The organism is Pseudoalteromonas phenolica, assembly GCF_001444405.1.
Classification (GTDB): Bacteria; Pseudomonadota; Gammaproteobacteria; order Enterobacterales; family Alteromonadaceae; genus Pseudoalteromonas; species Pseudoalteromonas phenolica.
In genome coordinates this window covers 461373-576715 of sequence record NZ_CP013187.1, presented here as the reverse complement: position 1 = coordinate 576715, position 115343 = coordinate 461373, and the positions used below count along the sequence as shown (strand labels likewise).

Genomic DNA, 115343 nt, shown 5'->3' with positions numbered 1-115343 from the left:
AGTTTGCCTTCGGCAATCGCATTTCTTAGGCCTTCCATTACACGTTGGTAGAAACGTAAATTATGGATAGTATTTAAACGTGCACCTAAGATTTCATTACACTTATCTAAGTGGTGTAAGTAAGCACGCGAGTAGTTTTTACATGTATGACAATCACACTCAGGATCTAATGGGCCTGTATCTGTTTTGTGAACTGCGTTACGGATTTTAATAACACCCGTACTGATAAACAAGTGACCATTACGCGCATTACGCGTTGGCATTACACAGTCAAACATATCGATACCACGACGCACCGCTTCAACTAAGTCTTCGGGTTTACCTACGCCCATTAGATAGCGCGGCTTGTCTTCTGGCATTTTGTAAGCACAGTGGTCAAGGATGTTGATCATGTCTTCTTTTGGCTCACCCACTGATAAACCACCGAGTGCATAACCATCAAAGCCAATTTCTTCTAAGCCTTTTTGTGATTCTGCACGAAGCTCAGGGTACATACCACCTTGAATAATACCGAATAACGCAGAAGGGTTATCACCGTGGCCTTCTTTCGAACGTTTTGCCCAACGTAGTGAAAGCTCCATTGAATCACGGGCTTCTTTTTCTGTTGCAGGGTAAGGCGTACATTCGTCAAAGATCATCACGATATCTGAACCTAAGTCTCGCTGTACTTGCATCGCTTTTTCTGGCGATAACATGATTTTTTCACCATTTACTGGTGACTTAAACATTACGCCTTCTTCAGAAATTTTACGCATTGCGCCTAAGCTGAATACTTGGAAACCGCCTGAATCAGTCAAGATTGGCTTATCCCAGTTCATAAAGTCATGCAAGTCACCATGTTGCTTGATAATTTCAGTACCAGGACGAAGCATTAGGTGAAAGGTATTACCTAAGCAGATATGTGCGCCTGTGTCTTTTAACTCGTCTGGCGTCATGCCCTTTACAGTACCGTATGTACCTACAGGCATAAATGCAGGAGTTTCGACCACACCGCGGTCAAAAATCAAACGGCCGCGACGGGCTTTGCCATCAGTACGATCTAATTCAAATTTCATAGCTACCTCAAAAGTCGGAAAAACAGTCCAACACTCGTTCTATAAACGCCATCACGTTTATTTTTAGAGCTGATTTTAACCGTCCGATTCTACCTTGTTTACACTGCGAATTCTAATGATTGGGGCGAAAACTAAGAAATTAAAGATGGATAAAGAAAGGAGTTAATAAGAAAAGCTTAAAACAACAAGGCCCTGTGTTTCAGGGCCTTAATGGAATATCACTCGCTATTTAATTTTAGCCGTTATTTATCTTGTTTGGTGATAAACATAGCATCGCCATAGCTGAAGAAACGATATTCTTCTGTTACAGCTGTTTTATAAGCATTGATAATATGATCTTGACCCGCAAACGCACTCACTAACATGATCAAAGTTGATTCTGGTAAGTGGAAGTTAGTGATCATGGCATCAACTACCTGAAATTCATAACCTGGGTAGATGAAAATGTCTGTATCGCCATAAAATGGCTGTAATTCACCTTCGCTCGCTTTCGCCGCAGACTCCAGTGAACGAACGGATGTCGTACCTACCGCAATCACTCGACCGCCATTGGCTTTAGCTTTCTTAATAGCATCAACCACTTCTTGAGACACTTCAATGTACTCAGAATGCATCACGTGCTCATCTACTGAATCAACACGCACAGGTTGGAAAGTGCCCGCACCGACATGCAAAGTAATAAACTGTGTTTCTATGCCTTTTTCTTTGATCTTTTCAAGCAAGGCTTCATCAAAATGCAAACCAGCTGTCGGCGCCGCCACTGCACCCGGCTTTTCGTTGTATACGGTTTGATAACGCGCTTTATCTTCTTCCGTATCTGGACGGTCAATGTAAGGTGGTAGAGGCATGTGGCCAATGTCATCTAAGATGTTTAACACTGTTTGCTCACCTTTAAACTCAAGCTCAAACAACTCACCATGACGTGCGACCATAGTCGCTTCTGCTTTGCCTTCTAAAATTAGTGTTGCACCTTCTTTTGGTGACTTGCTTGAACGAACATGGGCAAGCACTCGATGCTCGTCTACAACACGTTCAACCAACACTTCAACTTTACCACCCGTGCTTTTTTGGCCATACATACGAGCTGGGATCACTTTGGTATTGTTGAAGATCATTAAATCGTTCGGATTTAAGAACTCAATGAGATCTTTGAAGATTTTATGACCTAACTCGCCTGTATTACCATCAAGAGTAAGTAGTCGGCTCGAAGTACGATCTGCCATAGGATGACGAGCGATTAACTCATCAGGAAGTTCAAAACTAAAGTCAGCAACGCGCATGACAACACCTCAAGTTATAAAACAGCGGCCAAGTTTAGTGTTCCTATAACACTTAATCAAGTGCTTGTAAGTGCACAAAAATAGCATTAACCTAAGTCTTTGAAGTAATGTTTTTAGAAACAGCTAATTACCAGCCTTTTATTAAAACAAAAACATACTCGGTAAGGTAAAGGTATCTTGAAAATGACAACAGTTCTATTGAGGTTAACATAAGTATGGCGAGGCAACTTTCATTGCTCATAGTCAATGCCAGCGAGTCAGAACGCGTAACCATTACACTGACCCTCAATAAATTAGAAGTGTTTGAAATCATCGAATGTGAAGATAGCCAAGCTGCTTTACATCTTTTAAAACACCGTGCCGTTGATCTCATTATCACAGGACTCGATGTTGGAAAAATTGACGGCTGGCGTTTTGCGCGCATGGTTCGCTCTGGGTTACTTGAAACGCCCAAACACACGCCCATCGTGCTCACACCGCCTATTTATTGCGAACGCATTGCTGAAACTACCGCCAGAAGTTATAGCATTGATGCCGTTTTACCTTTTGAGAAACACGAGCAACTTCCAGAGTTATTAGCCAATGTGTTATCTACACAATTGGAAAAGAGCAGCCGCCTTGATTTGTTATTATTCGAGCCTGATCATACTCAAGCAGAGGAAATCTGCGAGCAACTAGAGTTCAGTTTTGCGTGCACAGTTGTTAACACACTACAAGATGCACAAGCGCTATTTTTGCAAAACCAATACGCAATTGTGTTGATTAACACATCTGGTACAACCTACTCTGAAAGTAAGCAATTGATCGGGGCAATTTTAGAGCATAAGCCTAATCAATCTGTTGTTACTATTATCGACAGTAAAGACGTCAATGATGCTGAACAATTGCTACTAATGGGCGTCACTGACTTTGTCAGAGCACCATATAATCTACCTATTTTGAATAAAGTCTGTGATCATGCTGCGCGTCGAGAAGACTTTATGGTGAGTTATGCTGAGTTTGCAGACAAAGTCTCTCAACTCAGTCAGAGTGAACGTCGCTACAAAGACTTATTCTCTGCGCACCAACGTATTCTGTTACATTTAAACACTGTGGTCATGGAGCTAGATACTGAAGCTAAAATTCGCTTTATAAACCCTGCTTGGGAAGCGCTATCAGGGTTTGGCATTAAAGCCAGTTTAGGTGTCTCGTTAAAAGCGTTCATCCATAAAGATGATCAGCATACCCTGAATAAACAACTCGCCAAAGTCAAAACTGGGGCGCAACGTTACGCTCAGCTTGAATTGCAGCTCACTCAAAAAAATGGCACGTCTATTTGGGTTGAATGCCGCTTTCAACTAATTAAGAACACCACCTCTGATGTCACAATTACGGCAACCATAGATAACATTCATGAGCGTAAACAGGCTGAATTACAATTACGTCATTTAGCCCTGCATGACACATTAACTGGGCTGCATAACCGCTACTATTTCGACCAACAACTGCAAAACCTCTGTAAAACCATGAGTGAAGACTCACTCTCTGAGCATGCTCTTCTATATATAGACCTCGATCACTTCAAAATTATTAATGACTCTAAAGGGCACCAACAAGGTGACATCATACTTAAAGAGGTTGCTCAGCTATTTGGCCACAACATTGGCGATGAACACCTGATCTTCCGTATTGGTGGTGATGAGTTCGCCGTGATTTTAAAGGAAGTCAGTTTACTTGATGCACATATTATTGCCGAAAGTATCTGCATGGCCATCGACAAACATGAGTTTCACTCTGAAGAGAATAGTTATTCTATTAGCTGCTCAATCGGGTTGGCTCAGATCACAGCCTCTAACCATGATGCCAATGAATCTTTAAAACAGGCAGATATTGCACTCTATATTGCTAAAAGCTTAGGTCGTAATTTAGTACATTGTTATAACAAAGATGATGCCGAAAATAACACTCTGCAGGGCGGTTTGGAATGGGGTCATGCTGTACGCCAAGCCCTACAAAACGAACAAATAGAGCTTCACTATCAACCGATATGGTCTTTCAAACACGCCCATATTGCGTACTTTGAAACCTTATTGCGCTTGAAGGTAAACGATGAACTTATTTATCCAAATCAGTTTATTCCTGCTTTAGAGTTACTTAATGATACCTTCCTAATGGATCAATGTGTCGTTAAGCATGCAATTAAAGCACTCTCTGAACATGTTGAATTAAGTCAAATCGCAATCAACTTATCTGCCCATTCATTTTTAGATGAAAGATTGTTACCGCACATTCAAGATTGTTTAGTGCAATATCAAGTAAACCCAAGCCGCGTGATATTTGAGATCACAGAATCGGCGAGCATTAATAATCTATCTGCCACTCAGGCTATGATCAAAAAGCTGAATCAATTAGGCTGCCATTTCTCGATTGATGACTTTGGCACCGGCTTTAGTACTTTTAGCTATTTAAAGCAGCTCCCTGCCCAACATGTGAAAATTGATGGGTCGTTTGTTCGCGACATGCTCAATGATCCCATTGATCTTGCTTTGGTGAAGGCGGTGAATGATATCAGTCACTCATTAGACAAGCACTCTGTCGCTGAATATGTTGAAAGCAAAGACATTTTTGATGCTTTAAAAGAGATCGGCATTGATTATGGGCAAGGCTATTTTATTGCCAAGCCGATGCCAATAAATCAACTCAAAAAAGAAATTGCAACTATTTTCCCTGAGAAAACAGTTGCGTAACAATTTAATACAGAACTGAACTTTTACTTAACGATTTCTCATCTATAATAAATCTATGTGAGAAAACGATGTCTGCTAATAATTAAGATTTCAACCCTTTAGCACGACATCACAAGGATTGATAAATATCACAATAGGAAAGTTAAGGAGGTCGTTATGCTGCTCTTAGTATCTTTTTTGCTGATCTTACACTGTGCCATTGCATATCAGTGTTACTTAAGTACACATAAGAAAGGGTATCCTACTTTTGTGTTCACTCTACTTAGTTTGATCCCTTATTTTAATCTGGTTGTTTGGGTGTATTTACTGTTTTTGCCAAACCTCAACGAGCAAACACAGATGCACCAATCAAGTAATTAACGATAGTGCATACTAAAAGAGGGCTAACCGCCCTCTTTTAGTATAACTGTTTGGCGCCACTAGAATTGATATTGTGTTGCACTTTTCGCCAATTTATCTGCGTTAATATCCCCTCTCACGCATGACTCTATATCAGACTTTTTAAATACCAAAATATGCTTTTCCTGTTGGTATGAAGGGGTAAACTTGAAACTCACATGCTCACTGTCTTTAACACTGCGTAAGCCATTACCATAATCACATAAGCTATTTGCCAAACTCACAGTCACTGTCGTTTTAAGCAACGCTTGTTGCGCCTGCTGCTGAGCTTGGCGCTGTGCTCTATCCTGCTTCAGTTTTTCTTTAAGCTGTACTTTGCTCTCAGTCAATTTAACTTTTTCGGCTTCTAATTTTGCGATTTCTTTAGCGATTTCTTTATGATGCTCAAGTAGCTCTTGGTTTTTCTCTTCTTGACGTCTTAACATGTAATCTAGTTCATGTTTTTCTCGCTCTAATTCATGTAACTCGCGCCGTGTTTCGCGCTCTTGCTCTGCCACTTCACGTATTTGCTCCGCGCCTTGACGCACCGCTTCTAAGGCTACTTGATACGCCTCTTTAGAAACATCTGCAATGTTGTCACCGAGCACTGACATTTGCATTTCTAACGCTGAAAAATCTGGTGACTGGATCTCTGTAAGGCCATGTATATCTTGCATATCCCCAATATGCTTACGCCAATCAAACAGACTTTTATTTCGTAAACTCACATCAAAAATAAGCCCTTGATCTGCCAAGTAGTAGCCTTCTACATTCCGCACTTGCCCCTTAGTATCATGCTTTAATGCTGTGCTTACAACTCGCTGAAAAATTGTCACTTCTCGTTGTAATTTAGCGAGATCTTGCTCTGTCTTCGCTGCTGTTGAAAATGTTGCACTGAGCACTGCAACTGATAATAAAGAGAGTAAAGTTTTCATTATTGACCTCCATTATGCGCAAGCGTTTGTAATGGCGCATGTTCCACTTGCTCTGCAAGTTCATTGAGTTGTAAACGTAGAATCGCTTGATCTTGGGCTCTTTGTGTTTGTAAAAATGCCAGTAAATCATCAAGTGCCACTTGGCGTTCTGCACGATTTGTGAGTAACACTTGATTGGTTAAATCGGCTTGCAAATTCTGGCTTTTTTGCATCTGGGCTAAAATTTGCTGCATGGTATCTTGCTGTGTTGCTATTTGTGTTTGTTGCGCCACAAGACCTTGCTCTAATGTTTGATTTTGTTGCCACAATTGCACAGACAGAAGGCTTAAAAAGCCAACACAAGCCGCCATGCCCCACTGCATCCAATGCCCTTGAAAACGACTTGCTTGCTTAAGCTCCGGCATTGCTATGGATGAATAAGACGGCGCCGCTTGCTCTTCATAGCTGCTGGCCATGCTTTGCCAAGATTGAGCGCTTTCAAACAGCGGCTTAGTTTCTGGATCGGCTAAAACTTGAGCTTGCTGTGCATCTGTAAGCTGCTCACCATCAAGCCACTTTTCAAGTAGTTCATGGGGTGTCATTTCATGATTCGACACGGATCACCTCCAATGGCGCTTTCATTTTTCCAAGCGCACTATATAAACGGGATTTAACGGTATTTGGCGAAATAGCCAGCTGCTCAGCGATTTCTTCAAAGGTGAAATGCTGGAAAAACTTCAGTTCAACAATTTGTCGCTGCTCGAACGGCAAAGCCTGTAGCGCAGCGTGAATATGTTGATTATCACTTTGTAATTGAATTGGGCAACTGGGTGTATGGGCAGCTTCAGAGACTTCTTCAAGCGGGCTAGACTGCCTTTGCTTACGAAAGAAGTCCATACAACGCGCTTGGGTCACCGAAAATAACCAAGTCTTAAATTGGCTCTGACCATGAAAGTTATGCAAAGAGCGATAGACACTCATAAAAGCTTCTTGCATTAAATCAAGTGCATCATGGCTATTGCCAGTTAGGCGGAGGCAATGGTTATACACCTGCTGTTCATGCTGCTTGATAAGCTTCAGCCAAGCCGCTTGGTCGCCTTTTTGGGCTTTTTTTATGAGTTTGTCTTGGCTTTGAAAAAACACCTTTAAACCCTAATTAATCATCTCTATTTAGTTAGTCGAGAGGTGTTTTAAAAAAGTTTGCGAAAAATAAAATTTATTTTTCGCAATCACATTGTTCAGTGATGAATGGCAATAATCCCTCACTAAATAAGCGAAAATCGCGAATACGACCCGTGGTTTTACGCCAGATCAAACCAATCTCACGATACGCATCAGTACCTGACTTTCTCACAGCTAAATCTTTACCGGACAATATGCCTGCGTTGAGTGCCATTTGCGGTAAGAATGTCACTCCATGCTGATATTCCACCATGTTCAATAAGGTGTGCAAATTACTCGCTTCGAACGGGTTGATACACTCATGTTTGTTAAGATGGCAAGCACTCAGCGCATGGCCTGTCAGACAGTGCTCTCTTTCTAGTAAAAACACACTCTGATCTGGCAGCAAGTTGTAATCATCGATGTCTTTTAGCGGATAGCTTTTGTGATAAACCAAAGAGAAGGCATCTTTAGTGAGTACTTTAGTGTGGAACTTCTCCGTTTGATAAGGCAAAGCCAGCATCGCCATATCTATCTGTCCTTGCTCAAGGCGCGCCAATAACTTATCACTGGTGTCTTCAATTAAGATCAGCTCTAAGTTCGGGAAAGCTTCACGACAATGTTGATAAAGTGGCGCTGCAATAAAGCTAGCAATCGTAGGAATTAGCCCCAAGACTAATTTGCCTGACAGCGGGTTTTTAAAGCTCTCAGTGAACTCTTTAATGCTCATGGTATCGGCAACAATTTTCTTGGCACGTGCAACCACTTCTTCACCTAACTCGGTAAACATTAAGCTACGGTTCTCACGCTCAATGAGTTGACTGCCTAACGTTTCTTCAAGAGTTTGAATTGCGGTACTCAAAGTCGATTGACCAATAAAACACGCCTGAGCGGCACGACCAAAATGTTGATGCTGATGCACTGCAATAAGATATTGAAGTTGTTTAATACTAGGTAGGTTTGTCACGGTTTTCTCTAAGCAAACTCAAATTTCATTCAGTATAACGATGAAGTACTCAGAGTAAAACGGATAAGATCAATTGCTTATACCAATTCTCTTAATTAAGTGTCCTTTTTGAGGCAAGGAAAGCTTGTCGATAACGAGGCGAAAATTTTGCTATTTAGTTGTTCTAAATGAGAAATTTTTAACGTGGTTAGCGGCAGCTCTAGTCCCTCAAAATGATTAAGTATTATTGAGGGTTGGTATCAGATTATTAAGGAATTATTGATATAAAAAGACCCCAGCACCGTGATGCTGAGGTCTTTTCAAGCTAAAAGTCTGTAAGTCTAATTACACGCCGAAAGCGGTTCTTAGAATGTAGAATATAACAATAGCAAGTGCAGCACCGACTGGCAATGTAATTACCCAAGAAACCACAATATTTCTAATTACACCCATGTTCAGTGCAGCGATACCACGCGCCATACCTACACCTAATACAGCACCTACTAGCGTTTGTGTTGTAGAGATAGGTAGACCAGTACCTGATGCAATAACTACCGTTGATGCTGCTGCAAGTTCAGCAGCAAAACCACGGCTTGGTGTTAAGTGCGTGATACCTTCACCAATTGTTTTAATTACTTTCTTACCAAGGACCGCAAGACCCACTACGATACCGATACCACCTAGCGGTAAGATCCACCAAGCAAGTGCCGCTTTCTTAGCGATTTCACCGTTGTGCTCAACAATGTTCACAACTGCCGCAAGTGGACCAATCGCATTTGCTACGTCATTTGAACCGTGTGCGAATGCCATACAACATGCCGTTAGTACCATTAGGATAGCGAATACTTTCTCAACGTTGTTGAACTGCATTTGCTTGTCTGCTTTAGGGTCCATTTTCAAACGGTTAATTGCCATTTTACCAATGATACCTACAACCACAGCAATACCAATTGCAAGTGCATAACCTTCAACTGCACCTAGGTTAATACCAATGTGCTTAAGGCCTTTCTTAATGGTTACAAGTGACATAACAAAGCCAGCTAGACCCATATAAATAGGCACATAACGCTTGGCATTTTGTAATGGTGAATCTGTGTCGAAAATCAGCTTTTGCGCACTCATAAAGATTAAGTATGCAATAAAGCCTGAAATGGCAGGGGTAACAATCCAACTACCTACGATACCGGCAACTTTGCCCCATTGAATTGCTTCACTACCCACTGCAACCAAGGCGAAACCAATAATCGCACCGATGATAGAGTGAGTCGTTGAAACAGGCCAACCCAGTAAAGACGCAAGAAGTAGCCATGAACCTGCTGCAAATAGTGCAGAGATCATACCTAATACCATCAACTCAGGAATGTCAGCGAAAGGCGCTGCGTCGATGATACCTTTACGGATTGTTGATGTTACTTCACCACCTGCAAGGTATGCACCGGCGAATTCGAAGATCATCGCGATGATGATCGCTTGTTTGATGGTAAGTGCTTTCGAGCCTACTGAAGTACCCATGGCGTTTGCAACGTCATTTGCACCAATACCATATGCCATGAAGAAACCTACTGCCGCAGCAATTAGGATCAGCATGGAACCATAGTTAGCAATGATATCCATTGTTAAACCTTAAATTTTAAATACGAATAAAACGATTAACGAGCTAACATTAGCTCAAGTCGAGAACCAACACGCTCTGCAATATCAGCAAGCTCACCTACCCACTCAATGATCTTGTATAAGAACATTACATCAACAGGATTAAGTTCACCTTCGATAGCACGAAGCTCTTGGCGGATCTTGATTTGCATTTCATCCGTGTCTTGCTCAATTGAGTCTAACTTTTCAAGCATGCTTTCGACCAGAGTTACTTCACGACCACGGAATCCAGTTTCCAATAGCTCGTCAAACTCATTGATGGCTTTAGAGGCTTGTTTAGTTGCATCGACACAACGTTCAAGATAAGCAATGAAGTCATTTTGAATAGACTGAGGGATCACCATTTCACGACCAACAACGCGGCCTGCGATGTCTTTCGCTTTATTCGCAATTTTATCTTGCTGAGTGATCAACTCTAATAAATCGGTGCGCTCTACAGGCATAAATAAACCACGAGGTAAGTGTAATCTTACTTCACGCTTTAAAACGTCTGCTTCACGTTCAAGGTTACGGATGTCAACACGAAGTGCTTCGGCTTCTTTCCATTCAGATTTGAATACATGATTAAAAAACGGTACTAAAGAACTGCTAGCTTTATGTACGATTTTAATGTGTTCTTCTATTGGCTTAATAGGAGACTTAGCAAATACTCCTAAAAACGCATTAGTAGGCATAACTGACCCTTAAATCATATTAATATGCTTTGCGGGGTGAATTTTACAGCATTAGCCGACGTTGTGAACGGATTTTTGTCCGAAATGCTAATTAAGCTGCGCTGAATCATAAAAATTCAGCGCAGAGAGGCATATATTTTTTACAGCGTTTTCGCGATATCTTCTTGAGATGTATGGCGAATATCTTTACCGTTCACAAAATAAATGACGTATTCAGCGATGTTCTGACAACGGTCACCAATGCGCTCTAATGAACGTACAGACCAGATTAGATCCATAATTTTAGGAATAGAACGCGGGTCTTCCATCATGTATGTCATAATTTGACGGGTCAGCGCTTCATACTCACGGTCAACTTTTGCGTCTTCTTTATGCACTTCAAAGGCACTTTGCGCATCCATACGGGCAAAAGCATCTAGTACATCATGCAACATCTTCGACACTTGGCGACCCATATTCTCTAAGTTCACCAATAAATCTTGCTGATCTTTGGTAAATGAATCTAGTGCAACACGTGCGATGCGCTCCGCTTCATCACCAATACGCTCAAGGTCAGCAATGGTTTTAGCAATCGCAACTACTAGACGTAAGTCACTTGCTGCTGGCTGACGTTTCGCAATGATACGGGTACATTCTTCATCAATGTTCACTTCCATGGCGTTAACTTTGTAGTCGTTCTCGCTGACTTTACGTGCTTTTTCAGCATCGTTGTCGTTGATCGCATCAAGTGCAAGGTTTAATTGCTCTTCTACCAAACCACCCATGCTTAATACGTGGTTACGAACATTTTCTAGCTCTTCGTTAAAGCGGCCAGAGATATGCTTGTTTAAATTGTTTTCCATGATTTATTCCTCTCGCTCGCTATTAACCGTAACGACCCGTGATATAGTCTTCCGTCTTCTTCTTAGAAGGCGTTGTGAATAGCGTGTTTGTGTCAGCGTATTCGATCAGTTCACCCATATACATGAATGCAGTTTGATCAGAAACACGTGCCGCCTGTTGCATGTTGTGTGTTACAATCACAACCGTATACTTTTCTTTCAGGTCGTTGATCAGCTCTTCGATTACCAAAGTTGAAATCGGGTCAAGTGCCGATGTTGGTTCGTCTAGCAGTAATACTTCAGGTTCGATTGCAATTGAGCGGGCAATCACTAGACGCTGCTGCTGACCACCTGACAAACCAAACGCACTGTCATGAAGACGGTCTTTAACTTCGTCCCATAACGCTGCACCGCGTAATGAGCGTTCTACCACTTCATCTAGCTTACGCTTGTCTTTAATACCTTGTAGGCGTAGGCCGTATACCACATTCTCATATATTGATTTAGGGAATGGATTTGGTCTTTGGAACACCATACCTACGTTACGGCGAAGTGCCGCAACGTCTACGCTCTTATCATAGATATTCTGACCATGAAGGTTGATCTCACCTTCTATACGACAAATATCGACTAAGTCATTCATACGGTTAATACAACGTAATAATGTTGATTTACCACAACCCGATGGACCGATAAACGCTGTTACCTGACCCTTAGGGATTTTCATATTGATTTTGCTAAGCGCTTGCTTGTCACCATAGTAAAGATCTAGGTCTTTGATCTCTAGTGCGGTTTGCTCTTCGCTCAAATTAGCTAAATCTAATTTAACTTGATTTGTGTTATTCACTTCAGGAGCTACTGTAATCATTTCTAAAATACCTAGTTATACTATTAATGTTCAAGAGAACGGAACTTTTCACGTAAATGGTTACGAATACCAATCGCGGTAATATTCAGTGCGATGATAACGCTGACCAGTAAGAATGCCGTTGCGTAAACCAATGGACGCGCAGCTTCAACATTCGGGCTTTGGAAACCAACATCATAGATGTGGAAACCTAAGTGCATGAACTTACGATCTAAGTGAACAAACGGGAAGTTACCATCAATCGGTAACGTCGGTGCCATTTTCACAACACCTACTAGCATTAGTGGCGCAACCTCACCGGCAGCACGTGCTACCGCTAAGATTAAACCTGTCATAATTGCCGGGCTTGCCATTGGTACAATGATGCGCCATAGCGTTTCAGCTTTTGTCGCACCCAATGCCAATGAACCATGACGTACTGAACTTGGAATACGTGATAAACCCTCTTCAGTCGAAACAATAACCACTGGCAGCGTTAAGATTGCTAAAGTTAATGCCGACCAAATTACACCTGGCGTACCAAATACAGGGCTTGGCGCAGCTTCTGGATAGAACAATTGGTCAATTGAGCCACCTAACATGTAAACGAAGAAACCAAGACCAAATACACCATAAACAATTGAAGGTACACCTGCTAAGTTGATTACCGCGATACGGATCATCTTAGTCACAGCGTTCTTAGCCGCATACTCGTGTAAGTAGATTGCAGCAACTACACCAAATGGCGTCACAATCACAGCCATTAGCATAACCATGAAAACAGTACCGAAGATTGCAGGGAATACACCACCCTCAGTATTCGCTTCACGGGGATCATCTGAAACGAACTTACCTGACTGAACAAAGAAGTGGCCTAGCTTTGCAAAGAAGCCCATGTCATTAGGGAACCACAAGTCTAATACCTGATAAATAGGTAAAGTTACTAGCTCACCACGCATGTCACGTACAACCACTTGGTCACGCTTCGCTTTCTTACGAAGCTCAAATAAGCGCGCTTCTAATACTTTGTATTCAGCCCGAAGTTCTGCACGTTGTGACTCTAAATCAGCCAGTACTTCATCAGTTAAGGCATTATCAAGTGCGTATTTCTTTTCTTTTAAACGAAGACGCTCAAGCTCATAGTTAATGTGACCAATATCACCGTTTTGTAGATCAAGTGCTTCTTCATTTAAATCTACAGCACGCTCAACCAGTTCAACTAAACGTTCTTTAGGCGCATTGATAACTTCTTTACCGTCTTCAATTACACGCTCTACATAGCCATAGAAGTTACCGTTTTTACTACGCTCAAACACCGCCATCGCTTCAGGCTTAGTTTGAGACTGGATGTCAGTTGTGAGTATCCAACGGAAATCTAGGTCTACATATTCACGGTTACCCGTTTTTACCAAAATACGTTCAATATATTCATCTTGGTATGCCGATAAATCATAGCCCGCTGCTTCTAAGCGAGATTTAGGTACCATTTCACGGTCATAAATCTCACCAATCACTGTTTGCTTAGGCACTGAGCCTTCAAGCTTTAACTCAACCACTTCTGATGGCCAGAAGAAGCTTAAACCTTTCCATGCGATCATCGCTAATAAACCGATAACCGAGATTAAACTGATGCTAACTGCACCACCTGTCATCCAGATCCAAGGAGATCCTGACTTAAACCATTGCTTTACCATGTCATGAAACTCCGATAATTACATTGAGCTGTATTTTTCACGTAGACGCTGACGAACAAATTCAGCGAGCGTGTTAAATACAAAGGTAAAAATAAACAACACAAATGCAGCAAGGAATAGAATACGGTAGTGCGAACTACCCACTTCTGATTCAGGCATTTCAACCGCGATGTTCGCCGCTAAAGTACGCATACCTTGGAAGATACTCCAGTCCATAATTGGCGTATTACCCGTTGCCATCAGCACAATCATAGTCTCACCAACTGCACGGCCTAAACCCATCATGACCGCAGAGAAGATACCCGGACTAGCCGTAAGAAGCACAACATAAACAAGGGTTTGCCACTGCGTCGCACCGAGCGCTAATGAACCATTTGATAAGTGCTTAGGCACACTGAATACCGCATCTTCTGCGATTGAGAAAATAGTCGGGATAACCGCAAAGCCCATCGCAATACCTACAACCAGTGAGTTACGCTGGTCAAACGTTAGACCTAGCTCATTCGTTAAATATTGACGCACATTGCCATCAAATACCCACAGTTCGATTTGACCGCTGATTGCGAATGACAACCAACCGATAAATAACACCACAGGAATAAGTAAAATTGAATGCCAGCCATCAGGAATTAGATGACGAATACTCGCTGGTAGCTTAGTCCAGCCAAATGCGGTCGCGATCACCGCCACTGGCAGTAAAGTCACCAGTGCAATCACAGCAGGAAGATGCGTTTCGATTAAAGGCGCTAACCAAAGACCCGCTAAGAAACCAAGGATAACTGTTGGTAATGCTTCCATAATTTCAACGGTTGGCTTAACTACGCGACGCAATTCACTCGACATGAAGTAAGCTGTATAAATTGCAGCTGAAATTGCAATCGGTACAGCAAATAGCATGGCATACATCGCCGCTTTAATCGTACCGAATGAAATTGGCACTAAAGAGAACTTAGATTCAAAGTCATCAGACGCTGACGTTGACTGCCAAGTGTATGCTGGCTCAGGGTAGCCTTCGTACCACACTTCATTCCAAAGTGCCGACCAAGTTACCTCAGGGTGCTCGTTGTGCACTTCAAATATAGAAAGCGTATTATTCGATAGAGACAAAACTGCGTTTGCTCGAGGTGATACTGCAAAGTTATCAATGGCTTGCTCACTGATTTTGCCACGCCATAATTCGGCTTCACTGGTGGTGTAGTAAACGCCTAAGTCACCTGATGATGTCGTTGTGAAGAAAGTGCGGCGGTAGTATTCAGTATAAATGTCTAGTTTATTCGTTTTTTCAGTTTCAAATGCACGGATTTTGGCAAACTGACGGCCATTATCTTCCGTGTTTACCTCAAACCACTGAGACACTTCACCGTTATCGTTTGCCAGCATAAGAGAGTTTGCACCAGCGAGTAATGTCGCGCTCACTAGGTTTGCATTTTCTTCATTGGCTGCTAGCACTTGGAACTGCTCAACTTCAGCTGGGTCACGCGTATCAAAGATATAAATTTTATTCGCACTACGAACAAATACACGAGACGTATCTGGTGAAATCAGTAACTCATTTACGCGACCATCAATGTCTAGCTCAGTGCGCTCAATTAGCCACTCAACTTCACCAGTAAACATGTTTTCTTCAGGTGTGAATGCCGCAAATACCACACGCTTGTCTTCAGTTAATGCAACGGCTGCTGCTTTATCTTCATAATAACTAAAGGCAAACTTAGCTATTGCTTGCTCTTGCTCATCCACTAATAGTTGTTCCCCATCTAATGGATAACCAATACGTGGTGTGATCAAGCGCTCATTACCAGGGAAAGTTACTAAGAAGCTCGGCTTAACCAGCTTAATTGCACCATTATCTAAACCGTATGCATATAAGCCTAAAAACGGCGCGCTTTTCGCAAATGTCGTGATATTTCCATCAAGTTCAACATCTAGGCTTTTCATTAATTGTCCTGAGCTGTCTCCTTTTATATGGTAAAAATCGACACTCCCAGAATCTTCTAATAGATAAGCAATCTCTGTTTGCTCTTCTACGCCGATACCGACATAGTTTTTCTCTGAAGATAAACTCACATCAGTGCGCTTTTCTACTTTAGCTGACTCGAGAATTGGTTCAACAACATATAGTAGATAGAAGAAGATCAACAGCAATGCCACAAGTACCATTACCCCACCTGCGGTAATACTGTATTGTGCAAAGCGATCTTTAAATAAACGGCGCTTGTCCGTTTTAAAAGATTTTTGCTGTGCTGAGGTAGACATTAAAACACCTTATTATCTTTGAATTGTGCGTATTATATTTCATCAAGATGACAGTATTGTTACATAAAAAGGACTTTACACTGCTTAAAAGTGAACTTTTCTTAACAAGAAAAAGTCAGAAAAATGTCGCTAAAAGTTTGAGTTATCTCAAGCAAAGGCTCTATTTTCTGGACAAGCAACAAAACTTAACTAATCTTAAGTTGCAATATATTTAAAGACGTACGGAAACGTTATATAAATTATTGCTTGTTTCCACTTCTACCACACGGTAGTTAAAAAATAATAAGAGACATTGATATGAAGCAGTTAGTTTTAACAATAATAGGTAAGGACCGGCCGGGTCTCGTTGACGAAATCTCAGCAACCATCCTTGAACATCACGGTAACTGGATGACCAGTAACCTCAGTCATTTAGCAGGTCAATTTGCAGGTATAATTCAGATTGGCGTAGCAGAGGAGCATCTGCAGGAAATACAATCAGCATTAAATACGCTGTCAGGTTTAGAGGTGCATATTGAGTCTGGCGACACAGACGCTGCAGTTCAGACACCTGAAACACTCAATTTAGTGATAACAGGTAATGACAGACCGGGGATCGTAAAAGAACTTTCTAGTGTCATACGCCATAAAGGCGCGAACATTACCCACTTAAACTCTCGCCAGCGCAGTGCGCCAAACTGGGGAGTGCCGATCTTTAGTGCATTCGCCACCGTCACTTTACCTGCGGGTATGCACAAAGACAATGTAATTGAAGCACTAGAGTCAATTACCAGCGACCTAGTCGTTGATATTGAAAGTGAATAATCATTAAATGTTATGGCAGGCTGAGGAATAAGCCTGTCATATAAGTGTCACACAAACCCCATATATTTTGCTGTTGTACCTTTGATTACCCATGGATAGATCATGCATTCTGTACCACACACCTCAACTAATATTAGTTACTTTGCCAAAGAATTAAGCTGGCTTTCGTTCAACGAACGCGTTCTTCAAGAAGCCAAAGACCAAAATAATCCACTTATTGAAAGACTGCGATTTTTGGGTATTTTCTCAAATAATTTAGATGAGTTTTTTAGGGTCAGAGTTGCTGATTTAAAAAGAAAAATTCTATTAAATAGCTTGTCAGATGCCCACTTTGACGCTGATGAAGAACTACTTAATCAAGTTAATAAGAAAGTATTATCACTCGGTAAAAAATTCAATCAGATCCACCACCAGTTGTTAGCTGATCTCGACAAACAAAACATTCATATCCGCCAGCCAACTGACTTATCTAACTTTCACAAAGACTGGCTAGAAGACTTTTTTAAAGACCAAGTCCTACAGCATATGTCACCCATGTTACTCACCGAATCAAAAGATTACTCGAGTAACATTAATGATGCGATGACTTACCTTTTTATTCATATGCAAGGTGAGAAGTCTCAGTATGCCTTATTAGAAATACCCACTGATAGGCTAGATCGATTCGTCATTTTACCGTCAGAAAAAAGCCGCCGTCATAAAACCATTGTCATGCTTGATGATGTGGTCGAGTTTTATTTGGCTGAAGTTTTTAAGAGTTTTGTTAAGTTTGACAGCATTGAAGGCTATTCAATCAAACTAACACGTGATGCTGAATACAATTTAGATAATGAGATTGAAGAAGGCTTACTCGATAAAATGTCGAAAGGCTTAAAGCAGCGCCTTTATGCTGAGCCGGTACGTATGGTCTATGACCAAGCGATGCCTGACGAGATGCTAAAGGTACTAAAAAAACGACTTGGCGCAAGCCAACAAGATGCACTCATCCCAGGTGGTCGCTATCGTAATTTTAGAGACTTTATTTCTTTTCCTAATGTTGGCCGTAAGCATTTAGAAAATAAGCCTTTAAAACCGCTTACTAGTAACGCTTTTGCCAAGCACGACAGTGTTTTTAAGGCCATCTCAGAGCAAGATATTTTACTTTATTATCCGTATCATACGTTCAACCATATGCTTGAATATGTTCGTCAGGCAGCCTATGACCCCAAGGTCACTCAAATTAAAATTAATATTTATCGTGTAGCCTCCCGTTCAAGACTAGTTTCTTCGTTAATTAATGCCGCCAAAAACGGTAAGAAAGTCACCGTCATGGTTGAACTAAAAGCGCGCTTTGATGAACAAAACAACATTGAATGGGCTAAATTACTCAGCGAAGCGGGTATCAAGGTACTGGTTGGTTTGCCAGCACTAAAAGTTCACAGCAAGCTCTGCGTAATACACCGAAAAGAAAAAGGTAAGATTGTAAAATATGCCCACATCGGTACGGGCAATTTCCACGAAAAGACAGCCCGAATTTACACTGACTTCAGCCTATTCACTAAACACAACGAAATCTGTGATGAATGTGATGAGGTCTTCAGATTCATCGAAACCAGTTATCGCCCATTTACTTTTAAGCACCTACAAATTTCACCATTAAATGCCCGAGAGCGCATTTGTCAGGGCATAGAGAATGAAATTTTAGCTGCTAAGAATGGTAAATTTGCACAAATCACCATAAAAGTGAATAATCTAGTCGACAAACAGCTCATTGATTTGCTCTACAGTGCTGCTCGACAGGGTGTAAAAATTCGTATTATTGTTCGTGGCATGTGTGCACTGGTCCCCGGATTACCGAAATTTAGCGATAACATCTCAGTTATCAGTATCGTTGATCGCTTTTTAGAACACCCTCGGGTAATGGTGTTCGAAAACCAAGGCGACCAGCAGATTTATATTTCTTCAGCTGACTGGATGACGCGAAATTTAGATCACCGTGTTGAAGCCGGTGTGCCTATTTACGATCAGCACTTAAAGCAGTTAATCATCAATATTTTAGAGCTACAATTTAAAGATTGCTGTAAAGCAAGAATCATAGATGTCGAACAACAAAATAAATACGTTGCCCGAGGTAACCGTAAAAAAGTACGTTCGCAAATTGCCATCTATGATCTCTTGAGTAAATGGGAACACAATTATGCACAACACACCTGAGCCTGCGAGTTTTGCAGCGCTCGATTTAGGCTCTAATAGCTTTCATTTAGTCATCGCCCGAAAAGTTGAGGGCAGACTACAAATTCTTCATAAAGAAAAGCATCGCGTGCATTTAGCTGCAGGTCTCAATGAAGAATTTGAACTCTCAGAAGAGGCCATTGAACGTGCCATGTTGGCTTTTAAGCAACTGGCACAAACTCTACAGGGGTTTGATCCTGCCAATGTCGAAGTTGTCGCGACCTACACGCTTAGAAACATTAAAAATCTAAAGCACTTCTTGCAACAAGCTCAAGTGCACTTTCCTTTTAATATCAATGTTATTTCTGGACAAGAGGAAGCACGTTTAATTTACCAAGGCGTTGCAAATTATGTGCATGGTAAAGATAACCGCTTAGTCATTGATATTGGTGGCGGCAGTACTGAGCTCGTTATAGGTCAACACTTTGAAGCCTTACAACTTACAAGTCGTGATATCGGCTGTGCCAATATAACCAAAGCCTGTTTTAGCTCCGGTAAGCTCAGTAAAGGCACATTTAAAAAAGCCGAAATAGCCGCACGACAAGCACTTGAGCCAATCTCTCCCCGCTATCGAAAAACCGGTTGGAAACACAGTTACGGTACATCAGGTACAATCAAAGCCCTAATCGGTATTGCGCAAGCTCAGTTCGACTGTGAATACTTAACTCTGCCTATTTTAGAAGACATCAAAGCGCTATTCATTGCGCAAGGCAGTATTGAGCAACTTGATATTAAAGGGTTAAATCCTGAGCGCCATACCAATATCGCTGGCGGTTTAAGCATTGTCATTGCCGCCTTTAAAGAACTTAAATTAGATCGCTTAGAATACTGTGATTATGCACTACGTGAAGGCGTTTTACACGAGATGCTAAACTATGATGAGTTTGATTTAAGGGTGCGTACCATCATCGCGCTTGGCCAACATTACAACATCGATACAGCCCATGCAGATAACGTGTTTGATACTGTTAAACACTTATTTTCACAATGTAAGAAAGCCTGGGGATTGAAGCAAAAAGACCTTCTACAACTCCAGTGGGCCGCACAATTACATGAAGTAGGTTTGTCGATTAACTCATCGGGTATTCAAAAGCACAGTGCGTATATCGTGATGAATACCGCTCTACCAGGCTTCACACAGCAACAACAAAGTGTATTAAGTGCTTTGATCCGTTTTCATCGTAAAAAGATAAAACTTCCAGAACTAGATATCTTTAATATTCTGTGTTCAGAGACATTTGCGAAACTCTTAACGCTATTCAGGCTGGCCGTATTAGTTAACAGAACTCGGCAGTTAACCGATTTGTCTCGTCCGACATTGTCTGTAGAAGACAATAAATGCACAGTGCTTTTTGATGCACAATTACCTGAAGAACAAGCATTACTTTGCGCGGACCTAGAGCAAGAAAAGCTGTATCTTGACTCAATTGGGATCGAGCTTGTTTTTGTCATCGGTGAGTGTTCGTAAGAACAAAGCTATAGCTTAACCACTAAAAAGGCTGCGAATGCAGCCTTTTTAATAAGAGTTTGTTTGGAAAACATGCTTATTGTACTGAAACTACTGCAAAAATATCATCTGCATATTCACGGCTTTGAGCAACTAAATCATAAATATTACTAATCGGCGTTGCTGGTCTTACTGCTGCCAATACAGCTTCAGCTTCTTGCCAATTGTTTTGCTCGACAGCAATCGCTACCCTTAATGCTCCACCTAGCAACCCTTTATAATTCAGTAGCGCACCACTTAGGTTACTATCAAGTGAGAACTCTGAAACAATGGTACTTAACTCCATATCCAGAACTGCACCTAGAATAGACATAAGCCCAATTAAATATCCCTGCTCTGCCATTTCTTCACCACCGGGGGCTAGGAACAAAGCCATAAAACGTGCTCGCATTAAACCATACTTGGTCAATTCAGCTGGCTTATCAACCCCCAATTCGCTGAGTGCCAAAACTCGAACAAATTGCCTCAATGCATCTTCACCTAGATATACAACCGCTTGAGAAATTGTCTTCATTTCTAACTTCTCAAGACCAGAACGTGCATTGACTAACTTTAAAACTCTAGCCGTTAGACTCAAGTCTTTAGAGATTTTTTTCTCAATATCTTTAAAGCATAGATTAGGCTGTGCCGTTGATTTTAATAAATCAAACACCACCAGCTTAGAAGGCTCAACATTACCATGCGTCAACATTTCTGGTTTCGCAAAAAAGTAGCCCTGAAAATAGTCAACACCTGCACTTTTCAGATACTCAAACTCTTCATAGGTTTCAATTCGCTCAACCACAATCTTCATTTTTGGATATAGACGCTTGAGCTTCTTAACCATCATTGTCGTTTTAAGCACTGGCTGCTCAAGTTCCAATTTAATGTACGACATATGTGGTAAAAGCGGCTCCCATCGAGGATCGGCATCGTAATCGTCCAACGCAAATCGATAGTGCTGCTTACGCAGCATCTTCACGGTTTCAAGCAACTGCTGTACATTCTGAGAGCGTTCAACAATTTCAAGCACTAAGTTATCGGGTTTTAATAATCGTGGGATCTCTTGTAGTAATGTCGTATCAGACAGATTGATAAACGCGCAGTGATTCGCCACTAGCTTCTCTTTACCAACCAAAATAAGTGAGTTGAAAAACATCCGCCCCGTCGCCTGCTCATCACTTACCCCAACAGGGAAAGCGTTGTTCTGCGAATCTCGATAAAGCAACTCGTATGCAAAGATTTGCTTAGTCGCATCGAGAATTGCTTGTCTAGCAATATACTGAGTCGCGGGTTTTGTCATAGATACTCTAAACCTGATAATTAAACTCTAACTCTTAATCGATGAGAGTTAACTAGAAATTACATAATATTTTTTAGATTACGTCAGCACAGATAGATGAGCAAACAAAAATACTTTCATCTGAATTATAATAATTTATTCCCTGCCCTTTTACCTAACGAATTTTAAACGTTTACAAAGACAGCGCTCCCTAAAAATTGAAAAAAAGCCTAGCTGTGCCAAACTTTAAAAAACAATCTTAACGAAATCATACGTTAACTCGATCAACCTACTTTCTATTTAGGCAAAAGGATAGCTTTATGGAGCTCAATACGCTCGAGTCTTTCTTCCATACTATGTACATGCCCCATGGCCATTGCTACTTGTGGCAACCTCACTTGTTATGGAGTAATGTTATTGCTGATGCGCTTATCACCGCCGCTTATTTTTCTATTCCTATCGCCATTATGATCGTAGCCAAGAAGCGCCCAGAGTTTGGACAACATTGGCTGGCTTGGCTATTTTCTGCTTTTATTTTGCTTTGTGGCTTAACTCACCTCATTGGTATTTTTGCTGTTTGGCATGGCATTTATGGTATTCAAGCAATCAGTAAAATTGCCACTGCGATCGTTTCAATGATCACAGCTATATACCTTTTTCGCCTTCTCCCTGAGGCGCTCAGCCTTGCAACTCCCCAAGAAGTAAAAGGATTTAAAACAAAACTGACTGCATACACCAGAGAAACTGCGTTTTTAAAGACCAAATTAAGCCAGCATGAATTAACTAGCTTTACCCTAGAAGCACTCCCAACTAGTGCATTATTACTCGATGAAAAATTAAACATTTTGTCGGGCAACCCGCATTTTTTAAATGAACTGAAATACTCTGAAAACGATGACGTGAGCAATCAACCACTGAGTACGTTTTTTACTTCTCATGACCCATTTTATACCTACGAAGTAATACAAAGTGACATTGCTAACTCACCTAATTTTAGTCGATCGCTAATCTGTACCATGCGCGCCAGTGATGGCCAATTAATTCCTATGGAGATCAATTTAAAACGTAGCCAATTTAAAGATGAAACTTTGATCCTAGCTGCATTTAATAACTTATCTGAATTACGCCTGACAGAATTAGAATTACAAGAGTCTCATCAGCAGATGCAGCGTGCAGTCAATGCCACTGAAGACGGAATTTGGGAATGGAATGTACAAAATAACGCCGTTGATTATTCTCCTAAATTACTCGAAATGATTGGTCATGCTAATGAACAAGAAGCGAAATTTGAAATGTGGTTTGAACATATTCATCCCAAATATGTAGAGCACGTTAATAAGGCACTTGAAGCACATTTCAAAACGAGAGAGCAGTACAAAGTTGAATATTTAGGAAAAGATAAAAATAACAATTACAGCTGGTTTTTAGCAATTGGTAATAGTGTATTCGATGAGCAAGGGAACCCCACTGTGATGTCTGGTGCATTACGAAACATTGAAACCGAGAAGCAATTAAGAATAGAAATAGCCGAAAAAGAAGACATACTTAGCGCCATTTATAATGGTACTGAGCAAGCTATCTGGCTCGTAAAAGCGACGCTTGATGATTTTATTTTCTTAGAATTTAACCAAACAGCATGCCAGCGCGCTGGCGTCTCATATCAACAGATCATAGGTAAACGACTTACCCAGTTGAAAGGCGGCATATTTACGCCAGAAAATATCGCGCTTATTAAGCAAAAGTACACGCAGTGCAAACATGTAAAAGCCCCCATGGAGTATACTGAAAGCTTTAATTTTTCAGGAAAAACATATTGGTACCAAACCACACTTTACCCACTGATTGACGAGCAAGAAGGAACACTAAAAATAGTTGGCACAGCCATCGATGTGACACACAGAAAGCTGATTGAATCAGAACTGCAAAAGAGCCAATACTTTTTAGAGAAGATGATTGACTCGACTGTCTGTGGTTTATACCTCTACGACCTTAAAACGCAGCAAAATACTCGAATTAATCAGCGCTATACTGATTTGCTTGGCTACACATTAGAGGAGCTGCAACAACAAGACTTAAGCAAGCTTTTTCATCCCGATGAAGTAGGAGAAGTGTTTGAGCACATTCAAACTGTAACTAAAAAACCTGAAGGTCACTTAACTCCCATGACTTACCGGTTTAAACATAAAGCTGGCCACTGGATATGGTGCTACTCATTTGACACAGTATTGATGCTCGACGAACAAGGTAATCCAGATTTAATGTTAGGGACCTTTATTGATATCACCGAACAAACTACATTACTTAACGAACTTAAAACATCTAACGAAAGCTTAGAGAGGTTCGCTTTTATCGCCTCCCATGATTTACAAGAGCCTCTCAGGAAAATAACCTCATTCTCATCAAGCTTAGCCACTCGATTAAGTTCGGCATTAAAAGCAGATCCAGATGCCGAGTTTGAATTTTCTCGTTTACTCAGCTCAACAACGAGAATGCGGAATATGATCCAAGACTTGTTAAAGCTGTCGCGATTAACCACTCGTAAAGTCAATAAAGCGCCCAATCGCCTCGCCCTCTTAATATCAGAGATCTGCGAGCAGTTATCTTTACCGATTGAGGAAGCAAATGCTGAAATAGTCATCGAGCACGACAATCATCAACTCACTGTTGATTACTCTTTGATGCTGCAAGTATTACAAAACCTCATTACCAATAGTCTTAAGTTTAAGCACCCTGAGCGTGCGCCAAAAATATCTATTGGCTGCTATACTGAAAAAAGTAACATTGTCATTACTTATACTGATAACGGTATTGGCATACAACCCGAATACAGAACACAAATATTTGAACCTTTTCAGAGAGTGTTTGCCAATCAATATGAAGGCAGTGGTATTGGTTTATCTTTAGTCAAAAAAATTATTGAGTTACACGACGGACAGATAGAGTGTGTTGATAACCCTGACGAAGGCGCTAGGTTCTTGATACACATACCGATGGAGGGGCAGTGATGAACGAAATAGTACTAGTAGAAGATGACCCGGATGATATTTATCTGTTCCGTCAAGCATGTGCTCGATCTCCTAATGCTCCCAATGTAAAGGTTTTACAAAGCGCAAAAGAGCTGATTGTTGAAGCAAAAATATCAGTGAACCCCAATAGGATCTATCTACTAGATCTCAATATGCCCGAAATGTCTGGTCTAGAAGCACTTGACCATTTACAAAAAAACGCGCAACTTAATAACATGATTGTGGTTTGCTATAGCACTTCGGATAGCCCATCGGATATTAGGCAGGCCTATGAGTTAGGGGCTAAATCGTTTTTGAGAAAGCCCAGCTCAATCAGTGAATTAACCGAAATGATTAACACCATTACCCATTACTGGTTTAAATACAATAAAATAGGGAGTGTTGAAGTATGAGCACGTGGTTAATCTATTTACTCGAAGACAATGAAGATGATGTTTATTTAGTAAAAAAGTTACTGAGCGAAGTTCAAACTCGGCAAAAATACAAAATATGTGCATTTTCAAACCTTAGTTCATTAGCCAGAGCGTTGACTCAAGCCCTGCCTGACACAATGTTAATAGATTTAAATGTGCCGGATAGTATGGGGCTAGATACCCTGGTGAATGTAAAACGCATTGCCAAAGGCATTCCCATAATTGTACTAACAGGCGTATCTGAAGAGTTTTATGGTGAGCAAGCTATACAGCTCGGCGCACAAGATTACATACCAAAACACGAACTATCAGGTACTCTGCTTAACCGAACTATCATGTTTTCTAAAGAACGACATGACATGCAAAAGAATTTAGAAAACTTAGTGTCTCTTGATAGGCTGACCATGCTGCATAATAGAGGGGCATTTGATCAACACTTACAAGAAACATTCAGTGAAGCACAACGCCATAACCATACTTTTGGTATCTTATTTATTGATTTAGATAACTTTAAGCCTGTTAACGACGAACTTGGCCACCAAGCCGGTGACAAACTACTGAAATTGATTGCTTCCAAGCTCAAACTATTTAAACGCTCTGCCGACTTTGTTGCACGTTATGGTGGTGACGAGTTTGTCATTGTTGCGCACCACATAGATAACCAAGAAAACCTCCATAAGCTTGCTAACTACAAATATCAGCTATTAGCCGATGCCTACTGCTTGGAAGATAAAGATGGCGCATTAAAAGAAGTTAACCTTGAGGTAAGCATTGGTGCAGTTATGTTTCCTGCGCATGCTGATAGTATACAAGACCTATTAAGTGCTGCCGATAAAGCCATGTATTATGCTAAAGAAAACAAGCTTCCCCTTCACATTCCAGCTCTATAGCCTATTCAAAATTGATACAAAGCACAGATCATTGCGCGATGTTTAGTCGCGCAGCAGCTCATTTTTTTATCACTCAAAAAATCACTTTGCTTAATTCATAATTTTTGTCGATAAGACAAAAATAATTCGGCTTTTTTGCGCAAACTTTTAATTGTCGAATGTATAACTTGTGATTATTATCTGCTCCATCTTGATGATAGCCAATCCGAGTACATCACAGCTGTTTTTGTGGCAAGGCGATGAGTAACTATCCAAGTGTTATTAACTTTTAACACTACACGCATTATACATTTGAGCGTGCCTTTTTTAGGGGATTTATTATGGCGCAAGCCCACACTGTTTTAGATTTTCATTCTTACTCTAGCGGCTTGCTGTCTAGTGATGAAACACGGTTAATTACAAGCTCAGTAACACAATATGGTGCACCATTATTGTTATTAGACTGCGATGTTGTTCGCCGCCAATACCATGCACTAAACGACGCACTGCCCAGTGTGACCTTACACTATGCTTTAAAGCCATTACCTCATGAAGCAGTAGTGAGAACCTTACTGGCTGAGGGTGCATGCTTTGATTTAGCCACCAGCGGTGAAGTCGATCTAGTAAAGCAAATTGGCGTACCAGCTGAGCGCACCATTCACACCCATCCGATCAAACGCGATAGCGATATTCGTGACGCGCTTGAATATGGCTGTACGGTGTTTGTTGTCGACAACCTGAATGAGCTAGAAAAATTTAAGCCCTATAAAGATCGGGTTGAGCTATTAGTGCGCTTAAGCTTTCGAAACAAAGAAGCCTTTGCTGATTTATCGAAAAAATTCGGCTGCTCAGCAGAAGACGCATTAGAGATCATCGAAACGGCTAACCGTTGGCAAATTCGCATTAAAGGCTTGTCGTTCCATGTTGGTTCGCAAACCCTTAGCCCACAAAAATATGTGGATGCTATTGAAGCCTGTAAAGCCTTAATGAACAAAGTCGTCGACTGTGGTTTACCAGCACTTAGCATGCTAGACATTGGCGGCGGTTTTCCAGTGAGCTACAACCGTCAAGTGATGCCTATTAAGCTATTCTGCGTACCGATAAATGCAGCTTTGGCTGGATTACCTGAGACAGTACAAGTCATCGCTGAGCCTGGCCGTTTTATTGTTGCTGAAGCCATGGTGAGCGTTGCTTCTATCATGGGTCAAGCAAAACGTGAAGGGCAAATTTGGTATTACCTAGATGATGGTATTTACGGCTCATTCAGCGGCTTAATGTTTGATGACGCTCAGTACCCGTTAACGGCGATACGCTTGAGTGACCATTGGCGCACCAGCGCATTGCAAAGCAGCGTGTTAACAGGCCCGACGTGCGACAGTATTGATGTGGTAGCCGATAACATTATGCTACCCGCGTTAAGCAATGGCGATTTAATCGTCGGCAAAATGATGGGCGCTTATACCAGTGCCACAGCAACCGATTTTAACTTTTTTAAACGCGCACATACCGTGGTGTTAAACGATGTGGCATTAGATAGTCCAAGATTAATTGTGTAGAGTGTGAACGCAAAGGGCCCTCATTTGAGGGCCCTTTTTTGTTATAAGATTAGGCATCAGCCATTTTAAACTTAAACCGTATATTCAACGCGAGGCCCGGTGACATACGCTCTACACTCACTTCACCTTGCTGGGCATTGATCAGTTCTTTAACCAAAGCCAAACCAATTCCCGTGCCTTGGGTCGCTCGGGTTAATTCATTGCCGCCACGATAAAACAACTCAAACAGCTTTTCTTGCTGCTCTTCACTAATACCAAAACCATAATCACGTATTTGCAACTGAATAAACTCTGGCTGTTGCTTAGAATAATGAAAATTGAAATCGATTTTTTGCCTATCAACATCATTGATCTTAGCTTGATCAAAAAACTTCACGGCATTGTCAGTAATATTGATCACCACTTGCGCAAAGGCATCCATATCAACCCACAGTAAAGCACTGTCTGGTTGTTCAAAAGGCTGATTAATAGTGAGTTTGAAATCATTTTTAACTAATAAAGATGAGACTTTAGATTGGATCACATCATTTAAAATGCTCAATTTTACCCAGTTTGGCTCAACATTATGGGCAGGTTGGCTAAGCTTTGAGAGCTGAAGAATATTATCTATGAGGCGAGATAAACGCTCACTCTCACTAAAAATAAACTCATAGTAATCGCTGCGATGTTGCTCAGATAAAATTTGTCCTGACTTTAGCATTTCTGAATACATACGAATGGATGTCAGTGGGGTTTTTAATTCATGACTCACGGACGAGACAAAGTTCAAACGTTGCTCGGCTAACTTTAATTGGCGTTTTCCCAAGGCATAAAAACCATAGCAACCAAGTGCAATGGTCAGTAATAATACCCCCATTAACCCTAAGCCATACAAAGCAAGGCTACTAGTCCCAAACGCTTTAGTCGAAAATGAAATACAATAAGACGGAAACGGCCAATGTAGAGCACTTTCTTTCAAGTGAACTTGCATCAACTTTGCCGGTAACGACGCTTGTAACTGTACATCCATATCTCCATTTTTCAGCATCTTGGAAACAATAAACGCATCCTCGGCATGACCTTTCTTATCACTGATAGTCAATCCGAGAAATGCATTGGGACGCTTATTGGTCATGACTTCCATAATAAGTCCGAGTAAATAGCGCTGTTTATTTAGCACATAGCCCTGCATTTTTACTTCATCACTGACTGTCACCACACGATAAAAAATGAAGTAATCTGGTACGTCTTCTATCACTTCGTATTTTTCAGGCTGTACGATAAAGCCATTATTAATCAAAGTTTTTATTTGCGCTGAACGCATCACTATATCGTATAAGCCGCGCGCCATTTTGAGGCTGTCTTTTTTCGCTTCTTTTTCCGAGAAAACATCATCAGCTTCAATCACATCTGGCCACATAGGGCTATTAAAACGCCCTTGCGCATCAATCTGAAAGAAACCTACCAGACCTTCATAACGTTGAAAACTTTCTGGATCTGCAAGTGGAGATACTTGTCGCGTGACCTTGTTGGTATCTGGGTTGTAAGCATACTGGTAATAATCAAACTCTGTGGGAGAAACCGAGTTCGTGATAATCGCCTGTTTAAATAGCCGTTTATTAATGATGTCGCTGAGCTTAGTGGCATGTTTTTGGTATTTAACAATTTGCTCTTGCTCGAATTGCTGAAACACAAACACACAAACCAATGACACCGGAATAAACAGCAGCAAAAAAAAGCTCAGTGTGAAAATTCTTAGCCTTTTTAAACGCTGTTGATAATTGAGTAAAGGAGAAGGTTTTAAGAATGCTTTCATCAAGAAACCTGCCCGAATAATTGATACCCTTCGCCACGCAGGGTCACTAGGTATTTTGGCGCTTTAGGATCAGGTTCAATTTTCTTGCGTAACTTGGCTATATGAATATCTACCGTGCGGGTATCTATGTGATCGGTGGACTTATAACCCCACACTTCTCTTAACAGTTCACAGCGAGAAACAGGCGCTTTTTGTTGGCTTAGATAATTTAAGATTTCTACTTCACGACGGGTATAGCGCACAGTTTGGTTAAACGATTGGCCTGTTAAACTCTGGGTGCAGATCTCCACTTGATCGCAAATGGTTAGCTTACTGTCTTCGGGGCTCCACCCTGAACGACGTACCAAGGCTTTAACCCTTAATACCAGCTCTGACGTCGAAAATGGTTTAGCTAAATAATCATCAGCCCCCAGAGTCAGGCCGTTGATAATATCTTCTTCACTGTTTTTGGCGGTTAGCATCAAAATCGCTTGGCTTTGCGAGTGTTGTCGTAGCGCATTACAGATCTCAAAACCATTCATACTCGGCAGCATCACATCTAAAATCACACAATGATAATGACCTTGCAACGCGGTTTCTAAGCCTTGCTTGCCATCCATTTCACTGTCGACCTCAAAACCATGGAAAATAAATAAGTCGGTCAAGCCGCGTAAAATGCTGGCTTCGTCTTCCACGATTAACAATTTAGGTTTGATGCTCATAATTCAATACTCCTTTTTACACACGCGTTACCCTACCCCAGCCCTTACATTTTCTTAAGTAAACTTTTGTAAAAAAATCCTACTCAGAGTTTTACTTTTTGTGCCTATTTTACCTTTACTCGCTTTCCTAATATGAGCTCAAACGCCATTGAGGGAAATATCATGAAACGCCTTTTCACATCTCGTCTTTTAAAATTAAGTGCGGTTGCAACTGCATTGACTTTGTTTTTTAACAGCCAAGCAAGCTGTGCCAATGATGATGTAAGCAACAACACAGCCGCTAACATCGATACCTACGACGAGGGTTTCTTCACGCCATTTTCACCACAAAACCTGCGCGATATCTTAGAAAAAATTCCAGGAGCCAATAACCTGCTGTTGGCCATGAATAATAACAATGAAACCCGAGGCTTTGGCTCGACAGGCGAACAAATATTAATTAATCGACAACGCGTATCAGGTAAAGGCAATAGCATAAAAAGTGAAATTGATAACATTCAAGCCAAAGATGTTGATTACATTGAGCTGATCAGAGGGTCGGTATCTGGTCTTGATGTACAAAGTAACGGTTTAATCATCAATGTTATGCTTAAAGATGACATCAGCACCGCGGTATTATGGAATATAGGGATCACGAAAACAGACTCTATGCAAGGTAAACCATTAGGCTCTTTAGTACTAAGTGGTGGTGAAGGCGATTTAACGTATCGCTTTGGTTTTGAAAGAAAGCTCTACCCTACAAAAATAAAAATCAATGAGCTGTTTAGCTCTGCCGACAATGAGCCGACAAAACACTACAAGCGTGTTCGTAAAAATTGGTTCCGTGAAGACATATTCAGCAACAAGCTCAGTTACAAGCACGCTAACAACACCTCTATGACGCTGAACAGCATGTATAAAAAAATCTATCTGGATAGCGACTTTGACTCGACCTACATTCAACTTGCAGATAACACCACAACGGCGGATAACCTGACATTTGATTGGGGCCTACGAGAATGGGAAATTGGCGGAGATATCAGTCATAAAATTAACGACAAAAACAGCTTAAAGCTGCTATTTATCGAAAACCGCAGTAAAGCCAACGATCAACTTTGGCAAACCATTATCAATGGCGATGACAGCACTACGGCGGGATATCAACTCCCTCGACTTTACAGAGAATCAGAAAGCGTCGTGAGAGGCAGTTGGAAATACACACTCAACCAGCAACATAGCTTCGATTCTGGCGTTGAACTAGCTATTAATAAGCTCGATGAGAACCTGCAGTTTATTGACAACCAAGATGGTGTTTATCATTCGACTGAACTTAATGACATCAAAGAAACCCGCTATGAAGGCTTTAGTCACTATAACTATTCAATATCACAAGCTACTAACCTACAGGCTTCTTTGGTTTACGAGTATTCAAAACTGGATGTTGCTACTGATTTTAGCCTGCAAACCGATACCTTTGAGCAAGCAACCAGTGGCTCAACCCGTTCATTTAATTACTTAAAACCACGTATTAACTTACGCCATGATTTAAGTGACGCCATTCAATTACGTACCAATTTAGAGCGAACAGTGAGCCAATTGAGATTAAATGACTTTGTGCCTCGCTTTAACCGAGAAGAGCAGCGATTAGAAGAAACCAACCCTAACTTACGCCCAGAAGTCAGAGACGAGTTGTCTGTAAGTTTTGAGCGACAGTGGCAAGCAACTTCAGGTAGTCTGACTCTGACACCGTATTACCATAAGATCACTGATCTCATTGTTGAGATCCCATTAGTGAGCTATTCAGGTGAAGGTAATGTTGATAACGCGAAAGAATATGGTGTGAAACTTGAGACTGATTTTGGCCTCGACCCTATTGGCCTAAAAAATACTATGGTTAGTGTCAGTTACACTTGGCGTGACAGTGATATGCGTGACCCATTTACAGGTCAGGACAACAAAATAGCGAGACTAAGCGATAACGAATGGCAAATTAAAATCAATCAAACAGGGCCTATCGAAAACCTTGATTGGAGTATGACCTTACAAGATAGAAGCATCTCACCCTTTGCTCGCTTTGACTACACCAGTACATTAGACAATAAGCTATGGGCAAGAATGGAAGTAAATTATAAGCTACCATCAAACTTAAAGTTAACGCTTAAAGGCGATCGCTTACTGAGCCGAAAATCAAGAAATATCAGAACTCGTTACGATGGCTTATTTACTGAAAATAGCATTTTACAGTATGAAGACCGTCGCTTTGAACGCTCACCGCGATTTACATTACTATTGAGCGGCCAGTTCTAACAGATCTTTTTCGCCTGAAAAAGGCACGCTTATTAGTTTCGTGCCTTTTTAAACCTCTAGGTATTTAGCTAGTTTTTAAAAAAATAAATAAAACTACTCTAAAATCCACTTTGAGTGCTGTTTATCTGCACTACCTGTCGAGGTTAGTTGAGGACGCTGCTTATCTTGGTTATACCAAAAATACTGTTGCCAATAAGTATTTTTAATATTCCAAACGCCTCCTTGATAAACAAACTCGTACTCCGCCTGTTTTGGCGAATTCCATAATTTGCCATATCCTGATGAAGACCCACTATAGCTAAAGAACAATGCAGGTGCTTGGCGACTTCGTAAATAGTAACGCCCCTCACTTGCAGGTACTTTGAGCCACTCCACAGGGTTATTCTGCGCTGTGGTTAAACGCTCATTGTTGTTTAAAGCCGATACTGACAACGCCTTACCATCTACAGCTGACTTGATCACAACCGCTTCGCCACTGTCAGCTTGCTGCTTAGTCGGTTGCCAGTCGTTTGGTGGTGTTTGCCAAGTAAGTGACTTCCAGCGCCAGTTATACGGCATTCCCATATAATCATCGTACAGATCTGCGTATCCGGGTTCTGCTTCAATGTTATATAAGCACTGACGACGCTCAGCATCTAATTGCGCAACACGCTCAGCTTGATTGGTTGTGCCTACATTTAATTCACCCATACAGGCTTCAAGTGTTTTGCCTGTTCCAGTTTCACCCGGGGCGAGTACATAGGTATGATCTCTATGTTGCTGGTTGTCATACCATGCAAGCATCGCTTGTTCATCAAACGACAACCAATTGTCGACCAAGGTTTGTGCTTCTTGCCTTGCGTAAGCTTCACGTGCGTTTTTGTCTACGGCCATAGTACGGATAAATGCCGCCCACAAGTCTTTGCTTGCCTCTAATGCTACCAATGCAACAGGCTTCATATTACTTGCAGAATATGAATCCCACCCTGAATCAAGGCGAGTATTTTCTTGCCAGATCACATCACCACTACTGAAATCGAGCACATCTTTAGTGTCATGTGTGTGCTGCTCTGCACCTTCTGAACATAAATAGGCTTTTACTTGCCATACTTTTTCGTAGTTATCCGCTGGTAAACGTACTGTGTGCTCCGGGCTAAATGAGTCTTGGAATAAGTGCACCGCTCGACCAAACAAAAAATAGTTATGATCCACTTCTGTTTTAGCTGAATAACCTCCACCATCCCACACTTGAATGCGTTTTTGCTCTGCCATTGCGGCATTAACAAAGTGTTCAATAAAGCGTTTTTGACCTCGGTAAGCGGCATCTACACCTCCTTGACCACCTATGTCATCATAACGACGCATAAAGTGATCTTGTTGAAGATCGGCAGGTTCTTGCGAAATAGCACTAAAGCAGTTTGGTCCAGTCGGATCCGTACTCGCATTCGTCACATTAAACCCAGCAATGTCCACCCAGCGTTCGCCCACAATAGCTGCATAGATATCATCATACTTAGGTTGGTAACTCGAATTGTCATTACTTTTAGCTTGTATGCGCTGTACTTCATCATACGCAGCAGTTAAGTCAGTGCGCTTCGCCAGCCCTTGCTGCCAGTGGTATCGAGGATCATTAGGATCAGTTTGAATGATGTGCTCTTGGTCTAGTAACTCCAGTGCCGCGGTACGTGTGAGCCATTCGTGACCCATTGGCATGATGCCACCGCCACCTAGTTGCGTGAACGCACTTGCTGACGTCGCACCTAGCAGTGCAAGACTAATACTCAGTTTTTTGATATTCATAATTTTCCTTATAAAACAGGCTTAATAAGCTTTTTACAGCTCATTTCCTTAAGCCAATAAAAAATCACGCGCATAGTAGAGCTAAAACTTTAAAGTTACAACTATGTTAATAAAAGTTTAAATGGAATCAGTAGCGTTTTTTGATAACAGCCCTAAGCGGTTGGGGGAACTTAGGGCTGGAGTGAGTAAAAGATTACTGGCAATTCGCGTTAGGGAAGTTGCTGACGTGAGTCGCAATATGATCTGCGTAACTGTTATTTAAAATCGGCGTTGTGCCATAATGACCCGCATCTTTACCTATGGTAAAGCTTTGAGATGCACTCAACCCAGATTTGATAAATGCTTCGGCATCCGTTTTTGCATTGCCATAAGCACGCACAATTTTAATGCCGTTCGCTTCCAGCTGATTAATCTGTTCTGTCTTGTACTCAGCAGTACGGAATAAACTGGTTTCATTGCTCAACGATGTGCGCAGATAACCTTGAGGCAAGCCCATCCAAGATAGCCACTTACGCGTACCTTTGGCATACCAATAAACACGCGCAGTCAGATAAATAGGCTGATAACCTAAATCCAAATAGCTACGCGCTAAGGTATAAGCCTCATCCTTTGCATCAGCATAATCTATGCCTGTGTAATCACCAATTTGCTCGGCATCAGACTCTGTTAATGTGCCATCAATGTCGAATAATACCGCTTCTGTATTTGGCTCTACGACCGTCAAGAAACCTTCTGTGCCAGAGCCATCGGCTGGAACGCCCGCATAAATACGGTATTGGCCTGCAGACATGCCTGGTAAAGATAAAGTCGCTTTGCCATCGCTGTTTGTGGTCGCTGTCGATACATATTGCCACTGTGCATCATTTTGACCACGAATATAAAACTTCACTGTTTCAAACTCTAAGTCTTTATGCGCCACACTGCCGTAATCAAACTTAGCAGTTACAGTAACAGGCTTACCTACAGCGACAATTTCATCGTGGATCATATGAAAGCTTGGCAGCCAAGTAATAAAACGATTTGACCAGTTTGTATATTTACCGGTTTCAAAGCTGGGCGCTTCAAAACGCTGCTCCATCAAATGTGGTTGCGGGCACTGTGGTAGTGCAAAAGCCGAGGCTGCGCTCAGCAGTAGCGGGGCAAAAAGCCATTTATTATTGTTCATATTCTTTCCTTAAGTAAAAACATCAATTACTTAGAATAGAATAAAAACTCAACGTTACAATTTTGTTAAATATAAAATAAAAACTTAATTCATAAAAAGGCCGCGTACTTTTTAAGTTCACGGCCTTTTATGTATGTATAATTAGGCGTTGCGCGATTTAGCCACGATTTCGACTTCTTCAGGTACTAAAAACACCCCTGAAATCGCTTTAAGATTTGCTTGCTTCCCTTCAGGCAGACTAAATTCAAACTTATGCGCTAACTGAGCAAACAAGGTATGAATGATGTACTTACCAAAATGTTCACCCAAGCAGCGGCGCTGACCTAAACCAAATGGGAAAGCTTTACCCAATTGTTTTTTGCTCAACTCGCCATCTTCATCTAAAAAGCGTTCAGGCATAAATTCATGCGGGTTTTCCCACAGCGTTTCATCTCGGGTAATACTGTAATTATTAATCACCAATGGCGTGCCTTCGGCAAGAAAATAACCGTCTAATAACGTGTCTTTGCTGGTTGCATAGTTGGCCGCTGGCATAGATGTAATTGAACAATGACGCAATACCTCACTAATAAATGCCTGTGTGTAAGGCAGATCCGCTTTGTGCTTATTCAATGGCACCGCGTTTTTACCCACCACTTCATCGAGTTCTTTTTGTACTCGCTGTTGCTGTTTTGGAAAAGCAGCCAAGTATAACAAGGCCCAGCGCATCGCAAATGCACCAACACCGCCACCAGCTCCCGCGACTTGAGTCAGTGAACCGATGACAATTTCTTTTTCATCAATGTTCAAAGCGGCTTTCGTTTGCTCATCGACACTGTCATTTGCAGCAAACAAATAATCACATAAATCACGATACTCGCCCGGTTTATAATCGGCTTTACGACGATCAACATTGAATGACACGTATTGATCAAGGGCGTTTAGGTTGCCGCTAAATTTTTCAATCGCATCACCATACTGAGCGTAATATTTCTCTTGTAGTTCAGTAGGCATCAACTCGTAACGCGTGCTGTTAATAAAACCATTTGGTAACCAACTTAAGCTTTTCTCGTCAAACAGACCTTTTTCAAACTCACCAAATCGATCATCAAACATGACCTTGTGTAAAAAGCTAGCAAGCTTAATCGATACTTCGCGATTTGGGTCAAATGGCTTGCCCTCGTCGGCTTGCCATACCGCTGCGATATCTTCAATCTCAGTGGTCATCCATTGCTCAATGCTATCCCAGCGCGTGGCAAAATATTCACGCATGGCATGGGCAAACACCTTACGGTGTACCTGCCAAGGCTCGCCAGCTTCTAGCTCTAAAAAGTGCTTTTGTGGTGCCACCTGAAGAATTTTATAATCGGCTCGTACATTGAACACGTCATTTTGTGTAACCAATGCTTCTTTAATGTATTGATAGCCGTTTAATACCACCAAATTGCCCTTGGCTGTTTCAACCGAGTAGATATCACCATATTTCTTTGATAGAGATTCGATAATTAGGTGGTAATCCTCCCCCCAAAAAAACAGCTGTCCGTCTTCGCTGTTAAATGGGATGTGGGGAATACTCGGAGTCAGTTTGTTAATATCTAAATTGATTTGTGGTTGCGCCACGACGCTGTCTGTATTTTTCATTGCTCAAATTCCGCTGACTAAAGTTGGCGTTGCAGTGGTCGCTGCACTCGCTGTGAATTGCTCTGATTGCAGATACCAAACGAAAGGAAATTTTTCGGTGATCCGGAAGATCTTTTTACCCTGAGAGAACACTAAATAGGTGCGATATAACACCAAGTCATGGCTTGAAATCGCAAAGTGAGGTGCTAGCTCATTGGCATATTCAAACCCCCATGACAGCAAGGTTTTATAAGTTTCTACCTGAAACTTTTCCCAAGCTTTGCCGATGGGGATCTGAGAATGAGTCAGGGCACGAGAAAAATTCACGTTCATGTTGCCGTGATAAACCAAGGAGTCGGCATATAGATAAGGCAAGCCTGAGGTCTCGCCTTGCAATAAAATAACCCGCCTTTGGCAATGTATTTCAGCTTGTTGTTCACTCGACGTTGTGGCGATCGTGTCACTATCAACATCGGCTTCAAACAGTTTATTCACCACCAACTTTTCATCGACAATACTTTCGATTAATTGGGTTACTGTGCCATCGGTACCTAAAATGATTTTTTGCAAATGGCTTAAACGACTTAAGTTAAAGCGGTGTGGTAGCAATGCATCATCTAGATTACACAAGCACTCATCGGTTAGTCGGATCATAACGTTTTCCCGTCCCTGAGCAGCTATTTACTAAGCTCACGTAAGCCATCAAGGCGTAAACGTGAGAGTAGTTTTTGGGTGATCAAAGCCAACTCAAAATGAATGATGCGTGGCCAAGAACTGATATTTGGAAAGCCTAATAAAAACGATCGCGCTGTATGCGTCATTTTATTTGGACCATCTAAACGGTATTGCGCTGCAAACTGCGGGTTATGCAAAAGTTTTACGCGCAACAATGGATCTTTAAACAAGCTTGGGATCTCAGGCATGCAGCCGACCAGCTTTGCCATAGAATCCATGTAATGGCAGTAGTTCACCAAAGAGGCCACATGTGGGGTGATCTTATACTCCGTCTGCCAGTGCTCAGTATCGTATTTAATGATATCGACCATTTCTGATAGCGGTGGTAATGATTTCTCACCACTGGCCAGTTGCGATAAGTAACGACACTGCATTTCAGCAATGACTGGAATACCCCCTTGTTGCGGACGAACAAAACCGATAAACGACAGTGAGTCACCCATTTCAGGAATAAACATTTGTTTATACAAGTCACGCATATTGCTGATGCTGACATCTAAGAATGGGAAGCTCAGCTGATAGCCGGTGCAAAATACCACAGCATCAATTTCTTCACGCGTGCCATCTTGAAACACCACAGCGTTTTTTTCAAAACGCACAATGCCACCAATGTTAGGCACAACTTTACCATCGGCGATTGGCCTGAATAGTCGCTCATTTTTAGTGACGGCCTGATGGTGAGAAGGGCCTGATTTTTTCAGCCACTCGCCTCTGATCCGTACATGATCGTTACGGCTATTCACATACTTAGTGAAAATGCCTTTCGTGATCCCACCATGATAACGATGTGGTAATTTGTTCACGATGCGTGATGTTAACCAGCTGGTATCTATGGTGAAGTAAGGATCTTCTTGGAACGCCATATAGCGCGGAGCCACCGCTGGGTAACGGCGCAATGATAAGATACATTTACTCGCAACTTCTGAAATCTCAGAAGTAATGTCGGCACTACTTTCCCCCAAACCGACACATAACACACGTTTACCGGCATATTTGTGCTTATCGCGGTAATCATTCGAGTGCTCAATTTCGCCCTCGAACATATCTAAACCAGCAAGCTCAGGCATTTTTGGCTTTTGGAAATGACCCGAGCAAACGGCAACCATATCAAAGGTGTCAGTTTGTTCAGCCATGCCATGTTTCGTGGTGACCTGCCATTTTCCCGCTTGCTTTTCTACCTTTCGTACTTCGTGATCGTAATGAATGTATTGACCTAATTCGAAGCGGGCAAGGTATTCGCCTAAGTAATTAACATATTCTTTTTTAGACCAGAACTTCAGCTTTTGCTGGCTCGGTACATAATCTGAATACGCCATAAAGTAATTAGAAATGGTTAGGTGCAAATCTTCATAGATTTTTTTATCGGCAAATACACCACCAAAGCTTTCTGCTTTTTCAAAACAGACGACCTCATGGCCTCCGTCTGTAAGCTGTTTGATGGCGGCAATGCCTGATAAACCAGCACCGATGACTGCGATTTTTTTTCTCATTTTTCATTCCTTGTTTAACTAGGAGGTGCCTGCAGATGCAAGCGTGTTACGCCTCGCTCATCGTGATCTGGGTGTTATTTTCAGATCCCGATTGAGCAGACAACCCAGATAAGCATTGACGCGATAATTTTCCGTTGCGATTACGAGGCAGTGCATCGTGCACTATCACCTGCTCAGGCAACATGTATTTAGGTAAACGTTTGGCACAGTGAATTTTTAGCGTTAATAAAGATGGCGCATCACCCTCTACGGCAATATGCGCATGGAGTGTTTTTTGGCTGCTGAGCTCAACTAAACACTCTTTCACTGCTGGGTGCTGGTAAATAGCGCGTTCAACTTCACCAAGATGAACCCGATAACCATTCACTTTCACCATATGATCTTGACGACCGACATACATCAACTCTCCCAGCTCATTGAAATAGCCGATATCACCTGTGTTATAAGCTTCTGATTGCAGTTCTGCGCGTCCCCAATAACCGCTGAAAACAGTCGGGCCAATTACAGTAACAAACCCTTGCTCGCCCACAGGCAGTGCTTTACCTTGTTCATCACAAATTGAAAGCAAAGCATTACTGGCTGGGTAACCTATAGGCAGCTTGTCTGGTACTACCCGAGGGACTTTGTAGTAACTACATACATTGGTTTCGGTTGGGCCATAAAAGTTGTAAAGCTCGGCATCGGGAAACGCTTCGCGAAGTTGTTTCAGCGGTTTAATCGCAAAGGCTTCACCGGCAAAAATAATGGCTCTAAGCTGCTGGCAACGCTCTGCAAAGTCAGCCTCAGCTTCTAGCATCATCACCAATGCGGTCGGCACGGAATACCAAATACTGATCTGCTTTTGGGCGACAAATGACACTAATTTTTGTGCCACATAGCTGTCGATTTCAGACACCAAATGAACACTTGCGCCTGATAACAAAGCCACATAAATATCCAGCACTGATAAATCAAAATGCCAGGGGGCATGATTGGCAAAACGATCTTGCACTGTTGCATTGAGTTTATTCGTAGACCATTCAATAAAGGCAAGGGCATTTTCATGACTGATCTTGACGCCTTTTGGCACACCAGTTGAGCCAGATGTGTACAGCATATACGCCAAATCTGTACTTTTACCCTCTTTTGGTAAGTTGAGCTGGCTTGGTTGCTGAGCAGAAATATGCTGCCACGTGTGTACATGTAATACAGAGCTAATTAGCGCATCTTCGTCTAATACCACAAAGTCGCATAAAGCATTATCACCGCGCTGATATTGACTAAACTTCGCTTTATTGGTGATCAATACCTTCATGTCGCAGTCTTGACGAATAATATCCACACGCACTTTCGGATTCATTGGATCGATTGGTACATAAACGGCATTGAGTTTACTCACCGCCAACATGCCAGCCAAAGCTCGACATGACTTATCACACCAAAGCCCTACTCTATCCCCCGCTTTAACGCCGATTTTTTGCAGCAGCACTGCAATTTGAGTTGCCCTGAGTTGTAATTCACCATAACTATACGACTCTGTGCTATCGCTCACCGCCAGTGCTTGTTCACCAGCGCGCACTAAGCCTTGAGTTAAAACTTGATTGAGCAACTTCATAGCAGGCCCAACCTGTTACAGATGAGCTCTCGTTGAATATCAGACGTACCTGAAAACAGCACCGACCCTAGGGCATCACGAATGCTGCTATCTATGCCGCTTTCTTGTAAGTAACCGGCCGCGCCATGAATGCGAATAGCGTCAATACCCGATTGCACAAATGCTTCACTGATGGCTAATTTACTTGATGCCACTGCTTTGGTGTTATCAACATCTTGCGACTTTTGCCAAGCCGCGAAATACAACAATAAGCGCGCACTTTGTAAACGTACTTCCATATCAGCAATACGATGTGACACCGCCTGAAATTTACTGATGGTTTTATCGCCCTGCTTACGGGTATTGGCAAACTCAATGCAGCGCTCTAAATCGTTCTGCATCACACCAATGAATAAAGCAAATAGACAACAACGCTCCCAATCCATAGAAGCGGCAAAAATACGCGCCCCCTGCCCTTCACTGCCTAGTACATAGTCCTTATGCACTTTTACCTCATCAAAAAACACTTGATTGAGCTGCGCCGAGTCAAGTCCTAACTTTTTGTAGCTTTTTCCCACTTCAATGCCTGGTAAATCAGCAGGCACAACAAAGGCTGTTTGTCCTAAGTAGCCAAACTTTGGGTTAGTGGTCGCATAGAGAACAAAGTAGTCGGCCACACTGCCATTAGTCACATAAGACTTGGCACCATTGATGATGTAGTAATCACCCTCTCTGGTTGCCTTGGTCGTTAATTTGCCAATATCTGACCCTGCTTCAGCTTCAGAAATGGCATTCGCCGCAATTTTCTCACCACTGGTAAGTGCCGGTAATAATTCATGTTTAAGTGTTTCACTACCATGTTCATAAATCGGCATAACGCAAGCAAAGGTGTGTGCAGCACCGGCAAATAAAATGCCGGTATCTGCACAACCTTGACCAAGACCCTCTAAAATTTTAACTGTGGTTAAAATGTCAAAACCACTGCCACAAGGCGAGTAGCGGCTATCTACGGGTAAACCGTAGTAGCCAAACTCACCCAGTGATTGCCAAGCTTCCATTGGAAACTCGCCAGCAGAGATCTTCGAAAAGTCGAGATCTCGTGCAAAGCTCAAGGCGTGCTCATGTAATGCGAGCTGATCCTCATTCCACGCAAAGTTCATGATCTATCCTCAACCAGCCATTTGTTTGCGGTCGTATTCTTCAATGGCATTTCTAAAGATGGTCGGTGCTTTCCATCCTTCACAATCAAAGCAACAGCCACCTAATAGACGGATAACTTCATCGCGTAAATCAGGGTTTTGCATTTGATAGCCAAAGAAAATTGGGTAGATCCAGAAATAACGAATAAGATCTGCAGCAATTTGCTGACCGCCATTACTCCAATCGCGGTATTCGTAGAAAGGCGTTTTCCAATCGTTACCATCGATAGCACGCTTAATGGCATCCGCGGCTTTAATGCCCTCTTTCATGGCGAATGACACACCATAAGAGAAAATTGGATCTAAGAATCGATGCGCATCACCGATACATAACCAACCATCTCCTACAAACGGCTCAATACGGTAAGAGAAGTCTGCCATAGATTGCGACTCACCTACGCGCTCTGCATTTTTGAAACGGCGTCTGATCTCAGGGCTGATATGCTCCATCCCCCATTCGATGGCATCATCTGGGTTTTTACACTCTTTGTAGTACAAGTCTTTCGGGATCACTATTCCTAGACTGTCTGTGTCTGGCGAGATTGGAATGATCCACGACCAGTGATACTGCTTTGAATATAAAATGGTGGTATTCGTTGAGAAAGGCGGTAAATCGCGCTCAACATTTTTATAATGTGCAAAAGAAGCGATCTGCTGTGAAAAGAACTCAATTTCACGTTTGCCGGCAATGCCTTTGCGCGATAAAAAGGTATTTTGACCACTGGCATCTACCAGTACCTTTGAGCGTACTTGATGCTCAACGCCATCGGCTTTATAAATCGCGCCAACCACTTTTTCTTCATGCTTGATCACGTCTTTAACTAAGCCTTGCTGATATTCAACGCCATGCTCTAGGGCTCTTCGCTTTAGCATGTTGTCAAAGTCGCTACGGCGTACCTGCCAAGTCGGCGCTAAAATAGGAATAAAGAACTCATTCTTTGATAGCGAACCAATCACATTCACACCAGGTTTATCAGGGAAACCTGCTGCATTCATTTCATCCGCCAAACCGAGATCACGAATGATCTGCCCAGCGTTACCAGTCAGTGACTCACCAATGTGAAAGCGCGGAAACTCATCTTTTTCGATACATAAAACCGATAAGCCTTTTTTGCGACACTCTATACCGCATAAGCTGCCTGCTGGGCCACTGCCAATAATAACAACGTCGTAACTTTTAAACTGATCCATTACATTGCTTCCCTATTTAAGAAATCTTCCACTACCCAAACAAACTCTTCTGGGCGTTCAGAAGCCGAGAAGTGACCACAGCGAGAAAGGCGAGTAACACTGGCTTTATCAAGAAGCTCAGCGGCTTTTTCACTCCATTCTGGAGGAATAATTTGGTCGTGATTACCTGCAACAAATAAAGTAGGTACCATCACCCCATCAAAGGTTTTCGCGATAGACTGACGCGCATAGTCATCTAAGAAGCTGTGATAGGCAGGGCGAGACAGAACATCATCTAGTAATGACTCTAAGGCTGGCGTCATCTTTGGTGGGTGGTAATAAGCGGCTGCCAAGAATTGCTCTGGGTTTGACGACATTTTCTTTAAATCGCCCCACCAATTTTCGACGTCTTCAACTAAACCAAAGCCACTACAAACCAGGGCTTTTACTTTCTCAGGGAAGCGACGTGCAATCTCGGTCGCAATCATGCTGCCTGCGGAGTTCGCCACCAGCACCCACTCTTGCTCTTCAAGCGTTGCAAGGTATTGCAATGTAAACTCAACATGATCAACATAAGATGGCGCTTCATTGGCACTTTGGCTCAAACCAAAACCCGCTAAATCAAGCGCTACAGCATTGTGACGACCTTGTACTGATCGCAACGTGGAAGACCAAGATGTTGAAGGGTTGCCAAGTGCAGGGAGTAAAATCCATAAAGGACCATCGCCTTTAACTCGCAATACATGCTGCTTAAAGCCTTCACCTGCATCCACCAGCTCACTCTGAATGCCATAGCTTTCCTGTAACTTGACCAGTCGCTCTAGCTCAGATACCGATTGCTCAGCCTGCATTTCATCTTTTGCGCTTAAGGTGTTAATAAGCGCTGCAAGTGTTTCTATATTCTCAAAATGCACAGGGGTAATATCGTGCTCAGGGATCTTCGCACCGTAACGCTGATCTACATGCGCAAGTAATCTCACCATCGATAGTGAGTTTAAAATACCTAGCTCTAAAAGCGGTGTGTGCTGATCTAAATCAGGCGCCGCACCTTCAAGTAATTCGTTATTTATAAAGTCGATTAGTTCTTCAATCATGCTAGTTTCCTGTCTAGTCTTTGCAAATCCTTCAGCCACGACTTATTTGCTTTGAATAATAAGCGATGCCGCGAATGTTCGGGTTCAGTTTGAATCTATTAAAAACCTTACAGGGAATGTTGTTATAGCCATATAGCCCCTGTGGACTATGGCCTTGATCCGTTGGGACTATAGGAATGTTCTACGCTTAGCTATACCTTGATGGCTCGCTATCACAGTTAGGAAGACTGCAATGCAGCAAACTAAAAACCACTTAGTCAGCCCGGTTAGTCGCGCTGATATTCCTGAGTTAGAGCCCATTTTGCAGGGTATTGAGAACAATCTAGGGTTTATACCAAATGGTATTTTGACCATGGCTAAAAACCCAATGCTAGCTAAAGCATTTGGGCAGTTGTTTGGATGCTTAAGCCAATTTGAGCACATAAGCACAGAACTAAAATGGGCAATTGCCACCATCAGCTCCAATGCTGCGGGGTGCCAATATTGTCAAGGGCACTTCTCGCATATCGCCAGTCGCGTGAATGTGAATCGTGCCAAAGTCTTGGCCGCATTTGAATTTGAAACCAGCATTTTATATGACGATGCTGAACGCGCAGCACTTCGCTTTGCATTTGCAGCAAGCACCTCGCCTGCTCATCTAGAAAAACACCATTATGACAACTTAGGTAAGCACTTTAGTGAAGCGGCAGTCATTGAGATTTCTGCTGTCATCGCCATTTGTGGCTTTTTAAATCGCTGGAATACCACCATGGACAGTCAACTAGAGGCCGATCCGGCGGCTATCTTGGCTGAAATTAATCAACTTAGTCGTTTTTCTGTGTAGGAGTTGTTATGCCTGAAATTACTTTTATTGATTTTAGCGGCAATGAAACCACCATAGATGTGCCGACAGGCACATCTTTAATGCAAGCCGCGATGGAAAACATGATCGACGGTATTGAAGCTGAGTGTGGTGGTTCTGGCAGTTGCGCAACCTGTCATTGTTACTTAACAGACGACTGGCAAGGCAAAGTAAACGAACCAAATAGCAGTGAAGCAGATATGCTAGAAATGGTCTCAGAGCCGACTGAATTAAGTCGTCTAAGTTGCCAGGTATTAGTGTCTGATGAACACCATGGCTTACAAGTGAGATTACCTGAATCTCAATACTAGAGTCTGAGCAATCTGAATTTTTGTCACAAAATTAAGGGATAACATCATGGCAAGATGCATCATCATTGGCGGCGGACATGCTGGCGCGCAAGCTTGTATTAGCTTAAGGAAAGAAGGCTGGACTGACGAAATCGTTTTGATCAGTGATGAACACAGCTTGCCCTACCATCGCCCTCCGCTTTCTAAAAATTATTTACTGGGTCAGGTAGATGAAAAAGGCTTATTAATAAGACCTGAGCAAGCCTACCAAAAAGATAACATCACCCTAAAACTACGCACTCGAGTAGCAAGAATAGAGCCCGCTTTACAAAGTGTGGTACTGCAAAATGGTGAGCGTCTAAGCTATGAACACTTGCTACTCTGTACTGGCAGTCGAGCGCGTAGAATTACTTGTTCAGGCAATGAATTAAGCAATATTTTTTATATTAAAACCCTAAAAGACATTGAGCAGCTAGCCGCACGGCTAAGCACAAATAAACAACGTATTGTGATGGTTGGAGGGGGCTACATTGGTTTAGAAACTGCAGCTGTACTCAATAAAATGGGCCATCAAATCACTCTACTAGAGCAAGCGCCGAGATTGCTTGCTCGCGTTACCGCCCCCTTTATTTCTGAGTTTTATCAGCAGCTCCACCAACAACATGGCGTAGAAGTACATACCAACACACAAGTTTTAGCATTCACCGGTGAGCAAAACGTGACTGGAGTGCGCTGTAAAGCATTAACCCAATCAGACACAGCTGAGCAGTATTTTAATGCCGATTTAGTCATTGTTGGTATCGGCGCCGAAATTAACACTGAACTTGCTGAACAAGCAGGATTACTCGTGGAACAAAATGGCATTGTAGTCAACGAACTATGCCAAACCACAGATAAAAATATTTATGCTGCGGGCGATTGCACCATAGGTATAGAACATCACAGTGGCATTGCAACACGTATTGAATCTGTGCCAAATGCGTTAGCACAAGCAAAAACAGCTGCCGCGACTATTTGTGGTAAACACCAAGCGGTGACGTCAGTACCTTGGTTTTGGTCTGATCAATACGACTGTAAAATTCAGATCGCGGGCTTAAATCATGGCTATGACAACACCGTATTACGTCAACATTCATCAAGCAGTTTTTCACTGTGGTATTTAAAACAAGGTCGCATCATCGCAGCTGACTGTATTAACACGGCAAAAGATTTTATGGCTGCAAAAAAGATCATAGATAAAAAAATCTCTCTGCCTATCGACGTGATAGGCAATACCGATATTGATTTGATAAAGCAGCTTTCAGGTCGCTCCCAAGCTATTTAATCTAAGTTCTGGTTATTTAATTTAATAAAGCAACTTTAAATCACTTTTTAACCAACCTAATACCAATACTCTAAATTAAGCGATCTATTTTGAGGTAAGGAAAACGTGTCGATAATGAAGCGGAAATTTTGCGATTTAGTTGTCCTAAATAAGAAATTTTCAATGAAGTTAGCGTCAGTTTTAGTCCATCGAAATGATTGAATATTTTTGAGGGTTGGTATAACTAAGCCTAGTGTTTGAGCCCGTTAGGGCTCTTTTTTTAATCTAAAAAAGTCTAGAAACAAAAAGGCCACAGCAGTTTACCCCGCTGTGGCCTTTAAGCTTCTTCGTTCAGTGCAGACTAATTTTGCAAGTTCTTAATTAAGCCGAACTTTGGTTAAGCTTTTACATTCCCCTCTATCCCGTGCTCATTAACCACACTAACTGAATCAGTACCATGATGACTGTGATAAGGCTTTGCTACCCCAAAGTCTTCTAAAATGCTGTACAAGCAAGGTAACACAAGCAGTACCAAACAGGTTGAGGCCAAAATACCAAACACAATACTGGTCGCCAGTGGAATTAAGATCTGCGCCTGCAAACTAGTCTCGAACAATAATGGCGTCATACCTGCTATTGTGGTCACAGATGTTAACACCACTGCACGAAAACGGTCGTGACTTGCTTGCGCAGCTGCATCGTGTACTGACAAACCTTCTCTGACACGACGCTTCACAAATTGGACTAACAAAATAGAGTCATTAACAACGATGCCTGCCAATGAAATAAAGCCCATTAGCGAGGGCATCGAGAAGTTAATGCCCATAATAAAGTGACCCAAAATAACGCCTATCATGGCAAACGGAATAGACACCATGACGATTAAAGGCTCTACATAACTTTGGAATTGCAAAGCCAATAGCAAGAAAATACCTACCATGCCGAGTAACATAGCGCGGCGCATAGACGACTGGGTGATCCCCGCATTTTTGACTTCACCTTCGATACTGTAAGTCATATCGGGAAAACGAAGAGTGAGTTCAGACAACCAGCGCTTTTCAACATCTTTCACCACAGCAGAAGCGGTATTCAGCTCGCTATCGATATCAGCGAACACCGATACTGTCGGCATATTATTCACACGATTGATCACTGCGAGCCCTCGGGTTTGTTCGATATTAACAAGAGCAGCAAGGGGAATGGCAACTTGGCTTTTTGGATGAATAATAAGAAAGTTATCAAAGTCACTGTATTCGTCCATGCTTTGCTCTACCAGCTTAACCGTCACTTCGTAATTCTCGAGCCCGACATGAATGTCAGATAATTTACTGCCTTGAAATGCAGGCCTAAGTTGCTGTGCTATGTCCGCAGAGGTAATACCCGTAACTAATGCATCCGGTTTGAGCGTCAAGGTGAACTCAGGTTTGCCCGGTCTCAAATCGTCAGTAATGTTCTGCACTCCTGGGTAACCTTTTAACCAGTTTTTTAGTTCATAGGCTGCCTGACTCAGCTGTTCTATGTCGTCAGACTGTAGACGAATATCAACAGCCCTGCCCTGAGGACCCAATTTTGGCTCTTTGAACGATAAGCTCAGCGCCTCTGGCACATCACCTAGTTCTTTACGCCATAGATCCGAAAAAGCCTGCAAGTGGGTATTGCGCTGCTCAGCACTGAGTAAATCCACTGAAATATAGGCCAAGTTTGCACCTTGATCTTGGTAGTCCGGGTTTTCCCCATAGACTACCGTACTGGCAATCACCAATTCACCCTCTTCTTGCTCACTGAGTTTTGCATTGGTGCGCGCCAAAGCTTGCTCAATCTTTTGCATGGTTTGCTGGGTTTTAACCAACGGTGTGCCATTCGGCATTAACAAGCGCGCTTGCAATACATCACCATCAATATCAGGGAATGCAGTAAATTTCAGAACGCCAGAGACTAACATACTCAAAGACAATAAAAAGGTGGCAATCACTGTACCGAACACCAAGTATCGATAGCGGATCAACACATGGTTCAAATGCAATATCTGCTGATTCCAATGGGTAAACTTAGTTTCAAATCGAGCCCGAATGGACCCAACACGTTGCGCCCATTTTCCATCTTTGCTTTTACTTTGTAAGGCGTGGCTTAAGTGGTTCGGTAAAATAAAAAAGGCTTCTACCAAAGAAACGGTGATAACAGAAATAAGCACTATGGGGATCACTTTTAAGATCTGCCCTAAATTTCCCTCAATAAAGATCAAACCAACAAAAATACATAAAGTGGTGACAAATGAAGAACACACGCCAGGCAAAACGACTTTAGTGCCTTGAAGTACAGCTTCTTGCACCTTTAAGCCTTTTTCAATATGTGAACCAATAGATTCCGCAATCACAATAGCATCGTCCATTAAAATCCCAAGCGCCAATAACAGCGCCACCATAGAGAGCATATTGATTGAGATCCCTAAGTGCATCATTAGAAAAAAACTCGCTAAAAATGACACAGGTAAACCCATCACTACCCAAAACGCATATTTGAAAGAGAAAAACAGCCACATCACAAAAAACACCAACAGCAAACCTTGCCATGCGTTAGTGATCAACAGGTTGATCCTGTCTTTTACTAAGCTTGTATTGTCGTTGGTCAAGGTTAAATGCACACCACTTGGCAAACTTGTTTGTAACTTTGCCAGCACCGCTTCGGTGGCATGTAACACCCGTAGGCTATCTTCGTTGGTGTTCTTTTTAATAGTGATAATGGCTGCAGGCGCACCGTTAAAAAAGATCTGCTTTTCATCGCGTTCAAACGTATCGCTAACTTGCCCTAAATCTGCGATGCGTACATGATTACCCTGTGTACCTGAACTCACCACTACATCTGCCAACTGCTCCGCAGAACGTCGTTCATCTTTAATACGAATTTGTGTGTCGGCTTCTGAGGTTTCGAGCACACCGAGTGGTAACTCGACATTCTGCGCAGTTAAACGCTGACTCAAGGTTTGCAAACTCATGCCGTATTGTTGCAGCGCATCTTGTGATGCTGTCACGCGCAGTTGATGTTTAGAAAAGTCATTGAGTTCAACAATCGGAATATCTGGATGGCGCAATAAAGTGACTTTAACTTGCTCAGCTAATGCTTTTAACTCAACGCGCGATAAACCGTTGTTCACTCCATTTTGTGCCTCATGAGTGGTTACTGCAACACTCACCACATCTTGTGTACGTCCTCGCTCATTTATGGTCCATTGCTCTACCTGAACTGGAAAATCATCTATGGTGTCGATGGCGTTTCTTACGTCAGTGCTGAACTGCTCAAAATCGCCTTGTTCAAACATTTTGACAGTCATCTGGCCAACATTTTGCCGTGCTACACAATGTTTTTCTTCCAAAAAACTGATCCCATCTAACGCACTTTCTAAGCTTAAACAGATCTTTTGTTCGACATTTTCTGCACTGGCACCTGGGTAAGGCACCACGATATCGAGCTGGTACTGGTTGATTTTAGGTAAAGTTTCACGGTGAATTTGCGGTAGACTGACTAAACCAATCACGATAAACAGCAACATCAAGATATTGGCTGCTGTGGGGTGTGCAGCAAAGAAGCGGATCATTATTGCGGCTCCTTCACTGATGTCACCGCCAATGCGGTATTTTCTGGCACTAACTGTAATTTACTGCCTGCGATAACAGGAAACAGATCAGTGGTGATCAGTTTCGCACCGACTAAATTCTCATCTTGAAATAAGAAATAATTTTGCTGCTTCAGCGCACTTCGCGTATCAAGCTTTTGTAATGTATTTTGTGCATCTGCTAGAAGCGCATAGCGACCTTTTACTACCGCCCTCGGCACCGCAATGAAGTTTTGCTCTGCGGCTAATAATGTAACTTTTGCGCGCATACCAGCCAATAGAGGCGGCTTATTTGCCAGAGTGATATTTTTATAACTATCATCAATAGTGACGACTACCCCAACGGTTTGGCTTTGTGGGTCTATTTCATCACTCATGCGAGCAATTTTAGCCTGCCAGCGCATACCCTCATGACCCAATAACTCTACCTGAGCTTGCAAACCTTGTTCGGCAAAATAGGCGGCCATACCATGTGCTGATACCGCATTGATATTAGGCGGACGTTGAAAGAACCCCGTAAATTGATGAAAACCGTCAAAGGTGAATTGGGCATTTATTTGTACTTGCGCCACATCGCTGGCACTGAATAACGGCATACCCATAGTAACCCATTGCGATTGCTCAATATTCACTTTATGAATACGGCCTGTGAATGGCAATCGAACTTGTGTGCGTCCTATCGCGAGCTCTGCCTGTTTCACGTCGGCTAGGGCTTTATTAACTCCCGCCTGTAGAGCTTTGATCTCTAACGGCAACAAACTTTTGGTATTTTCGTTACGTTGTAAATCTTGCTGTTGCAATAGAACTTGTTGTTGAGCTCTGTCTAGCTCATTTTGAGAAATACTTTTTTGCTGTAATAAACTTGCTAAACGCTCATATTCACTTTGCGCTATTTTGAGTTTATTGCGGCTAAGTTTAATGTCGAGCGCATTATTTAACTGTGCGGTTTTTTTCGCTGCAAGTTCGACCTCTGCAGCCGCTAAGTTAGCGTTAGCTTTAGCTAATTGGAGTTGGTAATCACTATCGTCTATCGATATTAATAATGAGCCCTTTTCAAATAACTCTCCTTTTTTTAGTGCTGGATGTACATAGGTGACCTTACCCGATACTTCGGCAATGCTATTAAATTGAATATTAGGCTCTATGCGTCCAAAGCCCACTATTTCTGGCTTTATTGCTCGCTGGTGAAGCAACTGATAATGTGCCACTTGACCGTCATCAGTCGCTGGCTGATGCTGCATTGACGCATTTAATTTAACAATGATAACAACTAATAGAACGCCAATCGCAACTGCGATAGGCAAGTTCCTTCTTGCACTAAAATTCCACCTCATGAGTTTGTTGCTCCTTTAAGCCAAAAATAAACTGTAGATATAATTCCTTTACACGCTGTTCGCTTTGAATGTCAGCATCTTCGATTTGCCAAGCTTGCTGACGAAGTGTTTTAAAGATGTAAGGCGACACCAGTTGTGTCATTAGTGAAAAAGCCGCTAACTTGGCTTTTTTATTATCATCAATGCCAACTTCTTGTTTGATTAACTCAGGTAAAAATTGCGACACTCGCTCTGGAAACGCACTCATAAATGCCTGTGCTAATGGTGTGGTTTTATTTAGAATTTCTTCCGCTAATAAATGCACAAATCCGGGGTTGGTTTGCAAGATTTGATTAAACTGACGCATAAAGTGATAAACAGGGCGAGCTTGTGTATACAAATCATCAAAGTGGGAAAATTGCTCGTCAGCTAAGGCTTGGATCAGTTCTACGAACAACCCCTCCTTACTCTCAAAGTAATATTTGATCATCGCAGAGTTTACTTTTGCCTCGGCAGCTATTTCTCGAATGGTGATCTGGCTATACGACTTCACATTGAGTAAATGTTGTGCAGCGATAATCAGCTTTGCTTTTTGCTCCGCTTTTTTAGTTTCGCAAACAGGCCTTCCTCGAGTAACTTTTGTTGTCATTTTATTCTCTTTATATTTAATTAATCAACCGGTTAATTAAATATAAAGTTCATTATTTAGTCAACTAAAGATTATTTTTTTATTTATAGAATAGATACTTATGCTAACTCTCTTGATTGCGAGTGCCAGTGAAGATTGCTTTTACTGCTGCCATAGTTCATAGCCTGTAAAGAATACTTCTAGGCTGATTAACAACAGTAAAAAACTCACTAATTGGCCAACTTTCACTTTTGAACAAACATAAGCTCCGAGCGGTGCGCCAACAACAACAATAGGAATTGCGGCCAATAGATATTGTTCAATTTCAGGCGTAATCGCATTGAGATGCCAAGCATTAATGGCGCTGCCCACCAATGAAGTAAATGCCATCACCACCACTGAAGTTGCAGTGGCTTTTTTAATGTCGGCTTGGTAGGCAATGATAAGCAAAGCAAATAATGCGATATCCGAACCAGACCCGACCAAACCACTGGCAATACCGCCAACAAACCCAACTAATAAAAAACGCCCTAAGCTTGGCTTTATATGCTCAGCACTCGGTTGATGATGTGCTTTTCGCCACCAGCGCAGCACCATGGTAATAGCAAAACATAAGAGTAGAAAACTGAATATCGATTTAACCAATAATCTCGGCGCGAAAGGAGCCACATACAACAAACTGATTGCCACGCCTAAAGCCGACATTGGCAATGCCATCAAAACGATGTTGGTATAAATAGGGATACGCCGGCAAAAAATGGTGATTGCTGCCGCAGTCATACCAAAACTCTGTATGGCCAAAGAAAAGACTTTAGCAGTAGCAGGCTCTATACCTAAAACTTTAGTCATCACTGGAAATGCGACGGCGCCTCCACCTAAAGCTGTTCCACCGGCCACAAAAGAGCCCAATGCCATCGTTAATGCGATCTCAAATTCATGAATTATTTGCAACAATGAGTTGGAAAGGCCTTGTAGCCAAATCAACGCAGCATAAATCAACACAGTAAAATAAAATGGCCATGACGATGGTCGCCGTAATCTTTCAATCATATTACACCTTGATCCCTTTCAATCGCCCATTAATTCTAGCAACGTGCGTCTTTACTTCGTATAGTCTGATAGGACCATCTATGGCTTAGAATTCTCATTAAGGTGGAAAGAACACACTACTTATTCAATTTAAATCCCCTTCTTTGAGCAAGTAGCAATTTATGTTCGATTCTTCTTCATGTCCCTATTTTGCTCGTTTCCTATCCATTTTTATGACAATTTCTAAAGATCAGCGGTTTATTTTATTTCATTCACAATTTCTTCACTTTTAATTGCTATCAATTCCGCATCCATGCTTTAATTAATCAAGCGATTAATTAATTATGAATTTAATAACTACGCCGTCTATAAGATTAATGTTAATAAATTCATTACCTTGACATCGTATTTTAAGGAGAATGCACATGTTTTTGGGTTGTACTGAAGAGCTATCGAGTATTTTAAAGGCCATAGAGCTGTTAAAAACATCTATAAAGGACCGTTCTTTTGATCTCACTATTTTTGAAGAGGTTATGTTTTTTGCTGAAAAAGAAGCGCTATACATTGCACTAATTGATAAATCTAACTTGTCTGTAAAAGCTGATTATGCCGTCGCATTCTCACCAGATCTGCAACAACAACTTCTTAAAAGCATAAATTGCAATAAACTAAATAATATTAACTTGCTAAAAAGCTATACCAAAGCTAGAAACCCGCTATCTGATATAGCGACATATGATATGGATAACCAAGATTCTCGGTTCGCTACTATGGTGGCATTTAATAACAAGCGCTCAAACACATCAGCCCCAGCCTCTTATTTAATTGAACTTATTTTACCTTATCTACATAAAGCACAGCTCTTTAGGTATGAATCAATGCGGGCATTTAATTCACCCATTCATTTACTTACAGGGCGTGAGAAAGAAGTGTTAGATTGGATTTCATCAGGTAAAACCAATGGAGAAATTGGTATGATCCTAGGGATCAGTCAATATACAGTGAAGAATCATGTCGCGAAGATTTTAGAAAAATTGAACGCGCCTAATCGTTCGGCAGCAATGGCATTAAATAATGAGTTAAATATATTAGTTTAATAACAGTTTCTTCGATACATGTATTTAGGTCAGGGAAAATACCTGACCTAAAATCAATATTTATCAGCTAAAGCATAAAATATCAATTTTTAGAATGAAACCCTACTCACTCGAAAGCTTTACATGAAGTTTTTCTTTAGACCCCTCCCCCACTTATCTTGACTATGTTATGTCAATTAGCCGCCCCCACCTTGTTATTACAAGCTGTAAGCAGCTAACAATATTAATCAAACCTTTTCATTAACAATTAACAGCAAAAAAGAACCAAACCAAAACCTTTTTATGAAATAAAAATTAATAATGGAAATTATTTATTCCTATTGCTAAAAATATAAAATCAAAATTAATACTTTCAGACTATTTAATGTAAACAAAAACCTACCAGATTTTAACTAAACAAGGAAAATGGTAATGAAAAAAGTAATCCTATCTATACTTGCTCTCACTCTTTTAAGCGGCTGCAGCGTGTTTCAAGGGTGGTATGGTGAAACTAAACCAATGATGACCTACGCAGAACTTCCTAGTGAATCAAAATTATTTGTGTGGAGTCCCAAGAATAATGCCGCCTTTGTCAACTCTCAAGGGCAGGGTTGTGTTCAAGGCGCGGAAGTATTCCATGAGAAAAGTGGCAGTGTTGATGTCAGCAACGAACTACTTGGCTTAATAAAGGGAATTGAACTATCTCCTGATAGCTCGAGTGAGGAAAAGGCCTTAGCTGTCAATATTGCAAATGAGATTGTCAATTTAAGAACGAATACTGAAAGAAATACATATCTTAGTATAGGAATGTTTGGACTGTGCCAGCTTCAAGCAAATGGCGGCGTTACTAATGAAGACCTTCTTCAACTAGTATCAGAACTCATCAAAAGTTCATTAGAAGTTGGTTTAAAAGCACATTTGAGTTCGGTTTCGACTAACGAACATAATGCCTCTCAAAACCAGAATTTGTCAGATGTGCCAATAATTCAAGACTTTGAAAATTAATGGCATGGGATTTACATCAAGTCTAAATTCGCAATCTTAGCTATATTATCGTCAAACAACTAGAAAAGTTGCAGTATGTTTGTAACTAAAACGCACATACTTATACACATACCATGAGAGCTGTTATTGCTCATGGTATATGTATCTTTAATGATTCATGCGAACACATATAAATAGAGAATATCCTTACAAGCCTAGTTATAAGGACACCTTTTATGTATTCTGCTATTAAAAAATGATACAAAGCTGCTCTCCTGCCCTTAAAAAGATCTCTAAAGAGAAGCAAAATCTGACATTAAAAAATGAGACAACAAATATAGAATTTTTTAGTGCGATATCTTTTAATCACAGCTTCTCCAAAAATCCTTATTAGTTCCATGATTTTAGTATAGTTTTAACCAACATTTTTTTATCATAAGCAAATGCTTTTTAACGCTGGTAATGCTTATGAAAACAATAGTTACTAATTGGTTTATTGTTTCTGTAATGTCAGAAAACGAACATGTTGGTGATGTAATTTGGGCTATTATCGATGAGGATTTCTCATGCAGATTTTTGAAAGGTGATTATGTTTGCTCTAGTAAGATAGTCGAAATCAATAACCAAGCTAAATCAGCTAAAACTAACTCTGGTAGTGTGTACATTCTTAAAGGAAAGGGAACAAAAGCTATCGTTGATTTTAATGATTTTGAATTGCTACGTGCAGGCTTTAGCCCTCCACAAATCAAAGCGTTAAATAGTGTTAAGACAGCACTACCTCACTAATTATTTAAGGCCGTTTTCGTTTCAATTTGGGTGGGACAGGACTAGTTCTAGGGGGCAAAATATCTTCTAACATTTGCTTATTGTGATAATAAACAAGAAAAAACTCTGCATTATGGTGTTCTTTGATGTCTTTTCTTAGCCAATTGGGATTTTTTCTTACAGCCGATTTTATAACTGCTAATGCATTTGCAAGCTTCTTCTGGTGACGCAAGTTTTTCCGCCACAAGCTCAATCCTTTTGTACGGCAAAAGATATGCTCAATTGTTGATGTTTTAAGTGCCAGTTGTTGTGATATATCTTCAATGGTATATCCATAAAGCCCTTTAATAACCACTTTTCGAATAACCTTTTCGGATAGATGCATTGAATTTGATTTGTGATAAATTCCATTTATTTCTAGTAACTTCCTAATATAGCAGCGACTTACTCCAAGCTCCTTCTCAATTAGGTTCATGCTTTTTCCTGCTTTAGCTAGCTTTAAGATCTCAATGTCACAATTATGCTTAACATTTTTACTCTTAGTCGGGTACTCGCATGGTGCTTTTTTCAGATTATCCAACCAACACAAGATCAGGTGGTATTTCATAGGGTGAGCGGGAGTTCTCGTTTTTACCCTAAGCATAGGTCCAATAAAATCAAACGATTGAATTGGTTCTGGTATACCTAATGGATGATTACTGTTTAGTCCATTCCAGAAAAACTTCAGCTCATTGACTATTTGGCTGTATTTCAACAGACCATTTGGGGTTGCAAACCCTAGAGCTTTCAAATTATTAATAATTTCTTCTACAGATTCGTGTTCGCACTTTGAACTCTTATATTGACTTAACTTCTTCTTTGAATATCTAGAAAAAATGACATCAGTAAAATTTGCCTTATTGCTTTGGTTGTTTAAAGTGGGAAGTGAGAGTCTCCTATCCAAACATAGGTCATTGTTCTTAACGCCCAAGAGATTACAATGATGAATAGCACATGCTGACACTCCCGGAATTTGATGCTCTATACGCCAAATAGTTGTGCCATAGTTATCCATGTCCCTTCGAGCACACTCTGGGCAATATTTGTGGCCTGCAAAAAGTTTTAGCCCATATTGTGGTGTTAACGATAAATGAAATGGAGAGCCATTTATTCCAAGCATTGCAGCTTTTAGCTTACTTGCTTGAATAGCACTTAATGTTGATTCAAAAAAAGGGAAAAGAGTCCTATTTTTAATTGTTTCTTGGATTGGTTCTCCAAAATAATTAGCAAACTTTTTTAAAGAGTTTGGTAGATATGGATGAATTCGCTTCCTCTCCATAGAAAACACTTGTAACGCTAGCGTATTCGAATTGAAGTAACCCATTACAGCGAAATATCTAGATATCACGCTATAAACAGTCTCGCCTTCATATACTGGAAATATAGGAAGCACACGCATTCGAAATCTTCTGACTTAGCCCTAGTTGCTCCCTTTTCCAAAAAAGAACAACAGCCCAAAATGTAGGGTCAAGATAACGGTACTGAGTATCTGACGCGATAATTGTATTAATTACTTTTCTTCGATTTGTTTTATTGCTGTCTAAGTAATAGCTAAAAATAGAAGAAAGAAATGTTATCCCTAAATCAGACACGAATTCGCTTTCAATTGACTCTGCCATAGCGACTTTTTGGCTGAGGTTGCTACCGTTTATGTTGAAGAGTTGCCAGAACTTATCCTTGTGTTGTGTTAACTCATTCGCATCTTTAAGAGCGAAGTTATACATGAGATGTAAAAACTCACTGAATTCAATTTGGATCTCAGATAGCTCAAAGGCAACATCGCTCCAAAACTCAATTTGATGTGGTAATAATAGGCATGAGAGATTGGTAAGCCTTTCCTTTGGTGTTTGCAGAGTGCAACCATGCTTGTAACAACTGAAGATCCCACTTAGCTGATGTTGCACATGCCAATAGGAAGACCCGAACTTGTCTAGATCCTCCTGAGTACAATTAGGGCATGCCTTCCAAGTCGAGGACATATGGCTTATTCCAGATTGGCGGGCAACATGCAAATCCGTTTTTAACGTGCACCGATTCAACCCAGCTAGTGTATTGTTATACTTCTCGCTGTTGACTGATAAAACCCAAAGCGGGTAAGTCGTAGCTATACTACCCAAACAACTTGATTCGTTATATTGCTTAGCAAAGAAACAGGTTTTTTGTGAGGATTTCGTCATTGGTAAATTAGGAAGCATCTCTATTGATTTAATGCCTATTTTTTTCAAGTAATCATTTTTACTATATATGCCTGATAACCAAAAAGAGCGGGCACACCAGCTATATATATGCTCGCCCGGAAGTAAAGATAGGTAAAAAGGGATCATAGCGGTACACTCACTCCATCTTCATTGTATTCAATGTCGCTAACTTCAATTGACATGTCTTTCTGTAAACGTTTTAGAGTTCTAGCTTCTGTTTGTGTTGGCGTATATTCTGGTAGATATCGCTTAATTTCATCAAATAACTGCTTTGCTAATGCACCTTTTGGCTTTTGGCTCTCTGCTACTTTGAATAATTTTTTTAGTGCAGGTTTTACGGCATCTTCGAGCTGACCTTGAAGGTTATAAATGTCGTCAAATACATCATTCATTCCCAATTTAAGTGCGAGTAAAGCTGGCTTCAATAATTTAAACTTTGTGTTGTAAACATGTTGAAAATCTCCAACCGTTATTGATTTTTTTTCGTTTCTAATGGCTGATATGTTTGCTTGTGAGATCAAATAAAATAGACAGTAAGGAACCCCTTGCGTAAAGTCATAGATGACTTTTCTTATTTCATTGGTTAACTCTAAAGGAGCAGATACCAATTGATATGACCAAGCATATTCAACTAACAACTGCCAGTCTTCCTCATCCGCTTTAAAGTTAACGAGATCAACTGGAAGACCTAATCTACGAATATTGCTAAATTCAGTTTCAAAGGTTTTTATTGCCTTGGTTGTACCAATATTAATCACGGGAATCTTTGCGATATTGGTCATGTCATTCATGAGGCGAAAAATTTTTGTTTTGTCGCCCGCTGATGCGAAAGCAATATTTTGCACTTCATCAAATATCAACATGCCCAATCCCAGAGTTGAGCAGGCTGCAACGATATTATCTATCGTGTCTTCAATCTTTTTTCCTTTGGTGAGCTTAAAATCTTTGCTTCTTCCATCGTTAGTTAATTTATCTATTTCACGAATAATTCTACTACAGACACCATCTGCACTGGCGTTGGCAGGAATATCACATTTGATATACACAATTTGCTGGAAACTTACCCCATATTTTCCATCTTTTGTGTGTGAGTGAGTTTGTTCAAAAATGTCCAGCACCGTGTTCATTAAAGTTGACTTTCCTGTGCCAGATAATCCCGTAACAATCATGCACTCAGAGGAAGTTTTTTCACTTTCTATTTGTCTTGTTGATATTAGGTTGTTGTATCTCTTTTGTTCGTCAGATAAAGGGTTACGAGACATGAAACCTGCCATTAAAACATTGTATAGATCACAATATGTTTCGTAGTACATTGATGTTGGAGAAACAGTTTTCATCAAAGATAATGCTTCAAGCTCTTTTTCATAGTTGCTGTATTCTTCGATGTCATCTGGCACTGTAATTTCATCCGTTACCATATCTTCAAATTCAGATTCATTGAGTCTAGGGTGTATTGCCTCTGCAAGTGGATTCCCTTTTAAACTTCTTGTCTTTAAGTTTTGATATTTAACTGTCATTATCTTTACCTCTATTTTTTTCTCTTTTCTCCCTAATTCTCTTAGCTCGTGGACTTTCATTTGCTTCACAAGCTTTATTATCTAATTGTGGTTGTTGGGAACTTTCATTTAGCACTTTGACTAAACCGTGCTTAGTCGCTAAATACTTCGCATGAACAGCTCCATCATGCTTCTTCTCTTGCTCTTTGTGAAATTCACGGTTAGTTTTTATTGATTGTGTATTAGCTGCATGAACAGAGATTTTTTCCTGTTCTTGTCTAGCGTTATCCTGAAGATCTTCGATTAATGCTCTAGTTTCACCTTGCTTCGCTTTATGAATTGCTCTCAATCGGTTATTTTCTTTTCGTATCACTTCTTGCTCTGCTTCAACCTCTTCAATTGAGACATGCTTGAATAGCGGGGTTATTAAGGTTGCAGGCATAAATCCCGCTGGTGTTTCAATCAGAATAAAGTCCATAGAGTGACGCATATACCTACAAGGCAACACTGGTGATTTACCACCTTTGGCTTGATAGCCATTATTTTTGGTCCAATCACATCTATACTGGTGTTTGAAGCCATGTAATTTTATATGGGTAGATAAACAGGTCACACTCCCGACTTCGAGCAAGCTTTCGTAAAGTTCAAAATCTTCAACGTGCTTTAAATATCCAGCTCTATTACGCCTATCCCATTCCCACACTTGATTTGGGATCTGTCTAACACCATCCATATACATCTCTTTAGAGAGTGATATGCCTTCATTAATGGAATAGTTGTTATAGATTATGATGTAAGTGATCAATATTTGATAAAGCTCATTAACGTTTAGCAAAGCTTTGCTTCGAAGTAGCCTTTTGATATGTGGCGGTATGTTATTAGGACTGTAACCATCAAGTTGTCCTTTCACTGCGTCATGTAATAATCGAAAGGCTCTCTCTACTAAACCTTTATCTTGTGAATGGCCTGCTTGGTTAAATTGAACAGAAATATGGGCATCTCTGGAGTAACACCTAGATAGTTCTGCTGCCATCTCAGCATTGTCGCAGCCAATATTTCGACACTTTCCTTCTTGCATCCAATCATCGGGACCAATTTCAATACCCAATTCTTTACAAAATTGCTGTTTATTTCTAAATGCGTTGAAAATAACCGCTCGTGCTGTATCAGCAGAAGGGGTCTTTAAGGTTATATATAAACCCACGAAAGCACGAGAACTCATGTCCCGCACTACATATACTGTTGGCTTACCGATACGCTTTTTACGAGTAGGGTCATACTGACAAACTAACTCGACATCATACGGGGTTTCATCAATTTGATAATAATACCCAGCTCCTTTGTCATAGTAATCATGTAGTGTCCCTTCAAGTGGGGCTTCATTTTTCGCTACTTCAGAAGATAAGCCCTTGGCTTTATTTATCTTCTTCTTGTTTCTATTTCTATATTCCCGCGCTATTTTCATAAACTGCCATTCAGTTATGAGCCTATCGTCATCCCATCTAGCATATGAACGCCTTTTAGTTTCAGGGTTATAGAAAACATCACTATACGACTCGTCCAGACACTTTTGAAAAACAGTGTCTAGGTACATAGAAGGGCCGCCTTTTTTGTAATGCTTATTCAGTGCAGCGATTACATTAGCTTTGTCTTTTGGTGTTATGACATGACCTGAACCCGAATTTGGGCCCGGTTTAGATGAATAATTTCTATCAGTAGTTTTGCCTGTTCCGGGTTTACGCAGAAAAACATTTTTATTGCACCCTGTTCTAAAATAGTCCCACAGCTCCCTATAAACGTGTGCTCTTGAAAAAGTTATACCATTAGCTTTCATTGCCTCTCGTATAAAGCCTTTGCCATAAGGAGAGACAATGAATTCTTCTAAATTTTTTAAAATGGGCTGTAATCGCTTAACTTTCTCATCCCTTTTTCGCTTTTGATCTTCTGGTATAAATGAATCAGGGACCTTCATATACTGCGGCAGTTCAAGCTTTCCTAGTACGATGGTGCCACTGTTAATATTTTCCCTTACTTCTGCATAGCTCAAGTTTAAAGGCTTAACGTTTTTTTCGAGATTCATTGCAAAGAGGCGATCTGTGAGGTGATCTGCAAAAATTACTGTATGAGGTTCTTGAATGCAGCATTCTCCAACTTCTAAATCAGGAAATAACACTGCCCCAATAACTAGACCATTAATTTCAGTATCTGTGCAAACAGCTAATTGCGTGCTAGACATTTAAACTAGCTCCTAGTTCGCATAGAGAATGTCTATAATTAAGCTGTTTGCGCAAATCTAGCTTTAAGTAACGATGCCAAATAGCATGTTGAAAAAGAGATGTGGCTTGTTCAAAGCTAACACCGAATAGAGAAACTGTTTTATCAAAAATATGAATAACAGGCTCTCTGTAAAACTTAAGCCAGTTATTAACGACAAACATCAACCACTGGCTAAACAAAAAAGCTAATTCATTGTCTAACCGCAGGTCGGCAACAATTTTTTCAAGGTTTTCGGTAAACGTGTTTTTTATTTGTGCGCTGCGGACTAGGTGCCACTTTGTGTTTTCTGTCGCCCAAAATGCCTGTTCGATCTTCTGGTTATTTTGATATTCCTCTTTCAGCTCATTGTCATCAAATGCTCTTTCATCTTTTACTGAGTATGCAATTTTTTTTCGATAGATGGTGTCGCAAACGAAATCACTCGTTATTACAGTAGGTACACCGCGACTATAAGGGTAAGTTGGGTGTTTTAACCCTAACTCTTTTGCAATGAATTGAGTCTTTTCCACTTCAAGTAAAGGGTACTGTTCCTTAATTGTTGTTATTCGCGGGTCAAACAACAATATCAAGTAATAGAAGCTTTCATTTAGTGATAGAAAGTTTCTATCACGATGAGGTTGCTCAAAATCGGGAGATCTGTTTTTTGAACCTTCCGACTTAACATCTTGTGTTGTCAAAAATGAGTAATAGCCATTGCCTTGTGCATTTTTCTTCTTCCATTTATTAACCCATCCATCTCTAATTTGCTCGGTAACATCAACTCTTTTCTTCATAATTTAACCATCTCTAAAATTCGTATATTTTTTAGGAATAGCACTTCTCGTTTGTAAATTCCAGATTGCAAATATGTACAAAAGTCAATGATTTTATTAGATATTTTATATAATATTAATTAAGCAATATGATGAGTTAAGTCGATGGTAATTTGATAGTTTTAAATTTATCAACAAGATAAAAGCCGTAATTAATATAACTAAAAATAATTATAAGGTTCCTAATATATAACAACTGGGTCTATAGGGTGTTAGCTCCATAATAACTTGGTCTAAAAAGTTACAAAATTTTTAAGCATTGGGATAAGTCATACGCGGTGCTCTGACTCAATGGATTTCTTGTTATTTCCGCAATTTTCTCATATTGTAACTAAGTTCATTTTTGAGATAGTCCAATGACAGACGAAATACTTACTATTCAAGAGATAGCTACATATCTCAAGTTGAATGAAAAAACAGCTTATCGGCTTGCAAGTGAAGGAAAGCTTCCCGGTTTTAAAGTGGGTGGATCATGGCGCTTCAAGCGGGTTGATTTAGAAAAGTGGATTGAAGAACAAAAAAATAACAAGGATTAGTATGCAACCACATAACGAAGATACACGAGTAAAAATTCCAGCCATTCTTCATTTAATGAGGTTAGGTTATAAATACCTTTCACTCAAAGACCATACATGGGATCTAGATACAAATATTTTCCCATCACTTTTTAGTTCCGCTATTACAAAAATCAACCCCGGCATTGAAGAGGCTGATGTTGCTAGGCTTTTCGAAGAAATCAAACTAACACTTGATAATGAAGATCTAGGAAGAGCGTTCTTTAATCGCCTTACTGATAGATCAAATATCAAACTAATCGACTTTGAGAATTTTAATAACAATAGCTTTCATGTCGTTACAGAGCTTACATGTCAAAATGGTGATGAAGAATTCAGGCCAGACATAACACTGCTAATAAATGGATTGCCGTTAGTATTTATTGAAGTGAAAAAGCCAAACAACCGAGAAGGTATTCTTGCTGAGCGTGATCGCATGAATAAGCGCTTTCAGAACCCCAAATTCAGGCGATTCGCTAATATAACGCAGTTCATGTTGTTTTCTAATAACATGGAATATGACGAGAATGATCCAGAGCCAGTTCAGGGTGCATTCTATGCTAGTAGCTCTTACCATAAACCAGTTTTTAACTATTTCCGTGAAGAAGAAGAATTAGATCTTACAAGGTTGTTAAAGCAAGTTAGCGACTCTGAAGAATTGTTTGTCCTAAAAGACAATAATAAAGAGGTTATTCGCAGTAACCCTGAATTCCAAACCAATAAAGAACCTAGCAGACCTACTAATAGAATATGTACCTCTCTTCTTAGTAGAGAAAGGCTAGCGTTTATATTGCGTTATGCGCTTGCATACGTTGCAGAGGAAGATGGCTTACAGAAGCATATAATGCGCTACCCACAAATGTTTGCCACAAAAGCCATTGAGCGCAAATTAGATGATGGGATCAAGAAAGGTATCATTTGGCACACGCAAGGCAGCGGTAAAACTGCTCTAACATTTTATAATGTCAGATTCTTAACAGATTACTTCCAACAACAGCAAGTCATTCCTAAGTTTTACTTTATTGTTGATAGGCTCGATTTACTTCAGCAGGCGCAGAGAGAGTTTACTGCTCGTGGCTTAGTTGTACATACGATAAATTCACGTGATGCATTCGCACGTGATATCAAAGCCACCAAAGTCATACATAACAATTCTGGTAAGCCAGAAATAACTGTAGTTAACATTCAAAAATTCCAAGATGACCCTGATGTTGTTTCAACAAAAGATTACAACGTAGCCATTCAACGCGTTTATTTCTTAGATGAAGTACATAGGAGTTACAACCCAAAAGGTAGCTTTTTAGCAAACCTTAGTCAGTCAGATAAAAACTCAATAAAAATTGGTTTAACAGGCACTCCATTACTTGGTGATGACTACAATTCGCGAGCTTTATTTGGTGATTACATACATAAGTATTATTACAACGCCTCTATTGCTGACGGGTATACCTTACGTTTAATTCGAGAAGAGATATCTACTCAATATAAGCTTGATTTGCAAAAAGCTCTCGAAGAAGTTGAGCTACAACAAGGTGGCTTTGATAGAAAAGAAGCATATGCCAAACCTAAGTTTGTAGAGCCTATGCTGGATTACATTATTAACGACTTTGAGAAAAGTAGAGGCACGTTGGACGATAACACCATTGGTGGCATGGTAATTTGCGATAGCTCCGACCAAGCTAAGCAGATGTTTGAGATTTTCAATGCTGTATATGCAGAAAGCTCGACTAATAAGAAGGCTGAGCTGGAAGCCTCTCAAATAGCTGAACCAGCCCCCAATAGCTACATTGAAAACGTTAAGAAAGAGCAAAAAGTTAAAAACGCTGCTCTGATTCTACATGACATTGGTACTAAAGAAGAGCGTAAAGATTGGGTAGATGATTTTAAAGCAGGCAAGATAGACTTCTTATTTGTCTACAACATGCTGCTCACTGGCTTTGATGCCAAGCGCTTGAAAAAACTATATTTGGGTAGAGTTATTCGTAAGCATAACCTACTTCAAGCGCTAACTAGGGTTAATAGAACATATAAAGATTTCCGTTATGGTTATGTTGTCGATTTTGCCGACATTCGCAAGGAATTTGATGCAACAAATAAAGCTTACTTTGATGAATTGCAGTCGGAACTGGGTGATGAAATGGAGCACTATTCTCACCTATTTAAGTCTCAAGATGAGATCAAAGAAGAAATCGAGCATATCAAGGATGTACTTTTCCGTTTTGACACAGACAACATGGAAACGTTTTCTGATCAAATCAGCCAAATCCAAGACAGAGAAACAGTATTAGCACTTAAAAAAGCACTCGCAGACGCGAGAAGCTTGTATAATCTAATCCGCTTACAAGGTGAGTATGATTTCTTGGATCAATTAGACTTTGCCAAGTTAAATGTTCTTTACCGGGAAACAAGCAATCACTTAGATTTATTGAACTTAAAGAAAGATCTGGAAAGCGGGCAAGACACTAGTAACCTGCTAAATAGAGCATTAGAAGATGTCATTTTTAAGTTCGTCAAAATCGGTGAAGAAGAGCTAGTTCTTGCAGATAAGCTTAAGAACACACTTCGTCAAACACGCGAAGCGTTGGCAAACAATATTGATCAACAAGATCCTAAGTTCATTACGCTAAAAGAAGAGCTAGAGCGCTTGTTTAAAAAGAAAAACCTTAGCGAAGTTACGCAAGAAGAAATGGTTGCGAATATTGATACGCTAAACAAAATTCACGACCAAGTTAAAGAGCTGAATCGACAAAATAATCAGCTTCGTCAAAAGTACCTTGGTGATGCTAAATATACACGTATCCATAAAAGGCTTCAGGAACGACATTCAGCTCAAAGCGATATCAGCGATTCTGAAAGGAAAATATTTGAAGCTTTAATAGGTGTCAAAGAGGATGCTGACGAGCAGGTGCTCAATAACACTCAAATACTCGATAACGAAAGCTACTTTGAACGACAAATGATGCCCCTTGTTATTGGGCGCTTTATGAAAGAGCAGCAAATTAAACTGAATGCAGACGCATCTAAATACATTAACCATTTAGTAGTCGCTGAATATTTAAAAGAATTTAATACGGGCAGCCAAGCTTGGTAGTGCTCAAATATTGTTAGGAATGAAAAGTGGTAGAAATAGAATTTCAACAAAAAACAAAAGACTTAATTGATAGTTTAAAAGCTATCTGTGCGACCAATGGGCTTGGTAATAGCACAGGTGAATTCGAAATCATCACTCAAGTATTTTTATATAAGTTTTTAAACGACAAGTTTGCTTTTGAAGCAAAAAAAATCGATGACAACATTGCAACTGCGGAAAAGTGGGAAGATGCACTGAGCGCAATGTCAGAAGGCGATTTAGAAATGCTGCAATTACAAATGGGCGCTGATACAGCGAGATTAAAACCGCACCATTTCATCAGCTACTTGTTTAGTAAACAAAATGAGTCAGATTTTGCTCAGTTATTTGACGATACTCTAATGGATATCGCGATTAACAATAACGATGTATTTGCTGTAATGACCGACTCTGGTGAGAAAGTACAGTTATTCACTCGTATTAGTGAAAACGTCACTGTTTCGAAACGCGATCAATTCTGTAAAGCGATAATCAACAAATTGATTGAGTTTAGTTTCGAAAGAATTTTCACACAAAAATTTGATTTCTACGCCACTATTTTTGAGTACTTAGTAAAAGACTACAACAGCAATTCTGGCGGTAAATATGCAGAATATTATACACCACATGCTGTAGCACGAATTATGGCAGATATTCTTGTGCCTGAAGTGGAAAGAGGCGAAATTCGTAATGTGAGTTGCTACGACCCATCGGCTGGTTCTGGCACCCTATTGATGAATGTTGCACACGCAATAGGTGAAAGCCGCTGTAGTATTTACACTCAGGATATTTCAAAGAAATCATCAAACCTTCTTCGTTTGAATTTGATTTTAAATAATCTTGTTCATTCAATACCAAATGTAATTGAAGGTGATACTTTGCGACACCCTCATCACAAAGATGGTCAAGACCTTAAGAAATTCGATTACATAGTTTCGAATCCACCTTTCAAATTAGACTTTAGTGACATTCGTGATGAATTGGATAGCAAAGTAAACAAAAATCGCTTTTTTGCTGGTGTTCCTACAGTGCCGAAAAAAGATAAAGATAAAATGAAGATCTACACTTTATTTTTACAGCATATTCTTACATCACTGAAATCAGGAGGAAAGGCAGCAGTAGTCGTGCCGACAGGGTTTATTACAGCAAAGTCTGGGGTAGATAAAAAAATACTTAGTAAGCTAGTTAAAGACAAAATGTTGTCGGGGGTTGTATCAATGCCTGCCAATATATTTGCAACTACAGGAACAAATGTTTCGATTTTATTTTTAGACTCTACCCAATCAGACAAGGTAGTTCTGGTTGACGCCTCAAAATTAGGAATAAAAGTAAAGGATGGAAAAAATCAAAAAACATTACTTACTGAGAATGAAGAAAAGCTAATTGTTGAAGCTTTCAATGAGAAAAAAGCAATTGAAGATCTATCGGTGGTTGTAAATTATGACCGAATCAAAGAAATGAATCTTAGCTTAAGTGCAGGTCAATATTTTGATGTAAAAATCGAGTATAGCGATATTTCACAGGAAGAGTTCGACAAAGTAGTACACAATTTTGAATCTAATTTAGACGACTTGTTCAAAGAGAGTAGCGAGTTTGAAATCGAAATAAAAAAACAATTGAAGAGTCTAAAGTATGATTTTTAATTCGACTGATTACAATCAAGACTGGCAAGATAAACAGTTATCTGAGTTGGGCACATTTAAGCGCGGTAAATCTAGGCATAGACCAAGGAATGACCTTCAGCTTTTTGAAGATGGGCAGTATCCGCTAATTCAGACTGGTGAAGTCAAAGCGGCTAATTTATATATAAATAGCCATACAAATTGTTACAACGATTTTGGTTTAAAACAAAGCGCAATTTGGCCTAAAGATACTTTATGTATAACTATTGCTGCAAATATCGCTGAAACGGCATTGCTAGATTATCCGATGTGTTTTCCTGATAGTGTCGTTGGTTTTAATGCTGATCCTCAAGAATCATCTGAGTTGTTTATGCATTATGTCTTCACTTATATAAGAAAAGCCATTCAAAACTCTGCGAGTGGAAGCATTCAAGACAATATCAATATTGAATATTTAACAGGTCTAGATTTTAAAATCCCAAAGAAAGATTATCAGGACAAAATAGTTAATGTTTTATCTATTCTCGATAAAAAAATCGACTTAAACGAGCAAATTAACTCCGAATTACAATCCTTGGCAAGAACCCTTTATGAATACTGGTTCTATCAGTTTGACTTTCCTAATGAAGATGGAAAACCTTATAAATCAAGCGGAGGAGAAATGGCTTTTAACAAGGTGCTTAAGCGTGATATTCCTGTAAAGTGGTGTAACTCATCTCTAAGCGGTATAACAGGCGTAAGTAATGACACTATAAGCCCCAGTGATGAGCCAAATAAGGAATATAGGCATTTCAGCATACCCGTATTAGATAGTACAAACACTTATGGAGTTGAATTAGGAGATTCAATAGGTAGTGATAAGTTTGTCGTAACAAGTGATGATTTATTAGTATCAAAGCTTAACCCTTGGTTTAATAGAGTTGTGTACGCTACTGATGAAAGTGAGCAAATTTGTTCGACTGAATTTGTTGTGTGGCGATGCCCAAATAAAGCAATTAAAAATTTTTTGTATATGATTGCTACATCCCCTCGTTTTATTAAATATTGTAGTCAATCTTCAACTGGCACTTCCAATAGCCACAAAAGAGTTAACCCTAGCGTAATGATGAGGCTCGAAGTCCCGTTTGATATTTCTATTGCTGAAAAACTTGGTAATAAATTAGAGCCAATTATTAATACAATAATTAACAAACAAAAAGAAAATACCAAGCTGAAAGAGCTGCGGGATTGGTTACTCCCTTTACTTATGAATGGTCAAGTTAAGGTAAAATAATGAATCTAATTTTTCGGCTATTACTGACTTTTAATGCAACATCACTGTTGTTACTAATATATCTGGTACAAAAGGGAATAACACTCTCTAAGTTATTTCCTGCTTGTACGCTTTTAGTAACGTGGCCGAATTTTGTTTCTTACCTGATTTATTTAGCTATTCCAATATTATTAACTGGAGTTAGCATTCTATTAAGTAGATGGCTTGGAAGCGATGCTTTCAAAAAAGGAGAGGTGGATAGTATAGAGCATGCTAACAATAGCTTTTTGCCAAGTTATTTGGGCTACTTCTTTGTCGCATTAAGTATTAGTAACTGGGAAACGCTTTTCTTTGTTTATGGCGTGTTGTTCATCTTCACCTTCTTGTCTCAGGCACTTTATTTTAACCCGCTTTTCCTATTGTTTGGTTTTGAGTTTTACAACATCAAAACCAAGAATGGCACCGCTATTTTTCTAATCAGCCGGAATAAATATAAAAAGCCTAATGAAATAGACATTGAAAAAGCGCACAGAATTAACAATTACACATTTATAGAACGAGGTTAAACATGGATCACGTGTTTGCAAAAGTAAAAGGACTTAGAAAAAAGCCTTATTTCAAATTGGTTTCGGATCACACGTTGTTTGAAGCGGTTAATATTGATATCGCTCATTGTGTTGAATACAACCCTGACCACAACTTAGATGAAGATGCTTGGTTTAAAGTTGAAAACTTTAATCAACAAGCGTTTTGTATTGACCTTTTGCAAGCTGATTTTGACTCAAAAGACTATGACGATTTAGTTAAAGCACAATTTGCAAAAATTGGTTATCTATTCTCGCTGCAAGGTGATGACTTTTATTTTCAAAAAATCACACCATCGTTATTTCTAAAGCGAAAAATGATTGGCTTTGGCGAGGCAGCAGAAATAGAAGAAAGTGACAGCCGTTTAGTGATCAACGCACTTCCTGATGCTGTTTACTTTAAAAACAGTAACACTTTAGTTTTCAAAAACCTTGCTACTGTATCCAGTATTTTTAAGGGTATTGATGAACTATACAAAGAAGCGACTAATGAAGAAGTTCAAGAATTTTTAGATGAAGAGTTTCTTGAACTGACGGGTGATTTAGACCTAGCCAAAGTATCCAAACCAAACAGAAAACGTATTGCATTGGCAATGGATACTTTGAATGACATGACTGCTGCGGATAAAGACCAAATGCTGTCATATGTGCATAGTTATTGTGATCAAAAGCTAACTTTTGATGCTGCTAATAAGAAATTTGAAATACAGACAGATGAAGAGTTAAAGCTCTTACTTTACGGTATTGAACAACGCTTCTATACCACACCTTTGAGCAACGAGAAGCGTTTAGCAAACTCAGTGATAGCCTTATAACAATTTTTAAATCAACCTATATAGAGTAATCACAGTGACATTAATTGTTGCAGGGTATAACCAAAATAAATATGTCTGGGATAAAGACTCGGACGCAGCAAAAATACCAGATCGCAGATCAGGTATGTTTTTATTGGCGGATAGCTTAATTAGTACTGAGACTCCATCAGGGCGCAAAGCTCTCGTTTCCGAATTTCGTAAAATTGTAGAAGTTCAAATTGATATTTGGGAGCCTCATTTTATTCGAGAAACATTTAATAATTATCTAAAGGTATATCAATCAAACAAATGCTTTATAGCTTTTGCAGGTAGTACTCTAACAGCACAACATATAATAAATAACATATCAGGGCACCTATCACAGCTCAAAATTGATTTTGAAGAAGGTATCAACTTTAAGTGCGTTGTAAGAAAGCCATGTGATGACAATAACCTTATTCGATTAGGAAATAGTAATCAGTATGGAGAAGATATATTTGTTCCTCAAAAAGATTATCATAACCTCTTATCTGCTGAGTTTGTTTCTGATGTTGTTGAACACTCTATAAACAAAGCGTTAGATTCAAAAATGCAATATGTTCTAGATCCAACAGCATTGGCTGCCATGCGAACAGATATTATCTTAGCAATAACGTGCCCCATTGAACGAAGAGATTACCTATATAAATATAAATTTGCTAGCAAAGTTACTGATAATGGGGTGATTGCTTATTGTGACAAAACATTTATAGAAGCTGACGAGTTAGCCATTATAGGTATGGAATCAGTTTACGGTTCGGATATTAATCAAGTCGCAAAAGCTGCCTTATCGACCCATAACTATAAGGAAAATATCACTGAATTTGTTGCTCAATGTGTTCGAGAAGACGAGACCAATGAAATTGGGTTGCCTATTGCCATTAAAACAATTGACGGCAATAGAACAACTAAAGAGTTTATAAAAGAATAGCCATAATACCTTTCTTTCGCCCTCTGAGAGACAATCTACAAATTTATCTCATATTTTAATAGATTGTCTCTTTTATAATTAAAATGTCTCATTTTTTAATAGCAGAATACATTTAACAAGCTTGCCCACACGCCCAGCCGCAACTCCACGCATACTGGAAGTTGTACCCCCCTAACCAGCCTGTCACATCGGTGACTTCACCGATAAAGTACAAGCCTTTTTGTTTTTTCGATTCAAATGTTTTGGAGCTTAACTCATCGGTGTCTACACCACCTAAAGTCACCTCTGCTGTTCTGTAGCCTTCTGTGCCGTTAGGTTTGATCTGCCACTGGTGAATGTATTTCGCAATTTCATCAATTTCAGTGTGTGTTAATTGATTCAATGCTTTATCTGGAATAGCTTGTTCGTTGATCAGCACTTCAATAAAGCGCTTTGGCAAAATGTTAGACAAAGTATTCTTTAAAGACTTACTTCCTTGCTCTTTACGCCATTGATGAATAGCGTCATCCAGTTGTAGTTCTGGCAATAAGTTAATCGTCACCGCTTGCCCTGCTCGCCAAAATGAAGAGATTTGCAAAATAGCTGGCCCAGATAAACCGCGGTGTGTAAATAAGATATTTTCTCTAAATTCAGTGCCGCACTCACTCGAGACCAAACATGGAATGCTCACGCCTGATAAACCGTCAAAACGCATTTTATCGTGATCATGAAGAGTAAATGGCACAAGCGCCGCCATTGTCGGCAACACTTTTAAATTAAATTGTTCTGCGATTTTATAACCAATCGGCGTAGCGCCAAGTTTTGGCATAGTTAAGCCACCAGCAGCTATAACTAACGACTCGCAAGTAAAGATGTTATGTGAAGTTGTTACCTGATAACCGCCTTCAGCTAACTCAGAGACGCTTAATACTTCATTTCTGAGGTGTAATTCAACGCCCGCCCACTCACATTCTGTCATAAGAATATCTACGATGTCTGAGGCGCTATTGTCGCAAAATAACTGGCCCAGTGTTTTATGATGGTAAGCAAGCCCATGACGGTCAACAAGTTCTATAAAGTCATGTTGTGTATAACGACTTAAACAAGATTTTACAAAGTGTGGGTTGCCACACAAATAGTTAGTAGGGCTAGCGCCCTCGTTGGTAAAGTTGCAACGACCACCACCGCTTATCAATATTTTACGGCCCGGCTTTTTGCCCATATCAACAACTGCAACACGTCTGCCTCGATAGCCAGCCTGAGCTGCACACATTAAACCGGCAGCACCTGCACCAATAATCACCACATCGTATTGCAACATATTTTTCTCTGTTTAGCCGAAATCGGAGAGGATTATACCTTGATGGCAGGTCTTTTGTGCAAACAAGCATAAAATTAACACTTTATTACCACCCATTTACATATGTTTACATTGGTAGCTGAAGCTCTAAAATTTAATTTTTATTTAAAAAAACCTTAATAATCATATATTTTAAAAAATAAAAAGACGTTTATCCATCTATATATAACCGTTGCGCATACATTAATAACCAAAGTTTCCCTTTCAAAAATTTAACTTTTATTTTACTTTTCTTTCTCGCCGCAGTTTGGCGAAGAAAAACAACAAGTGACTATTGGGAAACTATTATGACAAGAAAAACACCATTTAAATTAGGCGCACTTAGCCTAGCAATGGCCTCTGCGATGGTAGCAGGTTCAGTTTCAGCTTTACCTTTTCAAGACCAAGTAAATGCACCTTCTGTTAACCAAACAGCGGTAAAATTAAAGAGCCAGTCAACGCTTGGCACTCAGTTCATCATCAAATACAAAGACAACATGCAACAACAAATGATGATGTCAGCAGAGTTCGGAGAGTTTTCTCCATCAATGATGAATCAACGCGCTCAGTCTTTTGTTAAGAACTTTAAAAGTAAAAAAGCTAAAGTAACACCTCAGTACGTTCGTGCAATGGCATTAAGTAACCACCACGTAATGCGTGTTAACAAAAAACTATCGGCGCTTGAAGCCAACGAATTAATGCAAGAAATTGCAGCATCTGGCAATGTTGAGTACATCGAAATTGACCAAATGTTAAAACCAACTGCAACACCAAATGATCCTCAGTACTCTGATCAGTGGCACTATTTTGAAAATACAGCGGGTATTAACGCACCTGCTGCATGGGATAGCGCAACCGGTGCTGGCGTTGTAGTTGCTGTACTTGATACAGGTTACCGCCCTCACGCAGATCTAAACGCTAATCTACTACCTGGTTATGACATGATCTCAAACACGCTAGTTGCTAATGATGGTGGTGGTCGTGATTCAGACGCAAGCGATCCAGGTGATGCGATTTCTGCAAATGAGTGTGGATACACTCACGGTGCACAAGGTTCAAGCTGGCACGGTACACACGTAGCGGGTACGGTTGCGGCTGTAGCAAACAACGGCGAAGGGGTTGTTGGTGTTGCTTATGACTCAAAAGTTGTGCCTGTACGTGTACTTGGTAAATGTGGTGGCTTAACGTCTGATATTGCTGACGGCATTATCTGGGCTTCAGGTGGCTCAGTATCTGGCGTACCATCAAATGCTAACCCTGCTGATGTAATCAACATGAGTTTAGGTGGCAGCGGTGCGTGTAGTTCTACAACGCAAAACGCTATCAACCAAGCGCGTGCAAATGGTGCGGTAGTTGTTATTGCAGCTGGTAACGACAATGATAACTCAGCAAATTACAACCCAGGTAACTGTTCTGGCGTAGTTAACGTAGCTGCAGTAGGTCGTAATGGTGGTCGTGCTTACTACTCTAACTATGGTTCAAACATTGACGTAGCAGCACCAGGTGGCGCTCAAAGCTTTGCAAATGATCCTGAAGGCGTTCTATCTACTTATAACTCAGGTTCAACAACGCCAAACTCTGACAGCTATGCTTACTCTCAAGGTACATCAATGGCTGCACCTCATGTTGCAGGTGTTGCAGCGTTAATCAAGCAAGCTAAACCTTCAGCGACGCCTGATGAGATTGAAACAATTCTTAAGAATACAACAAAGAGCTTTGGTGCAGCTTGTAACAACTGCGGTACGGGTATTATCGATGCGGCTGCGGCAGTAGCTGAAGCTTCTGGCGGCGTAGTTGAGCCTCCTGTAGGTGACAATACGCTAGCTGACGGTGTAGCTAAAACAGGCCTTAGCGGCTCACAAGGCGGTCAAGACTTCTACACAATGGAAGTACCTGCAAACACAAGTAAAGTAACATTCACGATGAGCGGTGGCACAGGTGATGCTGACCTTTATGTTAAAGCTGGTAGCAAGCCAACTACATCGTCATACGACTGTCGTCCTTACAAAGGCGGTAACAACGAAGTATGTACAATTGACAATCCAACTGCAGGCACGTATCACGTAATGCTTCAAGGTTACTCTGCATACACAGGCGTAAGCTTACAGGGTGATCTTACTGCGGGAGCAACCGGCCCACAACCTGGTGGTATCACTGAAACGAACCTTTCAGCTAGCCGAAACAACTGGGTTCGTAAAACTGTTGAAATCCCTGCTGGCATGACAAGCTTTACTGTGACTATGTCTGGTGGTTCTGGTGATGCTGACCTATATGTAAGACAAGGTAGCCAACCAACCACTTCAACTTACGATTGCCGTCCGTACAAAAACGGTAATGCTGAAACTTGTACGTTCACAAACCCACAAGCTGGTACTTGGTACATTGGTTTACGAGCTTACAGCACCTTCTCTGGTGTAACATTAGACGCACAATATAAGTAATTTCTACCCTACTTATTAGGTCTCTTATAGCAAAGCCGAGCTCAGCTCGGCTTTTTTGTCGCCATAAATGGCGACCTACATAAGATTAGGCCCTACTGCCTGTAGGTTGTGCTTTAGCGCAACAAAGTTTTGATTTGTTGATATGAATGATGTTGTGCTGTTTTACATCCATGTAGCTACGCCCATCGGGTATCCATACCCTCACCTCCTCGTGCTGCGAAACTTCGTTTCGATCTGAATAAGAGTTGAGTTGTAATACTTCCATGTAACATAGGTCCGGTTCGGCCATCCAAGGCCTCACGCTCAACGCTAGTCTTGCTGCGCGCACTCGCAAGCCTCAAGACGTGTTTCGCCCTTGCGCAAAAAACAAACTTGCTTCGCGAAGTGTATTTTGCACGAATACAAAAAAAGCGCGGAAATATCCGCGCTTTCAATAATTAACACTTTCTAAAAGGAAACTCTAGGGAATCAAAGACTCTTTACAAATTTTGTAAACTCAGGGCCTAAAGTTTCGTCACGCATAGCATATTCAACTATGGCTTTTAAATAACCCATTTTGTCGCCACAATCATGAACTCGCCCGCTCATGTGAAAGGCTTCTACCGTCTCTTGCTCCATTAGCATATCGATGGCGTCGGTTAGTTGAATTTCACCACCCGCACCAATTGGTGTTTTCTTCAGTAATGGCCAAATATTTTTTGACAGCACATAGCGACCCACCACGGCAAGGTTTGAAGGTGCATCTTCAACTGCTGGCTTTTCAACCATTGTCTTGATTGGCGCACTTTCACCCGCATTAAGCTCAGCACCATTAATATCAGCAATGCCGTACTTGCTCACATCTTCTTGAGCTACAGGCTCTAGCATAATCTGACTAGCACTTGATTCTTTAAAGCGGGCAATCATCGCAGCTAAGTTTTCAGAGCTTTGATCTGCAGTGTACTCATCTAAAATTACATCTGGCAGCACCACAACAAAATCGTCTTCACCGACTATTGGTCGAGCACACATAATCGCATGACCTAAACCTTTGGCTTCACCTTGACGGACATGCATAATGGTTACATCTTCAGGGCAAATACCGCGCACCTCGTCTAAAAGTTTACGCTTCACACGTTTTTCTAGTGTAGCTTCAAGCTCAAAGCTTGTATCGAAATGGTTTTCAATGGCGTTTTTAGAAGAGTGTGTCACTAACACAATTTCTTTAATGCCAGCAGCTACACACTCTTTAACAATATATTGAATAAGAGGCTTATCAACTACAGGCAGCATTTCTTTAGGAATGGCTTTCGTCATAGGGAGCATACGAGTACCAAGACCCGCTACTGGGATAACTGCTTTCATAATTCGTCCAATTTTTTATTTATCGCCATATTCTTTGGCATTTTTGTTATTTTAACGACCTTTTAAACCGAATAACAACCCATATAATGCTTTAAAAAGTATTACTCAAGGATCTATATTGCCGTTTAGAGTAATAAGGATCTTAACTTATTTTTAAGCACCTATTTTGATGGCGTATCACCATGTACTAGCTTAATTACACTAGGTGGTTGCAGGAGTGCAAGTAATAAGCTTGGAAAGACTTGCTGCTAGCAAAGAAGAAACACGCCCAACATAGTAAATATGACAATGGGTGATGATAAGAGCTGAAATGACCTGAATATCCAGTTCGATATTTAAAGACCGCCGAGATTCTTCTCTTTGAAACAAGCCATAATCAATGAGTAAGCTAGAAAACTCGCTGATAACCAATTCATGACAAAAACCTGTCACGGCTTGTGTTACGCCATGATGCTTTATAATTATTCCGCCGTTTCCGTTTGACATGGTGTGATCCTTTTTCAAACAGAAAATACAATATCTAAGTTAAAGGTTTGGGTAAAATGAAGAAAACGATGGTTGGTGAAGAAGTGAATTGGATAATTGAGTACTCCATAGTGGCTGCTAAAATTGCTCATTTCACCTTGCTGTCGCCGTAAACGACGACCTGCAAAGTCACTACACCCAATCGCCAGTAGGTTGTGCTTTAGCGCAACAAGGGCTTTTAAATTGTCGCCTTAAATGAAGACAAAACTACAGATTGAGTACTCCATTGCAGATGTTGAGATACTCATTTAACCTTGAGCAAAAGTAACCTTGCTTCGCAACGTGTATTTTGCATGAATCAAAGAAAGCGTTGGATAAACCAACGCTTCCAAACATTACTGATGCTCAGAGTTATTAATCACTACCGAATAAATCTCGGGTATAAACTTTTTCTGCAACATCAGACAACTCTTCATGCATGCGGTTAGAAATAATTACATCTGCCGCCTTAAGCTCTTCTAATGATTTAACCACTTTTGAGTGAAAGAAAGAAGCACCATCAAAAGAAGGCTCATAAACCACGACTTCTATACCTTTTGCCTTAATACGCTTCATGATACCTTGAATTGCAGACGCTCTAAAGTTATCAGACCCAGACTTCATTACCAACCTGTAAATCCCAACTACTTTTGGGCTCTTTCTCAACACAGATTCAGCGATAAAATCTTTACGTGTAGTATTGGCATCTACAATTGCTCTGATCATGTTGTTTGGCACATCTTTATAATTTGCCAGTAACTGTTTAGTGTCTTTCGGCAAACAATAACCACCATAACCGAAAGATGGATTGTTATAGTGATTACCAATACGTGGATCTAAGCCCACACCTTGAATAATCTGCTTAGAGTCAAGGCCGTGAGCTTCAGCATAGCTATCAAGCTCATTAAAATATGCTACACGCATAGCAAGGTAAGTATTTGAAAACAACTTAATTGCCTCTGCTTCAGTAGAGTCGGTAAACAAGACTTCAACTTCTGCTTTTTTTGCGCCTTGTTTAAGTAAGTTTGCAAATACTTCGGCTCTCTTACTCTGCTCACCTACAATAATTCTTGACGGGTGAAGATTGTCGTATAGCGCCTTACCCTCTCTTAAAAACTCAGGTGAAAAAATAATATTATCAACGCCAAACTTCTCATTCACAGATTTTGTATACCCGACGGGCACCGTTGATTTGATAACCATAGTTGCACTTGGGTTTATCTTTAACACATCTGCGATTACTGACTCAACGCTGCTTGTATTGAAATAGTTTGTTTCTGGATCATAGTCAGTAGGTGTTGCAATCACTACAAAATCAGCTCCTTGTAGAGCCGACTCTTTATTCGTTGTTGCAGTGAAATTAATAGGTTCATTAGATAAAAAGTGAGAAATTTCAGTATCAACAATGGGAGATTGTTTGTCTTCTAATAGCTGGACTTTATTTTCGTCAATATCTAAAGCAACTACCTTGTTATGTTGAGCAAGCAATAAAGCATTCGAAAGGCCTACGTAGCCTGTACCAACTATTGTAATTTTCATTAAAATTCCATATTTGCAGTTCAAAAAGCGAAATTATATTACAGTATAAACTGAGGAGTTCAAACAACCTATACATGGTTTAGTGTTTGAGAGACTTTTAACAGCCTAACCCGCTATAAATGAAGACCGAAATAAGACTAAATCAATTACCTGCAGGCATTGACTTTATTTCACTCCAAAAAAAACGCGTTTCACCAAAAATGAACCGCGCTTTTTAGAACCTATTCGCCAACTCGCAACTTTAAGACTCTTATTTATAAGTCAAATAAGCTTCTCTTAATCTCGCTAAATTTGCATATACATAACTACTTGAATTGCGACCTTGATTCAAGAAAGTGCGCTCCATATTAATACGCGTGTACATCTTAGATGCTTGACCTCTTATAAGCGCATTATGAGACTCACCAATACGAGTCGTTACACCGTGACGCCACGCCTCATTCCCCTTAACCTGACCATATGGCGTTACCGACATATCCTTACGCGAACTAAGTGGAATACTAAACGAAATACCGACTTGCTGCGAAACTGTGTCGGCGGCATAAATCGCTATATAGCTATCACCAAACCAGAAACGGCTTTCTACTTTAACGCCTTCATCAAGCGCCCAGAACTTACCCATACTGGCATGTAAGGTAATGTCTTGCTCTGACCAATTATATTGATATTCTGCCAAGTAATAATCACGAGATAACTCGTAGTCTTGATACTCAAACTTAGCAATATTTGCACTCAATTGGTGACGGCCACCAGGGCTTACCCAGGTGGTTTCGTTAATAAAACCATAGTAGTCAAAATAGTCTCTGAACATACCAACTTGAGTTAAGTTATAAATATTAAATGGTAGCTCTACTGCCTGATAAAACACAGCTTGATTAAGACCACCTTTTAACCGACGACCTTCAAATGAGTCACCTTTCTCAAAGTCTTCAGTATCTGCAACTACCTCTTGCATCGTGATATTTACCCCTGCACCTTTCCAAAGTGGCACTTCAATGTCAGCGCGAAGCGCAAGAGAAAAGTCATATACCCCCAACTCAGTCGCATAGGTTGCCGCTAATGCAGGAGAAAAAGTAACTCGAGGTAAAAAGTAAGGGCTTTGCTCTGCTGTGTTACCAACCCACATAATGCCCGATGGCGTTGCAACACTACCTTGGCGAATATCTAAATCTGGACTGATACCTTGTTCAATAAACTGACGATAGTTAGCAACAGAACCCTGAATATTCAACAAAGCAATATCGCTTTTTTCTAACTGAATTAAGAAACGCGCTTGGTCTTCGGTAATAAACTCACCAATACGACCCATCACAAGTCCTAGTGCATCAATATCATTGCGGTTAAATACCCTATTTTCAAACTTAACCACAATATTTGGCGTGTCGTTAAAACCAATGCTGATATTTTCAAAACCATCTTCAATTAAGGCTAGCTTTAAGCGATGGACTTGACTAGTTAAAGAAACATTTTGTATTTTTGACGAATGAGCTATGTAATCTTCCGATGTGCCTGCTTTAGCTGTTACTGGTTTCTTATTTTCAGATACTCTTTCATTCAATAGGGTTGGCTTAGACAAATCGGGAGACTTTAAGTTTTTCTCGGCCGCAACAGCTGGCGCAGGCTTAATTTCTTTGTAGTTTTTACGTGCTTGACTAGATAGTGGCATAGTAAAGTTTACGCCATAGTACGTGCTATCATTCTCTGAATAATCGGTATTGCTATAAAAACGGCTTGTAAAACTCAGTTCACCAATATCAAATAGCCACTCTTTTGGCACTGTTAAGCGCGCAGCTGCGTTTACCGCTTCTGCATCATGCTCAACTTGTAGCGCAAACCAGTCTAGTGGCATCCATTCTATACCACCAAAAGCGCCATTCATCATACCTGTTGAGTGTTCGCTTGTACCGATACCTAAAGAAAACCTAAAGTCTGACCATTCCTTTGAGGCAACAGCAAAATAAGTTTCATAGTTATTTGCAGCTCCACCAACATCTTTTGCGCCTAAAGCAAAAGAAAACCAGTTTTTTGGTACAAAAGGGATTTTATATTTGGCATTAAAAGACAGATCTCTAATTTGAACTAGTGGATCATTAGAAGAAGATGAAAACAAGTTATCATGCATACTGTTTGTTGCAATTAAGCCACTCACTTCGAGATTATCTAGCAAACCTGCTGAAAAAACAAAATTGTGAGCGTCTAGATATTGGTTTCCAAAATAATCCAATTGGTTGTTGTAACCAAAATCAACAAAGCCTTTAGGCATAATTTGCGAGTTAGGTGTATTGATGATTCCAGAAAAACCGGTAAAGTTTTTATAATTTTTTAGATCGTCGGTAGCGCAAGAAGAAAATGAATAAAGTAACCCCATAGCTAACAAGGGCTTTTTGCTAAAAATCATTTTTTGCATTTGATACTTACTTCCTTAAACAACAGAGAGGACTTTACGACTAAGTTAAGAGGCCTTTTTCTCATATTCTGATGCTTCAACCCCTTGTTTTGAAGGCTCGATAGAAAGCACATTTTCTGATTTTAGCTCAATGCCAAATTTCTCTCTTAAATATGCTGAAACCTTCCAGATATGGCTTAAAAGTAAGTAATAGCCCAGAAACAAGGCAATAAAACTATAGAACATAATAAAATCAGGAACGCGATACAAATCAGCAATTACCCCAATGGCTGCAAACAAACCACTTATTATAAAAATCGAAAAAGTTGTCTGGATTGGAGAAAAACCAAGGCGCTGAAATATATGATGCAAATGTTCTCTATCTGGTTCAAAAGGAGAGGCACCTCTTTTTGTTCTACGTATCATTATCGCTGCCATGTCCATAAGTGGTATGGCGATTATCCATAATGCAGTAACAGGTCTAACGCCCGAGCCTAAAATATCAGTTGTTGAAGGTTGGCTAATACTAACAAGCATCCAAATGACACTAAACCCTATTAGCATACTGCCAGCATCACCCATAAAGACTTTTCGCTCTCTACCTAAAAAACCTAAATTCATTAGTAGATAAGGAATAATCGCGGCAATAGTAAGTGCACTTAACAAAACAATACTATGATTCTCATTCACTAAAGCCAAAATAAGTATGCTAAAAAAGGTAACTATCGATAAGCTACCAAGAAGCCCATCAACACCGTCTACCATATTAAATGCATTGATAGAAGCTATAACTGCAACAATAGTTAAAACATAACTAGCATAACTTACATCAATTGGTCCAAAACCAAATAAGTTACCTAGAGACTCTAACTGATTCCCCGTTAAATACATCATTATTACTGCAACTGCACATTGAATTAGCAAACGGAATTTAACGCTTAGATCATACTTATCATCTACAGCACCGACTAAAGTTAAAACAACCATTAAAGGCAAAAAGACTAAAGCATTATCAATCTTTAAATGATTAGCAAAAATAAAGTAAGAAAGAGTGATGCAAATAGAAATACCACCTGCTAGAGGTATATTACCTGAGTGAAGCTTCCTGCTATTTGGTCTGTCGACTAATTGAAATTGGCGTGCTGCTTTACGAACGAGGAAAAGCGTTGCGAAAGAAAAGAAGCATACAAAGATAAGTTCGATTAGCATATGTGAGTCCATCTTGTTTGAAGCTTTAGACCGAATTAGATTATTCATTTCCATTTAGGCAGGCTAATACTAGCAGATAATATAAACATATCTACTCCAAATTAGTTACACTTACTCTAAAATGGAAATTAAAAAGCTTTTATCGAAAATAAATACCAATAAAGGACGACTCATTAAAAAAAGTCCACAACTAATTTACCAACCGGTTTTTCATAGGCTATGTGTAGTTCAAAAGTACACTTTTCAAAAAGAGCTTTGAACATACAAGTCTATATCGCCATTGACTTTACAGACCCTCTCACATCATAACGTAGCAATACCCTAACTTGTATTTACGACTTGCTTCGTATGATATTATTAAGTAAAGGTACTTATAGCACTGCGTTGCGAGCATATTTATGCTTTACATTTTCTCATTAAGTCTATTTATTCTAAAACTCACATGCAACATACATTAAGCGCCATTTTTAAAATGTACTTGAGTCATTGTAATTATTGCCGAGAATGTCCATGGTAGAAACGTTTGTTTCAACGTATTCAATAATGTCGAAAAACTGATATTAGTTGGAATGTTTTTTTCATCGTCAATTTCCGCATTTTAATTGCAGGAAACTTCTGCTTATGAGCAATTCTATGTTGAGAAAGCGCGACAATGTTAATTGCCGACTTAGAAAGCTTGAAATAGTAATATTACTTTCAAGCTTAGAATCGAAATTTGGAAATAATAAAACCCACAACGAATTAACTAATTAGGCTTATACATAACCAATTCACGTAACCAATTATCAATAAAATATGCCTTCATATCTAGAAATTCATCATTTTTACTTCCTACGAACTTTTTTATTCTTTCCTCTTCAGAAGTAGATTGAGAGTTACGATCGAAATACATTATAAAACGTTCATCATGAAAAGGTTCATTAACAATCGAGTCATTAGTAGTAATCAATTTTTGTCCATTCCCAAGCGTTTCTATCGTCCTCATCGTTAGGCCTCTTTGACTACTATTATGAATATCTAAAATGGCCTCACTCTCATTTAGTACTTTCATAGATTCCGAATAAGATAACGGCTCAAATGAGACATCATTTGCATTAATGTGCGACCAGCTTTTTTGAATATACTTTTTATAAAAGAACATTAACTTACTTGGGCAGTAAAAAAACTTAAATACTTGCTCATTACTAAAAGACGAAAATACTTGATTTACTAATTCATATCTATCGCTATGTAGCGTGCCAATAAAAGCTAACTTATATTTATAACTTACTTCACTGAATTGCTCTTTAGAATAAAACAGAGGCTTATAAGTTAAGTTATATCGCTTAGCATCTTCAGGATCAAAGCTCCACGCCTTAGTTGCATAGGGTAATAATGATTCATTCCTTGGCTTATTTATAAATGAATCCCAAAAATAGATTAAAATTGTTTTATTTTTTTTACGAAGATACTTAAGAAACCACAGAGGAGTAGCTTCAGGGTTAATAATTAAAACTTTCTCAATATCATTATCTTCAATAACTTTTTGAATTTTTTTATAATATGAGTAGGTTAGCAAAAAGCTAACTGGCTTTTTATTAAGCCTCAAACCTGCTTTCATAACAAAAGAATTACCAGGCCTTTCATTAAACGTAAAACTGTTTTCAACTAAACGATTTAATGATTTATTAAGCATAACATCATAACTAAACACCGAAGGCACTAACATTAATACATTTTTTTTCATAAATGAGCCCAAAGGAAATACTAATTTCTATTTTTTATGACACGGCCTGGGGAGCCAACTATGATTTCGCCATCACCAAAGTGCCCCTTAACAGTTGAGTTCGCACCAACGACACAATTATCACCTAGCACTGTACCTGCTTGTATGACTACTCCATATCCGATAAAACAATTTTTACCAATTTTCGTTTCTTTCGTAATGTTCGGCTGTTCATGTACAGGCTTAGAAAGATCAGAAAATGTATGATCTGTATCAGTAATAAATACATTAGCAGATAAGAGGCTACCTGAAGAAATAGTAACTTTTTCAGAGCAAATAACATGAAATGACTGTCCAATAGATACATTCTCTTCAATTCTCAGGACACCACTTTCATGAACTTCTATTCTTGAATGAGGAAAAATCCGCACCTTATTGCCCAGAAAAGCTTTCTTTACACCTAATAAAAAGAGAGGTTTGCCTATGTAAGATTTCTTACCAATTCTGCCAAAAAAAGGGCGAAGGGCAATTGCCCTTAGCACCCACAGTATTTTATAAAACATTTTTAAGTCAAACATTTTGAACCTGATTCTCTTCAGCCCAGACTAAGAACAATACCAATCCAAACAATCGGTCAGTATGTACTTCGCCACTAAGATGCTTATCAAACAGAGACATAGAAAACTTTTTATCAATTAAAGAAGAGTCAGAGTTAAGTATGTCTCCAAACATATCTTTCCAAGCACCTGTTCTTATCATATCACCAAGAGGTAAATTAAAGCCGAGCTTTCTATCAAAGTCGAATGTGCTAGGTAATATATCCTTTGATACTTCTTTTAAAATAAACTTTTTCATCCCATTGTTAATTTTATAGTTATCAGGTACTTCACTAAAAGCAAAATCAATTATTCGGTAGTCTAACAAAGGTGCACGTGCTTCAATTGAGTTTAGCATTGAGCATCGATCACTTTTAACTAAAATACTATCTCTTAAATAATGATTAAAATCAGACTTACTTGCTAGCTCTAAAACGCTTTGAGCCTTTTCAGATTCAAAACTCCCCCAAACGTCAGCATCAAAATAACTATCACTCAAAGAAGGAATCAATAATTGCAAGTGGCGCTCATCGTAAAATGATCTAATGTTGACCATTTGATTGCTAAGATCACTCTCAAGAGCCTTAAGCCAGTTTCTATATTTAGAATTTAAAGAAAGGTTTTTTCTAACCACTCTTGCAGGAAGTTTAAGTAAACCTAAAGATCTATTTTTGATTTGAAGCATTTTTTGCATGCGATGATAGTGCTTGTAGCCACCAAATAGTTCATCTCCTCCATCACCTCCTAGGGCGACTTTGCAGTGATGTGAAACAGCTTCATTCACTAAGAAAGTAGGTAATAAAGACGAGTCATTAATTGGCGTATCTAAATTCTTCGCAATCTTCATAAAAAGATCGGTAGAGATATCAACACCTTCAATCTCTGTATGATCAGTTGAATAATGGTCTGCAATTAACCTTGCACTTTTTGATTCATCAAATTTAGGATGCCCTGGAAACTTTACTGTAAACGTTTTAACTCTCTTCGTATGTTGACTGGCAAAAGCTGTCAGCATACTAGAATCGACACCTCCGCTTAAGAGTATAGATGCAGGTACATCACACCTAAGCTGAAGGGAAATAGAACTACTGATCAAACTAGATAATTTATTTTTTAGATAGTCTAAATCATCACTCGGATTAGTTAAATTGGGGACTTTCCAGTAACACTGAGTTTCGTAGGATAATTCACTTCCTAACTTCACAGTCATAAAATGACCAGGTTTCAAGGATGCGACTCCCTCAAACCAGCTATTTTCTCCATCAACATAACCATGAACAAAATAATTGTACAAAGCTTTATGTTCAAGTTTTTTTGGCAGAGAAGATAAGTTCATTAAGCCCCTTAACTCAGAAGAAAAGTAGAAGCCACTTTCATTTGGGGAATAAAATAAAGGCTTCTCACCTGCCCTATCTCGACAAAAAATTATTTCGTCTTTTTGGGAGTCAAAAATAGCAAATGCATAAGCACCATTGAGCTTTTCAAAAAACTGAGTGCCAAAAATATTATAACCCTGAAGAATTACTTCTGTATCAGAGCTACTTTTGAACACTGCACCAGATGCAATTAGTTCTTCTCGTAATTCAACATAGTTATAAACTTCGCCATTAAAAGTAATTGCATTTCCATTTACAATCATAGGCTGATGACCAAGCTCTGAAAGTTCAACAATGGCTAAACGAACATGCCCAAAATTCACGCGATTGCATTCCGATGACCACGTACCTGAAGAGTCTGGACCTCTATGGTCCATTAAAGCAAAGGATTCTTCCAAGTTATTGTTTAAAAGTGTACCACTATTAGATATATAGCCGACTATTCCACACATTACATCACCACTTAATAAGGTTGAAAACCAAAACTCTTAGCCACCTTACTAAGAAGCCAAAATACATTAGGAAATTTACATACAAAAGACGCAACCGCTAACTTAGCAGAACTAGCACCGCGCGTTGAGGAATAACGCAGGCCACTTGTATTTAAAATTTTTACATTACTCTTGAACTGAGCATAACTAGAAGCTCTGAAGGAATTTAAAATAAAAATGTATCTGAGATGTCTGATAAAAGCCTCATTTAACAAACTGTGCTGCTCAGAAGATAGTTTCCCATCAAAAAAACTATTATGTTTTTCAATAAGATTTAACGCTGAAATAATATTTTTTTCACCAAAATTTCGGGAGTAACTTCCAGCCCTATATCTAGAAACAACGAGGTTATCTGCTAAAACCAGTGCTTTTTTAGCGTAAAAAGATACTGTTCTTGAAAAAAGAATATCTCTCCCATGAAATCTATCTGGTGTAAATTCTATCTTGTTATCCAAAATTAAATTTCGCTTGATACATTTGCTCCAACAAACTCCGGATATACCACCAGATACTAAAGAAGATTGAAGTATTTCACCATTAAGAAGGTCATGAGTTGTATAGTTTGCATTATGAATTATTTTATTCGTTTCAAAGTTTTTAAACTCATAGCCAAAATTAATAAAGTCATAACTGTTTGTTTTTAAGATACCGTGAAGCCTAGATAGAGTATGGCTTTTAAAAATGTCATCGGAGTCTAGAAAAAGTAAATAATCACCGCATGCATTTTGTAAAGCTAAATTCCTAGCAACATTTGGACCGGAGTTAGACTGTGACAATAGACGAAATCGATTATCCTTTTCCGAGTAATTATTTAAGATTTCTTTTGTATTATCTGTAGAGCCATCATTTACCATCAAAACTTCAAAATTATCATAATCTTGTTTAGAGATGCTATTCAAAGTATCAAGGATAAATTCCTCGGAATTATAGATTGGTATAATGATTGAGAAGAATTTACGATTCAACATTTACAACACCTTTAACCATTGCTCGACAATGACGTCCTCATGAAACATTTTTGCTGTTTTCAAAGCATTTTTACGTAATTTAGACAAACAAGCCTCATCATAAGCAGCCATAATGCAGTTAGTGAAATCTTCAATGTCGTTGTCATTACAAAGAAAACCATCATAGTTATGCGTTAAGACTTCGGACGGACCGACTAAGCCTTTGTTGCTAACCACAGGCACTGAGAAAGACAACGCTTCAGTCATAGTCATAGAAAAAGACTCTGACTTAGACGTGATTAAGTAAAGAGAAGCATTTTTATAGAATTTATTTACTTCGTTAGTTGCAGGGTGAAACTCAACTAAAGACGATAAACCCATGGCTTTTGATTTATCTTCTAAGTAAGCTTTTTGGCTTCCATCCCCTACAATAACAAATTTTATTTTGACATCTTTGTCTTTAAACTCTCTTGCGATCTTTAAGAATAATTCCAAATTCTTAACAGGTTCAATCCTTGCGACCGTTAAACATACAAACGCGTCACTTTTATTCAAGTTCCATTGGTCGGTATCATTAAAGTTTACAGTCGAATTATAAATTGTCGTTGTGTCGAGGTTTATTTCAGAAAAGCTAAAGTGCCCACTTTTAGTCTGCGTAATTATTTTTTTTACCTTCGAGTAAGCCCATTCCCTAAGCTTACAAATGAGCTTGCCATGACTATCATATGTACTATGTTCGCTGGCAATAATATTCGCCATATTAAAGCCTAGTGCTTTTAAGTAAATAGTAGTGATAGGGTGAGTACTGATATTCTCAATTTGTGGCTCGCTCAGCTTTGCATTCATTAACCTTAGCTTTAAGCACGAGTAAAAAGTCGTAAATTTATAAAAACCATCTTTAAATGAGAACGTAGAAAGGTAAATAATCTTAACGCCATCACTAACTTTATATAACGGTTGCTTATTCGTTCTATGTAACGAGTAAATAACAACATTAATCCCTTTTTTTATAAACGAATTCGCCATATTAATAGAAAAACGTTCAATCCCACCTTTCAAGGTGATGTCAAGCACAAAAAAATTAATGGTCTTATTGCTATTCAACACAAGAGCACCTACTAAAAATATAGATAATAATGGAAATCTTCGATCCTAGCATAAGAATGAAGCTTATAAACAAGAACAAAAAGAATAACCACAAAAAATAAAATCCTGTTAAAAGTGTATTTCACTCTCAGCAATATAAGTGGAGTAAGAATACATTCAAACATTAGAAAATAACTAGAAAGGCGAACAGTTACATCTTGTAAGATCGGATAGTTGAGTGCGTAAAATATAAAACCAAATAAATAGACTGCAAGTAACTTCTTAATAATTTCATTATTCGAAGAAAATCTAAAAACGATGAAGAAAATTACTAAGGGATAGAATCTACGAAGAAGGCCGTTTAGGTATGCATTTGAATTAAGCTCATTATAAGATTGTGAGAAATACATGCCTGCACCTTTGATATCTACCACATCAGACAAACCATATAAAATTTCTTTCGAAATACTGAACCAAGCAAAAGCTAAAAATATAAATAAGAGAGTAGAATAGAAGTTTAAATATTTTCTAAAGTCAATGTTAAATAATGGCCAATAAAGCAAAATTATTATAGCAGATTTATGAAATAGAGTAGCTACAAACACAGCTATTAAATAAGAAAAAAGATTCTTTTTAAATGAAAAATAACCAGCAAGAAGAGCTATAGATAATGCAATACCTTGCCTTATACCACTAAAGTTAAAATATAAATAGAGATCGCAATAAATAATTAAAAAAGAAAATAATACAACCCCAAAGCCAAGAAACCTATATAGCGAATAAAAATATAAAATTAAAGAAATTAATGCAGATAAAAGTAGTAAAAAGCTAAAATTAAGACCAAAGTAGCGTACTATCTCATTTAAATAAACAAAACCTATTTCGATTTGCTCATTATACAGGTCTAAATTGTTAAATATATTTAGATAACTTGATGTATCAGTACCAACATCACCTCTAAGACCTGTAAAAGCAAACAAAATGAAAAATGCAAAAAGAATAGGAATCCCCCTATTCTTAAGTAAATTAAAGTACTCGAAAAATGAGAGTATAACTAAAGAAAAGAACACTAAGTAGTAAGGGTACAAAACAAAGCCTTCAACATAACCTAATTATTTATAACTTGAGAGTATTCATGAACCATACTCTTTAAGTCATTCAGTACATTTCTTGGTTTAAAATCAATAACCTCAGAAATTTTAGAAACATCTATTGCTTCGAAGAAATCAATATCCTCTTTGACATGCCAGTTAATACTACAATTAGTTGTATTTTTTAGAACACCTGCAATTTCTAAAGCACTTGTATTTTCACCAGAAGCTATATTATATATACCAGACTCCTCTCTTTTCATTAATTGCAATGTTGTTTGAACTAAATCACCCACGAATATATAGTCTTTTGAGTAATTAGGAGTAACATACATATCAACAACTTGCTTGTTCAAAGCATCACGAATGATCGATGGTAAAAAAAGCTCACTGTCTAAAGCTAACCCATATACATTACTTGGCCTTATAATTAATGAACGTTTGCTATTAAGTAATAGAAGCTCTTCTGCAACTAATTTTGTAAGATTAAAAAGACGCCTTTTATCATGAAAGCTAGAAACCAGACTTGCCGCTTCATGAGTAGTTGAACCATCAAGAAAAACTCGCGTTGATGATAAATAAGTTATAGATTCAAATGACGCCTCCGCCAATAAACGGCTTAGAAATGTACAATTTGCATCTAAAACATTCAAATAATTTTCACCACAATTTCCATAGCCCGCAGCATAAATAACGTTACCTAAATCACGTTCAAAGAGCTTTTCATCCCCTCGTACAGGAGAATAAACGTTATAACCTAGTTCAACTGCTTGTTTACAGAACTCTTTTCCAATGAAACCACTTGATCCGATAACTGTGATGTTCAAAACTAAAACCTCATATTGATACTAGAACTTACGATAAATTAAAACTCAAGAATCTTTTTGCTTCATCCTGAAGTTTGTTAATTTTTTTATTTACTGATTCCCAATCTATATCTGTGTCAATAAACTGTGAATTAAGTAATCGACTTTCTAAGCCGAATTGTTTAAGTAATGAAGTAAAACGATCTTTCCCCCTTTCTTCGTTCAGAATACATGCAAAAGGAGTATTGAAAATGATACAGAAAACACAGCCATGAAATGAATCCGTAACAACAAACTCAGCATTTTTAATATTGCCAAGCCATTCATACATACTTATAGTTTTACCATTCAAGTTACCATCAGAAATAGATTGGATATTCAACTTTTTTGTCTCTGCTAATTTAGAAATAGCTTCTTGTTTCTCTAAGCTAACATCTAAAACGTAAGAAAATAATCCCAGATTTCTTGGTTCGTAGTCTGACTTTTCAATCATTTCAATGTAATAATTTTTGTTTATGGCTAGTGTAGGATCAATTAAATGCTGTGCTTTAATATCAAACAGCTCAGAACAAACACTTACCGCACTGTCTTCTCTTACAGAAACGGCCTTAAAACGCATTAAGTTTTGTTTATGAAAGTTTATCTTATCAATTTCGCCTGAAAAAGAGCCTTTTCCAAACGAAGCAGCATATGATAATTTTATTACACTGTCATTGACAAAGCCTAAACTGAACATATTTTCAAAATTAGGGTATCCTAACTTTGCAAAGACCTGATCGCTGCCAACTATGCATGCATCGAACTCATCATTTTTGAAAAGCTTTTTTAATTCTGAAGCATTATAGACAGCTATTGTTTTAGGCGTGATCTCCTTATCAATGAATTCTTTTAGTATTGCCGACTTTCTAAGTAGTGTTACATTTTTAAATCTACCTAGAAAAGAAAGTAAATACTTCTTTATTATGTACTTAGTATACGACTTATAGAACTTTTCGTTTTGTAGATTAAGCAAAACTGGCTCATGACCTTCTTCTTTAAGTAAGTTCATTAACGCGTAAGCTTGAATTATCCCACCATAATTATTAATTAGTGGAAATGTTAGTACTGCAACTTTCATCGTTTTGTTACTCTACCTATTAATAGTTTTAGTAATCCTATAAAGCCTTTATTTTTTACAGCCATCATAATGTAGACTATATTATAAAGCCTATCTAACCTGGACATTTTTCTAGTAAAATATTCAAGGTCATCTCTTTTCACTGCTTCTAAAAAATATTCATGAGAGCGCTTTGAAATAATTTGACGCATATCTTGAACCAATGAGCGTGTGTAGCCAATTTCATTAGAAGGCTTGACTCTCAAAGCAGGTAAAAAATGATTTTTCTTCTTAAGTTTAAATAGCCTATAAGGTAATTCATTATAAGTATGTAAGGTAATTCATTATAAGTATGCCTATAATGCGCTGCCTGTGAAGAAAACACTTCTTCAACATCACTTTTTTTAAAATGCAGCTTGCTCTTTAAAATTGCATTAGTAATAAGTTTATCTATTGTGTCATTTCTTACTATTACAACATTATTACCAAGTGGATCATCTGCGTATTCACGCAACCAAGCATCACCAATAACAAGATCTGCAGTTTCATTAAAAACATCATCGGTATAATCAGAAGCAACAGGTTTAAAATAACCTAAGCCCCAGTTTTGGCCTAATAAATCATCTTTAGGTTTAATAATTGTTTTTAATTCACCGTCAACAAAGCCTACCATTCTTATTGCATACTTATCCGCAGGTGAATTATCTAGCTTATGCCTAAAATCTATCGACTTTAAGTCACCCGGTTTAATACCAACCTGCCAAGCCATAAAATCTGCAAATTTTGAACTTTTCTGATGACCACAAATTAAGCCTATTGTAAAAGCTATTCTTTCAGAAAATATTTTGTCTTGTTTACATAAAAGCCGTATTGCTTTTATAAAACTAGGAATGCCAACAACTGCAAATCGCCCATTTTCCTCTTTAACAAGCCTCAATACTTCCGAAAGCTCCACTGGATAGTACTTAGTCTTCGCCCCTGCAAGAACTTCATCAATACTACTAGAAATTTGATATTTAAATAAAATTGCTGAATTTTTATCAGGGTTTTCTTTTACGTGAATTACACCATCTACTTCACCACTCTCTAATAGCTCTTTTAAAATCCAAGTTCCAACACCGCCAGAACTTGCATTTTTCCTGTATTCACCTTCTGCGACATGTCCAACATACAGGGACCTGTAGTAACCAATTCTTTCGTCATAGCTAGATGACACATCTGAGTTGAATAATTCTTCCGCAATTGATTTTTCGTTACAGTTTATATTTGTAAATGTTAATAGAGACTCAACTTTATCATTTAAGTTAAAGGTCTCATCATTGGCAATACTTTCTTCGTAAAGTCCAAACTTATTTAGTCCTACAGATAGATTGGGCTCTATAAGGGTTACAACTCCACTGCCTTCGCTATAGACTTTTATTTCTTCAAATTTGTTTTTTTTCATAACTATCACTGAATGAATCTTTAAGTTAAATGGACATTTAAGATAAATGGGGCTTTAACAGGTTTATCCCTTTTAAAAACAATTTCTTTTCATATATATTAAATGCAAACTTATAAGAAAATACTAAAATTATTAATATCATTATGATAATGAGTAAAATAAAGTGAAATAAGCTTTCCACTTGAAAGTAACTTTTGATGATAAACACAGGTACACATGAAATAGCAATTACCCCTATGATTTTGAAAATTTCATACCAAAAACTTGCCACTTTAATTCCAAAAAAGTGGTAATAGATATTCATAACTAATCCATTCAAAACAAAAAAGGCTATTGATATAGCACTTGCCAACCCCCAGTAACTGAATTTTTTAGTAAGTAATATACTGAAACAGACCGTTAGAACTGATACAAAAAAAGAGGAAATAGCTCTGAAAGCGAACTTGTTTCTTGCCTGTAAAATACTTAAACCCAAATTTTGAACTAGAGGAATACACAAAGGCAACATTAGCATTAATGTTAGGTAGTATGCATCAGTATAATCTCTGCCTGCCCACAAATAAATAAAATCTTTACCTAATAGTAAAAAACCAAATAATACTGAAAATATAATATATGCTTGAAGCCTACCTACTTTTATCATTTCACCTGTTAACTCGTCGTTACAAGCACCTAACTCAACCATTTTGGTAATTTTAGGAAGTAGGACATTGCTTACAGCTGAAGAAAGAAGCAAAAATGTCATATTTATCAATATAGCAACAGCATAAATTGCGACACTTTCACTACCAACATAAGCGCCTAAAAGAAACTGTCCAAAATTCCAATTTACTTGATCTACGATCAAAGCTAGAAAAATAAAAAATGAATATCTAACTGATTTTTTCAACTCATTCAGTTTAAAGTCAAAAATACTGAAAGAAAATTGGATATGGGAGTAATAATATAAAAAATGCGAAAAAAGCACTAAAAAATTAACAACGCTTATTATTAAGACAATTCCTACAACATCAATATTAAAAGCAATTGATATGCACAATAACAAAGGTGTTAAAAGCGTTCTTGTTAAGCTTGCTAACTTTATAAAACCAAATCTCTCATATGCCGTTAATATAGACTTATATAGATTTAGGGGTATAGAAAAAATTATATTAAACGATATTATTATAAATATAATTTTGAAAAGCTCTATTTCATTCTCACTCATCCCTGATGAAAAATTACTCTCAATATTAATGTAAAAAACATACAACGCAAACGACGCAAATACACTTAGAGCTATATAAGCGACTAAAATAGAGGCATATAAACTCTTTTGACGCTCACTCTCCTTTGAGGCTCTATACTTTGATGTAAATACAATAATTGAATTTCCAAAACCAAAGTCTAGAAGAGCAATATAAGTTAATATAGTAAGAGCTAATGAATATAAACCAAAACCACTATTTCCTAAATAATTAATTAATATTGGTGTAAACAGTAAAACTACAGCAGTATTTAAGAAAATATTGGCGTAAGTTAGTACAACACCTAACTTCCTTTCATTTTTTTTCATTCAATTAAGCTTAATAGATCGAATAAATACAATTAAAAATGGCCTAACCTTTCTCTTTTATAAGAACCATCTTGAACATTTTTACACCACTCTTGGTTATCTAAATACCATTGAATGGTTTTTAAAATACCCGTTTCAAACGTCTCTTCTGGGTGCCAACCTAGCACTTTATTTATTTTCGTCGCATCTATCGCATAGCGAACATCATGACCGGGTCTGTCTGCAACAAAAGTAACTAAGTCATTGAAGTCTGATAAATTCGCAGGCTTATCTTCGATTAAATGATTTAAGTGGTTACAAATCGTGGTGACAACTTCAATATTCTGCTTTTCATTAAAGCCGCCAATATTATACGTTTCACCTAGTTTGCCTTCTGAGACCACTTTATAAAGCGCTCGTGCATGGTCTTCAACAAATAACCAGTCTCTGACTTGCTTACCGTCACCATAAACTGGTAATTGCTTACCTTCTAAAGCATTAAGGATTATTAGTGGAATAAGTTTTTCAGGGAAATGGTATGGACCATAATTATTTGAGCAGTTAGTTAAAACAACTGGCAAATCATAAGTACGGTGCCATGCTCTGACTAAGTGATCAGACGCTGCTTTGGAGGCTGAGTAAGGTGAGCTTGGCTCATAAGAAGTTTCTTCTGTGAATAAGCCTGTTTCACCTAAATCACCATACACTTCATCTGTTGAAATATGGTGGAAGCGGAAGCTTGCTTTTTTGTCATCAGCTAAATCATTGTAGTAACTACGAGCCGCTTCAAGCAATTCATAGGTGCCTACTACATTTGTTTGAATAAACTCACCAGGGCCATCAATTGAGCGGTCTACATGGCTTTCAGCAGCAAGGTGCATGATAAAATCTGGCTGATATTGATTGAAAACAGCTGATACTTTTGCTCTGTCACAGATATCACCTTGGATAAAGTGATAGCGTTCATTATCTTCAATCGAGCGCAGCGACTCTAAGTTTCCTGCGTAAGTTAATTTATCAAAATTAATCACTGTGTGGGCTGTTTCGTTAATTAAGTAACGTACCAGTGCTGAGCCAATGAAACCTGCACCACCTGTGACAAAAATTGTTTTACTCATTATTACTTCTCTTCCCTTAAAATACTGGTGCATCAACTAACAAAAGGCCTGCTTTGTCTTTTTCAGATAAAAGCGGAGATTGACCATTTACTAAAGGCCATTGAATATCTAACGCTGGGTCGTTCCACAACACACTCTGTTCGAACTGCGGCGCATAGTAATTTGTACATTTGTATACAAATTCTGCTGACTCGGTTGTGACGTAAAAACCATGGGCAAACCCTTCTGGTACCCATAATTGGCGCTTGTTTTCAGCACTTAATAACACGCCAACATGCTTACCAAACGTTGGGCTATCTTTTCTCATATCAACAGCGACATCGTAAACTTCACCTTGCGTGACTCGAACTAACTTACCTTGGGTTTGTTCAGTTTGATAATGCAGACCACGTAAAATACCTTGTGAAGATTTACTGTGATTATCTTGTACAAATGTAACGTCAGCAACATTTCCTCTAAACCACTCTTCTCTGAAGGTTTCCATGAAAAAGCCTCTGTCATCGCCAAATACTTTTGGCTCAAGAATCTTTACATCTGGGATGGCTGTCTCAATTATATTCATGAAAACACCTTCTGTTCCAGCAAACCAAGTAGGTATTCACCATAGCCACTTTTTCTTAATGGTTGCGCTATATCTCGAAGCTGTTGCTCTGTTATATAACCCATTCGGTAAGCAACTTCTTCTGGACAATTAACTTTTAAACCTTGGCGCTTTTCTATTGTCTCAATGAATTGCGCAGCTTGTAATAAACTGTCATGCGTACCTGTATCTAACCACGCTGTACCACGTCCCATAATTTCAACATTCAGCGTGCCAGCTTCAAGATACTGTTCAATAACATCGGTAATTTCTAATTCACCTCGTGCTGAAGGTTTCACATTTTTCGCGTATTCCACAACTTTATTGTCAAAAAAGTATAATCCAGGTACAGCATAGTTTGATTTTGGTATTACTGGTTTTTCTTCAATGGAAATTGCTTTGCCGGCATCATCGAACTCAACTACACCGTATGCTTTTGGGTTTGCTACATGATAACCAAACACAGTACCACCTACAGGTCGATTTACTGCTGCTTGAAGTGACTTAACCAAATCATGACCATAAAAAAGGTTATCACCAAGAATCAGTGCCACATTTGCATCACCAATAAAATCCTCACCTAGCAAAAAAGCTTGGGCTAAACCCTCTGGTGATGGTTGAGCAACATATTCAATACTGATGCCCCACTCTCGACCATCACCTAAGAGAGTTTTAAATTTTGATTGTTCTATTGGTGTTGTTATGATAAGTATATCTTTTATACCTGCGTTCATTAACGTTGCTATTGGATAATACACCATTGGTTTATCGTAAATCGGCATCAGTTGCTTACTGACTACCTTAGTTAATGGGTATAAACGTGTTCCACTACCGCCGGCTAAAACTATACCTTTTGTATTCACTACAATGTCCATTTACTTATCTGATTTATATTCATAATTGTAATACCCATAGTAACCATATGCATTACTTGCTTTCTTAACAACACCGTTAAACACAACACCTTTTACATCAATACCGTTTTGTTCAAAGCGGTTACGAGTAAGCTCCAGCTCTTTAACATGGTTTTGACCAAATCGTGTTACAAGCAAGGTGCTTCCTGCGTGTGTACTTACAATTGCAGGGTCTGTTACCGCTAAAATCGGTGGTGTATCAATAATTACTAGGTCGTATTTAACACTTACCTCATCAACTAATTTTGAGAAGTTTTCATGCATTAGAAGCTCAGATGGGTTGGGAGGTATTTGACCACGGGTCATTACATCTAACCCTTCAACTTGGCTATGCTTAACAGCTTGCTCTAGATTTATTATTCCAGACAAATAATCACTTAGACCATTATCCCACTGCATACCAAATTGTGTTTGCAGATAACCTTTACGCATATCAGCGTCGATAATAAGCACTTTTTTGTCGCTTTGTGCGAGTACAGTAGCTAAGTTTACTGAAATAAATGATTTACCTACACCAGGACTAGGGCCTGAAATGGCAATTACATTATTCTTTGCTTCCATCATGGCGAAATGAAGGCTTGTGCGCAAGCTCCGCAGCGCTTCAATTGAAAGGTCTGCTGGGTTATCCATGGCAAGTATTGATTTTGCTTTGGCAGTTTTTCCTTTACGCGCTTTTGCAAATCCTGTTAGTTTAACCTGATATTCTGAATAAGGCACACTAGCATATACAGGTAAACCTAAAGCTTCAATTTCACTAGGATCTTCAATCCCTTTATGAATTGCTTTTTGAATAAGCACAATTGAAACTGCTAACATACTACCTAACAAGGTCGCTATTACAACTATTAAAGCTTTTCTTGGCTTGACAGGTTTTGAGGTATTTACCTCTGCAAGATCAATTACACGCACGTTACCAACTGTACCTGCACGTACAATATCTAACTCCTGTGTTTTAGCTAGCAACAAAGTGTAAATCTCGTTGTTAACTTCAACGTCACGGGTTAAGCGCAATAGCTCTTGTTGGGTTTCTGGTAATACCTGTACTTCTGCTGCTAAACGGCGTTTTTGATTTTCAACCGCTTCAATTTGTTCAACAGCAGCCTGATAGCTTGGGTGGCTTTGCTTAAACTTACGACCAAGTTCGAGCTTTTTTAGTTCAAGCTCTTGCACTTGTGTTTCGAGTTTAACGAGCTGCCTTAATACCCCCTCTGTTTCCAAACTTATATCAACTGATTGTTGTTTAACCTGGTAATCATTAAAGCGTTGTTCAGCGGCTTCTAATTGTTTTTTAACTTGCGGGAGCTGATATTCTAAAAAGTCTAAAGATTTTTGCGCTTCTGCACTGTTTCGTTCAACGTTTCTACGTACATAAGTACCAGCGACTTTGTTTAGTACAGTCTCAGCATATTCAGCGCTGGCATTTTGTAGGCTTAGGTTGATAATGCCTGAATCTTTACCTTTTTCACTCGCACCGATGGCAGCTTGCAGATCAAGAATGGTATTTAAACGGTCACGCTTAACAAGCAAAAACTCTGTGTCTGGACGAGCGCTTAGTGTTTTCAATGTCAATGAAAAAGCACCATTTGACACATCTTCACCTACCTTACCTTCTAAAATGCTTTCACCATTATCATTAAGTAATTCAAATCGATTGTTAGCTAATGCAACTAAAACAAAGTTAGTACCAATTGCATTTTTAGGCACTTCAAATTTAAATATTTCAATTTTCTCACCACCCCATGCGTAGCTGGATGCTCCAAAACTTGGCTCAGCTAAATCACCCTCTTGAATTGGCGCATATTTGCGGAATGCTCTGCCACCAATAACTGGAAATAGTTTTGGTTCGGCGACAATATCTAGTTTTAGGCTGTCGACAGCTTCACCAAGTATACTTCGAGATTTTAAAAGTTCGATCTCAGTCACAGCAGCAGATGTACTTTCAAACATTCCGCCCAGTTCATCAAAACCAGGGACTGATCCACCTTTTTCTTCAACCTGTATCATGGCTGTCGCTTGATAAATCGGAGTACTAAATACCGCAACCGCGACACCAATTATCATAAATAAGACTGTAACGGCAATAATGAACCACTTACGGTCAAGTAAAGCACCAAATAAAGCCATTAAGTCAATTTCTTGCGCTTGTTCTGAGGCTTGTTTTTGCTGCGAGCCACTTAATAGGTGTGATTGAGCATTCATTGACTCTTTCATCCTTATAAATACTTCTGCCAAGCGCTGCACGCGCTATCGATTAATTCGTAGACATGTTCAAAGGCTTCACGGCTTTGTCGATAAGGGTCTGGTACTTCTTTGTCGCCTAACCATTTACCAAGTAGGAATGTTTTACCGCGCGCTTGAGGGTAACGGGTACATAAGTCTTCTAGGTGACGCTTCTCCATGACCAAGATTACACTGTTATGAGTCACAAGACTGGTGCTAATTTGCTGGCCTTTGTGCTCTGACATATCAACGCCATATTGCAACGCTAACTCTCGTGCAAAGCTATCTGCTGACTTGCCTTCAAGCGCAGTTAACCCTGCAGAGCTAACTTTGACATTTTTGCCCGCTAACTTGCTTTTTAAAACATATTCAGCGGTAGGACTTCGGCAAATATTACCTGCACATACCATTAAAACACTATCGAACATACCGGCTTGCCTACTACTGGTTATCTATATCTTGTAATCTATCAACGGTCGTTAGCGCAGGTAACAATAGACTAATAACTTTGTTCCAACGAGCTAATGGCGCGCTTGTGACATAAACAATATCTTGTGGATCTAATTCGAATTGCTCTGCCAATACTAACGCAGCAACATTTTTTGCGTGAAGTTGATATACGTCAGCGATAACCCCATCTTTTTCGAGGTCACGTTTTCGAAGCACAAAAATACCGTTAGCATCTGCCGAACGTTCTTCAATACCACCCACTTCACTAAGCGCTTCAGCTAGATTCAAGCCATAACGATTAACTTCAACCTTACCAGCACGCTTTACATCACCTAGTACATACACATTTCTTTGGTCGTTACGTGTTACATGAACAATGTCACCATGCTGTAACAAGCGGTTTTGCGAAATGTCACCTTTGGAATAAAAATCATCTAAACGAATTACTTCGCTCTCGTTACCACGTGTAAAAGTGACTACTTTCCAGTCAGCCCGCTCGTTTAAACCACCGGCTTGATTTAAAGCATCAATTAAGGTCAATGGCGTTTCAGTGACCGGGTAAACACCTGGCTTTTTCACTTCACCAGTTACGTACGCTTTTTGGCTTCTAAAGCCGACTACTTTTACGTCGATTTGTGGATCTTCAATCACGCGACTTAAGCGTTTAACCAGCTCCTCTCTTACTTCTGCAACTGTTTTTCCTGCTGCAGGTACGTTGGGAGCGTAAGCATAGGTGATGGTACCATCAGCCTGAACACGAAAACCATCGAACTCAGCTGTACGCTGAACTGCAGCTGGAATTGTCAGCTCAGGATGATCCCAAACGCCAATGGTTAACACATCGCCAACACCGAGTTTGTATTCATAATTAGAAAGATCAAGGCCAGCAGTCGAGATAGATGTTCTTGTTTGAGAGACGTTTTTTTGCTGCTTGATAAGGGCTGAATCTATGAGTTGGATATTGACTTTTTCTAACTCCCTTTCAAGGTTTTCAGTTTCTTCACCTTGCTTTAGTCCTTCAAAATGGCCGCCTGGTATAATTGTACAGCCACTCATTGCCAGAAAACATGCTGAAGCAATGAAAGTTTTATAGCTTTGCGCCATTTGTTCTTCCTAAAATCATTCTTGTTAGCTTTGTCTAAAGCCTTTATGTAGAGCTGGGTAATTAAACCATTTGTAGATTTTGTTAGCAAGTAATCGTCGTGTGAATTTTTTTGTATACTTTCTAGATATGAAATCACTAAAAAACCTAGGAAAACAAAAGAACAACTATCATTTTACTATTTCACGACCTTCAATAAGTTATTAGCCACTTTCACTTAATACATTAATTTCATTCTTATTTTTCAAAGCAGATAAAACGGCCTGAACTGTTAAAAGAAATAACATTTTCTACTAACAACAAATTGAATATTTGGAATAGTCTAATTTATTGGCTTTATATATAGAGCAGAACACTTTCGCTTGAAAAATACTTCTCCTACCAGAAGCACTCAGTTTACAAATTAAAACAAAATCCCTTAATACTATAACTTTGTTACAGTTTTTTTAAGTGCAAAAATAATGTATTATGACTAGTCCGTCGATTAGTTTTTGTTAATTAGGTAAGAGAAGCAAAAATATTATGTCATATAGTCTGAGTAAAGAGTCTAGTCAAGTTAGTAATGGAGTTGATCCTAAACTACTCAAAAACAATGACCAACATGCTTTAAGGGGTACATCAATTGATGCTGATAATGATAATGGAAATAACATTAACATAGATCAAACTCATAAAGTAAGGCCTCTTTCTCAAAAAAGCGATTCGTTATATGTTTTTTGCCCTGAAGAATTCACCCCTCTTATTATTCAGGTACTAAAGAAGCACAAAAACTTAAATTTTCACATTAATGATTTTTCGGCGCGTAAATTTAAAAACCTTAAGATTTGCCATTTTAAGAGTGAGCACTTGTCTCAAAAACAAAAAAACTTTTTGATCGAAGCCACTGAGTTCGGCGCAAAAGTTGAACCTCTTGTAAGTTTTTTAGATCGAAACTTAGGTTATACAGAAGTTGAGCTGTTGCATAGCGGTTATTTTTTACATCAGAAGGCATTTTCTATACTTTCAAGCAAAAGAAACCTTTTCTTTAAAAGGGTAATTGACCTGATGTTTGTTTTTTTACTCTCTCTAGTCGCCATACCTGTTGGCTTAGTTACAGCCATATTTATTAAACTCGAATCAGCGGGTCCCATTTTCTACAAACAACGTAGAACAGGTCTATATAATAAAGAATTCAAAGTTATTAAATTCCGCTCTATGAGAAATGATGCAGAAAAGCAAGGAGCCCAATGGGCATCTAGCAATGATTGTAGAGTGACAAAAGTCGGAAAATTCATTCGTAAAACTCGTATTGATGAGTTACCGCAATTAATTAATGTTTTAAAAAATGAAATGTCAATGGTAGGCCCTCGTCCTGAACGAGAACATTTCATTGTTCAACTTGAAAAAGAAATTCCATTTTACCGCTTTAGACACGCTGTTAAGCCAGGGATTACAGGTTTAGCACAGGTAAAATATCCTTATGGCGCATCAATTAACGATGCGGTTTGGAAGCATAAGTTCGACATTTACTATATTAAGCACCAAACTCTCATGACAGATCTAAAAATACTCTTCCTTACTATAAAAACTGTATTATTTGGTAAAGGTCAATAGTTATGCACACTCCAGATTTTTCTGTTCTTTGTTCTTTATATTACAAAGAACAGCCTGACTTTCTAAATGCTTGCCTTGAAAGCATTTCAAATCAAACCCTTTTGCCTTCTGAAGTTGTCATAGTGCATGATGGACCTCTGACTGGTGAACTTTACAAAGTGCTAAATCGCTGGAAAGTACAACTGCCGTTAAAAGAAGTGATTCTTAAAGAAAACGTTGGATTAGGTAAAGCTCTAAATATTGGACTAGAGTCTTGTTCGCATGAACTTGTTATTCGTGTAGATACTGACGATATTAACCTTCCACATAGATTTTATGAACAAGTGGAGTTTATGCAAAGCAACCCTGATGTAGCAGTATCAAGTGGCCATATTGAAGAGTTTCACCACTGCCCAACATCTCCTAGCAACATTAGAAAGGTTCCAGTTCAAAATTTAAAAGTACAAAGCCTTAAACGCAATCCGATCAATCATATGGCTTGTATTTTTTTAAAAAGTAAAATTATTGCTGCTGGCGGCTATAAGCATCTGATGTTTATGGAAGACTATTACTTATGGCTAAGGGTTTTAGCTAATGGTTTAAAGATAAAAAACTTGAACAAAGTTTTAGTTAAAGCTCGCACTGGTAATGGAATGCTTGAAAGACGAAGAGGAATAGTTTATGCCAAAAGTGAGCTTAAGCTAATGAAAAGCATTTATAAATTAGGTTTAACTAAAAACCCAATAATTCTTTCTCGCTTCATTCTGAGAAGCGGCTCACGACTCCTTCCAAAACAAGCATTAAAGCTTGTATATAAAACACAAAGAAAATAGTTATTTTATAATACGTCCCTAAATGGCCACTTTTTCCTGTGGCTCTTTTGAGTAGCTCAATCTATAAAAGCTATTTAAACTTACTTTTAGATTTTTTTATCGCGTACTTAAAGATTGATAAAACTATGAACACAATTGTTAATATTGCTAGCAAAGAAAAATTCCTAAAAAGTGAACTTCTAGACATATAAGCTACGTTACTTATAACTATCAAGCTAACCAATAAAAAATAACGATTGTAGAGAATGTCTCTCTGGAATACAGCTATAACTCTTCCAATAAAGACACACATGATCAACGTAACAATTATACCTGACTGATAGAGTTCAGCTACAAAGTTGCCTCCTAATCCTTTCCCCTGACTAAATAGCTTATCACCAAGTACATGGTAACTTATAACATCTCCAAGTAATCCCAACTCATTTAACCTTTCTACATTCTGAGATCTATAAATGGCGGCCTCAGGAGATATAGGAGAAAAAACACTAAAATCTGAGGTGAATTTATCTAGGTTTTCCATAGTAAAAGGTAACATATAAAAGCTATTGCTTTGCGATATGAAGAAATAAGATAGTAAGTTATTATCAGACAATTCAAAATGCCACCCTTGCCTATAAAATTGAACAAAAAGCAAGAGTGAAATCATAAGAATAAAGACAAAAAACAACGTTGAAATCTTAGGAGGACGATTTGGATAACAATTGTAATAAACAAAATATAGAACTGACGTATACAATACAAAAGAGCTTCTGACGCCAAGCAACAAAAATGCTATAGCAAATATAAGAAATAGAGAGAAATAAATTCTGACACGCTGCCATTGCGCATTAGCTGAAACCAAAATAGCAAATGAAATTACAAACAAATATCTAGAAACATCTACCCAAAACGGCGCATTCACTCCCTCAGAATAATAGGCATAATATCCAAACTCACTAATGAATTTGAATTCAAGATAAAACTTAATAAACGTACCTGGAGCGAAAATAAAAAAACAAATCCGACCTATATCGAAAGATAGTTTATCAAACCCTAATCTTGGTGCGCATTGCTTAGCAGTTCGCCCCTTTTCAAAAGACGAAACATAAGAAAAATTTATAAGACTTAACACTAATGAATAAAAAATAAAAGATTTGCTAATAAGTTCATCACTAATTAAATTTAGTCCTGCGACTGTATAGGCTAGATTTATATCAGAAAAGCCAAAGTATCTACCGCCTAGAATAAATATAAAGAAGCAACCTAAAAACAAAAAGTATAGGCTTGCAGTACTACCAAGACTGAGTGCAACTATCAAGCAACGACAGTAAACAACCGTTAGCAAGATAAAACTAATTTCTAAATCAACAAAAATATTAATTGCAAAGAAATAGTATAAAAAGAGCGAAGCTAAAACTAACAACCCATCAATAAATATGTTTCTAAGAAGCAGCATACTTTGCCTTTAAAATCACTTCAAATGACTTAATGCCAGTCAACAGCCATAACAAATCCACAACATTCAACTCTACGTTGAAGAAGTAAATGAATAAACTAACAAGCAAGAGTAGTAATAGTGATATTTGAGAAGAAATACTGTTAGATTTTGCTTTACCTCGATGGATTAATATCAGCTCCCCAATGACAAGTGAAACAACAGTAACTATCACTAAAAAAAGAACTACACTGATCTCTTCCACTAACTCTATTTTAAAAAATGCAGATATTTCTACTCTGAAGAAGTAAGTAGCCAAAACAATAGATGCACTCAAAAAAATTGGGACTAATAAATATATTATATACCTTTTTTTTTGAACCCCATTAGAAATCCGTGACAGTAGTATACCCGTCAGGATCATAGGCCCCATTATTGCGAATGAAAAAACCTTTAAGGCAACATCTAATTTTGCAAAAAGTGCCGGCGTAAGTAAAAAGCCACACACTATCAAAAATAACTTATCAGTTAAAAGAGAGGCTGCTTTACTACCGAAATAGTGTTTTGAAGATTTAATAGCCGAAAGTGCAGTATTCCATTCATAATGAAAAGAAAAGCTCACAATTTTTGAAAGTACCAAATACTGAATAACATTTACTGCTGCAAGTGATAAAGCATAAAAAAGTGTGAAAAGCTGTACCGTTAAATGGTCGATTAGAAAAGCACAAAGAACAAGCAGTAGAACAAATTTTACAACACCTAATAAAGTCAGAATATGAGCCTTTTTCAATACAATAAACGCATGTGATAAAGAAAACACCTCAAATAGCACTATTAAGTACAAGGAAATAATGATAGCTGCACTTCTATCGGGCCAGAAAAAATAACAATAGGCCAAAAATAATGGGCAAGTAAAAAACAGAATTGTCACCTTCGCAGTTAATACTTGCTCTATTACCTGAGGTAACCCAGAAGAAGAGGATCTCAGTATGCTAGTCTCAAAGCCAAATCTAATTAAAATAATTAAAAAAGCAATAATGCTTAAACCTAAGGAGAATAAACCGTAATTTTCTACCCCGTATGAAGAAATAAACGCAGGTACAAGCATAAGAACGATAACAGAGTCCAAGCCTCTATTAATCAATAAAGATACAAAATCTATTATAAGTTTCAAATTTCTATTTCTTTTAGTGACTTCTCAAGGTGCTTTATATTGAGAAACTCATCAAAGCATTTTTTTGCTGATTTGCTCATTTCTCTTTTATCTTCATCACTGAGATCAATAAACTCTCTTAACGAGCTTTCAGCATTAGTATCTGCAACAAGGCCGCATTTATGAGTTTCGACATATGACGACATATTCGTTTTTTTATTAACAATTACAGGTAAGCCATCGCCCAAGGCTTCAGATATGACTAGAGGCATAGCTTCTGAATTGGAAAACAACACTAATGCATCATAATTTTCAGACATTATCTTCCTCTTAGAAGGTTCTAACAAACCATGAAAGGTAACGAAATCATTTAATTCCAATACATTTATTAATGAAAGCATTTTTACTACCTCAGGTTCTGAGGTTTTCATCTCTTGCAATGATAAACTCTTATTTTCACCGTACCCAAAAATATCAAGTTGAAATTCATATCCTTGCTTTTTTATTTCCTGAAATGCATGAAGCATGGTTTCAATACCTTTATAATAAAAATCTATCTTTCCAAGAAAAACAAACTTGTTACCATGATTTTTATATATAGCTTCATTTGGTTCATAAGCTATTAAGTTTGGTATATATTCAACCCGTTCTTTTTTAACAATTATTGAGTTATGAAATTCTGACTCATTACTAAATATGAATTTATCGCTAAGATAAAGCATAAGCTTAATTAACGGTCGGTATAATATTTTCTTAATCGAAGGTTTAAAAAAAGCATTTGTTGTTAGTGAACCATGCGATTGTATAAAAAGTTTGCTTCCTACAAGCTTCGTAAGCACAGAAATAATTGGAAATAACGGATGGTAGATAGAGTGTATTATTACAACATCAAACCTTTCTTTCCTAAGAACAGAAAATAGCTCATATAAGCCATTAAATTTAATGAAGCTCTCATCTGTTGACTCTCCATTAAAAAAAAGTAAATATGAGTTAAAGCCTAAATCCTTTAAACCTTGATTTAGTTGATTTACCATTGCATTCATTCCACCAACATAATAATTTGGCTTCACATTGGCAATATTTAATACTTTTTTTTTCATAAAGAAATTATCTGATTATAAAGTTCAGAACAGGATTTTCGGTGACTAACATCAAGTAAATCTTTACCTAAAAATGATTCTTTTATCTGATAATTATTTAGGTTGCCTGAAAATAAACCATTCAAAGTATCTATAAACTCTTCAAAAGCTAGCACTTCTTTTCCTACACTTACTTCATCATAGTTATAGTTTAACCCTCTAGAAGTAGTATAGCTTTCTTTATCATATGGAAAAGTTATAACAGTCCCACCAGTTATAGCGTAATCGAACATTATTGATGAGTAATCAGTAATTAGTAATTCAAATCTATTAAGGTAAAAAGAAATCTCCTCGACTTCATTAGCTGAAAGTAAAACAATATTTTCACCGTCAATATAATCTTTAAATCCTTTATCAAGATGATGAGGCCTAATAAATAACTTTGCATTGTTATGTTTAAGTAATGAAACAAGCTTATCTAGTTCGAAATCACTGAATGGAAAATATTTTGTGCTTCCAGCATCTCTATAGGTGGGTGCATACAGGATGTTAAACTTCCCATTTACTTTTTCATTTACAAATAAATTTGTTGCCTCATCTAAAGAGCAACCAAACATTTCACTAACCAAAACTCCTGTAATTAAGTGGTTTTTACGTGAAACATTGAAGCTTTTCGAATACACATCACTTAAACAAGGAGCTTGAACTGCTAGATATTGATTAAAAATAGAATAATAGTATTTGTAAATTAGCCGTTTGAAAGCGCTTTGAAACTTATCTTCAATTCCAATACTTTTTAAAGGTACACCATGCCATAAATTTATAAATTTCCTTCCTTTTAGGGATGTTGGAAACATACAAAATGACTTTGTAGAAAACAGCCAAAATTTAGCTGAATAGATGATTTTTAAGTCACTCGTCTTTCTATATGATAAAAAGTATGGACCAAACTTATTAATTAACATTGTCCTTTTGGCATCATCGTCAATTATAAAATAAACATCCACTTCTTTTTTGTATATAACAATGAATTCAAAAAATATTCTTGAAATAAAGTTATATGATTCATTATTGTATGAAGACACAATCATTAAGTTTTCTTTCTTTTTTTTAAAAAAGAATAAAAAACTAAAAAGAAAACGTTTTAGAATTATTAGTTTTTGCATATCAAGAATATTTTAAGACTTCTCTTTCATAAAAATAGATACAACCACAGCTATCATTGAAGATAAGATTAAGCCAATAACTAGACCTAAGATCACAATTAGAAAGCGCTTAGGTTCTGATTTTTCTTCCGGAAGGTAAGCAGGATCAATCACATCAAAAACATACTGTTCCCTGACATTTGCCATCATGATTGTTTTTGTATGCTCTTGAACCAAACTATGAAGAATTGTCCTCATATTAGAGATGTTTGTTTTCTCTATTTCCTTTGTCAGGTAATTGATACTTTTTTGAGCTTCGATTAAATCACGATTTCTCATTACTTGGTTTATTTCATAAACAATTGCTTTCACCCATGACTGTGCAATATATGGAGATTCGTGTTTTATCGCAATCTTTATTAATGAAGAGTCTTTCATTCGTGTTATTGATAAAATTTCTCGAAACTTTTTATAAGAATCGTTTACAGAAGGTGCTTTATTGTTTTTTTGATACTCTTCTGCAATCCAAACATTTTCATCTGAATTATATATTTCAAAGTCATAATGTAATTTATTGCTTTCTCTATCCCATGATGAAACCGCAAGCAATTGTGGGAGTATTTTATATTTTTCAACAAAATTATTAATGAATTCCCTCGATTTTATTATTTCTATTGCAAGGCTTACCTTATCTACACTACCACTAGAAGGTAATGATAAACCAGCAAGTGAAGCAATACCTCCAAACTGGCTAGATAAAGAGTTTAATGAATTAGAATTCATAGATGCAGCTGGAGATACAATAACTTCAGAGCGATAAATGTTTGGCATTAATAAAGCAATTACTATTGATATGACAACAAACAAAGATGTTAAAGCGCATACTAGAGTCTTGTAGCCCCAAATTATTAATAGCAAATCAACAACACCTTGATCTTGATTAAAATTTTCAGAACTCTTGGTTTCAACTGACATTAATTCTCTCTTAAGTTAAGTTGCAAGATGAATAATTTACTCGTAATACTCATCGACTTTTGAAAACACTTTAAATTCATTCTTTCTATAAAAGATTATTTCGCCATTGTTAAATTTGCTATCAATACAATCAATAATCGGTTGGATGCCTTCAGAAATAGACATTACATTCATATTTACAATGTCTAACCCATCTCTCAGTTTCGTATCTATTGCACCAGGGCATAGCGTATTTATTGTAAACCCATCTTTAAATAACCCTTCAGACAACCTAAGTACTCCAGCTTTACTAGCACAATATGAAGTCCAATCGACATAACTGTTAAACCCAGCAGTAGAAGATATATTTATTATGCGAGTTTTAGTATTCATTAGTAATGCAGAGCGACAAATTAAGTAACTGCCGATTAAATTTACTTGAATGTCTTTAATCCATAGTTCAGGTGCAGAATCTAGAATTCTACTAGAGTAAAGAGTGCCTGCCATATTTATTACTACATCAAACGTTTTCTCTTCAAAAAAGCTTTTGACGCTTTCAGGGCAAGAAACATCTAAATCAGCTCTGTTAGGGGTTGTAACTACAAATGTTCCTCTTTCCTCTAGCTCACTTTTCAACGCTTTTGCAAGATCCCCATTCCCACCAGTAATTAAAACCTTAATATTATTTTGGTTCTGGGATTGGGTGCTCATCACTTTTCCTTACCAATTCTAAATACTCTTCATAAATTTTCTTCTTTAGATTTGTTGAGCTTACGCCCTTTCCATAAGGAAGGTAATAAACTTCTACTCCTAGCTCTTTGAGATAATCATATTTTCCGTACCAGTCATCACCAATAACAAATTTATCAACATTAAGTTTCTTAACTGTTTCTGTATGCTCTAAAGTATGTTGAGGTATCACAATATCTGGTGACTTTAAACCTTCTACTATTGCAATTCTTTCTTCAAAAGGCACTGCTGGAGGTCGTTTATAGGTACATACCAATTCATCAGTACTAACACCTACAATTAATGTATCCCCTAACCCCCTACCATAATTAATCATTTTTAAATGATTACTATGAAACAGATCAAAAGTTCCCGAAACGTATACTACACTCATAATTAAACCTTTTAAAATTCTGAATTTGGACTTTAAATTCTAGCAATTGCCGCAACACCAACACCTAGCTGGTAGAAGATCTGAGTTGCCGTGCTCCAAAGAGTTAGATTATCCATATGAGATGCGTCCATAGGGACTACAATGGTGTCTCCTGGCTCTAACTCATTTTGATAATTAACCGAAAACCATCCTGATGATTTAGGGATAAATACAGCACCATTAGCTTTAATTACGTAGATTTGCTCTTCTTTGGCACGTTCTTTCACTCCACCACTCAACTCTAGGTACTCGTCTATAGAGACACCAGATTTAAATAGGTGTGAGGAAGCATAATTAACTTCACCAATAATAGAAATTGAATCTTGCTTACCAGGAATATAAAGCGTGTCACCATCTTGCAATACCAAAGAATCTTGTCCTGATAGAATTTCCGGTAAGTCTATGACCAAGCGACCTACAGCTTTAACACTAGCTATGTCTTTCAATAACTTATTCATCTCGTCATAGCTAATAGATGCATTCATACCTATCGATTTTTGGAAACTTTTCGAGGCAATGTCTCTTCTCAGTTCATTTGAAAGCTTTTTCAATTGAGATTGTTCTTGCTCTTTAATTGACTTGCGCGTATAGATAGCTGCTTTAGGCTCTGCATATTCAGAAAGCCCTCCTGCTCGCTTAATTACACTGTATAAGTTTTCACCTCTGTTCACTTTATATGTACCAGGAAAACGAACTTCGCCTCTTAAGGTTACTTTATGACCCTCATACCAATTTGGACGGGTGAGAATATTAAGTGTGTCTTTTGGTTCTAGCTGCTCTGCTAAACCAGTTTTTTGTGAAATATTCAAAGTTTTATGCTCAAACTGGCTATTGCCTTTATTTACAAAACGAGTGAGCTCAGCTTTTTCTATATAAGCAGACTCTAACAATCCACCTGAAGCAGATATAGCATCTTGTATTGCGGCATTTACTGGTAAAGGATATTTACCAGGAAAGCGAACTTGACCACGAACCTCAAACGTATTTGATTTACTGAAAGCATTTTCTTGATATTGCAAACGTTTCAGCACAGCTTTTAATAACGACTTACGGCTAAAAGTTGCCAGCTCTTCTATTGCTGTTTCGTCATTAAAATCATCTGAAGAATTATTCTCATCTGCAGTATCTAGAGCAACGGGATCCAAACTTGCCATTTTTTCTTCAAAACTTTGAAATTCGTTTAAATGCCAAAGTTTCACTTTATATTGTTGTCGCATTTGTTCTTCAGTTAACGCCAAGTTTTCTAGAGCTTGCTCTTCGCTTGACTTTAACTGGAAACGACTGAATATGTATATTTCATCATTCTTTTCTAAAGGGATATTTTTACCTTTAAGCGCATCTGCCAAAGAAAATTGGATAACTTCTATTTCTCCAAGAACTGATTTCTCTCTGACAAGAATTGAGTAATTAAAATCGGCTTGAGGGAGTAGATCATCTCTGAAATTTTGGAATAACTTGTCTAGCGTAATACCTTCATACCACTCGTAAAACCCAGGTCTTACAACAGCACCTATCAATGTGATTGAATCAGAGGCGGTTTTGCTGACTTCTTTTACAATCACTTCATCTCCAGCTTTTGGGGTATAATCCATTGATGTATCAGAGAAATCTGTAGAAATGATACGGCTTTTTGCACCACCCATAATTCTGCGTACAGTTACATTCTTAGTAAATGCATTTTCTTTAAAGCCACCAAACATTTTTACCAAAGACGCTTGATCATCCTCTTGCGTTAATTCAAAAATGCCTTCTCGCTTAACCGCACCTTTCACTGTTATTTGAGGTCCAACAGATGGAATAAAAACGACATCGCCAGAACGAAGGTTAATGTCACCCTCAGTATTACCATCTAGCAACAAGTCATATAAATCTAACGTAGATACTGTTTTACCATTTCGCTTTACTTGAATATTTCTCAAACTCGCGATTTCAGTCAGCCCGCCTGAAGCATATAAAGCATGAGTCACAGTTGACAATGGCGAAACCATAAAGCTACCAGGTTTGTATGCTTCGCCAACAACTAAAATACGCATGGGATTTAGTTGGGACATTGACACAAAAACATTTAAACCAATTGCTTCTTTTTCAATTTTATTTTTTATTAATTTTTTAAACTCGCCATACTCAAGGCCTGCAACTTGTTCAGGTGAAAAATTAGGAATTGATAAACGACCTTCATTATCGATTTTTAAGGTGTGAGAAGTGCTTTCTTTACCATAAAAAGTAACATTAACCATATCACCTCGACCTAGTACATAAGTATCTGGTACAGATGCATTCTCAGGTGGTTCAAAAGTTGTTGGACTTCCAGAAAAAAGTGAATAACCAAATGGCTCGAGAGGCTTATCAATCGGGTTTAAACGATCTAATTCGGTCTCTTTTTCAGGCGTTTCAAGCTCTCGCTCTAATACTGACGGTAATTGTTGCGAAGTGACTTGAGAGTTTTGAACCGAATTAGTTAAAGAAGATAAATTGATACCGTATTGCTTAGCAAGTGCTTCTTGCTGAGCTCTTGGCAATTTTTTAAACTGTTCGATTTGTGCTTGGGTTGGTGTAAATGCCAGTGAAACGCTTGAAAACAGCATTAAAATCAATACAAAAACACGTTTAAAAAACATATTCAAACTTAAATCCTATAAGTTGCGGCCAAAAAGATTGCATATTCTACACGAAGTGCTATGCATAGAAAAAGGGGCTTAAGCCCCTTTTTTTGGTCTATATTACAAGTTTACGACAATGGTATGTTAAAAGCTGTAAACTAATGTTAAAGACGTTTCAGTATCTGTATTTTCTTTTTCTTCACTCACTTCTGAGTTATGCGTGATGTTATATGCAAACTTCATTTGCAGCGAGCCATTGATTTTTGTTAGCAGCGCAGATTCAGATACCGTTTTAGTGTTACTGTCACCATACTCAACCGCAACTAATTGCGTGAATCGTGCGTTGTCAGAGATTTGCCAATTGTAATCCAATTTAGCAACTCCAATTGCTTCATTTTCTGTTTCACCGGCTAGCGATAAGCCGTTTTCATCTAACTCAGAGCTGCTTTCTTGGTGCTCAAAACGCTTGATACCTGGACCAACTTCAGCATTTAAATACATATTGTCACGGTTCAATAAGCGTAAACCGTAACCTACTGAAAGTACGGCTTCATTACGATATGCACCAAAGTAATCTGAATCATATGAACCATAAACGAACAAATGGCTGTGATCTTCGTTTAACTTATAGTTGGCCTGTGCTGATACTGAATACTTTTCATTGGTGCGCTCTTTTTCACGCTCACCCGCATCATTTTCAATTTCATCTTCTTTATATATACCACTTAGTTTGTACTCATTGTTCCAGTTTTCTAAGTGATGCTTTGCCTTGATGCCACCTTTTAGTGTTGTAGTTGAGGTGTTACCACTGGTAACAATTGCACCCACTTCACTTGTCACGTCCCATGTTTTTTTCTCTTTTGCTTCCTTTGCAAAACTTTGAGTTGATGTTGCTGCAATAACGCAAAGAGATAAAAGTTTTAATTTCATTTTATTAATAACCCTGTAATTAATCTTTATGAAGGTGAACATCCATTTGAGGATATGGGATTGTAATATTTGCTTCATCTAAAGCAATTTTAATATTTTCGACCAATGCAAAATATGTTGGCCAGTAATCTGTCGTATTAACCCAAGGACGCACCACAAAGTTGACGCTTGAGTCAGCTAGCTCAGACACTGCTACAGTATATGCAGGATCTTTTAGAAGACGAGACTCGTTATCCAGTACACCTTTCAGCACTTCTTTTGCTTGGCGTAGATCTGCGTCGTAGCTTACTCCAATAACTAAATCGATACGGCGTGTTTTTTGGCGAGAGTAGTTAACGATTGCACCACCCATAATAGCTGAGTTAGGCATTATGATAACTTTGTTATCTGGAGTGCGTAATTCTGTTGCAAATATTTCTATACGTTCAACGCTACCAGCTTTACCACCAGCTTCGATGTAATCACCTGACTTGAACGGGCGAAGAATGATAATTAAAACACCTGAAGCAAAGTTTGATAGCGAGCCCTGAAGTGCTAGACCAACAGCTAAACCAGCAGCACCAAGTATTGCAACAAACGATGTTGTCTCTATGCCAACCTGTGATAATGCCATTAGCACGGTCGCTGCAAATACCAGCGCATAAACAATATTAGATATGAACCCAGCTACGGCTTTATCAATTTTTCTCTTAGCAAAAGATTTTTCAGTTAGATTGCTAAAGAATTTCGCTATTTTTAATCCTATTAAAAGGATTACGATAGCTAAAATGCCTTGTAATACGTAATGAGTAATTAGGTCTGAATTGTCGTTAATCCAGTTGATTAGAACTTCCATGGACACTCCTTATTTTTGTGTTGAGTGAATTTTTGCGAATTATACACCCTGAAAATGAACTTTACCTTTACGAAAAAGTACTTTTTTATTAAATTTAAATAAAATTGCATTATTACTTTGCAAGTCTGATTTTTTTATGTATTATGCGCGCCACACCAAACAAGGTGTTGTTGCGGCGGCTGTAG

General features: G+C 38.8%; 92 protein-coding genes and 1 tRNA gene (2 of these 93 cut by a window edge). 27 read left to right on the top strand and 66 right to left on the bottom strand.

Annotated features, from left to right (window positions below):
- A protein-coding gene (gene tgt / locus PP2015_RS02545; protein WP_058028782.1) for a tRNA guanosine(34) transglycosylase Tgt crosses the window boundary here: on the bottom strand, window positions 1-1055 show its 5' portion. Its footprint begins 70 nt before the window's first position; only the first 1055 of its 1125 coding nucleotides appear in the window; the start codon lies at window positions 1053-1055; its stop codon lies beyond the left edge, outside the window.
- A gap of 242 nt (window positions 1056-1297) precedes the next feature.
- Entirely contained in the window at window positions 1298-2335 is a 1038-nt protein-coding gene (queA, locus tag PP2015_RS02540) for a tRNA preQ1(34) S-adenosylmethionine ribosyltransferase-isomerase QueA (protein WP_058028781.1), read from the bottom strand.
- A 215-nt stretch (window positions 2336-2550) separates the two neighbouring features.
- Between queA and PP2015_RS02535 the strand changes: the two genes are divergently transcribed.
- The gene (locus PP2015_RS02535; RefSeq protein WP_058028780.1) at window positions 2551-5061 is read left to right on the top strand and encodes an EAL domain-containing protein; all 2511 of its coding nucleotides are present in this window, start codon (window positions 2551-2553) and stop codon (window positions 5059-5061) included.
- Between the two features lie 156 nt (window positions 5062-5217).
- Window positions 5218-5421, top strand: coding sequence for a hypothetical protein (locus PP2015_RS02530; RefSeq protein WP_058028779.1), 204 nt, complete (start codon window positions 5218-5220; stop codon window positions 5419-5421).
- A gap of 59 nt (window positions 5422-5480) precedes the next feature.
- On the opposite strand, the gene PP2015_RS02525 is transcribed toward PP2015_RS02530, so the two are convergent.
- The 10 genes from PP2015_RS02525 to PP2015_RS02480 all read right to left on the bottom strand — a co-directional run bounded on the left by PP2015_RS02525 (window position 5481) and on the right by PP2015_RS02480 (window position 16405).
- Entirely contained in the window at window positions 5481-6374 is an 894-nt protein-coding gene (locus PP2015_RS02525) for a hypothetical protein (protein WP_058028778.1), read from the bottom strand.
- Window positions 6374-6970: a hypothetical protein gene (locus tag PP2015_RS02520; RefSeq protein ID WP_128724335.1), complete on the bottom strand. Its 597-nt coding sequence runs from the start codon at window positions 6968-6970 to the stop codon at window positions 6374-6376. The genes PP2015_RS02525 and PP2015_RS02520 overlap by 1 nt, the downstream gene beginning before the upstream one ends.
- The gene (locus PP2015_RS02515; protein WP_058028776.1) at window positions 6957-7496 is read right to left on the bottom strand and encodes an RNA polymerase sigma factor; all 540 of its coding nucleotides are present in this window, start codon (window positions 7494-7496) and stop codon (window positions 6957-6959) included. The genes PP2015_RS02520 and PP2015_RS02515 overlap by 14 nt, the downstream gene beginning before the upstream one ends.
- 73 nt (window positions 7497-7569) lie before the next feature.
- The gene (locus PP2015_RS02510; RefSeq protein ID WP_058028775.1) at window positions 7570-8481 is read right to left on the bottom strand and encodes a hydrogen peroxide-inducible genes activator; all 912 of its coding nucleotides are present in this window, start codon (window positions 8479-8481) and stop codon (window positions 7570-7572) included.
- A 324-nt stretch (window positions 8482-8805) separates the two neighbouring features.
- Window positions 8806-10074 carry an inorganic phosphate transporter gene (locus PP2015_RS02505; RefSeq protein ID WP_058028774.1) on the bottom strand — a complete coding sequence of 423 codons (1269 nt, stop codon included), beginning with the start codon at window positions 10072-10074 and terminating at the stop codon, window positions 8806-8808.
- Between the two features lie 35 nt (window positions 10075-10109).
- The gene (locus PP2015_RS02500) at window positions 10110-10787 is read right to left on the bottom strand and encodes a TIGR00153 family protein (protein ID WP_058028773.1); all 678 of its coding nucleotides are present in this window, start codon (window positions 10785-10787) and stop codon (window positions 10110-10112) included.
- Window positions 10788-10927: 140 nt separating this feature from the next.
- Window positions 10928-11629, bottom strand: coding sequence for a phosphate signaling complex protein PhoU (phoU, locus tag PP2015_RS02495; protein ID WP_058028772.1), 702 nt, complete (start codon window positions 11627-11629; stop codon window positions 10928-10930).
- A gap of 22 nt (window positions 11630-11651) precedes the next feature.
- A complete protein-coding gene (gene pstB, locus PP2015_RS02490; RefSeq protein ID WP_058028771.1) occupies window positions 11652-12476 on the bottom strand; it encodes a phosphate ABC transporter ATP-binding protein PstB in 825 nt (274 codons plus the stop codon).
- 23 nt (window positions 12477-12499) lie between these two features.
- Window positions 12500-14149, bottom strand: coding sequence for a phosphate ABC transporter permease PstA (pstA, locus tag PP2015_RS02485; RefSeq protein WP_058028770.1), 1650 nt, complete (start codon window positions 14147-14149; stop codon window positions 12500-12502).
- Between the two features lie 18 nt (window positions 14150-14167).
- Window positions 14168-16405 (bottom strand): ABC transporter permease subunit, encoded by a 2238-nt coding sequence (locus tag PP2015_RS02480; protein WP_058028769.1) that lies wholly within the window; start codon window positions 16403-16405, stop codon window positions 14168-14170.
- Between the two features lie 297 nt (window positions 16406-16702).
- Here PP2015_RS02480 and PP2015_RS02475 point away from each other — a divergent pair, with 297 nt between their 5' ends.
- The 3 genes from PP2015_RS02475 to PP2015_RS02465 all read left to right on the top strand — a co-directional run bounded on the left by PP2015_RS02475 (window position 16703) and on the right by PP2015_RS02465 (window position 20888).
- Window positions 16703-17209, top strand: coding sequence for a glycine cleavage system transcriptional repressor (locus PP2015_RS02475; RefSeq protein ID WP_058028768.1), 507 nt, complete (start codon window positions 16703-16705; stop codon window positions 17207-17209).
- 102 nt (window positions 17210-17311) lie between these two features.
- Entirely contained in the window at window positions 17312-19402 is a 2091-nt protein-coding gene (gene ppk1 / locus PP2015_RS02470) for a polyphosphate kinase 1 (protein WP_058028767.1), read from the top strand.
- Entirely contained in the window at window positions 19386-20888 is a 1503-nt protein-coding gene (locus tag PP2015_RS02465) for a Ppx/GppA phosphatase family protein (RefSeq protein WP_058028766.1), read from the top strand. Before ppk1 ends, PP2015_RS02465 begins: the two co-directional genes overlap by 17 nt.
- A gap of 76 nt (window positions 20889-20964) precedes the next feature.
- On the opposite strand, the gene PP2015_RS02460 is transcribed toward PP2015_RS02465, so the two are convergent.
- A complete protein-coding gene (locus tag PP2015_RS02460) occupies window positions 20965-22209 on the bottom strand; it encodes an EAL and HDOD domain-containing protein (protein WP_058028765.1) in 1245 nt (414 codons plus the stop codon).
- A 299-nt stretch (window positions 22210-22508) separates the two neighbouring features.
- Between PP2015_RS02460 and PP2015_RS02455 the strand changes: the two genes are divergently transcribed.
- The 4 genes from PP2015_RS02455 (at window position 22509) to PP2015_RS02440 (ending at window position 28052) form a co-directional block, all read left to right on the top strand.
- On the top strand, window positions 22509-25193 hold the full coding sequence (locus tag PP2015_RS02455; protein ID WP_058028764.1) for a PAS domain S-box protein: 2685 nt from the start codon (window positions 22509-22511) through the stop codon (window positions 25191-25193).
- Complete coding sequence (locus tag PP2015_RS02450; RefSeq protein ID WP_058028763.1) at window positions 25193-25606, top strand: response regulator; 414 nt, start codon at window positions 25193-25195, stop codon at window positions 25604-25606. Before PP2015_RS02455 ends, PP2015_RS02450 begins: the two co-directional genes overlap by 1 nt.
- Window positions 25603-26517 (top strand): GGDEF domain-containing response regulator, encoded by a 915-nt coding sequence (locus tag PP2015_RS02445; protein ID WP_058028762.1) that lies wholly within the window; start codon window positions 25603-25605, stop codon window positions 26515-26517. The genes PP2015_RS02450 and PP2015_RS02445 overlap by 4 nt, the downstream gene beginning before the upstream one ends.
- A 320-nt stretch (window positions 26518-26837) precedes the next feature.
- Window positions 26838-28052 (top strand): type III PLP-dependent enzyme, encoded by a 1215-nt coding sequence (locus tag PP2015_RS02440; RefSeq protein ID WP_058028761.1) that lies wholly within the window; start codon window positions 26838-26840, stop codon window positions 28050-28052.
- Window positions 28053-28101: 49 nt separating this feature from the next.
- Here PP2015_RS02440 and PP2015_RS02435 read toward each other — a convergent pair whose 3' ends face one another.
- Together PP2015_RS02435 and PP2015_RS02430 are read right to left on the bottom strand one after the other, a co-directional pair.
- Window positions 28102-29847: a sensor histidine kinase gene (locus PP2015_RS02435; RefSeq protein WP_058028760.1), complete on the bottom strand. Its 1746-nt coding sequence runs from the start codon at window positions 29845-29847 to the stop codon at window positions 28102-28104.
- Window positions 29847-30548 (bottom strand): response regulator transcription factor, encoded by a 702-nt coding sequence (locus PP2015_RS02430; RefSeq protein ID WP_058028759.1) that lies wholly within the window; start codon window positions 30546-30548, stop codon window positions 29847-29849. The genes PP2015_RS02435 and PP2015_RS02430 overlap by 1 nt, the downstream gene beginning before the upstream one ends.
- Before the next feature lie 162 nt (window positions 30549-30710).
- On the opposite strand from PP2015_RS02430, the gene PP2015_RS02425 reads away from it, so the two are divergent.
- Window positions 30711-32834, top strand: a complete 2124-nt coding sequence (locus tag PP2015_RS02425) for a TonB-dependent receptor plug domain-containing protein (protein WP_058028758.1) — start codon at window positions 30711-30713, stop codon at window positions 32832-32834.
- 93 nt (window positions 32835-32927) lie between these two features.
- On the opposite strand, the gene PP2015_RS02420 is transcribed toward PP2015_RS02425, so the two are convergent.
- The 9 genes from PP2015_RS02420 to PP2015_RS02380 all read right to left on the bottom strand — a co-directional run bounded on the left by PP2015_RS02420 (window position 32928) and on the right by PP2015_RS02380 (window position 44638).
- On the bottom strand, window positions 32928-34613 hold the full coding sequence (locus tag PP2015_RS02420) for a hypothetical protein (protein ID WP_058028757.1): 1686 nt from the start codon (window positions 34611-34613) through the stop codon (window positions 32928-32930).
- A 193-nt stretch (window positions 34614-34806) separates the two neighbouring features.
- Window positions 34807-35778: an LNS2 domain-containing protein gene (locus PP2015_RS02415; protein ID WP_058028756.1), complete on the bottom strand. Its 972-nt coding sequence runs from the start codon at window positions 35776-35778 to the stop codon at window positions 34807-34809.
- Between the two features lie 141 nt (window positions 35779-35919).
- The gene (locus PP2015_RS02410) at window positions 35920-37398 is read right to left on the bottom strand and encodes a cytochrome P450 (protein WP_058028755.1); all 1479 of its coding nucleotides are present in this window, start codon (window positions 37396-37398) and stop codon (window positions 35920-35922) included.
- 3 nt (window positions 37399-37401) lie between these two features.
- Window positions 37402-38031: a chorismate--pyruvate lyase family protein gene (locus tag PP2015_RS02405; RefSeq protein ID WP_058028754.1), complete on the bottom strand. Its 630-nt coding sequence runs from the start codon at window positions 38029-38031 to the stop codon at window positions 37402-37404.
- 23 nt (window positions 38032-38054) lie between these two features.
- Window positions 38055-39602: an NAD(P)-binding domain-containing protein gene (locus PP2015_RS02400; RefSeq protein ID WP_058028753.1), complete on the bottom strand. Its 1548-nt coding sequence runs from the start codon at window positions 39600-39602 to the stop codon at window positions 38055-38057.
- A 46-nt stretch (window positions 39603-39648) separates the two neighbouring features.
- Window positions 39649-41196 (bottom strand): amino acid adenylation domain-containing protein, encoded by a 1548-nt coding sequence (locus PP2015_RS02395; RefSeq protein ID WP_058028752.1) that lies wholly within the window; start codon window positions 41194-41196, stop codon window positions 39649-39651.
- Window positions 41193-42335 carry an acyl-CoA dehydrogenase family protein gene (locus PP2015_RS02390; protein WP_058028751.1) on the bottom strand — a complete coding sequence of 381 codons (1143 nt, stop codon included), beginning with the start codon at window positions 42333-42335 and terminating at the stop codon, window positions 41193-41195. The genes PP2015_RS02395 and PP2015_RS02390 overlap by 4 nt, the downstream gene beginning before the upstream one ends.
- Before the next feature lie 9 nt (window positions 42336-42344).
- Complete coding sequence (locus tag PP2015_RS02385; RefSeq protein ID WP_058028750.1) at window positions 42345-43565, bottom strand: NAD(P)/FAD-dependent oxidoreductase; 1221 nt, start codon at window positions 43563-43565, stop codon at window positions 42345-42347.
- Window positions 43565-44638, bottom strand: coding sequence for an alpha/beta fold hydrolase (locus tag PP2015_RS02380; RefSeq protein ID WP_058028749.1), 1074 nt, complete (start codon window positions 44636-44638; stop codon window positions 43565-43567). The genes PP2015_RS02385 and PP2015_RS02380 overlap by 1 nt, the downstream gene beginning before the upstream one ends.
- A 232-nt stretch (window positions 44639-44870) precedes the next feature.
- Here PP2015_RS02380 and PP2015_RS02375 point away from each other — a divergent pair, with 232 nt between their 5' ends.
- The 3 genes from PP2015_RS02375 to PP2015_RS02365 are packed head-to-tail and all read left to right on the top strand — an operon-like array spanning window position 44871 to window position 47093.
- Window positions 44871-45461 (top strand): carboxymuconolactone decarboxylase family protein, encoded by a 591-nt coding sequence (locus tag PP2015_RS02375; RefSeq protein ID WP_058028748.1) that lies wholly within the window; start codon window positions 44871-44873, stop codon window positions 45459-45461.
- 8 nt (window positions 45462-45469) lie between these two features.
- The gene (locus tag PP2015_RS02370) at window positions 45470-45790 is read left to right on the top strand and encodes a 2Fe-2S iron-sulfur cluster-binding protein (RefSeq protein ID WP_058028747.1); all 321 of its coding nucleotides are present in this window, start codon (window positions 45470-45472) and stop codon (window positions 45788-45790) included.
- Between the two features lie 46 nt (window positions 45791-45836).
- The gene (locus PP2015_RS02365; RefSeq protein WP_058028746.1) at window positions 45837-47093 is read left to right on the top strand and encodes an NAD(P)/FAD-dependent oxidoreductase; all 1257 of its coding nucleotides are present in this window, start codon (window positions 45837-45839) and stop codon (window positions 47091-47093) included.
- 376 nt (window positions 47094-47469) lie between these two features.
- Here the strand turns inward: PP2015_RS02365 and PP2015_RS02360 are convergent, their stop codons facing one another.
- From PP2015_RS02360 to PP2015_RS02345, 4 genes are all read right to left on the bottom strand, one after another.
- Window positions 47470-50664: an efflux RND transporter permease subunit gene (locus PP2015_RS02360; RefSeq protein WP_083496494.1), complete on the bottom strand. Its 3195-nt coding sequence runs from the start codon at window positions 50662-50664 to the stop codon at window positions 47470-47472.
- Window positions 50664-52016, bottom strand: a complete 1353-nt coding sequence (locus tag PP2015_RS02355) for an efflux RND transporter periplasmic adaptor subunit (RefSeq protein ID WP_058028745.1) — start codon at window positions 52014-52016, stop codon at window positions 50664-50666. The genes PP2015_RS02360 and PP2015_RS02355 overlap by 1 nt, the downstream gene beginning before the upstream one ends.
- Complete coding sequence (locus PP2015_RS02350; RefSeq protein WP_058028744.1) at window positions 52000-52644, bottom strand: TetR/AcrR family transcriptional regulator; 645 nt, start codon at window positions 52642-52644, stop codon at window positions 52000-52002. Before PP2015_RS02350 ends, PP2015_RS02355 begins: the two co-directional genes overlap by 17 nt.
- A 141-nt stretch (window positions 52645-52785) precedes the next feature.
- Window positions 52786-53673 carry a sulfite exporter TauE/SafE family protein gene (locus PP2015_RS02345; protein WP_058028743.1) on the bottom strand — a complete coding sequence of 296 codons (888 nt, stop codon included), beginning with the start codon at window positions 53671-53673 and terminating at the stop codon, window positions 52786-52788.
- Window positions 53674-54077: 404 nt separating this feature from the next.
- On the opposite strand from PP2015_RS02345, the gene PP2015_RS02340 reads away from it, so the two are divergent.
- From PP2015_RS02340 to PP2015_RS02330, 3 genes are all read left to right on the top strand, one after another.
- Window positions 54078-54749: a helix-turn-helix transcriptional regulator gene (locus tag PP2015_RS02340; protein ID WP_058028742.1), complete on the top strand. Its 672-nt coding sequence runs from the start codon at window positions 54078-54080 to the stop codon at window positions 54747-54749.
- Window positions 54750-55160: 411 nt separating this feature from the next.
- Window positions 55161-55733 (top strand): membrane lipoprotein lipid attachment site-containing protein, encoded by a 573-nt coding sequence (locus PP2015_RS02335; protein ID WP_058028741.1) that lies wholly within the window; start codon window positions 55161-55163, stop codon window positions 55731-55733.
- Window positions 55734-56180: 447 nt separating this feature from the next.
- On the top strand, window positions 56181-56498 hold the full coding sequence (locus tag PP2015_RS02330) for a hypothetical protein (protein ID WP_058028740.1): 318 nt from the start codon (window positions 56181-56183) through the stop codon (window positions 56496-56498).
- 4 nt (window positions 56499-56502) lie between these two features.
- Here PP2015_RS02330 and PP2015_RS02325 read toward each other — a convergent pair whose 3' ends face one another.
- The 5 genes from PP2015_RS02325 to PP2015_RS02305 are packed head-to-tail and all read right to left on the bottom strand — an operon-like array spanning window position 56503 to window position 63260.
- Window positions 56503-57915, bottom strand: coding sequence for a TnsD family Tn7-like transposition protein (locus tag PP2015_RS02325; RefSeq protein ID WP_058028739.1), 1413 nt, complete (start codon window positions 57913-57915; stop codon window positions 56503-56505).
- On the bottom strand, window positions 57884-58840 hold the full coding sequence (locus PP2015_RS02320) for a TniQ family protein (RefSeq protein ID WP_058028738.1): 957 nt from the start codon (window positions 58838-58840) through the stop codon (window positions 57884-57886). The genes PP2015_RS02325 and PP2015_RS02320 overlap by 32 nt, the downstream gene beginning before the upstream one ends.
- The gene (locus PP2015_RS02315; RefSeq protein ID WP_058028737.1) at window positions 58837-60231 is read right to left on the bottom strand and encodes an ATP-binding protein; all 1395 of its coding nucleotides are present in this window, start codon (window positions 60229-60231) and stop codon (window positions 58837-58839) included. The genes PP2015_RS02320 and PP2015_RS02315 overlap by 4 nt, the downstream gene beginning before the upstream one ends.
- Window positions 60221-62446: a DDE-type integrase/transposase/recombinase gene (locus PP2015_RS02310; RefSeq protein ID WP_058028736.1), complete on the bottom strand. Its 2226-nt coding sequence runs from the start codon at window positions 62444-62446 to the stop codon at window positions 60221-60223. The genes PP2015_RS02315 and PP2015_RS02310 overlap by 11 nt, the downstream gene beginning before the upstream one ends.
- Window positions 62439-63260, bottom strand: a complete 822-nt coding sequence (locus PP2015_RS02305; RefSeq protein ID WP_058028735.1) for a TnsA endonuclease N-terminal domain-containing protein — start codon at window positions 63258-63260, stop codon at window positions 62439-62441. Before PP2015_RS02305 ends, PP2015_RS02310 begins: the two co-directional genes overlap by 8 nt.
- 395 nt (window positions 63261-63655) lie before the next feature.
- Between PP2015_RS02305 and mads1 the strand changes: the two genes are divergently transcribed.
- From mads1 to PP2015_RS02270, 7 genes are read left to right on the top strand one after another with little or no spacing between them, the layout of a single operon-like run.
- Window positions 63656-63835, top strand: a complete 180-nt coding sequence (gene mads1, locus PP2015_RS02300; RefSeq protein ID WP_058028734.1) for a methylation-associated defense system helix-turn-helix domain-containing protein MAD1 — start codon at window positions 63656-63658, stop codon at window positions 63833-63835.
- 1 nt (window position 63836) lies between these two features.
- Complete coding sequence (locus PP2015_RS02295) at window positions 63837-66944, top strand: type I restriction endonuclease subunit R (RefSeq protein ID WP_058028733.1); 3108 nt, start codon at window positions 63837-63839, stop codon at window positions 66942-66944.
- 26 nt (window positions 66945-66970) lie between these two features.
- Window positions 66971-68605, top strand: a complete 1635-nt coding sequence (locus PP2015_RS02290) for an HsdM family class I SAM-dependent methyltransferase (RefSeq protein WP_058028732.1) — start codon at window positions 66971-66973, stop codon at window positions 68603-68605.
- Window positions 68595-69857 carry a restriction endonuclease subunit S gene (locus tag PP2015_RS02285; protein ID WP_058028731.1) on the top strand — a complete coding sequence of 421 codons (1263 nt, stop codon included), beginning with the start codon at window positions 68595-68597 and terminating at the stop codon, window positions 69855-69857. The genes PP2015_RS02290 and PP2015_RS02285 overlap by 11 nt, the downstream gene beginning before the upstream one ends.
- Window positions 69857-70402: a hypothetical protein gene (locus PP2015_RS02280; protein ID WP_193330490.1), complete on the top strand. Its 546-nt coding sequence runs from the start codon at window positions 69857-69859 to the stop codon at window positions 70400-70402. The genes PP2015_RS02285 and PP2015_RS02280 overlap by 1 nt, the downstream gene beginning before the upstream one ends.
- Window positions 70403-70404: 2 nt before the next feature.
- Entirely contained in the window at window positions 70405-71235 is an 831-nt protein-coding gene (locus PP2015_RS02275; RefSeq protein ID WP_058028729.1) for a hypothetical protein, read from the top strand.
- A gap of 34 nt (window positions 71236-71269) precedes the next feature.
- On the top strand, window positions 71270-72184 hold the full coding sequence (locus tag PP2015_RS02270; protein ID WP_058028728.1) for a hypothetical protein: 915 nt from the start codon (window positions 71270-71272) through the stop codon (window positions 72182-72184).
- Window positions 72185-72296: 112 nt separating this feature from the next.
- Here the strand turns inward: PP2015_RS02270 and PP2015_RS02265 are convergent, their stop codons facing one another.
- Window positions 72297-73484: a BaiN/RdsA family NAD(P)/FAD-dependent oxidoreductase gene (locus PP2015_RS02265; protein ID WP_058028727.1), complete on the bottom strand. Its 1188-nt coding sequence runs from the start codon at window positions 73482-73484 to the stop codon at window positions 72297-72299.
- Window positions 73485-73810: 326 nt separating this feature from the next.
- Between PP2015_RS02265 and PP2015_RS02260 the strand changes: the two genes are divergently transcribed.
- Window positions 73811-75943 (top strand): S8 family peptidase, encoded by a 2133-nt coding sequence (locus PP2015_RS02260; RefSeq protein WP_058028726.1) that lies wholly within the window; start codon window positions 73811-73813, stop codon window positions 75941-75943.
- Between the two features lie 468 nt (window positions 75944-76411).
- On the opposite strand, the gene galU is transcribed toward PP2015_RS02260, so the two are convergent.
- The 22 genes from galU to PP2015_RS02155 all read right to left on the bottom strand — a co-directional run bounded on the left by galU (window position 76412) and on the right by PP2015_RS02155 (window position 101483).
- Window positions 76412-77287, bottom strand: a complete 876-nt coding sequence (gene galU, locus PP2015_RS02255) for a UTP--glucose-1-phosphate uridylyltransferase GalU (protein ID WP_058028725.1) — start codon at window positions 77285-77287, stop codon at window positions 76412-76414.
- Window positions 77288-77488: 201 nt separating this feature from the next.
- Complete coding sequence (locus PP2015_RS02250; protein WP_058028724.1) at window positions 77489-77773, bottom strand: MBL fold metallo-hydrolase; 285 nt, start codon at window positions 77771-77773, stop codon at window positions 77489-77491.
- Window positions 77774-78166: 393 nt separating this feature from the next.
- Complete coding sequence (locus PP2015_RS02245; protein WP_058028723.1) at window positions 78167-79330, bottom strand: nucleotide sugar dehydrogenase; 1164 nt, start codon at window positions 79328-79330, stop codon at window positions 78167-78169.
- 250 nt (window positions 79331-79580) lie between these two features.
- Entirely contained in the window at window positions 79581-81737 is a 2157-nt protein-coding gene (locus PP2015_RS02240) for a YjbH domain-containing protein (protein ID WP_058028722.1), read from the bottom strand.
- 45 nt (window positions 81738-81782) lie between these two features.
- A complete protein-coding gene (gene wecA / locus PP2015_RS02235) occupies window positions 81783-82925 on the bottom strand; it encodes a UDP-N-acetylglucosamine--undecaprenyl-phosphate N-acetylglucosaminephosphotransferase (RefSeq protein WP_058031522.1) in 1143 nt (380 codons plus the stop codon).
- 745 nt (window positions 82926-83670) lie between these two features.
- Window positions 83671-84651: a WaaS/CpsH family glycosyltransferase gene (locus PP2015_RS02230; RefSeq protein ID WP_058028721.1), complete on the bottom strand. Its 981-nt coding sequence runs from the start codon at window positions 84649-84651 to the stop codon at window positions 83671-83673.
- 20 nt (window positions 84652-84671) lie between these two features.
- Window positions 84672-85208, bottom strand: coding sequence for an acyltransferase (locus PP2015_RS02225; protein ID WP_058028720.1), 537 nt, complete (start codon window positions 85206-85208; stop codon window positions 84672-84674).
- Window positions 85201-87054, bottom strand: coding sequence for an asparagine synthase (glutamine-hydrolyzing) (gene asnB, locus PP2015_RS02220; protein WP_083496490.1), 1854 nt, complete (start codon window positions 87052-87054; stop codon window positions 85201-85203). Before asnB ends, PP2015_RS02225 begins: the two co-directional genes overlap by 8 nt.
- Window positions 87055-87065: 11 nt before the next feature.
- Window positions 87066-88061 carry a glycosyltransferase family 2 protein gene (locus PP2015_RS02215; RefSeq protein WP_058028718.1) on the bottom strand — a complete coding sequence of 332 codons (996 nt, stop codon included), beginning with the start codon at window positions 88059-88061 and terminating at the stop codon, window positions 87066-87068.
- Window positions 88062-89147, bottom strand: a complete 1086-nt coding sequence (locus PP2015_RS02210; protein WP_227009197.1) for a glycosyltransferase — start codon at window positions 89145-89147, stop codon at window positions 88062-88064.
- Between the two features lie 11 nt (window positions 89148-89158).
- Complete coding sequence (locus PP2015_RS02205; RefSeq protein ID WP_227009210.1) at window positions 89159-90196, bottom strand: EpsG family protein; 1038 nt, start codon at window positions 90194-90196, stop codon at window positions 89159-89161.
- Window positions 90197-90234: 38 nt separating this feature from the next.
- Window positions 90235-91044, bottom strand: a complete 810-nt coding sequence (locus PP2015_RS02200) for an NAD-dependent epimerase/dehydratase family protein (protein WP_058028716.1) — start codon at window positions 91042-91044, stop codon at window positions 90235-90237.
- A gap of 28 nt (window positions 91045-91072) precedes the next feature.
- On the bottom strand, window positions 91073-92140 hold the full coding sequence (locus PP2015_RS02195) for a polysaccharide pyruvyl transferase family protein (protein WP_058028715.1): 1068 nt from the start codon (window positions 92138-92140) through the stop codon (window positions 91073-91075).
- Entirely contained in the window at window positions 92137-92331 is a 195-nt protein-coding gene (locus PP2015_RS22045) for a hypothetical protein (protein WP_237113198.1), read from the bottom strand. Before PP2015_RS22045 ends, PP2015_RS02195 begins: the two co-directional genes overlap by 4 nt.
- Window positions 92332-92381: 50 nt before the next feature.
- Window positions 92382-93563 (bottom strand): Coenzyme F420 hydrogenase/dehydrogenase, beta subunit C-terminal domain, encoded by a 1182-nt coding sequence (locus PP2015_RS02190; RefSeq protein ID WP_237113197.1) that lies wholly within the window; start codon window positions 93561-93563, stop codon window positions 92382-92384.
- Window positions 93564-93600: 37 nt separating this feature from the next.
- On the bottom strand, window positions 93601-95118 hold the full coding sequence (locus PP2015_RS02185) for an oligosaccharide flippase family protein (RefSeq protein WP_058028714.1): 1518 nt from the start codon (window positions 95116-95118) through the stop codon (window positions 93601-93603).
- 32 nt (window positions 95119-95150) lie between these two features.
- Window positions 95151-96215 (bottom strand): dTDP-glucose 4,6-dehydratase, encoded by a 1065-nt coding sequence (gene rfbB / locus PP2015_RS02180; RefSeq protein WP_058028713.1) that lies wholly within the window; start codon window positions 96213-96215, stop codon window positions 95151-95153.
- A gap of 16 nt (window positions 96216-96231) precedes the next feature.
- Window positions 96232-96777, bottom strand: coding sequence for a dTDP-4-dehydrorhamnose 3,5-epimerase (gene rfbC / locus PP2015_RS02175; protein WP_058028712.1), 546 nt, complete (start codon window positions 96775-96777; stop codon window positions 96232-96234).
- Window positions 96774-97670 (bottom strand): glucose-1-phosphate thymidylyltransferase RfbA, encoded by an 897-nt coding sequence (gene rfbA / locus PP2015_RS02170; protein ID WP_058028711.1) that lies wholly within the window; start codon window positions 97668-97670, stop codon window positions 96774-96776. Before rfbA ends, rfbC begins: the two co-directional genes overlap by 4 nt.
- On the bottom strand, window positions 97671-99908 hold the full coding sequence (locus PP2015_RS02165; RefSeq protein ID WP_058031520.1) for a polysaccharide biosynthesis tyrosine autokinase: 2238 nt from the start codon (window positions 99906-99908) through the stop codon (window positions 97671-97673).
- Between the two features lie 14 nt (window positions 99909-99922).
- Complete coding sequence (locus tag PP2015_RS02160; RefSeq protein ID WP_058028710.1) at window positions 99923-100357, bottom strand: low molecular weight protein-tyrosine-phosphatase; 435 nt, start codon at window positions 100355-100357, stop codon at window positions 99923-99925.
- 13 nt (window positions 100358-100370) lie between these two features.
- Window positions 100371-101483: a polysaccharide export protein gene (locus PP2015_RS02155; protein ID WP_058028709.1), complete on the bottom strand. Its 1113-nt coding sequence runs from the start codon at window positions 101481-101483 to the stop codon at window positions 100371-100373.
- A gap of 520 nt (window positions 101484-102003) precedes the next feature.
- On the opposite strand from PP2015_RS02155, the gene PP2015_RS02150 reads away from it, so the two are divergent.
- Both PP2015_RS02150 and PP2015_RS02145 read left to right on the top strand, forming a co-directional pair.
- Window positions 102004-103074, top strand: coding sequence for a sugar transferase (locus PP2015_RS02150; RefSeq protein ID WP_083496489.1), 1071 nt, complete (start codon window positions 102004-102006; stop codon window positions 103072-103074).
- Between the two features lie 2 nt (window positions 103075-103076).
- Window positions 103077-103886 carry a glycosyltransferase gene (locus PP2015_RS02145; RefSeq protein ID WP_058028708.1) on the top strand — a complete coding sequence of 270 codons (810 nt, stop codon included), beginning with the start codon at window positions 103077-103079 and terminating at the stop codon, window positions 103884-103886.
- Window positions 103887-103956: 70 nt separating this feature from the next.
- Here PP2015_RS02145 and wzy read toward each other — a convergent pair whose 3' ends face one another.
- The 10 genes from wzy to PP2015_RS02095 all read right to left on the bottom strand — a co-directional run bounded on the left by wzy (window position 103957) and on the right by PP2015_RS02095 (window position 115158).
- Window positions 103957-105321, bottom strand: coding sequence for an O-antigen polysaccharide polymerase Wzy (gene wzy / locus PP2015_RS02140; RefSeq protein ID WP_058028707.1), 1365 nt, complete (start codon window positions 105319-105321; stop codon window positions 103957-103959).
- Window positions 105308-106474 (bottom strand): polysaccharide biosynthesis protein, encoded by a 1167-nt coding sequence (locus PP2015_RS02135; RefSeq protein WP_058028706.1) that lies wholly within the window; start codon window positions 106472-106474, stop codon window positions 105308-105310. Before PP2015_RS02135 ends, wzy begins: the two co-directional genes overlap by 14 nt.
- Window positions 106471-107553 (bottom strand): glycosyltransferase, encoded by a 1083-nt coding sequence (locus PP2015_RS02130; protein ID WP_058028705.1) that lies wholly within the window; start codon window positions 107551-107553, stop codon window positions 106471-106473. Before PP2015_RS02130 ends, PP2015_RS02135 begins: the two co-directional genes overlap by 4 nt.
- The gene (locus PP2015_RS02125) at window positions 107550-108698 is read right to left on the bottom strand and encodes a CDP-glycerol glycerophosphotransferase family protein (protein ID WP_058028704.1); all 1149 of its coding nucleotides are present in this window, start codon (window positions 108696-108698) and stop codon (window positions 107550-107552) included. Before PP2015_RS02125 ends, PP2015_RS02130 begins: the two co-directional genes overlap by 4 nt.
- Before the next feature lie 12 nt (window positions 108699-108710).
- Entirely contained in the window at window positions 108711-109652 is a 942-nt protein-coding gene (locus PP2015_RS02120; RefSeq protein WP_058028703.1) for a Wzz/FepE/Etk N-terminal domain-containing protein, read from the bottom strand.
- A 36-nt stretch (window positions 109653-109688) separates the two neighbouring features.
- Complete coding sequence (locus PP2015_RS02115; protein WP_227009198.1) at window positions 109689-110342, bottom strand: SDR family NAD(P)-dependent oxidoreductase; 654 nt, start codon at window positions 110340-110342, stop codon at window positions 109689-109691.
- Window positions 110314-110754, bottom strand: a complete 441-nt coding sequence (locus PP2015_RS02110; protein ID WP_058028702.1) for an FAD synthase family protein — start codon at window positions 110752-110754, stop codon at window positions 110314-110316. Before PP2015_RS02110 ends, PP2015_RS02115 begins: the two co-directional genes overlap by 29 nt.
- A 32-nt stretch (window positions 110755-110786) precedes the next feature.
- A complete protein-coding gene (locus PP2015_RS02105) occupies window positions 110787-113411 on the bottom strand; it encodes a polysaccharide biosynthesis/export family protein (protein ID WP_058028701.1) in 2625 nt (874 codons plus the stop codon).
- A 126-nt stretch (window positions 113412-113537) separates the two neighbouring features.
- A complete protein-coding gene (locus PP2015_RS02100; RefSeq protein WP_058028700.1) occupies window positions 113538-114323 on the bottom strand; it encodes a DUF481 domain-containing protein in 786 nt (261 codons plus the stop codon).
- A 19-nt stretch (window positions 114324-114342) separates the two neighbouring features.
- Window positions 114343-115158 (bottom strand): mechanosensitive ion channel family protein, encoded by an 816-nt coding sequence (locus tag PP2015_RS02095; RefSeq protein WP_058028699.1) that lies wholly within the window; start codon window positions 115156-115158, stop codon window positions 114343-114345.
- A gap of 175 nt (window positions 115159-115333) precedes the next feature.
- Between PP2015_RS02095 and PP2015_RS02090 the strand changes: the two genes are divergently transcribed.
- Window positions 115334-115343 (top strand) — tRNA-His (locus tag PP2015_RS02090) (it continues 66 nt past the right edge of the window).

Bases quoted from the DNA above. Each gene is read 5' to 3' on its own strand.
- PP2015_RS02505 (WP_058028774.1), bottom strand. From the start codon at position 10,074: ATGGATATCATTGCTAACTATGGTTCCATGCTGATCCTAATTGCTGCG.
- PP2015_RS02165 (WP_058031520.1), bottom strand. From the start codon at position 99,908: ATGAATGCTCAATCACACCTATTAAGTGGCTCGCAGCAAAAACAAGCC.
- PP2015_RS02440 (WP_058028761.1), top strand. From the start codon at position 26,838: ATGGCGCAAGCCCACACTGTTTTAGATTTTCATTCTTACTCTAGCGGC.
- PP2015_RS02190 (WP_237113197.1), bottom strand. From the start codon at position 93,563: ATGAAAAAAAACAAATTTGAAGAAATAAAAGTCTATAGCGAAGGCAGT.
- PP2015_RS02155 (WP_058028709.1), bottom strand. From the start codon at position 101,483: ATGGCGCAAAGCTATAAAACTTTCATTGCTTCAGCATGTTTTCTGGCA.
- PP2015_RS02335 (WP_058028741.1), top strand. From the start codon at position 55,161: ATGAAAAAAGTAATCCTATCTATACTTGCTCTCACTCTTTTAAGCGGC.
- PP2015_RS02425 (WP_058028758.1), top strand. From the start codon at position 30,711: ATGAAACGCCTTTTCACATCTCGTCTTTTAAAATTAAGTGCGGTTGCA.
- PP2015_RS02095 (WP_058028699.1), bottom strand. From the start codon at position 115,158: ATGGAAGTTCTAATCAACTGGATTAACGACAATTCAGACCTAATTACT.
- mads1 (WP_058028734.1), top strand. From the start codon at position 63,656: ATGACAGACGAAATACTTACTATTCAAGAGATAGCTACATATCTCAAG.
- pstB (WP_058028771.1), bottom strand. From the start codon at position 12,476: ATGATTACAGTAGCTCCTGAAGTGAATAACACAAATCAAGTTAAATTA.
- PP2015_RS02125 (WP_058028704.1), bottom strand. From the start codon at position 108,698: ATGCAAAAACTAATAATTCTAAAACGTTTTCTTTTTAGTTTTTTATTC.
- PP2015_RS02275 (WP_058028729.1), top strand. From the start codon at position 70,405: ATGGATCACGTGTTTGCAAAAGTAAAAGGACTTAGAAAAAAGCCTTAT.
- PP2015_RS02310 (WP_058028736.1), bottom strand. From the start codon at position 62,446: ATGTCTAGCACGCAATTAGCTGTTTGCACAGATACTGAAATTAATGGT.
- PP2015_RS02385 (WP_058028750.1), bottom strand. From the start codon at position 43,565: ATGGATCAGTTTAAAAGTTACGACGTTGTTATTATTGGCAGTGGCCCA.
- PP2015_RS02380 (WP_058028749.1), bottom strand. From the start codon at position 44,638: ATGATTGAAGAACTAATCGACTTTATAAATAACGAATTACTTGAAGGT.
- PP2015_RS02185 (WP_058028714.1), bottom strand. From the start codon at position 95,118: ATGAAAAAAAATGAAAGGAAGTTAGGTGTTGTACTAACTTACGCCAAT.
- PP2015_RS02280 (WP_193330490.1), top strand. From the start codon at position 69,857: ATGAATCTAATTTTTCGGCTATTACTGACTTTTAATGCAACATCACTG.
- PP2015_RS02260 (WP_058028726.1), top strand. From the start codon at position 73,811: ATGACAAGAAAAACACCATTTAAATTAGGCGCACTTAGCCTAGCAATG.
- PP2015_RS02455 (WP_058028764.1), top strand. From the start codon at position 22,509: ATGGAGCTCAATACGCTCGAGTCTTTCTTCCATACTATGTACATGCCC.
- rfbA (WP_058028711.1), bottom strand. From the start codon at position 97,670: ATGGACATTGTAGTGAATACAAAAGGTATAGTTTTAGCCGGCGGTAGT.
- PP2015_RS02150 (WP_083496489.1), top strand. From the start codon at position 102,004: ATGTCATATAGTCTGAGTAAAGAGTCTAGTCAAGTTAGTAATGGAGTT.
- PP2015_RS02285 (WP_058028731.1), top strand. From the start codon at position 68,595: ATGATTTTTAATTCGACTGATTACAATCAAGACTGGCAAGATAAACAG.
- galU (WP_058028725.1), bottom strand. From the start codon at position 77,287: ATGAAAGCAGTTATCCCAGTAGCGGGTCTTGGTACTCGTATGCTCCCT.
- PP2015_RS02330 (WP_058028740.1), top strand. From the start codon at position 56,181: ATGAAAACAATAGTTACTAATTGGTTTATTGTTTCTGTAATGTCAGAA.
- PP2015_RS02390 (WP_058028751.1), bottom strand. From the start codon at position 42,335: ATGAACTTTGCGTGGAATGAGGATCAGCTCGCATTACATGAGCACGCC.
- ppk1 (WP_058028767.1), top strand. From the start codon at position 17,312: ATGCATTCTGTACCACACACCTCAACTAATATTAGTTACTTTGCCAAA.
- PP2015_RS02320 (WP_058028738.1), bottom strand. From the start codon at position 58,840: ATGATCCCTTTTTACCTATCTTTACTTCCGGGCGAGCATATATATAGC.
- PP2015_RS02460 (WP_058028765.1), bottom strand. From the start codon at position 22,209: ATGACAAAACCCGCGACTCAGTATATTGCTAGACAAGCAATTCTCGAT.
- PP2015_RS02405 (WP_058028754.1), bottom strand. From the start codon at position 38,031: ATGATCCGACTAACCGATGAGTGCTTGTGTAATCTAGATGATGCATTG.
- PP2015_RS02345 (WP_058028743.1), bottom strand. From the start codon at position 53,673: ATGATTGAAAGATTACGGCGACCATCGTCATGGCCATTTTATTTTACT.
- PP2015_RS02430 (WP_058028759.1), bottom strand. From the start codon at position 30,548: ATGAGCATCAAACCTAAATTGTTAATCGTGGAAGACGAAGCCAGCATT.
- PP2015_RS02325 (WP_058028739.1), bottom strand. From the start codon at position 57,915: ATGCGTGTGCTTCCTATATTTCCAGTATATGAAGGCGAGACTGTTTAT.
- PP2015_RS02215 (WP_058028718.1), bottom strand. From the start codon at position 88,061: ATGTTGAATCGTAAATTCTTCTCAATCATTATACCAATCTATAATTCC.
- PP2015_RS02105 (WP_058028701.1), bottom strand. From the start codon at position 113,411: ATGTTTTTTAAACGTGTTTTTGTATTGATTTTAATGCTGTTTTCAAGC.
- rfbB (WP_058028713.1), bottom strand. From the start codon at position 96,215: ATGAGTAAAACAATTTTTGTCACAGGTGGTGCAGGTTTCATTGGCTCA.
- PP2015_RS02305 (WP_058028735.1), bottom strand. From the start codon at position 63,260: ATGAAGAAAAGAGTTGATGTTACCGAGCAAATTAGAGATGGATGGGTT.
- PP2015_RS02375 (WP_058028748.1), top strand. From the start codon at position 44,871: ATGCAGCAAACTAAAAACCACTTAGTCAGCCCGGTTAGTCGCGCTGAT.
- PP2015_RS02445 (WP_058028762.1), top strand. From the start codon at position 25,603: ATGAGCACGTGGTTAATCTATTTACTCGAAGACAATGAAGATGATGTT.
- pstA (WP_058028770.1), bottom strand. From the start codon at position 14,149: ATGGTAAAGCAATGGTTTAAGTCAGGATCTCCTTGGATCTGGATGACA.
- PP2015_RS02315 (WP_058028737.1), bottom strand. From the start codon at position 60,231: ATGACAGTTAAATATCAAAACTTAAAGACAAGAAGTTTAAAAGGGAAT.
- wzy (WP_058028707.1), bottom strand. From the start codon at position 105,321: ATGCTGCTTCTTAGAAACATATTTATTGATGGGTTGTTAGTTTTAGCT.
- PP2015_RS02535 (WP_058028780.1), top strand. From the start codon at position 2,551: ATGGCGAGGCAACTTTCATTGCTCATAGTCAATGCCAGCGAGTCAGAA.
- PP2015_RS02240 (WP_058028722.1), bottom strand. From the start codon at position 81,737: ATGCAAAAAATGATTTTTAGCAAAAAGCCCTTGTTAGCTATGGGGTTA.
- wecA (WP_058031522.1), bottom strand. From the start codon at position 82,925: ATGCTAATCGAACTTATCTTTGTATGCTTCTTTTCTTTCGCAACGCTT.
- PP2015_RS02225 (WP_058028720.1), bottom strand. From the start codon at position 85,208: ATGTTTGACTTAAAAATGTTTTATAAAATACTGTGGGTGCTAAGGGCA.
- PP2015_RS02110 (WP_058028702.1), bottom strand. From the start codon at position 110,754: ATGAGTGTAGTATACGTTTCGGGAACTTTTGATCTGTTTCATAGTAAT.
- PP2015_RS02480 (WP_058028769.1), bottom strand. From the start codon at position 16,405: ATGTCTACCTCAGCACAGCAAAAATCTTTTAAAACGGACAAGCGCCGT.
- PP2015_RS02450 (WP_058028763.1), top strand. From the start codon at position 25,193: ATGAACGAAATAGTACTAGTAGAAGATGACCCGGATGATATTTATCTG.
- PP2015_RS02355 (WP_058028745.1), bottom strand. From the start codon at position 52,016: ATGAGGTGGAATTTTAGTGCAAGAAGGAACTTGCCTATCGCAGTTGCG.
- PP2015_RS02420 (WP_058028757.1), bottom strand. From the start codon at position 34,613: ATGAATATCAAAAAACTGAGTATTAGTCTTGCACTGCTAGGTGCGACG.
- PP2015_RS02265 (WP_058028727.1), bottom strand. From the start codon at position 73,484: ATGTTGCAATACGATGTGGTGATTATTGGTGCAGGTGCTGCCGGTTTA.
- PP2015_RS22045 (WP_237113198.1), bottom strand. From the start codon at position 92,331: ATGCGTCAAATTATTTCAAAGCGCTCTCATGAATATTTTTTAGAAGCA.
- PP2015_RS02530 (WP_058028779.1), top strand. From the start codon at position 5,218: ATGCTGCTCTTAGTATCTTTTTTGCTGATCTTACACTGTGCCATTGCA.
- PP2015_RS02500 (WP_058028773.1), bottom strand. From the start codon at position 10,787: ATGCCTACTAATGCGTTTTTAGGAGTATTTGCTAAGTCTCCTATTAAG.
- PP2015_RS02340 (WP_058028742.1), top strand. From the start codon at position 54,078: ATGTTTTTGGGTTGTACTGAAGAGCTATCGAGTATTTTAAAGGCCATA.
- PP2015_RS02245 (WP_058028723.1), bottom strand. From the start codon at position 79,330: ATGAAAATTACAATAGTTGGTACAGGCTACGTAGGCCTTTCGAATGCT.
- PP2015_RS02295 (WP_058028733.1), top strand. From the start codon at position 63,837: ATGCAACCACATAACGAAGATACACGAGTAAAAATTCCAGCCATTCTT.
- PP2015_RS02400 (WP_058028753.1), bottom strand. From the start codon at position 39,602: ATGAGAAAAAAAATCGCAGTCATCGGTGCTGGTTTATCAGGCATTGCC.
- PP2015_RS02350 (WP_058028744.1), bottom strand. From the start codon at position 52,644: ATGACAACAAAAGTTACTCGAGGAAGGCCTGTTTGCGAAACTAAAAAA.
- PP2015_RS02465 (WP_058028766.1), top strand. From the start codon at position 19,386: ATGCACAACACACCTGAGCCTGCGAGTTTTGCAGCGCTCGATTTAGGC.
- PP2015_RS02475 (WP_058028768.1), top strand. From the start codon at position 16,703: ATGAAGCAGTTAGTTTTAACAATAATAGGTAAGGACCGGCCGGGTCTC.
- PP2015_RS02415 (WP_058028756.1), bottom strand. From the start codon at position 35,778: ATGAACAATAATAAATGGCTTTTTGCCCCGCTACTGCTGAGCGCAGCC.
- PP2015_RS02370 (WP_058028747.1), top strand. From the start codon at position 45,470: ATGCCTGAAATTACTTTTATTGATTTTAGCGGCAATGAAACCACCATA.
- PP2015_RS02120 (WP_058028703.1), bottom strand. From the start codon at position 109,652: ATGTCAGTTGAAACCAAGAGTTCTGAAAATTTTAATCAAGATCAAGGT.
- PP2015_RS02145 (WP_058028708.1), top strand. From the start codon at position 103,077: ATGCACACTCCAGATTTTTCTGTTCTTTGTTCTTTATATTACAAAGAA.
- PP2015_RS02250 (WP_058028724.1), bottom strand. From the start codon at position 77,773: ATGTCAAACGGAAACGGCGGAATAATTATAAAGCATCATGGCGTAACA.
- PP2015_RS02230 (WP_058028721.1), bottom strand. From the start codon at position 84,651: ATGAAAAAAAATGTATTAATGTTAGTGCCTTCGGTGTTTAGTTATGAT.
- PP2015_RS02360 (WP_083496494.1), bottom strand. From the start codon at position 50,664: ATGATCCGCTTCTTTGCTGCACACCCCACAGCAGCCAATATCTTGATG.
- phoU (WP_058028772.1), bottom strand. From the start codon at position 11,629: ATGGAAAACAATTTAAACAAGCATATCTCTGGCCGCTTTAACGAAGAG.
- PP2015_RS02410 (WP_058028755.1), bottom strand. From the start codon at position 37,398: ATGAAAAATACAGACAGCGTCGTGGCGCAACCACAAATCAATTTAGAT.
- queA (WP_058028781.1), bottom strand. From the start codon at position 2,335: ATGCGCGTTGCTGACTTTAGTTTTGAACTTCCTGATGAGTTAATCGCT.
- PP2015_RS02115 (WP_227009198.1), bottom strand. From the start codon at position 110,342: ATGAGCACCCAATCCCAGAACCAAAATAATATTAAGGTTTTAATTACT.
- PP2015_RS02195 (WP_058028715.1), bottom strand. From the start codon at position 92,140: ATGAAAGTTGCAGTACTAACATTTCCACTAATTAATAATTATGGTGGG.
- PP2015_RS02100 (WP_058028700.1), bottom strand. From the start codon at position 114,323: ATGAAATTAAAACTTTTATCTCTTTGCGTTATTGCAGCAACATCAACT.
- PP2015_RS02525 (WP_058028778.1), bottom strand. From the start codon at position 6,374: ATGAAAACTTTACTCTCTTTATTATCAGTTGCAGTGCTCAGTGCAACA.
- asnB (WP_083496490.1), bottom strand. From the start codon at position 87,054: ATGTGTGGAATAGTCGGCTATATATCTAATAGTGGTACACTTTTAAAC.
- PP2015_RS02130 (WP_058028705.1), bottom strand. From the start codon at position 107,553: ATGAAAAAAAAAGTATTAAATATTGCCAATGTGAAGCCAAATTATTAT.
- PP2015_RS02160 (WP_058028710.1), bottom strand. From the start codon at position 100,357: ATGTTCGATAGTGTTTTAATGGTATGTGCAGGTAATATTTGCCGAAGT.
- PP2015_RS02365 (WP_058028746.1), top strand. From the start codon at position 45,837: ATGGCAAGATGCATCATCATTGGCGGCGGACATGCTGGCGCGCAAGCT.
- PP2015_RS02435 (WP_058028760.1), bottom strand. From the start codon at position 29,847: ATGAAAGCATTCTTAAAACCTTCTCCTTTACTCAATTATCAACAGCGT.
- rfbC (WP_058028712.1), bottom strand. From the start codon at position 96,777: ATGAATATAATTGAGACAGCCATCCCAGATGTAAAGATTCTTGAGCCA.
- PP2015_RS02395 (WP_058028752.1), bottom strand. From the start codon at position 41,196: ATGAAGTTGCTCAATCAAGTTTTAACTCAAGGCTTAGTGCGCGCTGGT.